Consider the following 115,343-nt stretch of genomic DNA (forward strand, 5'->3'; position numbering starts at 1 on the left):
GATTTGCCATTTTGCTTTTTGTCATACCCATCATCCTTACTTAAGTTGATGGTCTCCGACAAATCCGGGGCGATTCAGCAGGGCCGCAGGCCGAGCTGCCGGGCGAAGATGCGCGTGTCCTTCGCCGTGTAGGGCGCGCCGTTGTCGGTCAGCACCTCGACAGGGTGTGGCGTCTGGCAATTACCGAAGCGCGTCTCAACGGCCTCGAGCATCATGTCGCGGATGTCCGATCCGCTGATCCCGGCATTCACCACCACGCGCCAGGCGATGACCTCGCGATCATGCGCATCGATGATGAAGGGTGAGGGCATGAATGCCATCGGTCCGAATGAATGTCCGAACCGCACCACCTCGCCGTTCCAGCAGGTGAACTCGAAGCCGTCGGAGCACCAGCGCAGGTTCGAGCGCATGACGACCACCTTGCCGTCATGGGCCTGCTCCGGGCGCTCGGTGTATGTGCGTGCCAGCAGCAGGTTGTTCGCTTTCATGATCCGGTAGACGCGTTTGTGATTGGCCGGCGCCAGGCCGTTGGCGCGCAGCTTTCGGTTCAGCACGGCCGTGATCCGCCGGTAGCCATAGGTCGGGCGCTTCGCCACCAGCCGCTCGATCAACGGCAGAAGCGCCGCGTCTTGCGCTTTATGATAGCGCCGACGCGGCCTGGTCTTGCCGCTCACCCGCTCATGCAGGTTCGAGCGCGCGACCCCGAGCGTGTCCGCCACCGCCTTCATCGGGAACCGTCCGTCTTCAGCGACCCGGCAAGCAAGGTCGGTTGTTTTGCCCGCGACCTGTCCAGCGCCTCCCGAAGGATCTCCGCCTCCATGGTCTTGCGACCGAGCTGGCGCTCCAGCTCGCGGATGCGGTCTTCCATCTGCCGCACCTTCCTGTTGCTGGTCACGTCGTCATCGCCGGTCACCGCGACACTCCCTCCTTCCAGCATCAACTTGCGCCAACGATACAGAAGATTGGGCGCCACGCCATTGCGGCGCGCGACGGCCGAGATGCTCTCGCTGCCGTCCAGCGTCTCTTCGACGATCCGCAGCTTTTCGGCGGAACTCCAGCGGCGACGGCGGCCGCCATCCGTGATGATTTCAACTTCAGACATGAGCACATGCTTAAGCATATCCCTAAGCCTCCTGGTTCAGGCCAAGGTGTCCGGTCGAAAATGGGGCCAGTTCACAGCAGGCGCTGCAAGAAAACTGGTCGAAGGCAAATGAGAGATTTGCCGTCCTGTCGATCCTCTGCAAATTCGCCGTCGATATGGAATGGATAGACCGCAACCCGGTGGTCGATATTCCGAAGCTGACCGGTGGTGAATACGAGCCTTGGCCGGAGGACACGCTGGCCACTTATGAACGCTAGTATAATCGGCACAACCTCACCACGGCGCGCACGATGTACGAACTCTGCGTAGGCACCGGTCAACGAATAGGCGATTGTGTCGCCATGGAATGGGCCGACTTCGATGGCGGGTATATGGCCGTGGTGCAGGACAAGACCGGCACAAAGATGTCGAGCTACTGCCCGTCTCGCCTACAAGACTACCTCGCCCGCTTGCCCAAGACGGGGCGGCATATCCTCGCAAAAAACCTGACCGAACCCATCGCCAAGCGGGCGGCTCAGAAGGCTGTGGAGGAGGTGCGCCGATCCTTGGGGATCATGGGGCTTGTCCCGCATGGCTGGCGGTACACAGCGGCCGTGCAGCTATCCGATGCCGGTTGCAGCGACGATGAAGTTCAGGCCGTCACCGGACACAAGACGATGGATATGGTCAGAAAATATCGCGCAAAGCGCGATCAACGGGCCGCTTCAAAGCGCGCTCAGGAAAAGAGAAACCGTTGAGAACGGAACATGACCAGAACGAGAATCTGCGAAACAAACTGCGAAACCCGAGAGGAACCAATGCGAGGTCAGCGCGAGAATCTTAGAAAAACAATTTAAAAACAAGGTGGTGCGGGTGAAGGGATTTGAACCCCCACGCCTTGCGGCGCCAGAACCTAAATCTGGTGCGTCTACCTGTTCCGCCACACCCGCACGGGTGCGTTCCATACGTCACCCAAGGCTGCGGATACCAAAACACCCGACGCGATGCGAGAGGAAAACGTCACCGGCAGGACGTCAGATGCATCCGGCATACAAGCTCGACGGCTCTGCGGCCCGGACAGATCCGACGTGGCGGTTGTGCTGGTGGTCTGCGGGCATGCCCGACAGAACCTGCGCGCGCGCCGCGCTTGCCAAAGCCTTGCGGTCCGTGAACTCCGCAACGTTCAGCGGGGCGTGATAGACGACCGTGACCCCGCCGTGCCGGGGTGCGGCGAGGACCTGGCGCAGATGCGCACCAAAGGTCATATCGCCCCACCATCCATAGAAACGCGGATCCTGTCCCTCTGGCGCGTGATAGAGAACGGTGACCGGCTGCACCTGCATGGGTCGTGTCATCTGCAGCTTGCAGAATGCCTCGAAAAGGCTTGTTTTAAATGGTAAAACTTGCATACCATCGGTCGAGCTGCCCTCGGGAAAAAAGAGCAATCGGTGGCCGGCCGCAAGCCTCTCGGAGAAGATCTCGGTCTGCGCTTTCGCCTCGCGCGGGTCACGCCTGATGAACACGGTACCTGCCAGCCGCGCCAGCGCGCCGATGCCCGGCCAGCGCGCCACTTCGGACTTGGCAACGAAATAGATGCGTTTGCGCGCGTTGAGTGCGAAAATATCGAGCCACGAGACATGGTTGGACACCACGGCACCGGGGCCGCTGATCGGCGTTCCCTGGATCCGGTGACGCATGCCGAGGATGGTAAAAACGCTGCGACACACCCATTGCGTGACCGCAGGCGACCACGGACGGTGCCGCCCGTGAAACGGCCGCTCGATCGCGCGCAGCGGCAGCGTCGCAAGCACACCCGCAAGGATCACGAGTCCCAGCAGCCCGCCCCGCATGATCACGCGTGGCAGATCACCGGCGCGACGCGGAATGTCCGGCGCGGGCTCGTCCGAATACCACGTGACGCTCAACGCGCGGCCCCTTTCGAATAGATCGATTTATGGCGATCGGTCAGCCGTGCCGTATCCATGATCAGGCAGACATCCGTGGTATTGAACAAATGGTCCACATAGGCGCCGTCCCCAACGTAGCCGCCAAGCCGCAGGTAGGCCTTGATAAGTGGTGGCACCCGCAGCATCGCCGCATGCCGGTCAAGCGTCTCCTCGGGCCGCAGGTTCATGCTGCGGAAATGCTCGGGTCGGGCGCGCGGGCGCAGGTCCGACGGCGCGAGGTAGCGATGATGCAAAAATGACAGGGGGTCCGCAAGGGCCTCGGGGTCGGTGCCGTGAAAGCTTGCCACGCCAAACATGATTTCGATGCCGTGCCGTGCAACGTAATCGGCCAATCCCTGCCAGAGGTGATACATCCCCGGCCCCCCGCGATAGGGCCGCGCAAGACAGGATCGTCCAAGCTCCAGCAGGCTGCGCCCAGAGCGGCGCAACGGCGTCAGATCGTATTCGTCTTCGGAATAGAACTGACCCGCCTCCAGCGCCTGATCACCGCGCAACAGGCGATAAACCCCCACGACCTCGGCGCCGCGCGCATCATCGACAAGCAAAAGATGATCGAAGAACACATCGAACCGATCCCGTTCAAGCCGCGCCTCATGATCGACCATCGGCCCGTCACTGCCAAGTTCCGCGACGAAAATCTCGTAGCGCAGCCGCTGCGCGGCGCGCAACTCTTCCTCGGTCTCTGCAAGTTTGACACGGTACTGGGGGGCGGTCATCGGCCTCGTCTCTGCGCTCTGACCGGGTTCTAGGCAAACGCATGTCAAAGTGCAACGCCACACACAGCGGCGGGCGCACGGACACCGCCGATCGACGGCATGGTCGAGCGAAGCGGTAGCGCCGCACGCATCTGCCAGCCGAATGTGTCACCTTTTTTGCAGACTAGCCTTAACGATTTGATAACCTGATTCAGGGATCAATGACGAGAAGCAGCTCCACCCGTGTGCCATCAATCACAACCTTGCCCTCTTCCCGAAAGTTGACCGTGACGCGTCCGGATATGTTCGATTGTACCTGCCCGATGCCCCAGTCCGGTCGCTCCGGGTTTTCCACCAGCATGCCCGGCTCCAAGATCGAATTCATGTTGGTCATGCCACCCCCTGTCCGGAGACCAGAACCCATGCCCCAGGATGTCACCGCGTTTGATACCATGATAGGCTCTCGCATCTGTCATGATCTTGCAAGCCCCCTCGGCGCCATTGCCAATGGTCTGGAATTGATGACACTTTCCGCACCAGGCGACGGTGCGGAACTGGCCCTGGTGCAGGACAGCCTGAACGGGGCAAAGGCCACGCTCGAGATCTCGCGCCTCGCCTATGGGCGGGCGACTGCGGATGAACGTCTCGGCGCGACGGGGCTGGGCAAGATCGCGGCAGACTACTATGCGGGCAAGTCGCGGCTGACGCTGGACTGGCAGGTCTCGGGCGAATTGCCGCGCCCGCGCGCGCAGATTGCCGTCCTGGGTTGCCTTGCCGCCGAACAGGCGTTGCCGCGCGGCGGGGCGCTGACGGTCACGGGAGACGCCCGAACACTGCAGATCACGGCACACGCGACACCGCCCGCGCCGGATGCGGCCCTCTGGGACGGCGTCGCGGGAAAGATCCCCCTGCCCGCCCCCGATCCGCGCCACGCCCATTTTCACATGCTGCGACGTTGCCTTGCCGCGCAGGGCATCACGATGACCACACGGCTCGGGGCCGAGGAATTCGTCATCACGATTTAACCGCGGGTCGTCCCGTCCCCGACGACCAGGTACTTGAAGCTGGTCAGTTGCGCGGCGCCCACGGGGCCGCGCGCGTGCATCTTGCCGGTGGCGATACCGATTTCCGCGCCCATGCCGAACTCTCCCCCATCCGCAAACTGGGTGGAGGCGTTGTGCATCAGGATGGCACTGTCGAGCCGGGCAAAGAAACGATCCGCCGCCGCCGCATCCTCGGTGAGGATGCAGTCGGTATGACCAGAGCCATGGCGCCGGATGTGGTCGATTGCCTCGTCCAGTTCGCCAACCACCCTGGCGGCGATGATGCTGTCGAGATATTCGCGGCCCCAATCCTCTGGCCCCGCCGGTACCGTGCCGTCGATCCCCCCGAGCGCGGCATCGACCCGCACCTCGACACCCGCGTCGATCAACGCCCGGATCACATCCCGCCCGATCGTATCGACGATATCGCGATGGATAAGAAGGCATTCGGCGGCACCGCAGATGCCGGTGCGCCGTGTCTTGGCATCGAGAACGACGCGGCGCGCCTTGTCGGCATCGGCCGCAGCATCGAGATAGATGTGCACGATGCCTTCGAGATGGGCGAAGACCGGCACGCGTGCCTCGCGCTGCACAAGCCCCACGAGGCTCTTGCCGCCGCGCGGCACGATCACGTCGATCGTGTCGGTCATGGTCAGCATTTCCTGCACTGCCGCGCGATCACGGGTGGGCACCAGCTGGATGGCATCCTCGGGCAGGCCCGCGGCGCGCAGCCCGCGCACCAGACAGGCATGGATCGCGCCGGACGAATGAAAACTCTCTGACCCGCCACGCAGGATCACCGCGTTGCCGGACTTCAGACACAATGCCCCGGCATCGGCGGTCACGTTGGGGCGCGATTCGAAGATCACGCCCACCACGCCGAGCGGCGTGCGCACCCGCCGGATATTCAGCCCCGAGGGACGGTCCCAGTCGGCCATGACCTCGCCCACGGGATCGTCCTGTGCGGCCACGGCGCGCAGCCCGGCCACCATGCCCGCGATCCGGTCCTCGTCCAGCGTCAGACGGTCCAGCATCGCCCCCGACAGGCCCTTGTCGCGGCCCAGTGCCAGATCATCGGCATTGGCGGCAAGGATCGCGGCTCGGTCTTGCCAGACCGCATCGGCCGCGGCCTCGATCGCGTGGCGCTTGGTCTCTGGGGCGGCCACCGCCAGATCCGACGCGGCGGCCCGCGCGCGCGCGCCCAGATCCGACATCAACGCGGCAATATCCCTGTCGTCCTTCATTGGCGCGGTCTCCCGGTCAAAATCTCAGATTGCCATATCATCGCGATGGATCAAGGGCCCGCGTGCCGGGTGGCCCAGGACCTGCTCGATCTGGTCCGAGCGCAGATGCTTGATGCGGGCGGCGTCCTCGGCGTCATAGCGGGTCAGACCCTGCCCCAGAACGCGCCCGGTCTCGTCGGCCATTTCCACGGGATCGCCCCGCCCGAACCGGCCTGTGACCTGCGCCACTCCGGCGGCCAGAAGGCTGCTGCCGGCGGCGAGCGCGCGCGCCGCGCCCGCATCGACGGTAAGGCGCCCCTTGGGCTTCATCGCGCCGATCCAGGCCTTGCGCTTTTGCTGCGGATCGCCCTGCGCAAGGAACCACGTGGCCGGCGCGCCCTCTTCCAGCGCACGCACAGGGTTCAGAACGGCGCCTTGGGTGATTGCCATGTGGCAGCCGCCTGCGGTGGCGGTTCTGGCGGCCATAAGCTTGGTCTTCATGCCACCCTTGCTGAGGCCCGACCCGGCATCACCGGCCATCGCCTCGATCTCGGGGGTGATCGTCTCGATCACGTCGAACCGGCGCGCACCGGCATCCACGGCCGGGTTGGCCGAGTAGAACCCATCCACATCCGACAGCAGGATCAGCCGATCCGCGCCCGCCGTGACCGCCACCTGCGCCGCCATGCGGTCGTTGTCGCCATAGCGGATCTCGTCGGTGGCGACGGTGTCGTTCTCGTTCACGATCGGGACCGCGCCAAGCCGCAAAAGCTGTTCCAGCGTGGCGCGCGCGTTGAGATACCGGCGCCGATCGGTGCTGTCTTCCAGCGTCACCAGAACTTGGGCCGAGATCAGCCCTTGATCGGCAAGCGCAGCGTCATAGGCCCGCGCCAGCCGAATCTGCCCGACGGCGGCGGCGGCCTGGCTTTGTTCCAGCGTCAGATCCGTCGCGGGCAGGCCCAGCACCCCGCGCCCTAGCGCGATCGAACCGGACGAGACCAGGATGACATCCGTGCCGCGTGCCCGCAGCCGGGCCACATCAGCCGCCAGCGAGGCCAGCCAGTCAGCCCTTAGCGCGCCCGTGCCGCGATCCACCAAAAGCGCCGAGCCGACCTTGATCACCAGCCGTTTCGCGGTTGTCAGGGTTGCCACGACAGGTCGGCGTCCTCTGCTGTCTTTTGCCGCTGATGATCGGCGTCGATCCGGGCGCGCAACGCGCGCAGCACCTCGGTCACGCCCTCGCCCGAGACCCCGGACATCAGCATCACCGGTGTCCCGCAGGCCGCCTCCAGTTCCTCGCGCAGGAACGCCCGCTCTTCCGTGTCGAGCGTGTCGATCTTGTTGAGCACCGTCAGGCGCGGTTTCGTGGCCAGCCCTTCGCCGTACGCCTCAAGCTCCTGCACGATGGTGTGATAATCGGCGACAAGGTCGCCGGAACTGCCATCCACCAGATGCAACAGCGCCGCGCAGCGTTCGACATGCCCCAGAAAGAGGTCGCCCAGGCCGCGCCCCTCGGATGCGCCATCGATCAGGCCGGGGATGTCGGCCACGACGAATTCCGACCCGTCGACGCCGACGACCCCCAGATTGGGATGCAGTGTGGTAAACGGATAATCCGCGATTTTCGGACGTGCGTTCGACGTGGCGGCAAGAAAGGTCGACTTGCCGGCATTGGGCAGGCCCAGAAGCCCCACATCGGCAATCAGCTTTAGCCGCAGCCAGATCGTGCGCTCGACGCCTTCCTGACCCGGATTGGCGCGGCGCGGGGCCTGGTTGGTCGAGGTCTTGAAGCGCGTGTTGCCCCAGCCGCCGTTGCCGCCCTGGGCGAGCTTCACCCGCTGACCCAGCTCGGTCATGTCCGCGATCACCGTTTCCTCGTCCTCGTCGAGGATCTCGGTGCCGACCGGCACCCGCAGCACGATATCCTTGCCGGTAAACCCGGTGCGCTCGCGCCCCATGCCGTGCTGACCGTTCTCGGCAAAGAAATGCTGCTGATAGCGAAAGTCGATCAGCGTATTCAGCCCGTCCACGGCCTCGACCCAGACCGAGCCGCCATTGCCGCCGTCGCCGCCATCCGGTCCGCCGAACTCGATATACTTTTCACGGCGAAAGCTGACACTGCCCGCCCCGCCGGAACCCGACCGGATAAAGACCCTTGCGAGATCGAGGAATTTCATGTGGCGTCCTTCCGAAGAGGCTTGGGGCGCCTCAGGTCATCTTTTTGCTGTAGGTCCATGTCGGTACGGTCGCGCCGCGCGCCACCGAGTAGCTTTCGGCATCCCCAAGATACTGAAAGCCGCAATTCGTCAAGACCCGCGCCGAGGCGGCGTTGTCCTGAAAGACGCTGGCAAAGATCGCGTCAGCCTCATGCGGATTTGCCGCCAGCAGTGCCTCGACCGCCGCCGACGCAATGCCGGTATTCCAGTAGGCGGGCGCAACCCAGTAGGAGATCTCTGATCGGCCGACATCGACACGCGAGAGCGTCATGAGGCCCATGACCTCTGACCGGCCCGACTTGGTGCCGTCCATCGCCCAGACATCCTCGACCCGGTCGTCGGCCCGCGCGCGTGCGATCAGCGCCTCGGTGCTGCCCGGCGGCAGGGGGTGCGGGATATTGCTCGTCTCACGTGCCACACGCGGGTCGCCCGCGTTGTGGCTGATCAGGCCGGCATCCGACCGGCGCAACGGGCGCAGATCGAAACGATCCGCCGGGATGACGGGTTGATTGGTGATCATGTCCATTTTCATGCGCTCCTCCTCCTGCGCGTGAGGCCTGTCTATCATGTTCAGATGGGCACATTCCGCGGTGTCACAAGACCATGCCACGGATACCCGACCATCTGCTGCGACAGGCGGGCAAGCCCGATCCGTCCGGAAAAGACAAGGGGACCGGCGACAGCGCCGATCCCCCCTCATGTCATCGACCTGTGCAGGACGGCTTACTCGGCGGCCTCCGCCACTGGCAGGACCGAAATGAAGGTGCGCCCCTTGAAGCCCTTGTGGTACTTCACGGACCCCTCGGTCACGGCGAACAGGGTGTGGTCCTTGCCCTGTCCCACGCCGGGACCCGGCCAGAACTTGTTGCCGCGCTGACGCACGATGATGTGGCCGGGGATCACCGCCTCGCCACCGTATTTCTTGACGCCAAGGCGACGACCCGCAGAGTCGCGCCCGTTGCGGGAGGAACCGCCTGCTTTCTTGTGTGCCATCTCGTCTCTCCTTAGCCTTTGGTCAGCTCTTTGGCCTGATCGATCCAGCCTTCACGCTCGATCCGGCCCTTGAACGACAGTTTCTCGTCCATCTCGGCGACATCCCCGTCGGTCCATGCCGCGATCTGGGCATAGCTCGTCACGCCGGCCGCGTGCAGCTTCTTTTCCAGCGCCGGACCAACACCCGACAGCTTCTTGAGATCGTCCGCGCCAGCAGGCTTTGTCGCCTTGCCGGGTTTTGCGGCCTTGGCGGGCGCGCCTGCGTCCGTGGCGGCGGCATGAGCGGTCGATCCCGCGCCGATGGCGGCCTTGACGCCCGAGGCATCCGCACCCGTCGCGAGGATCTCTGTGACGCGCAGCAGCGTCAGTTGCTGGCGGTGTCCGCGCGTGCGCTGCGAGCCGTGCTTGCGGCGCCGCTTGACGAAGTTGATGACCTTGTCACCCTTGACCTGATCTACGACCTCGGCCTGCACCGCAGCCCCGTCCACGAAGGGCGCACCGATCACCGGCGCATCGCCGCCAACCATCAGGATATCGTTGAATTGAACCGTTTCACCGGCATCCGCCGCAAGCTTTTCGACACGGAGCATGTCACCCGACTGCACCTTGTACTGCTTGCCACCGGTCTTGAGAACCGCGAACATGGATCTTTCCCTTTTTCTCCGCGCTCTGTGGTCCCTGACCCGCGTCAGGTGTTTCGACCCCTCGGGTCACCTCGAACTGCGCACCCGTTCAGGGTGTATATCTAACAATCCCGGCATGCGCGTCATGTCAGGTCGTGAGCGGATGCGATATCGGGCGCGGAAAGTCAAGAGCCTGTGCCGGTATCACGCGCGCTTTGTCGCGAACGCCGCCCCCGGCACAGCCCGCCATAACCCGCACCGGCGATACCGCGTGTTCAGTCGTGCCGCAGCCGCGCGCGCAATTTCGCAAAGCCCCCCGGACTGACCACGAAAGAGGCCAGAAACCCCACCGCAAATCCCGAAACATCGGCCACCCATGTCGCCGTGCCGCCGAAGAGCAGGCCGAACACCAGTTGCAGCCCCATCAGCACGCCGATCAGGGTGAAGGCCCGCGCCTGATTGCTGCCAAGCTGCCCCAGACGCAGCCAGATGATATAGGTGAACGCGCCGATCAGCCCGTAGACCCCCGGAAACGCCCCGATCAGCCACGGGCTATCGCGCACTACAAGCCCGAAGATCAGCGCGCCTGCCACGGTACTCAGCACGAACAGCACCAACACCGCCCATTGCCGGAACACCTCGCCCACGAACTTGCCCATGGCCAGCAGAAGCACCCCGGCGAACAGCGCATGCGTGAAGCTGGCATGCACGAAGGCATAGCTGAGGAACCTGCGCAACTGGTCGACCGGCCAGACGTTGTTCTGCACCATCCACCGCAGGACGTCGCCGTTGAACGCGTAATCCTCGATCGCGCCGGATCGCCAGCCGATGGCGCCCGGTCCACCGATGATGCCACGCGCGCCCAGCGTGAACGCCGCCTCGACCCCCATGATCACGAGGAACAGGACGATGACGAAGGACGGTATCGGATTGAGCGGGCTGTCATGCTGCTGATCTTGCACCTGGGCTCTCCTTGACGGGGCAGTGCCGCATGGGTAAGCGAGGCGATCACAGAAATCCACCACGGAGTTGCGACATGACCGAAGCGGCCTTTCCCCCGCGCGTGTTTTCGGGCATCCAGCCGTCGGGCAACCTGCATCTGGGCAATTACCTCGGCGCATTGAAACGCTTTGCCGATGCGCAGGACCGTGGCGTGCCGACGCTGTATTGCATGGTCGATCTGCATGCCGTCACCGTCTGGCAAGAGCCCGCCGACCTGCGCCGCGCGACGCGGGAACTGGCCGCGGGCTTCATCGCGTCGGGCCTCGATCCCGCGCGCTCGATCCTTTTCAACCAAAGCCAGGTGGCCGAACACACGCAGCTTGCCTGGGTATTCAACTGCGTGGCGCGGATGGGCTGGTTGCAGCGCATGACGCAGTTCAAGGACAAGGCGGGCAAGAACGCACAGAACGCCTCGCTGGGGCTTTTTGCCTATCCCGCGCTGATGGCCGCCGACATTCTTGCCTATCACGCGACGCATGTGCCGGTGGGCGAGGATCAGAAACAGCATCTGGAACTGACCCGCAACATCGCGATCAAGTTCAACACCGATTTCGGGGTGGATTTCTTTCCCGTCCCAGAGCCGGTGATCGAGGGGGCCGGCACGCGGGTGATGAGCCTGCGCGATGGCGAGAAGAAGATGTCGAAATCCGATGTCTCGGACATGAGCCGCATCAACCTGACCGACGACGCCGACACCATCGCGAAAAAGATCCGCAAGGCCAAGACCGACCCAGAGCCACTGCCCTCGGAGGTCTCTGGGCTGGAGGATCGGCCCGAGGCGCGCAACCTGGTGAACATCTATGCCGCGCTTGCCGATATCAGCGTTGATGCGGTGATGCGCGACGCCGGTGGGCGGCCGTTCTCCGAGTTCAAGCCGCAGCTTGCCGATCTTGCCGTCGAGAAACTTGCGCCGATCTCGACCGAGATGGCGCGACTGATGCAGGATGTGGCCGAGATCGACCGCATCCTCGACGATGGAGCCACGCGTGCGCGTGCGATTGCCGCGCCGATCCTGCGCCGGACATATGACATCATGGGCATGGTCGGCCCGCACGAGGCATGAACGCGAGGCATGACATTTTTCGAGCCGCGCGGGTTGAAACCTTCGCAGATCCGCGGGCACGATATGTCTGAGCGCCGCCGCGCCCAACCCAGCATGATCGAGGCCAGTCATGACCCCTGACGCGATTGCCAGTCTGCCCTACCGCAAATGCGTCGGCGTGATGCTGGTCAACACCGATGGCAAGGTCTTCGTCGGACAACGCATAGATACCGAGGCATCGGCATGGCAGATGCCCCAGGGCGGCATCGATCCGGGCGAAACCGCGCAGGACGCCGCGCTGCGCGAACTGCACGAGGAAACCGGCATCCCCCCCCGCAAGGTACGGATCGAGGCCGAGACCGCAGACTGGGTGCGGTACGATCTGCCCCACGACATCGTGCCGCGCATCTGGAAGGGACGCTTCAGGGGACAGGAACAGAAATGGTTTCTGATCCGCTTTCTGGGTGATGACGCGGATATCGATATCGACACCGATCATCCGGAATTTTCCGAATGGCGGTGGCTGGACCCGTCGGACCTCGTGGCGCGGATCGTGCCCTTCAAACGTGCTGTGTATCAGACCGTACTGACGGAATTCGCCGCGCGCATCTAGATCCTGCGGGACAACATGCCGCACGGTTGCGGCCCGCACCGGGCGAATTTTGGCGGATTCGGGTTGCCGCAGGCCCGAGCATCAATATAGTCGATCGCGTCAAAACACGATGGCCTGACCCGTGCCCGCATGATGGCGCGGGACCACACCAGGGCCACGACGACCGACCAGGGGGGGCAGAGACGGATGGACACCGCCGCAGTATTCTTGCCGATCATCGCGGCCCTGCCGTTTCTGGGGGCGCTGCTGCCCGGATTGATGATCCAGGCGGGCCGCAATACGTGCGCCGCCTTCACGGCGATCCCCACGATCCTCGCATTGACCCTGCTGCTGATCTGCGCCCCGTCCGTGATGCGCGGCGAGGTTCTGACCTTCGGGCTCGACTGGTTGCCGGGGCTGGGCCTGAACGTGAATTTCATGCTCGACGGGTTGGGGCTGCTGTTTGCCGGCCTGATCCTAGGGATTGGCCTGCTGATCATTCTTTACGCCCGGTTCTACCTGTCGCGCGACGACCCGATGGGACAGTTCTACACCTATCTGCTGTTATTCCAGGGCGCGATGGTCGGCATCGTGCTATCCGACAACATCCTGCTTTTGCTGGTCTTCTGGGAGTTGACGTCGCTGTCCTCCTTTCTGCTGATCGGCTATTGGAAGCACCTTCCCGAAGGCCGGCAGGGCGCGCGCATGGCGCTGTTCGTGACCGGCGGCGGCGGGCTGGCGCTGATCGGTGGCATGCTGATCCTCGGCAATATCGCGGGCAGCTACGACCTGAGCGTGATCCTGACGCAGAAAGAGGCAGTGCAGGACAGTCCGATGTACCTGCCGGCGCTGATCCTTATCCTGTTGGGCTGTTTTACGAAATCGGCGCAGTTCCCGTTCCATTTCTGGCTGCCGCACGCGATGGCCGCGCCCACGCCGGTGTCGGCCTACCTGCATTCGGCCACGATGGTGAAGGCGGGGCTGTTCCTGATGGCGCGGCTGTGGCCGGTGCTGGCGGGCACGCCGGAATGGTTCTGGATCGTCGCCAGCACCGGCCTGATCACCATGCTGATCGGCGCCAAGATCGCGCTGTTCAAGGACGACCTCAAGGCGCTGCTGGCTTTCTCGACGGTCAGCCACCTGGGCCTGATCACGATGCTTCTGGGGCTTGGCACCAAGGCGGCCGCCGTGGTCGCGGTGTTCCACATCATCAACCATGCCACCTTCAAGGCCGCGCTCTTCATGACCGCGGGCATCGTCGATCACGAGGCCCATACCCGCGACATCAAGCGTCTGGGGGGGCTGCGTCACCTGATGCCCGTGACATTTACCATCGCCACTGTCGCGGCGCTGTCGATGGCCGGTATCCCACCGCTCAACGGGTTCCTGTCCAAGGAGATGATGCTGCAGGAAGTGGCCGAGACCGCATGGATCGGCCCCTATTGGCTAATGGGGGCGGTCGCGACGCTTGGCGCGTTGTTTTCGGTCGCCTATTCGTTTCGCTACATCGCGCATGTATTTCTGGGACCCGCGCGCGACGACTATCCCGCGCATCCGCACGACCCCGGATTTGGCATGTGGGCCGCGCCGGCCTTTCTGACGGTGTTGGTGATCCTGATCGGGGTGATGCCGATGACCTTCGCCGGCGATCTGGTGCGGGTGACGGCGGCGGCGGTCACCCAGTCAGAGCCGTATGTCAACATCTATCACTGGCACGGCCTGAAAGCGGCTTTCTGGATGTCCGTGATCGCGGTGCTTGGCGGCGCGGCGGTGCTGGCGCTGCACCGTCCGTTGCATGCCATGTGGAACGCCACCCCGCGCCCCGAGGCCAAGGCGATGTTCGACGCCGTGACGCGGGCCGGCACGCGGGCCGCCAACGCGATCACCGACGGGCTGCATAATGGCGCGTTGACCCGCAGTGCCGCGGTGTTCTCGGTCGTCGTGATCGGCGCGGGCTGGCTGGCCTGGTCTAGCGGCGAGACACGTCCGCCAACACGCGACACTTTGCCGATCACCGCCCTGCCCGCGATTGGCTGGATCCTGCTGGTCCTGGCCACGATCGGTCTGGTGGTCTTCCATCGCAGACGCTTCTTCGCGCTGATCCTTCTGGGTGTTCTGGGGCTTTTCGTGTCGCTCGGGTTTGTCTACTTCTCGGCCCCCGACCTCGCGCTCACGCAGATCTCGGTGGAGGTGGTGACGATCATCCTGCTGCTTCTGGCCCTCAACTTTCTGCCGCGCGAGACACCGATCGAGAGCGGTTCGGCGCGCCGCCTGCGCGACGGGGCGATCGCCGTCGTCGGCGGGGTGGCTGTCACCGGCCTGACCTACGCGATCCTCGTGCGCGATTTCGCGCAGGAAAGCATCTCGGCCTTTCACCTCGCGAATTCCTACAAGGGCGGTGGCGGCACCAATGTGGTGAACGTCATCCTCGTGGATTTCCGTGGTTTCGACACCTATGGCGAGATCATCGTGCTGGGGATCGCCGCGCTGGTGATCTACGCGCTGACCGAAACCGTGCTGAAGGGACCGGCCGGGCAATGGCTGGCAAATACGGGTGCGGGCACAACGCCCGCGGGCAAGGCGGGCGACCGTCATCCGATGATGATGGTGGTGGCCACCCGCGTGATGATGCCGATCGCGCTGATGGTCGGGGCCTACATATTCCTGCGCGGCCATAACGAGCCGGGGGGCGGCTTCATCGCCGGGCTGATCGTCGCCATCGCCTTCCTGATGCAATACATGGCCTCGGGCTTTGCGTGGGCTGAAGCGCGGCAGCGCATCACCTATCACGCCACGATCGGCATCGGCGTGCTGGTGGCCAGCCTGACCGGTCTGGGGTCGTGGTTGGCCGGGCGGCCCTTCCTGACATCGGACTACGGATATCTGCACTTTCCGCCCATAGAGGAGTTCGAATGGGCCACCGCCATCGCCTTTGACATCGGCGTTTTCCTGACCGTTCTGGGGGCGGTGATGCTTGCCCTCAAGAGCCTGTCCAGCATCGCGCGGCGCGCCGGCGAGACGGTCAATGTCGCCCCGATGGACATCAACCCCGCCCGTCCGGATACCTCGCGCGAAGGAAGGATGTGACATGGAACTTCTGTTCGCCAGCGCGATCGGCGTTCTCACCACCGGGGGCATCTACCTTGTGCTGCGCCTGCGCAGCTTTCCGGTGATCATCGGCGTGGCGCTGCTGACCTACGCGGTCAACCTGTTCCTGTTCGGCGCCGGGCGGTTGGCAGTCGACATGCCCGCGGTGTTGCGGGACGGGGTCGACACCTATGCCGATCCGCTGCCGCAGGCGCTGGTGTTGACGGCGATCGTGATTTCCTTCGGCATGACGGCGGTCGTGGTGATGATGGCGCTTGGCGCCTACCTGTCGGCGCGTGAGGACAGCGTGAACATCAGCCCCGAAAGCGCGCGAGACGAGGAGACTGACGCATGAACCACTGGATTGTTGTGCCGGTGGTCCTGCCGGCGGTCCTCGCGGCGGTCCTGACGCTGACCATGCGCCATCATCCGGCGCTGCAGCGCGTGTTCTCGCTTGGCGGTGTGGCCGCGCTGCTGGCGGTCGCGATCGGCCTCATGGTGCAGGCCGCGACCGGCACGATCGACGTCTACGAGCTTGGCAACTGGCCCGCACCCTTCGGCATCGTTCTGGTACTGGACAGGCTGTCGGCGCTGATGGTGCTTTTGACGGCGGTTCTGGCGGGGCTGGTCCTGCTTTACGCCATCGGCACGGGATGGGACCAGCGCGGCAACAACTTTCATCCGCTCTACCAGTTCCAGTTGATGGGCATCTTCGGGGCCTTCCTGACCGGCGACGCCTTCAACCTGTTCGTGTTCTTCGAGGTGCTCTTGATCGCCTCCTACGGGCTGATGATCCATGCCGGCGGGCGGCGCAGGCTGAAGGCCGGCGTGCAATACGTCATCTACAATCTGCTTGGCTCCACCCTGTTTCTCTTTGCGCTCGGCACGCTTTACGCGGTGACCGGCACGCTCAACATGGCCGATCTCGCACAGCGCGCGGCAGAAATCCCGGCCGAGGACAGCGCGCTGCTGCGCGTCGGGGCGATGCTGTTGTTTCTGGTCTTCGCCATCAAGGCCGCTGTGTTGCCCCTGCATTTCTGGCTGCCCGAGACCTACGCGAACGCACCCGCGCCCGTGGCCGCGCTCTTTGCCATCATGACCAAGGTCGGGGCCTATGCCATCCTGCGCATGTACACGCTGGTCTTCGGGCCGGACCTTGGCGCGACGGCCGACCTGATCGACCAGATGCTGCTTTATGCCGCGCTGATCACGTTGGCTGTCGGCATGATCGGCATTCTGGGGTCAAAGGGGCTGGGCCGGCTCGCGGCGTTTGCCACCATCGGGTCGCTCGGAACGCTGCTGATCGCCATTGCGGGCTTTCGCGAGGAAACGACAGCGGCCGCGATATACTACATGCTGCATTCCACCCTTGCCGGGGCGTTGTTGTTCATCGTGGTCGATCTCGTGCGCGAACGCCGGGGCACGGACGCGCTGGTGCCGGGGCCGGTCATGGCGCAGCACGGGCTGATCACGTCGCTGTTCTTCGGCGCGGCGATCGCTGCCGCCGGCATGCCGCCGCTGTCGGGTTTCATCGGCAAGCTTCTGATCCTCGACGCGGTGCAAGAGATGGACGCCGTCTGGCTGATCTGGGCCGTGGTCCTTGGCACATCTCTGGTGGCAATTCTGGGCTTCGCCCAGGCCGGCAGCGCGGTCTTCTGGAAACCCGCCCCCGCCGATGACTCCGCGCAGGCCGCCCCCAACGGGGCCGATCAGCCGCCCGTCGCATTGCCGATGGTCGCCGCATGCGCCATGCTGGCCGCGATCATCGCGCTATCCGTGTTTGCCGGGCCGGTCATGCGCTATGTCGAGGCGACGGCCGCGCAGCTGCACGGTCCGGACACCTATATCGCTGCCGTGCTGGGCACCCGCTGAGAAAGGACGACCGATGCTGCGCAAGATCCTGCCCCATCCCTTTCTCACCCTGCTGCTGATCGTGGTCTGGCAGATGCTGGTCAACACGGTGACGCTCGGCAATCTGCTGCTCGGGACCATTCTCGCGCTGATCATTCCGGTGATCACCTCGGCCTACTGGCCCAACCGCCCCAATCTGCACAGCGCGCCGCGCATCGCGGAATACATCCTCGTGGTGTTGTGGGACATCTGCGTGGCCAATGTGCAGGTGGCCTACATCATCCTGTTCAAGTCGAATGCCAACACGCATCCCGCGTGGATCACCGTACCGCTCGATCTGCGCACACCAGAGGCGATCACCGTGTTCGCGGGCACCATCACGATGACCCCCGGCACGGTGTCGAGCGATATTTCTGCGGACGGGCGCAGCATCCTGGTTCACTGCCTGGACGCGCCCGATCCCGATGCGGTGCGCGACGGGATAAAGGCCCGCTACGAGGCCCGCCTGAAGGAGATCTTCGAATGATCGACTATGCACTCACCTTCGCGTTCGCCTGTTTCGGGCTCGGGCTGTTGATGAACATCTACCGCATCATCATTGCGCCCACGGTCGGGGATCGCATTGTGGCGCTGGACACGATGGTCATCAACGCCATCGCCCTTCTCGCGCTGTTCGGCATCCTCAAGGGCACCACGGTCTATTTCGAGGGCTCGATGATCATCGCGATGACCGGATTCATTTCCACCGTGTCCTACACGCGCTTTTTGTTGCGCGGTGACATCATCGAATAACGAGGCAGCGCCATGATCGTCGACATCCTCATATCCGTCTTTCTGGTGATCAGCGGCATCTTCGGGCTGGTCGGGTCCTACGGTCAGGTAAAGTTGCCGGATCCGATGATGCGGCTGCACGCGCCCACGAAGGCCTCGACGCTCGGGGTTGGCGGCGCGCTTATCGCGTCGATGCTGTATTTCTACTTCGAGCTCGGGCAGTTCTCGTTTCACGAACTGATGATAACGCTGTTCCTGTTTCTCACAGCCCCGATTACCGGCCATTTCATCGCCAAGACACACCTGCATCTCTTGCACAAACCTTCGGATCTGCCGCCTACGGGCACGGACAGGCCGTGGGCCAGCTTCGAGAGCGACGCGGATCACGCCCGCCTCGACGCCGCGACGGAAAGAGACCGCGAGACCAACCGCTGACGACGCGCTAGGGAAAGGGCCAGGCGGATGCGCTATCGCTGACGCGCTGGCTTTTTTTGGATTGATCCGGAAACGTAAACTTCTAATGATGCGGGTGTCGCGGCTTCCGGCAGACGCATCGTGGACCACGAGCCGGCCTGATGGCAAACGATCGCGAGGCCGGGCCCGTGTCATGATCGGGCGCACCGTTTTTCAGAGGGTTGAAACATGAATGATATCGTAGTGACACAAGGGTTCGAGGACCTTCTGGAAGACGACACGATCCTCGCCGGCCTCAAGACATTCGCCCTCGATTTCGAGGCCGAACTGTCCGGCCTTCTGGACTTCGATATAGACAGGCCCTCGACGCTGTCTTCTACGCTGATCCAGTTCAGCGGCCAAAGCTTGGACACCACCCTGCCCCAGCCCTATACCGTTTCGCTCACCGGCAGCGGGTTCACTCCCGTCAGCAGCCTCGGCGCCTTCGAAACGGCGATCATGGACGGGACCGCGGCCGGTGACGTGCAGTCGATCCGCGTCGCCTACGGTGGCACCGAAATCCTGTCGCTGGACGTGGATCGCAACAGCTACCTGCTGACATCGGGCGACCAGAGCATCGAACGTGGTGGAACCTTCCCGTCCTCGCTGCAGGAATTCGGAACCCTGATCAATATCAGCGAGAGCTTCGACAACCTGTTCCTGCTGACCCAGGAAGAGATCGAGGCGCTTTTGCAGCCGCTTCTTCAATATGAGCTCACCGATCTTGTCCTGCGAGACGCCGGCGCGGAGTTGCTCAGCATGAGCGTCGATTCAGCCGCCGGAACCCTGACGGCCGAGGCGGACGGTTACACTCTCACCGCCGCATTTCCCACGATGCCCTTGGCGGGCATGCCGGGCCTCTTCGATCCGACGGCGCCGATCATCGGTTTTGGCGTCGGGCCCATCACCCTGACCGATCCGAAGAATGACATTATCCTTCAAATCCCCGACACGATACCGCTGAACCCTCTCGATCTCGAATCGTTTCTGCAAGACCTCGAGGCGCGGACAGGCCTCACCCTGCCACCACTGCCCGAGGGGCTTACCGGCTGGAACAGCGGCGACCCGCATCTGCTGACGCTCGACGGGGCCGCCTATGATTTCCACGCAGCGGGCGAATACGTCATGATCCGCGCCACCGACGGTTCGGAGTTCCAGGTGCAGGCCCGGATGAGCCCGGTGGGTGAAAACGTCACAGCCAACGTGGCCGCCGCGGTGAAGCTTGACGGTGGGGCCGTCATGGTCGATCCCGCAGCGGCTGCGCCGCTCTCGATTGCGGGGACGGCCACCACGGTGCCAGATGGCGGCTTTATCAGTGTGGGGCAGGATCGGATTTACCGCGAGGGCGACACCTACACGCTGATCCATACCCGCGACGGCAGCCTCGATACAGGATACAGCGCCATCGAGGTCGACATCATCGGCCAAAGGGTCGACATCACCGTCGCGCTCGACACCTACTGGGCCGGCCAGGTCGAGGGTTTGCTGGGCAATGCTGACGGTTTCGCGGCCAATGACATCGCACTGGCCGATGGCACACCCCTAAGCCGCCCGCTGGCTTTCGCGGACCTCTACGGGACCTATCGGGACGATTGGCGCGTGGATGACGCGGCAGACAGCCTGTTCACCTATGCCAACGGCGAAGGCCCCGACAGCTATTACCTTCCGAATTACCCGACCGGCATGATCGGCCTGAACGATTTCGACAGCACCGATGTCACGGCGGCCCAGAACGCGGTCACGGCCGCCGGGCTGCAACAGGGCACGCCGACCTTCGATCAGGCGGTGCTGGACTACCTTCTGACCGGCGATGACAGCTATGTCGACAGTGCCCGGAATGCCCAGGACGTGATCGACAATCGGCCATTGGGCGCACCGCCTCTGGACACGCCCGACACGGATGGCGGCGGGCTTGAGGGGCTGCTGGTACTGTCCGGCACCCTGACCGCGCCGGGGGGCGAGGACATGTCCGCCGCCACGGTGACCTTTCAGCCGACCGGGCGCAGCGTCGGCCTCGCGCGGGTGACCCGCGGCGATGGCGATTTCCGCTTCGACCTCGTCGAGAACGAGACCGGGCGCCTCGATGCCACGCGTGACTACGACGCGGACAGCGACCCCGCGATCACCGCAGGTGACGCGCTGGAGGTGTTGCGCCTCGCTGTGGGGCTGACGCCGTCTTTCGGAGAGCCCCGGGCACAGAACTTCGTGGCCGCTGACATGAACGGCGACGGGCGGGTGACCGCGGGTGACGCGCTGGAGGTGCTGCGGCACGCCGTCGGCCTCGACAGCGAGCATGCCCCGCAATGGCAATTCTTCGACTCCGGCACCGACTGGGCGAACCTTGGTCTTGATCGCGAGAATACGGCGGTAGCGCGCGGCGTCGAGGTCGGTGAGATCGATGCGGATATCGCGCTGCCGCCAATGACCGGCATCCTGCTGGGGAACATGGACACCGTCGTCACCTGACGGGAGGCACCTACGCGGAGTGGCGACATCGGCACCCCGCCTTCCCGCCCGGCGTGCCCTGTCTGGCATTTAAGGAAAAACGGCTGTGAATGCCGCTATCCTGTCATGATCGCGCCCGAGTTCATGTCTTCACCCGCTCTTAAACTCGCCTGTGGTGGATCAGGTGAGGTGGGCCATGTGGCTGCAATCACGCGGCCGGTCGGGGACCGGCAGCGACGTCTTCGCGCATGGCGTGACGGCGTCAGAGGTGTTGCGCACCGATGCGGGGCAATTCGTTCTGGCCGCGACCCGGTCGGGCGGAGGTGTGATGACGTTCCGTGTCGGCACGGACGGGACGCTTACACTTGTGGACAGCAGAATATTCTCCGACGTGGTGGACCCGGCACTGACAGGCAAACTGGCCCTTGCGGACACCGCGACCGGGCGCGTGCTGTTCCTCGGGGCGGCCGAAGATCACCTTGTCGGGTACCGCATAGCCGAGGATGGCAGCATCGGCGCCCGTGTCAGCATGGACAAGGCCACTGTCACGGCCGAAATCATGGCAGGCAACGACACCATGTTGCGGGCCTCGGCGCTCCACAGTGACACGGCCCCCTTGGCCGACGGGGCCTGGCAGACCGGCACCGTCGGGCTTGATGTGATCGACAGCGGCGCGCAGGCGCAGGTTCTGGCCATCGGGGCGTTCGACGATCACCTTGCGGTCATGCCACGTGTCGGCACCGATGATATCGCGCTGTTCGGGGCAGATCAGGGGCTGGGCATCGCCAACCCCACGGCCCTCGAGGTAATCGGGACGGATACGGGACACTGGGCGATCGTGGCTGCCGCAGGAAGTGCGTCCCTGTCGGTGATCGCACTCACCCCGGACGGACGATTGCAGCCTACCGATCACGTGACGGATACACGAGAGACGCGCTTTGGCGGTGTCCAGGCCCTCGCCAGCGCGACATGTGGGGACGAGGTGCTAATCGTGGCCGGGGGCGGCGATCACGGTCTGACCCTGTTCCGCCTGTCACCCGACGGGCGGCTGGTCTGGCTTGACACGTTGGTTCACCATGAGGGTGCAGGACTTTACAACATTGCGTCCCTGTCCGCGGTCGTGATCGACCAGACGCTTGTCGTGACGGTCGGCTCGCAGGGCGATCCGGGGGTGGGTGTGGTGACGGCGCCGCTGGCTGATCTGGGCGTGGCGGGACAGATCGCCACCGGGGGCGCCGGGCATGATCTGCTCGTTTCAAGCCCCGCAAACGCGATCCTGACAGGCGGCGCGGGTGCGGATGTCTTTGCGCTGCGCATGCAGGACGGCCCGGTCTGGATAACCGACTTCGAGCCCGGCCTCGACCGTCTGGACCTGTCGGATTGGCCGATGCTGCGCGGGGTGGCGCAGCTTGACATCTCGACAACCTCACAAGGTGCGCTGATCTCGTACCGGGACTACAGCGTGCATGTCGGATCGGACAGTGGCGCGGGCCTGACGGCGGCCGAGATATTTCCCCACGGATTGCAGGGGCCCGACCGGCTATTGATCCTTAACAATGCCGGTTTCGGCGACGGCATGGGGTCGGATGACACCCCGACCGCCCCTGACCTGCCGCAGGGTGACGGTCCCAGGATCGTCGATCGGGCCGGGCTCGGTCTGGCCGAGGCCACCGTCACGCTTATTCCGACCGGCAGCTCACCCTATGTCACGCAAACCGATACGCACGGCCATTTCACCCTGCCTCCGTCGCCCGAGGGTACGCTCTTGCTGACGCGGTTCCACACCGCCGGCGACCCGGCGATCACCGCATCCGACGCGCTGAACGTGCTGCGCCTTGCCGTGGGGCTCGATGCGGGGGCCGGGCCGCTGGATTACATCGCGGCCGATATCGACCGAAACGGTCAGGTGACCGCTGCGGATGCGCTTGACGTGTTGCGGGTCGCGGTGGGGCTGCCCCCGAGCGCGACCCCGGAATGGATATTCATCGACGCGTCGGCAGATCTGGGCACGATAACGGCACGCGATGTGCGATACGAGGCCGGAATGTACCTCGACGGGGTGCAGGATGCGGGCGACCTGTCCTTCATCGCGATGTTGCTGGGCAACATGACCGACATGGGTTGACCTGGCGCATGTCGCAGTCCCCCTGCGTCACTCGCGCAGCGCGTTTTCCTTCACCCGCACCACGGGCCGCGTCAGATATTCCAGCACGGTCTTTTGCCCCGACAGGATGTCGATCTGGGTGACCATGCCCGGCATGATCTCGACGGCGACCCCGTCAGCATCAAGGATGTTGTCCTCGGTCCGGATCTCGACGACGAAGAACTCTTCCTCGTCGCGCTCGGACCGCGTCACGGCATCTGCCCCGATGCGCACGATTTCCCCGTCCAGGCTACCATAGCGCGAAAAGTCATATGCCGTCACCTTCACCTTCACGGGTTGGCCGGGATAAAGGAAGGCGATATCGGCAGGTTTCACATAGGCCTCGACCAACAACGTGTCGTCAAGCGGCACGATCTCGATCAGATCCTCGCCCGCACGCGCCAGTCCGCCAAGGGTCGAGCGGTGAATACGGTTCACGACGCCGCGCACGGGCGCGCGCAACCGGGCACGCGCGGCCCGGCTTTGCAAGGCTGGCAGGGACGGTTTCAGCGCCGCGAGCTCTGCCGTCGCCAACGCCAGATCCGACAGCGCCGCCGCCCGCTGACGCGAGCGCCGGGCGCGCACCTGATCGTCGATCTCGTCCAGCGCAGATTGCAATCGCGACAGGGCCGCTTTCGCGCGTGTCTCGCGCCCGCGCCACTCGGCCTCGGTTCGACGCAACGACAAAAGCGTCGTCTCGGGCTCGACACCGCGCTCTACCAGAGGTTGCATGATCGCGCGCTCCTCGGCCAGCACCTCCAACGTGTCGCGGGCTGTCTGCAGATCGACGCGCCCCTCCGCGTATTCCTGGCGGCGCTGACTGCGCTGACGCTCGAGGATGTCGATCTCGTCGGCCAATTCCGCCTTTCTTCCGTGGAAAAGCGCCGTTTCCGAGCGTACCACCTCCGGCGCACGTTCAAGCAGGGTGTCCTGAAAATTCAGAGGCTCGTCATCGATTTCGGCTTGAAGGCGTTCGATCCGGGCCATCAGGCCATAGGCGCGCTGCTGTTCCTGATCCAGCTCGCTCGATATCTGCGTGCCGTCCAGTTCCATCAGGAGCGCGCCCTTGTCCACGATCTCGCCCTCGGACACGTGAACCTCTTGCAGGATCCCCGGTTCCGTCGCCTGGATCACCTGTACGTCGCCCGATGGTACGATGCGCCCCTCGGCGCGCGTGACGTCGTCCAGCTCTGTCCGCGCCGCCCAAACCCCCGCGGCCAACAGGAACAAAAGGATGACCGCCAGCAGAAGAGATCCCCGGAACGGAGAGGACCCACGCATTTCCCGGGCCAGTTTATCGAGATCATGGTTACGCGCCATCCGGTGCTCCGCCCTTGCTGGCCTCGTTGCGGACCGATCCGGCCGCGGCACTCGGGCTTGCCTGTCCCCGCCGGTCAAGGATGCTCTTGGGGCCATCGGCGACGATCTTGCCCTGATCGACCACGATCACCCGATCCACCAGCTCCAGCAAGCTTGTCCGGTGGGTGACGATCACCACCGTCCGATCGGACAGTTCCGTTTTCAGCCGCGCAATCACCTCGGCCTCGTTCTGAACATCCATCGAACTGGTGGGTTCATCCATCAACAGGACCGGCGGCCGCCCGACAAGGGCGCGCGCCAGCGTGATTGCCTGCTTCTGACCCCCCGACAGACCCTCACCACGCTCGGCCAGCATCATGTCATATCCCGAAGGGTGGCGCTTGATGAAATCCTCCACACCGGCAATGCGCGCCGCCTCGAGGATCTCGGTGTCACGCGGCCGCATCGCCCCGATTGCGATATTTTCGCGGACGGTGCCGGTGAACAGCCATACATCCTGCAGCACCGAGCCCACATTGCGACGCAGGTCGCCGGGATCGATCTGCCGGATGTCGATGCCGTCCATCCGCACCGAGCCCGCGCGCGGCTCGTAAAGGCCGAGCATCAGGCGCGCGACCGTACTTTTGCCGGATCCGATCCGGCCCAGGATCGCGACCTTCTCGCCCGGCTTGATGGAGAATGACAGGTTAGACAGCGCATCGATGCCCTGATCGGGATAGGCAAAGGACACGTTGTCAAAGGCGATCTCGCCGGCCAGTCTCGGGCGCGAGATCCAGCCCTTGCCCTCGGGGCGTTCACTTTCGGCGCGCATCAGCGCATCGAGGCTGCGATAGGACGTCCGCGCCTGATTGAACCGCGTGAGGGTCTGCGCCAGTTGCGCCAGCGGCGCAAGCGTCCGTCCGGTAAGGATGACACTGGCGATGAGCGCCCCCATGCTCACCTCGCCCGCGGTGATCAGGAACACGCCGTAGAACACGATCATCACCTGCGCCGCCTGCTGGGTGAAGGCCGTCGCGTTGATGGCGAATTGCGTCACGGCGCGGCTCTTCAACCCGTGATCCGATTGCCGCGCGATCGCCTCTTCCCACCGGGCGCGCATGCGCCGCTGCGCGCCCGCGGCCTTGATCGTCTCCAGCCCGGCGACGGTTTCCACCAATACACCCTGCTTTGACTGTCCGTCGGCAAAGCTTTTCTCGGCCAGGCGCGACAGGACCGGCTGCACCGCGATGCCGACGATCAGGACCACCGGAACCGCGATCGCCGGAACCAGCGCAAGCGGCCCCCCGATCAGGTAGATCACACCGATGAACAGGATGATGAAGGGCAGATCCACCACCGCCACCAATGTGGCCGAGGTGAAGAATTCGCGCAGCGTCTCGAACTCGCGCAGGGTGCTGGCAAGCGCGCCAGTGGATCCCTTGCGCGCGCGCATCTGCATGTCCAGCAACTGATCGAAGATGCGCCGTCCCATGACCATGTCGGCGCGCTGACCCGCGCGGTCGATGAACCCGGCGCGCAAGCTCTTGATCAGGAAATCGAAGAACAACGCGATCCCGACGCCGAACGTCAACGCGATCAGAGATTCCATCGCCTCGTTGGGCAACACCCGATCATAGACCACCATTATGAACAGCGAGGTCGACAGGCCAAGGAAATTGGCAAGTATCGCGGCCAGGATCACCTGGGTATAGGCCCACCGGTTCTGTGCGAGCGTGGACCAGAACCAGTGTCCCTGTCGCCCGCCGCTTTGCGCCGCGATATCTTCACGGTGCTCGGCCCGCATCAACAACGCATAGCCGCTATAGACCGCCTCGATCGCGTCGAACGCGACCTCGCCCAACCCCTCGCCCAGATCCGGATCGAACACCGCCAATCGGCCACCGGACAACTTTTCGTACAGCACCACAGCGCGATTGTCGTCCAGCAGAAGAATGGCCGGGGTCAGGGTGCTGTCGAAATCCTTCAGCCGACGCTTGCCGAATGCGGCCTGAATGCCCGCACGTTCGGCGGCGACGATCGCATCACGGACGGTCAGGCTGCCCTGCGGTCCCGATTGCGCCGCATGCAGCGCCGCAAGCGTCGTCGGACGATCAAGAGAGGCCGCCACGTGCAACAGGCACGCCTCGAGCGGCGTGGTCTCGTCCGTGCCGCCGCCCTGAGCGGAGCCCTGGTCACCCTGGTCGAGCCTGACAACGCGCGCATCACTCATGAGGGTGCATCCGCCGCGCCCTCGTCGCCGGGTTCCGCGATACGCGGCAGCGTGATCGCGAAGGCGTCGAGGATGTCACCCGTCAGGGCCAGCACGACATACCCGCTGAGGGCCTGCTCGCGTTCCGCGATGATCAGCCGTTCCCCGGCCTCGAACAGGTCGCGCTGCGCATCGAGCAATCCGATCAGGTTGCGCCGTCCGATCGAGAATTCCTCGCGGGCGGCCTCGACCGTCTGCTCGTTGGCGCGGACGGCATCGCGCGCCGCCTCGACCCGCGCAAGGCCGGTGCGCTGATCGGACCGCGCGAATTCCAGCGCGCGACGGATCTCGCGGGCAAGGCCGTCGCGGTCAGCGCGAAGCGAGGCCAGACGCGCCTCGGAGTCGCGGATCGCCGCAGCCTTCTGATCGGGCGCACCGCTGTCATAATCCAGCAACAGATCGATATCGGTGTCGATACCGCTTCCGATCGGCTCGCGGCGGCCGGTTGTGCGCAGTTCGACCTGGGGAAAGATCGCGGCTTTCGTCGCGGCCAGGTCGGCCTCTGCGGCCTTGATCGACGCGTCGACGCCGCGGACACGCGGGCTCGACGCGATCAGCGTCACGTCCGGCACATCCGAGAGGGTCGGCGCGGCCGGCGGCATGCCAAGTGTTTCGGGACCATGGCCGAAGATCTCGCGGAACACCGCCGTCGCCCGGTCCCGCCCCGACAGCGCCTGCACGCGGCGCGAGATGGCATCGGCCAACCGCGCCTGCGCCGTCAGGACATCGGATTGCGTGCCGGCCCCCGCATCCGAGCGATCCTGAACCTGGGCCAGCAGCCGCCGATGTGCGTCCTCGTTGCGGCGGGCAAGATCGTACTGGTCACGGGCCGCAACGAGGTTCTGCCACGCCTCGACCGCCTCCAGCGACAGGGCCGCGGCCACTTCCAGACGCGCCCCCCGGCTTTCGAAGACCCGCGCGCGCGCAGCGATCTGGCGGCTTGCCGTGGCGCCCCCGTCATAGATCAACTGCATGATTTCAAGGATCGGGCTGAACCCGGTGCTGCCACCGGTCAACCCGCTGCCCAAGGTCACGCCGAGCGAAAAGCGCGGCAGAAATCCGCCCGCCTCGCCATCCTCGCGGGCCCGGGCGGCCCGGACATCCGCGTTCGAGGCGTCAAGGCGCGGATTGGTCTCGACCGCACGGGCCACGGTCCGCCCGAAATCCGTCTGCGCGACGCGCGTGGACACGCGCACCTCGCGCTGGTCACGAGGGGCGTCAAAGCTCGCCTCAAGCTCACCAAGATCGGGCGATTCCGCACAGGCCCCAAGCAGGAGCGCCATCGCAAGGCCCAAAACCGGGGTGCGCAGCACAGGTCGCCCCGCGCCCGCAGGCGGTCTCGCCGTGTCGATATAGCTGCCCACGGATTTCATCCGTCGTGCCCTTCCGTGTCCGGCACACCGCCCGGTTCGCCCACCCTCATACGGCATGCGACGGGTCAATGTTAACCCTTGAGATGTCTACGGTTTGCTAACATCGTCGCTTTTTTCATCGTCCGTGCTGGTCGCGTCACCCGTATCGCGTACCCGCGAGTCCGCCAGCGCATCGAGAAATCCCGATAGCGCGTCGTCACCGGGTGCCGTCGCGGGGCTGGCGGGGGCGGTGTCGCGGCCCTGCCGTGGGGCTTGGTCGAGCTGCGCCTCTGCGGCCGCGAGAAACGGAAGGTGATGCAGCGACACCGCCTGAACTTGCAGCAACGCCAGCGCACCGCATCGGTGCAGCGCGCCCAGATCCGTCCGCCCCAGTCCGTCGATCCGCGCCCGATCGGGCACGAACAGGCCCTCTACGTCCATCTGTCCCACAGCATCGGGGGCCGAGAATGGCACGGGTGCCGCCCGCGCGACGATCTCGGCCATCGCGGCGCGGGTTTTCGTTTCGGCAGCGGCGCGTTTCTGGAAAAAATCAATCACCTCGCCAAGCGCGGGGGCCGGGGTGCCGTCGGGCGTGAAGAATGGCTCGTCGTCCGGGTCGTCGGTGACAAGGCCGCTGGTCTCGTCGACCAGAAGCCCCAGATCCCCGGCCTCGTTGCGCCGCGCGCCGAACGGGTGGACGCGCAGGATCGAGGGCACGTAACTGCCCCGCCATTGGCCACCGGGGGATACCAGCGCGCATGTTCCGCGATCAGTCAACCGCGTGAGGGCCACCGGCCAGAGCCCGGCCCCCGTCCGCATGAAAACGATCGGCAGGCTTGCGGCCACCTGCTCGTGTTCGCCCAGAACGATCGGAACCGCGCGGTGCGCGCGCACAAACTCCCACGACGCGAACCGCCGCCAGAAGCGGCTGCCATGACGCTCCGGCGTGACGGGAACAAGGCGCGTCGCTGCACCTGCGGAGGCTGTTTCAGCAGGGGTCATGAGGCGCATCCAAAGGTATTGGACCCGTCGCATCGCACATGTTCGCGCCACGCGACGGGGATTGCACCGCGCCCTGCATCAGGCGCGGGATGTCAAACGGGGATGCCTGTCGCGTCAAACCCCAGAATGTTGGCATCAGTCATGGTGGACAGATCGCCCAGCCCCTCGAAGCTTGCCATCTCCGTCGCGGAACTGGCGCCAGCCTGCACCTGCACCTCGTAGAGCTGCGCATCGCTGCCGTCAGACGCGAGGAAATAGAGCATGTCCCCGTCGGCCGGACCGGACAGCCCGTCGAAGGCGCTTTGCACCGACGCATCGGTGAGGTCGTTCAGCGCGGTCGAGAAGATGACGAGGCCGGTATCCGCCCCGACGGTGCCACCACCGGGCAACAGCTGAAAGTCACTGCCATCGCCGCGCAGGGTCGTGTTGTCGAGATCGGCAAAGCCAAGCCGGTCGGGAAGCGGCCCGCCGATGCTGAAATCGGTGACGGTGTCGACACCGTTCTCGGCCGAGGCGGCCTCGAACAGGACGGTGTTGACCCCGGCCCCCGACAGATCGATGGCGTCATCTCCGCCACGACCTTGAATGACGGAGTCAACGTTGTCGGACTCTAGGCTATCGACCCCGTCCGTTCCGATTTTGACACTCGTGTCTCCAAAGCTGTCACTGCTTAACTCAAACTCCAAAGGCACGGTCGCATCATCTAGTGCGGCAGAAATTGTGAAGAAAGGTACATCGAAGTCTTCTACACGAACCGCTTCGCCGGTTGATGGATCAGTTTGGTTGATCGCTATGAAAGTGTATGCGTTGCTCCCGTCTGGTAGACCTGAGACAAACGAAAAATCGTTATTGAACTGTGTTGGCACCGGCGACTGCAATGAAAGCGCATCCGAGTCGTAGCGCAAAGTCAGGTCAAAACCATCATCCTGTTGTTGAGCGAATGCCTCCTCGTTTCCGAACACAGCGAAAGTTGCAATTCCTGCGCTGCGATCAGTTTCAGCAAGAACAAAACCACCCTCATCATACGCGACGACCTGTTCCTGCGCCTGCGCCTCGCGGCCGCCAGCATTGGACACTTCGGCCTGCACATTATAGGCCTGTCCCGCTTCAAGCGCCTCGACCGTTCCCGACGGCAGGTTCAGCGACCAGATCCCGCTCGCATCCACGGTGGCGGAGCTATCGGTAAAGATACTTGCGCCCGCCTCGTCAAGGATGGTGACCGTCACGGCCTGATTGGCCTCAACGCCGCGGGTGGTGCCGGACACCGATACGTTGTTCGGGTCGATATCGTCGAGGATCAGCACGCCTTCGTCGCCGATTTCACCAACGGTGATTTCCGGGGCGAAGTCGGTGCTGACGGCGACATCGTCGGTGGCATCGACGGGGAAATCACCGTCGTTGACGCTGGCCTTCAGGGTGAACTCGATCTCGTCATCCAGCCCGGCGATATCGCCCGCGTCGAAGCGACCGCTCCACGCATCGCCGGTGACTTGAGCGGTGGTGGTGGCCACGACGGTGTCCGTGCTGTCGAGGATCTCGACCGTCACCTGCTGGCCGTCCGGAACACCCGTGGTCGTGCCCGACACGTCGAGCCCGCCTTCGAACGCGTCGAGAGCAAGGACCGTGGCGTCGGCGGGCGCGTCGATGGCGATCTCCGGCTGGGTGAGATCGACAGCGAGGTCGAGCGTGGCGGTTTCGGGGTTCTCCGCATCATCCTCGACGCTGGCGCTGATGGTCGTCGCGGCCTCGCCCGACAGCTCGTTGCCAAGCTGCGCGGCGTCGAAATCAACACTCCAGCCGCCGTTCCCGTCGACGGTCGCGGTATTGCTGAGGGTGCCGATGGTCACGGTCACGTCCTGCCCGATGGCGTCGGAAGTGCCGTTGACCGCAAGCGACGTCAGCGGGTCGCCCTGACCGTCCACCAGATCGCCGGCGGTCAGTTCGTCGCCCGCCACCAGCCCGGCCAGATCGGTCACGGTGATCGTCGGCGCGTCGAAATCCGTGGCAAAGCTTTCCGTCGCCTGACCTTCGTTGCCGGCGGCGTCCGCGACCGTCGCCTCGACATTGACCGACGGCCAGCCCGCAAGGGATTGCGCCTGCGACGGGGTGAAGCTGACGGTCCAGGCCTCGCCCTGAACGGTGCCGGTTGCGGTGACCGGCGTGGTCGCGGCGGCCCCGGTCAGCGTAACGATGACCTGCTGCCCATCCTTGGCCCCCGTGGCCGTACCCGTGATGTCAAAGCCTGCGTCCCGCTCGGCAATGTTGAGCACATCATCGCCTGCGATCGGTGTGGCTATGGAGACATCGGGTGCCGTGAAATCCGCGGCCAGAGTGGTGGATGCCGGCGGCGCTGAAATCCCGCTTGCGTCATCTACGTTGGCCTCGACCGTGACGCTCGCACCGTCACCAAGCCCGGCCGCATCCGCCTGCGGCAGGGTGGCCTGCCATGTGCCATCGGGCTGGGTCTGCACGGCCGCGAGGGCGACGCCGCCTACTGTGACAGCCACGTCCTGCCCGGCCTCGACATTGTTCGTCGTCCCGGAAATCGTGACGTCGGACGTGCTTTCGTCGGCATTGATGACATCGTCACCCGCGATGGTGCCGATCGTGATGGAGGGGCCGTTGAAATCGGCATCGACGGTTGCCGTGGCCGGCTGCGCCACCGGGTTTCCGGCTGCATCCGACACCGTCGCGCTGACAGCGACCTGGGCCAGCCCGTTCGCGCCCGCGCCGGTCTGCACAGCCTCTACCGCCGATTGCGGCACTGTGACCGACCATGCCGAAAGCCCACCCGGCAGACCGTTGCTGTTGACCAGTCCGGTGTATTGTTGTCCGTCGAAGGTGACGGTCACCTCCTGCCCGACCTCGGCGCTGGTCGTGCCGGTGATCTCGAGATCACCCTGCACGTCGATGAGACCGATCTCGTTATCGTCGGACACGGGATCGAGCGTGATGGTCGGCGCGGAGAAATCGGTGTCGAACGTCGCGGTTGCCGGTGTGGCGGCGGGATTGCCGGCCGCATCCTCGACAGTTGCCTCGACGGCGATCGTCTCGTCATCCGAGAGCGCCGCGAGATCGCCTGCGGGAATGTCGACGGACCACGCCCCGCCACTCGCCGTGCCGGTATAGGTCTCGCCGGCGACGGTGACGGTCACCTCCTGCCCATCCTCGGCATCCGTCGTGCCGGTGATGGTGATGCCCGCGTCCTGCTCGGCCGTGTTGACAATGCCGTCGCCCGCGATGTCGGGATCGATGGCAATGGTGGGCGCGATCGTGTCGACCAGAACGGTGGCCGTGCCGGAATCCACCACCTCGATCACCGGGTCCCCCTCTTCGTCGAGGATCGGCTCGCCCTCGTCGTCGACGGCGTCCCGCTCCGCCTCGAAACTGAAGGTGATCTCTTCGTCGATCTGCGGGAACTCGGGCAAGCTCCAGCTGCCATCTTCTTCCTGCGTCGCCTGAAGCTCCAGCTCGCCATCCCCCGTTTGCACGGTCACCGTCACGCGTTCGGCGCCCGCGTCAGGCTCGCGTCCGAAAATCTCCGCGAAGCTCCGCACCTCGGACGCGTTCAGGACTTCGGGCTCGGGCGGGGCGGCGGGGCCATCGTCACCACCGCCGGACGCGGCCGCGATCCCGGCAGCCCCGGCCAGACCCCCCGCAGCGATCGCGCCCGCCGCGCCGCCACCACCGCCGGCCGTCGCAGCCGCCTCGGCCAGGATATCGGCAACCTGGGCAGACACCTGCACCTCGCCCGACGCGCCGACAACGACATCATCCGCGCTGACATTCAGGACGCGCCCGTTCTCGAGGGTGATGCGCGCGCTGCCATCATCGAGCAGTTGCACGTCCCGAACCCCGTCGATGCCGGATGCGGTCACAAGCCCGTCGCCCGCGGTCTGCGCACCTGCCACGGCCGGCAGGAACAGCATCGCCGAGCCGATCGTCGCCGCGGCCGTCTTGTGCTGGCGTGCGATCCACTTCGCGACATGCGCGCGCCGCTCCGCCTCGCTGGAGACCGTGATCCGCGTCGCGCTCTCCTTCTGGTTGACGGTTTCGGGTGTGTCGACGTCGCGCTCGTGGAAAGTCATGTGGAATCCCTCGGGTCATGTTTGCCGTGCGTGCCGCACTTTTGATAACTTTATTGCACAGTCCGCCACGCGTTGAAAAGTAAAATCCGTCTACCGTCACATGGTGACAAAACGGTTAAGCGTTTCGGGGCAACGCATTGGAATGATCCGAAAGGCCAACCCAGGGTCGTCATGATGACACGGCGGGCGACTTGATCCCGTCGGCCAACTTAAAGTTGATCGGACGCGTTTCATGTGGCTTAACTTCCATGTGTTCCATTCAAGAAAGCAATTCGACGATCAAGGAGTTCGATATGACGACATTCACTCTGACCGGTTTCTCCATCGGCTACGACACCAACGAGAAACCGGTTTCCATTGGCACCGCCAGCCTGACGGTCACGTTTCCGAACGATCAGGCGGTGCTGAATTACAGCATTGTTGACGCGACTGACCCGACGGACCTCCCGACAGTCGCGCTCGGCGGCACGGACGACCTGGGCGCGACGATCAATAATACGCCGATCAGCGATAACGCGGAGGAATTTCTGGGCGAGATCACGACGACCGAGGGCACGCACACACTCTTGGCGTTTTACGATCCGGCCAACAATCAGGATTTCATCTTCCAGATTGGGGGGGACCCTCTGACGCCGCCCGCCACACCGGCGGATGTGGAGACGCTGGTGCTAAGCACAGGCCCGGCGCGCGGTGCGCTCGGCCCGGACCAAGACATCCTCTTCACAAGCTTGCTTGGCGTGCCCACCATCTCGTCATCTGAAAACGACACCATCATCGTGGACAACGACGAGTTTTTCGAGGTCGAAGGCGGGCAAGGCGACGACACCATCGACATGAGCGGGCTGAGCACCAGCGATGGCTATGTCGAGCTTTTGTACGGCGGGCTTGCCGGGGCCATCACGGTCGATATCGACGGTACGGCCAACACGGGATCGGTCGTCAAGTCCGGCGTGGGCACCGATACGCTTGTCAACGTGGAAAACCCGCTTTTCGCGGGCTGGACGTTGGGTGGACTGCTGGTCGAAGGCACCGCAGCAGGCGACACGTTCAACCTCGATCTTGCCGATCAGCAGTGGATGGAGATAAGACCCGGCGCCGGTCAGGATCAGATCGCGCTGACTGGCAACGGCATCGTACGGCTCGACTTTCGCGACGCGGCAAACGGGATCGACGTCGATCTGCGAAGCAACAGCATCAACGATGACGGTTACGGCAATACCGAGATCATATCCGGCAACACACCGTGGGGGATCCGCGGATCGACCCATGACGACGTCTTCATCGGCAGCGACGGCGATGACAGGTTCCGCAAGACCGGTGGCAACGATGATGTGCATGGCGGCACCGGCTTCGACCGCCTTCGGTACGAATCCTCCTTGGTCGAGTCTGTGAACATCAACGCCGCAGACGGCACCGCGACCGGCATGCTGACAAACGGCAGCACGTTCAGCGACACCTTCTCCGGTTTCGAGTGGCTGCGCGGGTCGTCGGGCAATGACATGATCTTCGGGGATGGCAGCAACAACCGTCTTGAAGGCCGCGACGGCGACGACACTGTCGGCGGCGGTTTCGGGGATGACTTCATAAACCTGCAAGGCGGCGCGGACACCTATGTCTACAGCGGTGGCAACGACATAATTGCAGACTTCGACGTCAACCACGACAGCATCCTGATCAACATTCAAGGCGTGACACAGCAGGATGTCGAGAACGCGTTTGCCAATTCCTCTTTCTTTTCCGATCCCGGCGGGGCGGGCAATCGGCAGCTTGTCGGCTTTGCGCCGGGTGAAAGCCTGGGCTTCGTGGGTCTTGATGCAACGGCGGTCGCGAATATCAACGTCGCGACGGGTGATGGCGGTCTGCCCACGCCATCCCGAACTATCGGCACAATCGGTGATGACGTCCTGATCGGCACACCCGGTAATGATCAGATCGTCACCGGCGATGCCTCGCCATCCGGGGATGTGGTCATCGGGACGGAAGGCAATGACACGATCGATCTGAGTGGGATGAACCAGTCGACCGCGTTCCTGTTCGTCACCTACGAGAATCTCGGATCGGCGATAACCGTGGATATTGATGGAGCGGCGAACACTGCCACCGTGAACAAGGGCGTACTTGGCCTCGACACGCTTCTGAATATCGAGAACCCGCTGATTGCCGGTTTCAATCTGGGCGGTCTCGGCATTGCCGGCACGGCGCAGGCGGACACGTTCAATCTTGACCCAGGCGCAGATCAGTGGATGCAGGCGCGCGGCGGCGAAGGCGCCGACAGCTACGATATCGGTGACACAGGCTTCGTCCGGCTCGGCTTTGCCTTCATCGGGGCCACGCAGGGCGCCGAGATCGATCTCGGTCTGTCTACTGGGCAGATCATCAATGACGGGTTTGGCAATACAGAAACCATCACCGGTCCGGGCACTGTCTGGGAAATCCGCGGCACCGAAAATGGCGACCTGATCACCGGCAGCGGTGCCGATGAAAGCTTCATCTCGCAGCAGGGCGACGACACGATCGACGGCGGCGGCGGTTTTGACCGGCTGCGCTATGACCGCTCCGGAGTGGACGGAATCACTGCCGACCTCGCGGCAGGTCAAGTGACCGGCACCTGGAACGGCAACGCCTTCACCGACACGATCAGCAACATCGAGCATCTGCGTGGCTCGAACGGCGATGACGTAATCGGCGGAAATGCGACTGACAACCAGCTCGACGGGCGCGGAGGCACGGATACCTTCGTGCATCTGGGCGGCGCCGACACGATCTCGGATTTCGACGCGCAGACCGAGACGCTGGTCGTGCGCGTGGCGGGGCAGTCTCAGGCAACAGTGGATGGGGCGATTGCGACGGCCACCGATACGGCCGACGGGGCGCTGGTCAATTTCGGATCGGGCTCGGTCCTCTTTTCCGGTCTCGGCGCGGCAGATCTGTCCGGCGCGGATGTGAAATTCATGGAGCCGAACGGACCCAATCTGGTGCAAGGCACGGACGGCAACGACACCCTTGTCGGCACGGCGGGCGATGATCTGGTGATCACCGGCGATAATCCCGGCTTCGACAATGTCGTCGCTTCGGTGGGTGATGACACATTCGACTTCAGCGGGATCACCTCCGATCCGGGCGGGTTCGTCGGGATCTATTACAGTGGCATCGGCGCGACCATAGACGTGCAGGTCGATGGCGGCGCGAATACCGGCAGCGTGGTCAAGGACGGACTTGGCACCGACACGTTCATCGATGTCGAAGCCCCGCTTCTTGCGGGCTGGACGACGGGGGGGCTGTCGATTGTCGGCACCTCCGGCGATGACACGTTCGATGTCTCGCCCGAGGGCGAGCAGTGGATGAGTATCCAGCCCGGCGACGGCATCGATACCATTATAGTGAACAGCAACGGCACCGAACGCACCGACCCGCTCGATCCAATCGGTGCGGTGCGGCTCCAGATGAGCGACGGCTTCGGCATTGATGTCAACCTTGGCACGCGCATGATCGCCGATGACGGGTTCGGCAATGCCGAGACGATCGGCGGCACCGCCCCGGTCTGGGAGGTGTTCGGCTCTGCTGGCGATGACACTTTCGTCGGCTCCGACAACGCCGAATCCTTCCGCTCCACCGGTGGCGATGACACCCTTGATGGCGGCGCGGGCTTTGACCGGGTGCGTTACGATTCCTTCCAGATCACCTCGGTCGACATTGATGCGGATGCGGGCACGGCAAGCGGCACGCTGAACGGCGGCGGCACCTTCACCGACACGATTTCCGGCTTCGAGCATTTGCGCGGGTCAAACGGCAACGACCGGATCGCCGGAGAGACGGGCGTCGATAACCGCTACGAGGGTCGGGGCGGTACGGATACCTTCGTGCATGTCGGCGGGAACGACACGATCTTGGATTTCGACGCGCAGACCGAGACGCTGATTGTGCGCGTCGCCGGGCTTGATCAGGCACAGATTGATACCGCGATTGCGGGTGCCACGGATCAGGGCAACGACGCCCTGGTGAGCTTCGGTGCTGGTTCGGTCCTGTTCTCCGGGGTGACCGCGGCGGACCTTGCAAGCGCCGACGTGCAGTTTCTGGACCCGGCTGCGGCAACCCCGCCCCCGCCGCCCCCGGGCCCTGCGGCATGGACCCTTGGCGATCCGCATCTGCTGACGCTCGACGGCCTCGGGTACGATTTCCACGCGGTTGGGGAATATGTCCTGCTGCGCGGTCAGGCCGGCGAGGATGTGGGCGGTTTCGAAATCCAGTCGCGTATGACACCCGCAACCGATGATCAGGGCGCCGAACTCGACAACGTGTCGGTCAACGCGGCAATCGCCATGCGCGCGGCCAATGGCGACGCGGTCATGATCGACAGCACCGATGCCGCGCCGCTGTCCGTGGGGGGTGTCGCGCAACAACTCGCCGACGGGGACATGCTCGACGTGGGCAATGATCGCATTTTCCGCGACGGCGACACCTACACGATGGTGTTTGCCGGTGCGGATGGCGCCCTGGGCGAGGGTGACACGCAGGTCGCCGTGGTGGTGCACGACGCCCGCGTGGATCTCAGCGTGCGGATCAGCGCCGACCTGGCGGGCCGCGTCGAGGGTCTACTTGGTGATGGCGACGGTGAGATCGGCAACGACATCGCCCGCGTCGACGGCACGGCCCTGGATCGTCCGCTTGCCTTCGAGGATCTCTACGGCGGCTACCGCGACGACTGGCGCGTCGATACCGAAGGCGACAGCCTGTTCACCTACGACACCGGCGAATCGCTGGCCGGGTTCTACGATCCGGCGAAGCCGGGCGCGCTGACCACGCTCGACGATTTCGAGGCGGGCGATCTGGCGGCGGCGCAACAGGCGGCAGAGGCATCGGGCCTGACGCCGGGCAGCGTGAATTACGACAATGCCGTTCTCGATTTCCTTCTGACGGGTGACCAGGGCTTCATCGACAGCGCCGCCTCCGAGGATGTCGCGGCGCCCGACACCGCATCGACGGCCCCGACGCTCGATGTCGGACAGGGACGGGCGACGTTGAACATCAACGTGACGGACCGCGCAGGTGACGCGGTCGAGGGGGCCTCGGTCGGCTTCACCGCGGGCGCCTCCACGGCGCGCAGCCTTGCCGATGACGTGGGCGGTGGCGCCTACGCGCTGTCGGTCGGTGACGGGGCCAGTGGACAGGTCGGCGGCACGCTCGGCTTTACCAATGCCGGAGAAATCACTGCCGGTGACGCGCTAGAGGTGCTGCGCATCGCGGTCGGTCTCAACCCGAGCTGGGGCCCGGCGCAGGGGCTGGATTTCGTGGCCGCCGATCTCAACGGCGACGCGCGGGTGACGGCGGGCGATGCGCTCGAGGTGCTGCGCGCAGCGGTCGGGCTGGACAGCGAACATGCCCCCGAATGGGTGTTCATCAACCCTGATCAGGATGTATCGGCGGCCTCGGCGAACGACGTGCCAGAGCTTGGCGGCGTCGATATAGCCGCAATCAGCGGGACACAGAATGTGGACATGACGGCCGTTCTGCTGGGCAACATGGAGAGCTTCGCCTGATCCACCCATCACGCCCATGTTTCCTGTTCCGTGCCACGGCGCATGAAACAGGAAGCTCGGATCGGGGACCAAACCCACGCCGAGGGTGGTCCCCCGTCTCGGACAAGATCGCCGGGTCGGGTGCCGCCCTCCGAAATCGTGGCGGCGACCGTCGCCAGCCAAGCAATGCCGATCGGGTTACGCATGATGGTCACGTTGGTCGACGCGGCGCGTGGACACCCGCGGCTGACCCGGTGTGCGCGCCGCACGCGCCCCCCAGAGATCGCGGACCTTCCGGCCCCAGGCGTGCGAGCATGGCGGGGCACACAGGCCTCGCCACGGTCGAATGCCCCGTCAGGTGATCCCTACGCCCGCCACTTGAATCCATCGTGCGGGGTCGAACACGGCGGTCAGGCCCAGGGACCGGACCGCACAGGCCGACCGGCCATCTCGCGCAGCGCGCGGATGCGGTTCTCGGCCGCCGGATGCGTCGAGAAAAGCTTGTCGCGGGCATGGGCGTGCAACGGATTGACGATGAACATATGCGCCGTTGCCGGATTGCGCTCTGCGGTGTCGTTGTCGATACGCGCCGCCAGTCCCGAGATCTTTTCCAGCGCCGAGGCCAGCCACAACGGGTTTCCGCAAATCTCGGCCCCTGCCCGGTCCGCTTCGTATTCACGCCCCCGGCTGATGGCCATCTGGACCAGCGCCGCGCCGAGAGGTGCAAGGATCATCAGCGCCAGCGTACCGATCAGCCCCAGCGGATTGTTGCGGCTGCCGCCAAAGAAAAGCGCGAAATTGGCCAGCATCGAGATCGCACCCGCGAAGGTCGCCGTGATTGTCATGATCGTCGTGTCGTGGTTGCGGATATGCGCCAGCTCATGCGCCATCACGGCGGCAACCTCTTCGCGGCTGAGGTTCTGCAGCAGACCGCTTGTTGCGGCGACGGCGGCGTTTTGGGGATTGCGCCCGGTGGCAAAGGCATTTGGCTGTGCATTCTCGATCACATAGACCTTCGGGCGCGGCATGCCCGCCCTGTCTGCCATATCGTGCACCATGCGTTGCAGGTCGCCCCCTGCCCGCCCCGAGGCAGGCTGCGCGCCGTGCATCTTGAGCACCATCCGGTCGGAATTCCACCAGGTGAAGGCGTTCATCGCAACCGCGATCACCAGCGCGATCAGGCTGCCGCCGACCCCGCCCAAAAGCGCGCCGATTCCCATGAACAACGCCGTCATCGCAGCCAGAAGCACTGCCGTACGCAGATATCCCATCGTGGTCCCTTTGTTTGCCGATCGCCTCTGGACATGGATATGGGGGCGCGCGCATCCTTCGCAAGACGCGTGCAACGCGATCCCGGTCGGACCGTCGACTCCTGCGATGACGATCGGTGTGATCCTGCATTTGCGTAGGCCTCTGGCCAATCTGCCCTGGCTGCCTCACACTCTGCGCCAGATCCCATCACGCCCCGGAGATTCCCCATGTCACAGGCCCCCATCCGCATCGTCATCAACGGGTTCGGCCGGATCGGCCGCACCCTGTTGCGCATTCTCATGCGCGACGGAGAGGGGCTCGACCTCGTATGCATCAACGAGATCGAGCCGCTGGAAACCTGCGCCTATCTCTTCCAGTATGACAGCGTGTTCGGCCCATGGCACGGTGACGTGTCCATCCGCGACGGGGCGCTGGTCGTGGACGGGCGCGCGATCCCCTTCCACGCGGCCGAGGACGTCAGCACGCTGGACCTGTCGGGGGTCGATGTCGTGCTCGATTGCACGGGCATGGGCGGCGCACGGGCCATCGCCGAACGCGGTCTGGCCGCCGGCGCGCGCAAGGTGCTGGTGTCGGGCCCGTCATCCGAGGCGGATGCCACGCTGGTCATGGGCGCGAATGACGACGATCTCGCCGATCAGCGGATCATTTCGAACGCGTCCTGCACCACCAACGCGCTTGCCCCGCTGGCGCGGCTTCTGAACGACGCCGTCGGCATCATCAGCGGGCAGATGACCACAGTGCACTGCTACACCGGCAGCCAACCGACGGTGGACAAGCCCCGCGACGCCCCCGAGCGCAGCCGCGCCGCCGCCCTTTCGATGGTACCCACGACCACCAGTGCGCAACACCAGACAGGGCTGGTTTTGCCGGCGCTGAAAAACCGGATCGAGGCGCGCGCGATCCGTGTGCCCACGGCGAGCGTGTCCTGCATAGATCTGACCGTGCAAACGCGTGACACCGTGACAGCCCCCGCCGTCAACGACATGCTGCACGCGGCGTCAGAGACCCATCACTGGCTGGGCTGGACCGTGGCACCGCTGGTCTCGTCCGACCTGCGCGGACGATCCGAAAGCCTGATCGTTAGCGGTCCGCAGACCTCGGTCTCGGCGGGTGGCCTGCTGCGGGTGTTCGGCTGGTACGACAACGAATGGGGGTTTTCCTGCCGGATGCTCGACATGGCGCGGCGGATCGGGCAGCGGCGCTGATCGGGGGCCGCGCCCTCAGGCGTCTGCGGGGAAGGTCGGCTCGGCCCCGCAAAGCGGCCGGCCCTCGCGCGAGACACGCGGCACCCAACGCACGGCGCGCGCGCCACCGGCACGGATGAACACGCAGCCGTCGCGATCCACGTATTGCGGCCCGTCGAACGACGCGGGCGGGACATCCGCCGGACCGGGTGCGCCGCGCGCGTCCGACTGCGGCATCTGCGCGCATCCGGCCAACAGCAGCGCCATAGCGCCGATCATCGGAAGCAACGTCTTGGCAGCCATCTCACGCCTCTCTGGCAGTGTGTCAGATCGCGCCGCGCCCTGATCCCGCGGGATCAGGGCGTCAGCCCCTCGGGTTCGGGCAACCCGTTCGCGCGGCAACAGGCCGTGACCGTGTTGGCCAGAAGGCAGGCGATGGTCATCGGCCCCACACCGCCCGGCACCGGGGTCACTGCCCCCGCGACCTCTTGCACGGACTGGAAATCCACATCGCCGATCAGCCGGGTCTTGCCGTCGCGCTCCACCCGGTTGATGCCCACGTCGATCACCGTGGCCCCCGGCTTGATCCAGTCCCCCGGCACCATTTCCGGGCGCCCGACGGCGGCCACAAGGATGTCGGCGCGCTTGATCACCTCCGGCAGATTACGCGTGCGGCTGTGGGCGATGGTCACCGTGCAACTGTCGCCCAGCAAGAGCTGCGCCATCGGCTTGCCGACGATGTTCGAACGGCCCAGCACGACCGCGTCGAGGCCGCTGAGGGATCCCAGCGTGTCGCGCAGCATCATCAGGCAGCCAAGCGGCGTGCAGGGCACCATGCTTTTCTGCCCCGTGCCCAGCAATCCGACATTCGAGACATGGAACCCGTCCACGTCCTTGGTCGGATCTATGGCGTTGATGACAAGATCGGAATCAAGATGCGAGGGCAAGGGAAGCTGGACGAGGATGCCGTGAACCGCAGGATCGGCATTGAGCTGTTCGATCAGCGCCAGAAGATCATCTTCCGGGGTGTCGGGCTCCAGCCGGTGCTCGTAGGATTGCATCCCCACGTCGACGGTTTGCTTGTTTTTCGATCGCACATAGACCTGACTGGCCGGATCCTCGCCCACCAGAACCACCGCAAGGCCCGGCGTGATGCCGTGCTCATGCCGAAGCCGGTCGACATGGGTGGCAACCTGTCCGCGGATCGTCGCCGCGAACGCCTTGCCGTCGATGATCTGTGCTGTCATGCGTTTTCCTTTTTGAACACCGCTGTGCGCACCCTGACCCCGATGGGCCGACTGGCTCCGGCAGCGGCCGAAGACGCTTCCGCGTTCTCGACGAAAAACCGACGCTCTTCAACCGGCCCGGTCGGGACAATCGCGCATCGGAAAAGCCACCGAAGCTGCATTGCTGCCGTTTCAGAACAATCCTTCGATTTGCCCGCCATCGTTGAGACGGATGGTCTCGGCCGCCGGTTTCGATGGCAGGCCCGGCATCGTCATGATCTCGCCGCAGACGACCACGATGAATCCCGCTCCAGCGGAAATCCGCACCTCGCGGATCGGCACCGAATGCCCCGTCGGCGCCCCCCGGACGCTGGCGTCGGTGGTAAAGCTGTACTGGGTTTTCGCCATGCAGACCGGCAGGTTGCCATAGCCCTGTTCCTCCCAGTCCTTCAACTGGTTGCGGATCTTCTGATCGGCGACGACGCCGTCCGCGTGATAGATCGACTTGGCGATGCACTCGATCTTGTCCATCAAGGGAAGGTCATCGGCGTAGAGCGGCGCAAACCGGCTGACGCCGCTCTCGGCGATCTCGACGACCTTCTTCGCCAGGGCCTCGGAGCCTTCGCTGCCCAGTTCCCAATGACGGCTGAGGATCGCCTCGCTGCCCTGCGTCTCGACATAGGCCTTGACCGCGTCTATCTCGGCCTCGGTGTCATGGACGAAGTGATTGATCGCCACCACCACCGGCACTCCAAAGGATTTCAGGTTGGCAATGTGGCGCCCCAAGTTGGCGCAGCCCTCCTGCACGGCCGCCACGTTCTCGGTGCCCAGATCGGCCTTGGCGACGCCACCATTCATCTTCATCGCGCGCACCGTCGCCACCAGCACCACGCAATCAGGGGCCAGCCCGGCCTTGCGGCACTTGATGTTCATGAACTTCTCGGCCCCGAGATCGGCCCCAAAGCCGGCCTCGGTCACGACATAATCGCTGATCTTGAGCGCGGTCGAGGTCGCGATCACCGAGTTGCAGCCATGCGCGATGTTCGCAAAAGGCCCGCCATGCACGAAGGCCGGGTTGTTCTCCAGCGTCTGCACGAGGTTGGGCTGCATCGCATCCTTCAGCAGGACGGTCATCGCACCTTCGGCCTTGATGTCGCGGCAGAATACCGGCGTCTTGTCGCGGCGGTAGGCCACGATCATCGCCCCGAGGCGCCGTTCCAGATCCTTGAGATCGGTCGCAAGACACAGGATTGCCATCACCTCGGAGGCGACGGTGATGTCGAACCCGCCCTCGCGCGGAAAGCCGTTGGCCACGCCGCCAAGGCTCAGATTGATCTGGCGCAGCGCCCGATCGTTCATGTCCACGACGCGACGCCACTGCACCCGGCGCACGTCGATGTCCAGGTCATTGCCCCAGTAGACATGATTGTCGATCATCGCCGACAACAGGCTGTGCGCACTTGTGATCGCGTGAAAGTCGCCGGTGAAGTGAAGGTTCATGTCCTCCATCGGCACGATCTGCGCATGACCGCCGCCTGCGGCCCCCCCCTTCATGCCGAAATTCGGGCCGAGGCTGGCCTCGCGGATGCAGACCGTCGCCCGCTTGCCGATCCGGTTCAGACCGTCACCCAGCCCGACCGTGGTCGTCGTCTTGCCCTCGCCGGCCGGCGTCGGGTTGATCGCGGTCACCAGCACCAGTTTGCCGGCCTTGTTGCCCTGCACCGAACTTATGAAATCCTGGCTGACCTTAGCCTTGTCATGGCCGTAAGGCAGGAGGTGGTCGCTGGAAATGCCCAGCTTTTCGCCGATCTCCTGAATGGGCCTCTTGTTGGCCCCGCGCGCAATCTCGATATCGGATTTGAAACTCATGATCAGTCCTTCTTTTCGACAGGGCAGGGTTGGGTCTGTCCCGCGTATATCGGGTTTGCGACCCGGTGCAGACGGCAAATCCGACATATCCCGCCACACATGCGGCGGCATGACACGGGCCGGTTTCTGATCGGAAACGACCCGGCCCAGGTCAAAGCATCTCGCCGCGCACCCGATGCAATTCGCTCCAGACCGGCTGATCGGGGATATGTAGACGCATCATGTCGCCGATGCGCAACACACCCTCGCGTTCGACCCATGCGGTCACGCCGCGCCGTCCTCGCGCGGCCCGTTTGAAGCGCCCGCCGAACCCGGCGGCATGATCGTCTATCACCTTGGCCGGCAGGTGGCAGGGCCGGTTCTCCATGTCCACGACGAGGGCGACACCGTCGGGCCCCTGCAACCGCGCCGAGGGGGGCAGATGCGTGAAATCGGGGATGCCCTCCACGACAAGCGACGCCCCGACCCAGGCCGGGTCGATCCGGTCCAGCCCCATGTTGGCCGCGATCGCACCGAGATCCTCAGCCGACATGATCGATAGCTGCCGCACATTGCGGATATCCGTACCTTTTGGATATTGCGCCACGACCCGACTGCAAGAGGGGCGCGTCAGCCCGCCATGCGCCTCGCCCGCGATCCCGGCATAGGTGACCTCGACCTTCTGCAAAGGCTCCGCTGCGAGGGTCCGGTCCCGGTCCGGGACACGTCCGATCCAGGTGATCTGCCCCTCATATCCTGTGGGCATCAGTGCCTGCATGATCTGCGCTCTCCCGCTTCATCTTTCCAGAAATACTCGCCCCGCAGGGTCGCGGCCGGACACGCTCAGACCGTCAGGGTGAAGAACATCCGCCGGAACGGGAACAGAACGGTCCCATCGGCGCGCACCGGGTAGGCGGTGTGCATGACCTCTTCGTATCTGCGAATGATATCGGCCTTCTCGTCCGCGTCGAGCATGGCAAGAACCGGGCGCGCATAGGTGCATTCGGTGTAGCGGCGCACCGGGTGGCTTCCCGGCTCGGCCGTGAGGCGCTGGTAGTAATCCGTCTCCCACAGGCGGAACTGCCCAAGCGGGGACAGCAGCTCTTCGTACTTGACCGGCGCCATCACCCCGGGTGTCCCCATCCGGTCCGTGCGTCCGGGATACAGCTCTTCGGCCAGTGTCAACCACACACGGTGCGACGGGGCCTTGTTCTGATGTGGCATCTGGACCGCCAGCGTGCCCCCCCGGCTCAGCATCGCGGCGAGCCGCGGCATGATCGTCTCGTGATCGCCGACCCAGTGAAGCGCAGCGTTGGAATAGATCAGGCCCGGCGCCCGCTGCGGGTGCCAGTTAGCGATATCGGCGTCTTGCAGCGTATCGTAGACACCCCTCTCCCGCGCTTTTTCAAGCATGGCAGGGCTCGCATCGACCCCGCACAAATCGCGTCCCGCGCCACGCAGTCGCAGCGCGTCTGCCATGGTTCCAACACCGCATCCGAGATCCACGACCTCTCCGGCGCCCATTTGACCGACCGCATTAAGCAGGTCGAGGGCGGGACGCAAACGCAGATCCCGGAACCTGGCATAGGCTCCGGGATTCCAGTCCGCTTTCGTCAGTGTCGCGCTCACGTCGAGGGCTCGGGCTCCAGCCCGCCGCCACCCGATCCGGAAGACGGCCGGGGCTTGGTCTTCGGGATCGCCGTGACGGACGGTTTGGTGGCCTCTCCGGCACCGCCGCTGTCATCATCGGCTTCCGGAGGTTCGCCACGGATCACGCGGCTGATTTCCTCGCCGGTCAGCGTCTCGTATTCCAAAAGACCCTCGGCCAGACGCTGCCATTCATCGTGCTTGTCGGTCAGGATCTTCTTGGCGTTCTGGAACGCCTCGTCGATCATGCGCTTGACCTCGTCCTCGATCAACTCCTTGGTATGGGCCGAGATCGAGAACCCGCCGGCACCGTTGCCCATGTAGCCTTCATGCGCCTGCTCGTAATCGACGTTGCCGACCTTGTCCGACATGCCCCACCGCATCACCATGGCGCGCGCCAACCCGCTGGCCTGCTGGATATCGCCCGCCGGTCCGTTGGACACGTTATCCTCGCCATATTTGAGGATCTCCGCGGCCTTGCCGGCCATTGTCATGGTCAGCTTCTGTTCACACTCGGCCCGGTGCCAGTTGAGCCTGTCGATCTCGGGCAGGCTGACCACCATGCCAAGCGCGCCACCGCGCGGGATGATCGTCGCCTTGTAGACAGGATCGCATTTCGGCAGATTCAGTCCGACGATCGCGTGTCCGGCCTCATGGAAGGCTGTCTTCTCCTTCTGCTCGTCGGTCAGGACCATGCTGCGCCGCTCGGAGCCCATCATGACCTTGTCCTTGGCGTTCTCGAAATCCATCAGCGTCAGGAACCGGCGCCCGACACGTGCAGCCATCAGCGCCGCCTCGTTGACGAGGTTTGCCAGATCCGCACCAGAGAAACCGGGGGTCCCGCGCGCGATCAGGCGCAGGTCCACGTCGGGTCCAAGCGGTGTCTTGCGGGCATGCACGCCGAGGATCTTCTCGCGCCCCTTGATGTCGGGATTGGGCACGGTAATCTGGCGGTCGAAACGACCGGGCCGCAGCAGCGCCGGATCGAGCACGTCCTTGCGGTTCGTGGCGGCAACGATGATCACACCCTCGTTCGACTCGAAACCGTCCATCTCGACCAGCAGCTGGTTGAGCGTCTGTTCACGCTCGTCATTGCCGCCGCCGTATCCCGCCCCGCGCGAGCGGCCGACCGCGTCGATCTCGTCGATGAAGACGATGCAAGGCGCGTTCTTCTTGGCCTGTTCGAACATGTCGCGCACACGGCTGGCGCCCACGCCGACGAACATCTCGACGAAATCCGAACCCGAGATCGTGAAGAACGGCACGCCGGCCTCGCCCGCGATGGCGCGTGCCAGCAACGTCTTACCCGTGCCCGGCGGGCCAACCAGCAAAGCGCCCTTGGGGATCTGCCCGCCGAGGCGGCTGAACTTCTGCGGGTTGCGCAGAAACTCGACAATTTCCTCAAGTTCTTCCTTGGCCTCGTCGATGCCGGCGACCTCGTCGAAGGTGACGCGGCCCTGCTTTTCGGTCAGCATCTTGGCCTTTGACTTGCCAAAGCCCATGGCGCCACCTTTGCCACCGCCCTGCATCCGGTTCATGAAGTAGATCCACACCCCGATCAGCAGCAGGAACGGCAAGAGAGACACCAGGAAGGTCTGGAACCCGGATTGTTCCTGGCTTTCGGCGTTGACCGGGATCCCCTGGTCGATCAGCTTTTGCGTGACCTGTGCGTCCGACGGCTTGATCGTCGTGTATTCCGTGCCGTCGCTGCCGGTATAGCGGACCGTTTCCCCGTCGAGCGTGACACGGCTGACGGACCCGTCATCGACCGCTGCCACGAACTCGGAATACGGCACCGAGCGGCTTTGCAGCGTGTTGCCCGACCCACTGAACAGATTGAACAGCGCGAGGATCAACAGGAACAGGACCAGCCAGAAGGCGATGTTTCTTGCGTTGCCCAAGAGTTTTCTCCCAAAATCTTTGCCCCGGCGGTCAGCGCCGGACTTGAAACTAAACATAGCCATCACGGGCCAATCTTCAACGTAATTATGACGCGTCGAAGAAGAACCGCTCGTCGCGGATCAGGCACAGGCGGTGGCCGTTGTCCCATCCGACCAGCGGCGCGGCCACCAGATGTCCGCCTTGCCACAGCGCGGGGCTGGCCAACGCGGAAGCCCGCGCCAGACCGCTTTCGCGCCAGGCCGGACAGTCCCGCAGCCCCGCCGGGCCGAGCGCGCCGGTCTGCGCCGCATCCATGGCGGGGCCGGTGATCCGCCAGCGGCCGTCCCAAACGTCACCCGCCGGAACGCGCAGATCCGCGACGGCCGCATATTCGCGTCCGATGCGCACAGTGTCCGCGCCGGCATGCAGCAGACAGCCCTGCAACGTCATTGCCGTACCCGCGCGCGCAGCGGTCAGAAATCGCGTCATGGCCGCGCCGCGCGGGGTGTACCCGGCCCCCGCGATCCAGCGCAACGATGCCTGCAGAATCCGTCGCGCCACCTCGTCGGGCAATTCGTTCAGCCGCCCGCGCGCGATCAGGATGTCGCCGGCCTTGGTCGTCACGATATCGCGGGCCGCAGTGCGCGCGACCTGATCCAGCGCGCTGCGCGCGTCGGCCAGTCGTCGCGCGGTCCTTGCGAGCGCGGGCGCATCCAGCCCGGTTGCCGCAAGCGCCCCCAGCCCGTCGCGCACCCGCGCGCGCTCGTACCTCATGTCGGCATTGGTCGGATCGTCGACCCAGTCCACACCGCGGGCGCGCAACAGATCCCGCAACGCGGCGCGGGGCGCGTCCAGCAAGGGGCGATGAAATGTCACGGGGCCCTGATGCCACCTGTCTTGCATCGCCGACAGGCCATCGACGCCCGCACCGCGCGCCAGCCGCATGACGAACGTTTCGGCAAGATCGTCCTCGGTATGGCCAACCGCGATATCGCCGATACCGTGCGCCTGCGCCCAGTCGGCCAGCAGTGCGTAGCGTGCGCGCCGCGCCCGGTCGGGCAGGTTGCCGGTCCCGTCCCAGCCCGACCAGTCGAGCGTGTCATGCGCGATCTCCAGCCCGGCGCAGATCCGCGCCACGCCGTCCGCCTCGTCGCCCGCCTCGCGGCGCAATCCGTGATCGACGGTGGCGGCCAGCAACGCGGGCCCGCCAGCGTTCCGCCACGCGTGCAGCAGATGCAACAGGGCAAGCGAGTCACCGCCGCCCGACACGGCAACCCCCAGCCTGTCAGGCGGTTCGGGCGCGAAATGGCGCTTTATGGTGTCAAGCAACGTGGCTGCCGTGGCCGTCACGAACAGCCAAGCCGCGCCATCTCGGACTGCGCTGCCGATACGGCATCGGCCCCCGGGTACCGCTCGGCCACCTGCCCGAGCGTCACGCACGCATCCTCGACCTGCCCCAGCTGCCCGAGCGCCCGGCCAAGGCGGAACAGCGCCTCGGGGGCCTCGTCGGACGCGGGCGCGGCGCTGAACGTCTCTAGATAGGCGCGCGCCGCGTCGCTCTTGCGCCCCGCGGCGTCCAGCGCCTCGCCCCGCAAAAGACCCGCGCGCCCGCTCAGAGGACCGCCCGGATACGACTGCCGAAAGGCCGAAAACTGCTCTGCCGCGCGGTCGAAATCGCCCGCCTCGAAAGAGGCTACGGCGCGGTCGAAATCGTCACGTTCCCCGACGGCAAGCTGCGGCTCTTCGTCCGAGCCGGTCTGCGAGGGGCCCTCATCCGCAGGGCCGGGCACAGGAATCGCCCCTGCATCGCTCCGGGGCGGGGCTACCCCGCCAAGCGTACTGCCGGGTTCGAAATCGGAAATGTCGCACTCGGGTTCCAGTTCGCAAAGCCGGAACTCAAGGTCGCCAAGACGGTTGGTGCCATCCGCGACCACGCGATCAATGCGGAATTCCAGCTCTTCGGTCTTGCCGGTCAGGCGCTGAAGCTCGCTTTCGATCGCGTTGACCCGGTCGATGATCGATCCACCGCCAGAGGGCTGGCTCACGCCCCCGGTGGTACTCAATTCCCGCTGCAGTCTCTTCAATTCGACGGACAGCACCGTCAGCTCTTGGCGGATATCGGCCAGCGTCTGCGTGGTCTGACCCGCCGCCCCGACCGGGGCCATGACGAGCGCGGCGACGAATGCTGCGGCGAGGTGGCGCATGGATCTCCTCCGGGGGGCGGTCAGCTGCTGGGACGTGCGGTCAGCACCGTCACCGCGCGGCGGTTCTTGGCATAACAGCTTTCTTGGCTGCAGATCTCGATCGGGCGTTCCTTGCCGTAACTCACGACCCGCAGGCGGTTGGACGCGACGCCGCGGCTGACGAGATATTCGTGCACCGCGTTCGCCCGCCGCGCCCCGAGCGCGAGGTTGTAGTCGCGTGTGCCCTGCTCGTCGGCATGGCCTTCGATGACGGCGCTGTAGTCGCGGTTCGACATCAGCCACTCGGCCTGGCCATTCAGGGTGGCCTCGGCCTCGGGGCTCAGGTTCGACTGATCGACGGCAAAGAGGACGCGGTCACCGATGGCCTGCTGAAAATATGCCTGCGATGACGGGTCCTGCGCTGCGCCCGAAAGGCCGGCTGCGCCGCCGTCACGGCCCGCGCCAACGCCGGCCTGGTCCTCGAACCGGTCGGGATTTGTGCAGGCTGCCAGCGCCAGACCGGCGCACAGGATCAGTGTCTTGCTCGTAAAGCTCATGGTCGCCCCGTCTGTTTTCATGTGTTCGGTCCGTGTCTAGCACAGCCCGCGCCCCGAGGGAACGCGCGCCGTGCGGTGCTGCGTCAGTTCTGCAAAGGCCCCCAGGACGGATCGCTCGCGCCGCCGCGGGTGTCCACCTGCTTGAGGTTGCGCCCCGATATGTCCACGGAGTAGAGCCGCGCCTCGCCCTGCGCGCCCCGGCTTTCGCGAGTGAACATGATCACCCTGCCATTCGGGGCCCATGTCGGGCCTTCGTCGAGGAACGAGGCGGTCAGCAGACGCTCTTCGCTGCCATCGTTGCGCATCACGCCGATGTGAAACCGCCCCCCCGACTGCTTGGTAAAGGCGATGAGATCACCGCGCGGGGACCAGACGGGCGTGCCGTAACGGCCCTGCCCGAAACTGATGCGGGTCGCCTCGCCGCCGCCGGCCGGCATGACATACAGTTGCGGCGTGCCCGAGCGGTCGCTTTCGAACACGATCCGCTGACCGTCCGGGCTATAGCTGGGCGCGGTCTCGATCGACGGCGCCGAGGTCAGCCGGGTGCTGTCGCCGGTGCTGGTGTTCATCCGGTAGAGATCGGTATTGCCGCCCTGGGTCAGGGAATAGACCACGGTGCGCCCATCGGGTGCGAAGCGCGGCGCAAAGCTCATCGTGCCGTCCAGTGTCGGCAGCACGCGGCGCCCCACGGTTGCCACGTCGAGCATATAGATCCGGGGAAAGCCGGTCTCGTAGCTGGTATAGAGCACCCGGTCGCCGGTGGGCGAGAATCGCGGGGCAAGCACGATGCTGGAACTGTCGGTCAGATACTGGACGTTGGCGCCGTCGTAATCCATGATCGCTAGCCGCTTGGCGCGCTGATCCTTGGGGCCGGTTTCCGAGACATAGACGACACGGCTGTCGAAATACCCGCCCTCGCCGGTGATGCGTGAATAGACCTCGTCGGCCACCTTGTGCGCGATCCGGCGCCAGCCCTCGCGGGTGCCCACGAATTGCAGACCGTTGCCAAGCTCCTGCCCGGCGAAGACATCGTGAATGCGGAATTGTACCACCAGCCGCCCCGCCCCTTCGAGACGCACCGCCCCGGTGATCAGGGCCTGTGCATTGACCGCGCGCCAGTCGGCGTATTGCACGGGGCTCTGGAAACTGGTGATGCGGCTGATATGGGCATCCTGCGGAATTTCCCGAAACAATCCCGTACCACTGAGATCGGCGGCGATCACGCGCGACAGCTCGCGCGCCATGTCTCGCGCCTCGGCGGTATCGGCCACGAAATCGGGCGCGGCAAAGGGCATCGGCTCGATCACGCCTTCGGTGATCTCGATCCGCAGCGGGCCGCTGTTCTGGGCCAGCGCGGGCATCACCCATAGCGCCAGCGCCGCGAGAAGGCTGATCATGTACCGCATCATTTTATCCTCATGCTTTCAGGATTGAACGTCATTTCGATCTCGCGCCACTGGTCGTATTTCTCGGTCGGCAGGTCGAACCCGTCCGTGCCGCAGCGGATGATCGCCCGGCGTGCCGCCTCGAAGGCCTGTTTGGCCGCCGCGTCGCCGCCGCCCGTGGAGCCGACCAGACGAATGGAATCTGTTCGGGGTCGACCGTTTTCGGTCATGCTCACCGCGACCACGACGCTGGTGCGCAGGGCCTCGGAACTCAGGCTGCCAACGTTCCAGCAGCGCTGCACGGCGATGCGCAGCGCGTCCCGCTCGCCGCCGGTCAACGGCGGGCCGCTTGGCGTGCCCGGCGTGTCGGGGCTTTGCTGCGCCTCGCCAAGGATCCCGGCAAGCGTCTCTTCGATGGCATCGCGGTCGGGCGATGGGGGATCGGGGGCAGGCTGCGATTCGGGCGGCGTCTCGGCCTCGGCCGTCGCCGTTGGCGCATCCTCTGGCGGATCGGCACGCTCGGGGCGCGAACGCGGGCGCAGCGATGCCGATGGTGCATCTTGCGCGGGTTCTTCGGCCTCGGTCACGATCTCGGGCGCGGCCTCTTCCGGGGCTGTGGCCTCGGACGGCTCCTCGGGCATGTCGGCGCCCGCCTCGGGTGCGACCTCGGGCTGGGTCACATCGTCAACCTGCACGTCCGGATCGGGCTGCGCCGCGGGCTCGGGCGCCACGCGCGGCGCGGGACGCGGCTGCGGACGGGGCGACACCTCGGGCACCATGACGGCCATGTCGTCCTGCGGTACCTGCATGACGGGCGGCGCATCCTCTATCCCGTCCGGCGCGGGGGGGCTCAGTCCGCTGACATCCGGGGCGGTGTCGGGCTGCGACGCATCGCTGCCACCGGGCGCGTCCGCACGGGGCGCCGCGTCGGCCGGCGCGTTCGGGGCCGGGGCCGCCGTTCCCGGCGCCGGCGGATCGGGCGTATCAACGTTCGCCACGGCGTCGGGCGACGAGGCGCGATCCATGATCGCCGCGTATTCCGCCTCGGATACGGTCGTTGCCTGCATCACCTCGACCGGTGGCGGCGCCGACTGGAAACTGCCCCCGATCAGGGCCCAGCCGATCAGGGCCAGATGACCCGTCCCCGATATGATCTGACCGGTATTCACGCGCCCTGCCCCTAGTCGCCCTGCCCGTCCAGCGTCGGGCCGCCCGCATCCGTCACCAGCCCGATATTGCCGAACCCGCCACGATCGAGCGCGCCCATCACCTGCACCACCGTCGAATAGGGCACCGCCCCGTCGGCGCGCAGGAACACGCGCGTGCTGTCGCGCTCGGTCGCGATTGCCTGCAGGCGCGCGACGAGATCGGCGCGCGGCACCTCGGTGGTCTGGATCATCACCGCACCATCGGAGGTGATCGTCACGGTCAGCGGCTCTTCTTCCTGGCCCGGCAGGGAATTTGCGGCGGTCCGTGGCAACTCGACGGGCACGCCGACGACCATCAGCGGCGCCGCGACCATGAAGATGATCAGAAGCACCAGCATCACGTCCACGAACGGCGTGACGTTGATTTCGGACATCGGCTGTGCGCGGCTGCGCCCGCGCCGCCGTCTGCCGCCTGATTTCCGAACGACACCCGCGCCCATGGCCTAGCTGTCCAACTGGCGGCTGAGGATGGTCGAGAACTCGTCAGCGAACGCCTCGTAGCCGGCGACGATCCGGTCGCTGTCCGCGCTCAGCTTGTTATAAAAGATCACCGCCGGGATCGCGGCGAGAAGCCCGAGCCCCGTGGCCAGAAGCGCCTCGGCGATGCCGGGCGCCACGACGGCAAGATTGGTGTTCTGCTGCTCGGCGATGTTGATGAACGCGTACATGATCCCCCAGACCGTGCCGAACAGGCCGATGAAGGGCGATGTCGATCCGACCGTCGCCAATACCTGCAGACCGCTTTGCAGGCTTTCCGATTCGCGGGCGATGGCCACATCCATGCTGCGGTCGATCCGCGCGGTGGCCCCGGCGATCAGCGCGCCATCGGTGCGGTGACTGCGCCGCCATTCCTGCATCCCGGCAGCGAAGATGCGTTCGGATCGACCGTCCGGATCGGGCCCAATCTCCTCGAACAGCCCATCTAGTGGCTCGCCCGACCAGAAGCGCTGATCGAACAGATCCGCCTCGCGGCGTGCCTTGCGAAAGGCGATGAGTTTCTGGATGATGATCGACCACGCCCAGAAGGACGCCACGATCAGGACGAGGATCACCAGTTTCACGACGAGCGTCGACTGCGCGAACAACGCCCACATGGAGAAATCCATCTCCTGTGCCAATGCCAGGGTTTCTGCTTCCATTTGCCTGCTCTTTTGATAGGTGGCCGGTTATCCCGCCTTATTGCGCCGCAACGTATCCCATTTCCGGACGAAACGCCAACACATCCCCGCCGGCCCCGGCGTCAGGGTCTCACGCGTCAGTGAAGGCGCAGGCGGATATTCGCCGGAAGCCGTGCCGGCGCGCCCGCCTCGGTCAGACAGACCACCGTGACCACCGCCTTAAACAGCTTTTCGCCCCCGCGCGACACCGTCTGCTCCATCACGAGGCGCGCGCCGGTGACATTGATCGTGCGCGTCTCGACCTCGAGCGCGTCATCGAACCGGGCCGGGCCGAGGTAATCGGCCTCGACGCGCCGCACGGCAAAGATCAGCCCGTCACGCGACCGCATGGCGTTCTGGTCGATGCCGAGATCACGGACCCATGCGCTGCGGGCCCGTTCGATGAACTTGAGGTAATTGGCATGGTAGACGATACCGCCCATATCGGTATCCTCGTAGTACACGCGCACGGGAAAGCGGTGGGTCATGAGCGGGGCCTTGCTGTCGCAGCATCATCGTCATTATCCCTTCGGACCCATGCAGACAAGCCATATCAGCCGCCCGTCACACGGCATCCATCAGCGTTAGGACACGCGCATCATGACCAGTCTTTGCCGCGACTGCCTGAGCCGCTTCGACACCGCGCACCGCTGCCCCGACTGTGGCGGGCCACGGGTCGTGACGCACCCGGAACTGTGGGATCTGTCGATTGCGCACATGGATTGCGACGCCTTCTATGCCAGCGTCGAAAAGCGTGACAACCCGGACCTGATCGACAAGCCGGTGATCATCGGTGGCGGACAGCGCGGCGTCGTCTCGACCGCGTGCTACATCGCGCGCATCCACGGTGTGCGCTCTGCCATGCCGATGTTCCAGGCGCTGCGGCTCTGCCCCGGGGCGGTGGTGATCCGCCCGCGCATGGCGGTCTATGCGGAGGTGTCCCGCGCCATCCGCGCCATGATGCTAGACCTGACCCCGGCGGTGGAACCCTTGTCGCTCGACGAGGCGTTTCTCGACCTGACCGGAACGGCACGGCTGCACGGCGCGCCGCCGTCGGTGATGCTGGCACGGCTGGTGCGGCGGATGCGCGACGAATTGGGGGTGACCGGATCCATCGGGCTGAGCCACAACAAGTTCCTCGCCAAGATCGCCTCGGATCTCGACAAGCCGCACGGGTTCTCGGTGATCGGCGCATGTGACACGGCCGCCTTTCTGCGGAACAAGCCCGTCGGCCTGATCTGGGGCGTCGGCCAGTCCACCCTGCGCGCGCTGAACCGGGCCGGCATCCACACGTTCGCCGATCTTCTGAGATGGGAGCGACGCGACCTGCTGGCGCGGTTCGGCACCATGGGGGATCGCCTCTGGCACCTCGCGCGCGGGCAGGATCGCAGGCGGGTCTCGGCCGATGCGCCGGTCAAGTCGATCTCGAACGAGACGACGTTCTCCGAAGACACCGCCGACCCGGATCTGCTCGACGGGCATTTGTGGCGGCTGTCGGAAAAGGTCGCGGACCGGGCCAAGGCCAAGGCGCTCGCGGGGCGGGTTGTCACGCTCAAGCTCAAGCGCGCCGATCACACGCTTCTGACGCGGCGGACCAGCCTGCGCGATGCGACTCAGATGGCCGATACGCTTTATCGCGCGGCCCGCGCCCTGATGGACGAGGTGCCCCACGGGGCCGCGTACCGCCTGATCGGCGTGGGAATGTCCGGTCTGGTGCCCGAGGACGGCGCGGACCGGTCCGGTGACCTGCTCGACCCGCAGGCGGCGCGGCGCGCCGACGCCGAGCGCGCGACAGACCGCATCCGGTCCAGGTTCGGCACCGACGCGATCGTGAAAGGCCGCGCCTTGCGGTGACGGATCATTCCGCCGCCAGCGGCACCGTGTTCGATCGTCCGATTTCGGCGATCTCGCGCACGACGCCAAGTAGCAGGGTGCGGAAGGCGTCGAAATTGCGCGACGGCAGAACCCGACGCTCGTCCATGTAAAGCGCGCGGTCGATCTCGACCTGGACGGCATGCCGTCCGCGTGCGGGGCGCCCATATGTCTGCGTTATGTAGGCCCCGGCGAACGGGCTGTTGCGCGTGACGACCAGCCCGGCCCGCGTGAAGGCGGCCTCGATCCGGTCCACCACCGCGCCATCGGCCGCGGCGCCGAACCGGTCCCCCAGCACGATCTCGGGCCTGGATATCCCGCGCCGGGCCACCGAATCCATTGCCTCATGCGGCATCGAGTGACAATCGACGAGAATGGCCTCGCCGAACATCAGGTGGGCCGCATCAAGCTGGGCCTTCAGCGCGGCATGGTAGGGGCGCCAGTACGTCTCTATCCGGTTGCGCGCCTCGATCAGGCTCAGCTTGCCGGAATAGATCGCCCGCCCGTTGGCCACGACACGCGGAATGACCCCCAGCCCAGAGGCTATGCGCGGGTTATGGCCTTGACGCGGCACCCCGTCGATCAGCGCGGGATCAAGCTCGTCCGCGCTGCGGTTGAGATCGACATAGGCCCGAGGCGCGCCGGCCTTGATGAAGGGGGCGCCCGCCTGCGGGGCGTGGTCGAAAAGCTGGTCGACAAACGCATCCTCCGAGGATCGCACCGAATGTTTGTCAAGCGCGATGCGCCGCAGGAAAGCCCCGGAATACGCCCGCCCGCTATGCGGCGAGGCGAAAACCACCGATGTGGTGCGCCGGTCGGGCATCGTCAGGTGGTAGGCATCCATCGGCACGCGCGCTCCATCACTTTTCCATATCATAGACCTTAATCAGTCGCCTAAAAGCCCTTGATCCCCCGTTCGACTCCTTTTATACGCTCCGAACCTACGCGAGACGTGACCGCCACACGGCGGCGGCGCAGCTTGTACATGGTATTCAGGGGCGATTAGCTCAGCGGTAGAGCACTTCGTTGACATCGAAGGGGTCACTAGTTCGAACCTAGTATCGCCCACCATGAATTCACTGTCCTGCGCCAGCCGCCGGACACCCGCAACCCGAGGCGCTGGCCCGCGCCGCACTGACAGGAGACGACCATGAAGGTTCGTAATTCGCTGCGTTCGCTCAAGAACCGGCATCGCGATTGCCGTGTCGTGCGCCGCAAAGGCCGCGTCTACGTCATCAACAAGACCCACCGCAAGTTCAAGGCCCGCCAAGGCTGAGGATCCCGCGTCGCATCCCGGATGCGGCGAAGCTTGCAGTAAAGACGTAGGACGTCGCGGTATTCCGCGGCGTCTTTTCGTGTTCGGGCGGGCCATCCCCGGCGCTCCGATGTGAGATTGCCGATCAGATCGGCAACCGACACGGCAATCCCCGAGACGCCAGGTCCGGACACGCGCCGCGGCGACGGACCCACCCCATGCGCCGCGCATCTGTCGGCGACAAAAGCCACATGAATAAGGCTCCGCCGGGTCGTGATCTGGATATGCTGGTTCGCGGCCGTCAGATCCCGAGGACAAGCCCGCCCAACAGGTAGAAAAGCCCGGTGATCAGCAGAACGCCCACGACGTTGAGCACCACCCCGCCCCGGATCATCTGCCCGATGGTCACGTTTCCCGTCCCGAAGACGATGGCATTCGGCGGCGTGCCCACGGGCAGCATGAAGGCGCAGGTCGCCGCGAAAGCGGCCGGAATCAACAGCTGCAACGGCTCGGCCCCGATGCCGAGCGCGACACCCCCAAGCACAGGGATGAACGTCGCCGCGGTCGCGGTGTTCGAGGTGATCTCGGTCAGGAAGAGCACGATCAGAACGACCGAACCGATCAGCAGGATCGGCGCCAGGCTGCCCAGCCCGGTGACCTGTGCCCCGAACCAGTCATCGAGCCCCGATGAGGCCACGCCGCTGGCAAGGCTCAGCCCGCCACCGAACAGCAGAAGCACGCCCCAGGGCAATCCCTTTTCGGCGTCGTCCCAAGTCAGCACCATCTCGCCACGTCCGCGCCCCGGCAGCAAAAACAGCGCGATCCCGGCGGAAATGGCGATGGCCGTGTCGTTCAGCACGTCAAGGAACCCGAGGCCCGGAATGTTCGCCAGCAGCCCCGGCACGATCCACAGGAAGGCCGCGCCCACGAACACCCCGGCCACCATCTTCTCGGCCTGGCTCATCGGGCCGAGATCGGCGATCTGGCTGCGAATCATGTCCTGCCCGCCGGGGATCGAGTCGAGCGTGAAGCGATACAGCACGTTCACCATCAAGACCCAGCCGATAACGATGAAGATCGCGGCCAGCGGCACGCCAAGCAGCATCCATTCGAGAAACCCGATCGGGCGCCCCAACTCGTCGGCGGCATAGGCCGCCACGATGGCATTCGGCGGCGACCCCAGCAGCGTGCCAAGCCCGCCCATCGAGGCCGACCACGCAATGGCCAGCACGAGGCAGATCCCGAACATCTTGACGTTGGGATCGTCCACCACGTCGGAAATCGTCCCGGCCTTCAGGTTTTCATGCATCTCGGCGCCGCTTTGTTCACCCGAACTGCGCTCGACCACCAGCGCAAGGACCGACAGGCCGATCGGCAGCATCATCAGCGTGGTGGCTGTGTTGGACACCCACATCGACAAAAATCCGGTCGCGATCATCATGCCCAGGACGATCCGCTTGGGTGACACGCCCACGCGGTCCAGAACCAGAAGCGCGACGCGGCGGTGCAGATCCCATTTTTCCATCGCGATGGCGATCAGAAAACCGCCAACGAACAGGAACACCAAAGAGCTTGCATAGGGCGCCGTCGCCTCGCCTACCGTCGTCGCGGTCAACGCGGGCAAAAGCACGATGGGCAAAAGCGAGGTTGCCGGCAGCGGCACCGCCTCGGTCATCCACCAGACGGCCATCAGCGTGGCGATCGCCGCGACCGCGCGCGCATCGCCGCCCAGGTTCTCGGCCGCGCCCAGCAGGACCCACACCAGAAGCGCCATCACCAGCCCGAGCACACGCAAAGCCCAGACCCTCTTGCCGGATGACCCTTGGCCGTCGCCGGAGGCGTGTGATCCCTGTGTCTCGACGGTGTCGTTCATGCATTTCCCTTTCATCGGCAAACCCCGCGCGACCAGTCCCGCAAGGATTGGCCCCTGAGCATGCGGCGCATTCCAAAGGGCCGCAACGAAAAATCGGTGTCAGTGCAATGGCCGGGCCGCTGGCGTTCCATGTGCGCGATCACGGACCGGACAACCGGGCGGCGATGACACAAGACCGGCCCTGTCAAGGCGACGCACGGCGCGGCAGAGGTGCGGCTCGGACTGCGCCCGCGGCCTTACTGCGCCACGGGATCAAACCCCATGAGATGCGTCATCGGCGCATGATCATCCGTCAGGATTTGCGCGTTCCTGCGTCGCAGGATGGTGTCGACAAAGGCTGGCGCCAAGGGCTGAAACCGCGTCATGTCCGGGGCTGGTGTCTCGATCGCCGAGACGGGGCTGTCCCGCTCTCCGGCCAGCAAGACGAAAACGCGACGCTCGCCGGCCCGCGGGGGCTGCGCTGCGGTCCAGACCTCGACGCTTGGAAACACCTCTTGCAAGGTCGCAACAACCGCTGCAAGCGCGTCAAGCCGGTCGGCATTATCAAGCAGGTTCATGGCAAAGATCCCGCCCGATGCCAGACGGTCGGACACGAGGGTGAAAAACTCCAGCGTCACCATGTGTTCTGGCACGGCGATGTCGGTAAAGGCATCGCCGACGATCACGTCGAACCGCTGCGCACTGTTGCGAAGGGCAAGACGGGCATCCGCGTGCAGGATCGTCGCGGTCCGGGGGTCGAACCAGAAATTGTCGACAGCCACGGCCGTGACCTCGGGATCGATCTCGGCGATCGTGATTCCGGAAATCCCCCGATCCGCCCAGGCGCGGGGCACGGAATAGGATCCGCCGCCGATGTGAAACGACGTGAAGTCGGTACGTTGCATCCGCATCCGGGGCAACGCGTCCAGCATGGCCGCATGCTCGGTGAACATGACGCGCGGGGCGTTCCGCGCGCTGATCCCGTGCGCAAGATGATCGACGACCATAAGGTTGACCGGGTCCTCGGGATCGTCCGACACGGCCACGGTCCGTATGCAATAATAACTGCTTTCGCGATCGCATATCGGCGGCAGGCCTGCGGCCCCGAAGCCGATCAGAACGGCACACACCATGCCTGCACCCGCACCGCAGGACTGGCGCAGCGACGCGCGCCCGAGCCAGAAACAGGTGCCTGCGGCGACCGCATACGTCGCGCCGATCACCATCAGCGTCGCGACCGACCCGATCCACGGCACGAACAGAAATCCCGCCAGAAGCGTCCCGGCAATGGCGCCGACAGCGCCGGCGGCAAACATCGCGCCAAGCGCCCGTTCGGACTGGGCGCGACCGCGCATCGCGGCCACGGTCAGGATAGGCGCCGGCACGCCCGCGAAAAGCGAGGGCAGGAAGAACACAAGCATGCTGAGCGTCGTTATGGTTGCCAGCGGATGCGGCAAGAGGTCGAGAACCGGACCGGCCACAGCCCGCAGTAGTAGCGTCGCCCCCGCGGTCACACAGGCGGCCGCAACCATCGTCCAGCCTGTGATCCGCAGCGCGCGCCCGGTATCGCGACCCGCGATCCGCCCGCCCCACCAATGCCCTACCGAGAACCCGGCAAGCACCACCGCGATGATGGATGTCCAAGTGTAGAGGCTCATCCCGACATAGGGGGCGATCATGCGCCCGGCGACGATCTCGACCACAAGGCTCGACGCCGAGATGCCGGCCTGCAGCAAAATCAGTAGCCACAATGGGGCCGGATTGGGGTCACGGGGGCTGCTCATCCGTGATCCGATAGCTCAGCACGCGAAAGCCAGTCAAGCGACCTTGCCCGCCAAGCCGGCTGACTGTGAGGATTTCCCGAACCTGCCCATCCAATTCCGGCCATCGGGCCACCGTTTTGCGCATCCATGGGGACGTAGCCCGTGCAGAACGACCCGGCGACAACGGCGACAATACGGAGACGTCCACCCGATCGCCGTGCAGACGCCCCGAGGGATCGGGGGCCTCGGCTGGCCATGTGAATGGCATCCGTCATGGACAGTTCCGGGCACGTCCTGTATCTGGCACCTTCGGCAAACGTGGTGCCACCGCGCCTGAGCTGAGGCCGAATTAGACCGGCGGGGTCCGATGACGAGATCGTCCGAGACCGGCGCACCCCAAGCACGCACTGCTGGCGCAAGTTATATCGTACCGCGGGAAAAGGCCGATGACCATATGAGTTTTGACCTTGTGAACCATCGGCACGCGGCCGATTGTGGGTTTTGATGGATAACACCCCGATCATGTTCGTTCTCAACATGGCTGCGGCTGCGGCCCTGCTGATATGGGCCGTGCGTCTGGTGCGCACCGGCTTTGAACGCGCGTTCGGCGGTCGGTTGCGCCTGTGGCTGCGGCGCTCGACGGCGAACCGGTTCGCAGCCGCGGGATGCGGCGGTTTCGCGGCGGTGCTGATGCAAAGCTCTACCGCCGTGGTCGTGCTCATGGCGGGTTTCGTATCGGCGGGCACGATCGGCGGTCTGGCCGGTCTCGCGATCATGCTTGGCGCGGATCTGGGGTCGGCTGTGGTGGCGCTCATTCTCAATTCCAAGCTGTCGGCGATCACCCCGATCCTGATGCTGTCCGGCGTCCTGATCTTCCTGCGAAGTTCGCGGCGGCAATTGCGGCAGGTCGGGCGTATCCTCATCGGGCTGGCCTTGGTGTTCGTGTCCCTCGACCTGATCCGCCGGTCCAGCCTGCCCTTGATGGATAGCGAGGGCGCCCGCGCCGCGATGGTCTATCTTGCTCGCGACAGCGTGACCGCCTTCGTCATCGCAGCACTTTTCGCCTGGCTCGTGCATTCGAGCGTGGCGGCGGTGTTGCTCTTTGCCACACTGGCGGCCCAGGGTCTCTTGCCGCCAGAGGCCGCGCTTGCAATGGTGCTGGGCGCTAATCTCGGCGGATCGGTGATTGCCGTCTTCCTGACCCTCAAGGCCGAGGCCATGGTTCGGCGCGTGGTCTGGTCCAACGTTGCCTTGCGCGGCGGCGGTGCGGCGCTGGCCCTCGCTGGACTGATGCAAACCGGGCTGGCCGATCATCTGGTCGGGGCCGATGCCGGACAACAGGCGCTTAGCCTGCATCTTCTGTTCAATGCCGGATTGCTGTTTCTTTTTTTGCCTTTCGCAGGTATCACGATGCGCGTGGCAGAACGCCTTATCCCCGACCCCTCGGCCGCCGCCACGGCCGATGCGCGGCGTACCGCGCTTGACCCGTCGGTTCAGGATCAACCCAAACGCGCCTTTGCCTGCGCCCTGCGCGAACTCGTTCAGGTTGGCGAACGGGTAGAGTCGCTGCTGCGCAGGTCGGCCCTGCTGCTGGAGACATATGACGACGCGGCCGCCCGCGCCATTCAGGCCGAGGTCATGGAGATCGAGCGCATGTCCCTCGACATCCGTGTCTATCTCGCGGGGGTCCGGGGCCGGGATGGCGACCGCTCCGTTCGAAGCCGCGCGTTCGAGCTTTCGGGCATCGCGGTGAACCTCGAGGCCGGCGCGGATGTGATCGGCCGAAAGATCGTCGCCATCGCAAATCGCAAGAACGAAGAGACGCTTGTCTTTTCCAAGGACGGCTGGCGCGAGCTCGTGGAGTTCCACGATGTCGTCCTCAACAATGTGCAACATGGCATTTCCGTGCTGATGTCCGAGGATACCGGCCTTGCCCGCGACCTTGTCGAGCAAAAGGAAAAGGTCCGCGATCTGGCACAATCGCTTGAACGCAAACATCTGAAACGCCTGCGCAAAGGCTATCCGGAGACCATCGAGACAAGCGGGCTGCACCTCGATCTTTTGCGCGCACTCAAATCGCTGAACACCGCTTTCGCGATGATCGCCTACCCGGTGCTCGAGGAATCCGGCGAGCTTCTTCAAAGTCGGCTGGCCGGCAAACTGTCGGACATCGAACGAGACTGAGACGTCGTGGGCGCGGACGCGCCACGGTCGCCACCATTCCGGCTTTCATCCCTTATGGGGACCCTCGCGCCGGGTCTGCCATGGCCCATCGAGGCCGATCCGATCCGCACAGGCAGACCCCGCGCCGCCGCGCGACACGCCATCATGCCGCTAAACTCAGGCACCGGAAAAATGCCACGACACCGACGGCACCGGGCAGTCACTTGAGCGCCTGCCAGTAATCGCCAGCCAACGGGCTGCGCGGCTCGGTCTTGCCGATGATTCTGCGCAGGTCTACCAGCACCACTGGCCCGGCATGGTAGCGCCCTTTGCGGCTCACGCTTGCCTGCCGGGTCGGTGCCCCTTTGCAATCAAACCTGTAACCTCAAAACGGGCGAAGAGTCTTGTTTGCAAGGCTCTGATTTGACTCCAAAGGGTTGGGATGGTGGGTGATGAGAGACTCGAACTCCCGACATCTTCGGTGTAAACGAAGCGCTCTACCAACTGAGCTAATCACCCTTAGACTGCCCATAGCCAAGCCCGTAGAGGCGCGCAAGGGGCCGTTTTGCCCATTGCGCCACCGGCCGCGCGCATCCGCAAAAAATGTCGAGCATGCCCGTACCGGACGACCTTTGCGCACCGGACGATGACGCCCTGCCCCGGTCGCGCAACAGGCCGGTGTTCAGCGGGCCGCGTCCACTGCACGGCGGGTCAACACGCCCACCAGGTGCGCGCGGTAGGCCCCGGATCCGTGCATGTCGTCGATCATGTCATCGCCCGACAGGATCAGCCCCGTGACAGCGTCCGATGAAAAGTTCGACGACAGCGCCGCCTCGGCCTCGGACCAGCGGAATACGCCGTCTTCGGACGCGCCTGTGACAGCCACCCGCACGCCATCCGCAAATTTCGCGACGAACACGCCGACAAGTGCGAAGCGCGACGCGGGCTGCTCGAACTTCTCGTAATAGGCTTTTTGCGGCACCGGGAAGCGGATCTCGGTGATGATCTCGTCCTCCCCGAGGGCAGTCGCGAACATCCCCTCGAAGAAGTCGTCCGCGTCGATCTCGCGATCCGATGTGATGATCCTCGCGCCAGAGGCGAGCGCCGCCGCCGGATAGCACGCCGACGGGTCGTTGTTGGCCAGGCTGCCGCCGATGGTCCCCCGGTTGCGCACCGCAGGGTCGCCGATATTGGCGGCAAGTGCGGCGAGCGCAGGGTACGCCCCGGCGCCGGCGGACACATCCGCATGGGTGGTGCCCGCGCCGATGCAGAGCGCGCCGTCATCGGCGGTGCAGATGCCCTGCATTTCCTTGATGCCCGACAGGCAGATCAGCCGATCCGGCGCGGCAAGCCGCTGTTTCAGCGAGGGAATCAGCGTCTGCCCACCACCAAGAACCGCACCATCGGTGCTGTCGGACAGAAGCTTGACCGCGTCGGCAAGGCGCGTGGGGCGTTCGATCTCGAATGCGTACATGATCGCTCTCCTTATGCCTGCATCGCCTGCCACACACGCGACGGCGACAGTGGCATGTCGATATGGGTGACGGGCTTGCCGCCCGAATGCAGCGCGTCGATCACCGCGTTGACGACCGCCGGCGGCGTGCCGATCGCGCCGGCCTCGCCACAGCCCTTCACGCCGAGCGGGTTATGCGTGCAGGGGGTCTGGCACGAATGATCCACCTGGAAGAACGGCACGTCATCAGCCCGCGGCATGGCGTAATCCATGTAGGAGCCGCTTTGAAGCTGGCCGTTCTCGTCATAGACGCACGCCTCAAGCAGCGCCTGCCCGATCCCCTGCCCGATGCCGCCATGCACTTGCCCGTCCACGATCATCGGGTTGATCACGTTGCCGAAATCATCGGCGGCGGCAAAGCGTTCGATGGTCACGCGGCCGGTCTCGGGATCGACCTCGACCTCGCAGGCATAGGCACCCGAAGGATAGGTGAAGTTCGCAGGGTCGTAAAACGCGGTTTCCTCCAGCCCCGGCTCGATATCCTCGAGCGGGTAGTTGTGCGGCACGTAGGCCGCGAGGGTGACATCGCCCCAGGCCACCGACTTGTCTGTGCCCGCGACGGTGAACTGGCCGTCCTTAAGCTCGATATCGGCCTCGGCGGCCTCCATCAGATGCGCGGCGATCTTGCGCGCCTTGTTGATGATCTTCTCGGTGGCGCGCACCATGGCGGACCCGCCCACGGCGATCGAACGGCTGCCATAGGTGCCCATACCCATCGGCGAATTGGCCGTGTCGCCATGCACGATCTCGATCTGGTCGGCGTCGATGCCGATCATCTCGGCCACCACTTGCGCAAACGAGGTCTCGTGCCCCTGCCCGTGGCTGTGGCTGCCGGTCATAACGGTGAGCCCGCCGGTGGCGTTGACCCGTACCGTGGCGCTCTCGTACAGTCCGGCGCGCGCACCAAGTTGTCCCACGAGGTTCGAGGGCGCGATGCCGCAGGCCTCGATATAGCAGTTGACGCCAAGCCCGCGCAGCAGACCCTTCGCCTCGCTTTCCTTGCGGCGCGCGTCGAAGCCCTTGAGGTCGGCGATCTCCTCCAGCTTGTCGACCGTCGCGTGGTAGTCGCCGGTATCGTATTCCACCGCCACCGGGGTGGCATAGGGAAACTCGGTGATGAAGTTCTGCCGCCGCAAGGCCAGCGGATCGACGCCAAGCTCGCGCGCCGCCTTGTCGATGACACGTTCCAGCTGGTACGTCGCCTCGGGGCGCCCGGCGCCGCGATAGGCATCGACCGGCACCGTGTTGGTAAAGACCGCCTTGACGTTCACGTAGATCAGCGGCGTCTTGTAGTTGCCGGCCATCAGCGTGCCGTGCAGCCAAGTGGGGATAGACGGCGCGAAGGTCGACAGATACGCCCCCATATTGGCATGCGTGTCCGTGCGCAGCGCGGCGAAATTGTTGTCGGCATCCAGCGCCAGTTCGATCTTCGTCACGTGATCGCGGCCATGGGCATCTGTCATGAACGCCTCGGACCGAGAGCAGGTCCACTTGACGGGCCGGTTGAGCGCCTTGGCGGCAAAGGTGCAGAACGCCTCCTCGGCATAATGAAAGATCTTCGAGCCAAACCCGCCGCCCACGTCGGGGGCCACCACGCGCAGCTTGTGCTCGGGGATGCCCAGCACGAAGGCCCCCATCAGCAACCGGATCACATGCGGGTTCTGGCTCGTCGTATATAGCGTGTGATCCCCCGTCGACCGGTTGAAATCGGCCACCGCGACACGTGGCTCCATCGGATTGGCAATCAGGCGGTTGTTGACCAGTTCCAGCGTGGTGACGTGGGCAGCTTTCTCGAACGCCTCATCGACCGCCGCCTTGTTCTCCTCGACAAAGCCCCAGTCATAGCACAAGTTCGAGGTCAAATCGTCATGCACCTTCGGCGCGCCGTCCTCCAGCGCCGCCTTCATGTCGACAACGGCGGGCAGTTCCTCGATATCCAGCTCGATCGCCTCGGCGGCGTCGCGGGCCTGCTCGCGTGTCTCGGCCACCACCGCGGCGATCGGATCGCCCACGTGGCGCACCTTGCCCTGCGCCAGCACCGGATGCCCCGGCTCCTGCATCACCTCGCCAAAGCGGTCGGTCACCTGCCAGCCGCAAGGCAGCCCGCCGATGCCCTCGAAATCCTTGCCGGTGAAAACGCGCAGCACGCCGGGCATGGCCTCGGCGGCGCTGGTATCCACGCTCGTCAGCCGCCCATGCCCCACGTCCGAGCGCAGGAAATGCACATAGGCCTGGCCTCGCAGGTTGATGTCATCGGTATAATTACCGGTCCCGGTCAGGAACCGCACGTCCTCGCGCCGCTTGCTGCTGGCGCCGATGCCCCCATCCTTTGGCATGTCTCGATCCTCCCAAATGTTGCGGGTCTCACCCCCCGTGCCCCCGCCGCGCCTTCATCTTTCCCGAAATACTCCGGGGGAGCGCCGCAGGCGCGGGGGCAGCGCCCCCTGGAATGCCCTCATTCCGCCGCGATGCGGCTGACATCCTGCCCAGAGGCGGCCAGAACCGCCTTGACGATGTTATGATAGCCCGTGCAGCGACAGATATTGCCTTCGAGGTAATCGCGCACCTCGGCCTCCGTGGGTGTCGGGTTCTCGTCCAGAAGGGCTGCCGCCGACATTACCATGCCCGGCGTGCAAAAGCCGCATTGCAGCCCGTGATGCTCCTTGAACGCGGCCTGAATGGGGTGCAGCGTGCCGTCGGTCTCGGCCATGCCCTCGATCGTGGTCACGCCGGCGCCTTCGGCCTCGGCAGCGAACATCGTGCAGGCCTTCACCGCGCGACCATCGACATGCACCACGCAGGCGCCGCACTGGCTGGTGTCGCATCCGACATGCGTGCCGGTCAGGCCCAGGTTCTCCCTCAGGAATTCGACAAGCAGCGTGCGGCCTTCGATCTGCCCCGACGCTGGCTTGCCATTCACGGTCATTGTGACCTCTGGCATTGGCTCCTCCCGATTGACTAGTACCATCACTTGGCGGTCCTCCACCGCCATGATCAGGCCTTGGCTGGCATCACTAAAGCACGCCTTTAGGCACTTGAGAACCCGGTTTCTCGCGGTTCAGCGATATGTTGCACGGCGCGGCTGCGGCCGGCTGGGGATCTCCTTGAGCAATCCGCCCACCCCCATGCGCGCGATCTCGTCGGTGCCGCAAGCAAGCCCGCAGGCCAGCCGCGCCAACACCCAGTCGGCGCCATGCAGGACCGGGCTGCGCGCCGAGCCCGGCAAGCCGATCACGGGCCGTTCGCCCAGCCGGCCGAAAAACAGCAGGTTGCCGGGATCGACCGGCATCCCGAACCGCGTCACCTCGCCTCCAGCCTCGCGCAGCGCCTGTGGCGCGGTGTCGTTTGGATCGGAGGTGGCCGAGCCGGCGAGGACAAGCACGATTTCACCCGTTGACGCGGCTATCGCACGGGCGAGCGCGCCGGTGTCATGCGCGCAGATCACCGTCTCGGCCATCTCCATCCCCAGCCCGGTGACGCGCGCCGCGACCGCGTCCGCGCCCTTGTTCCCCGGCCCGCCCGGCGTGTCGGTGATGATCAGGCTCGCCGTGCCATATTGGGCCACAGCCAGCCGCAGCGCCCCGCGCGCGGCATCGGCGGCCCGCGACAGGGCGTCACCGGGTACGCCGTAGGCGATGATCTTGACCGTTGCCATCATGCCACCGGCGCGGATCTGGTGGTGGTCCGGCACGGTTGCCACGGTGATCATCGGGTCCACGGCATTGGCGGCATGGATCGCGCCTGCCTCAAGGCACACCACACCGGGCCGATCGGCCGTCAGGTTCACCCGGCCCGTGACGGCCCGGCTTAGGCTGATGCCCGCCGCGCCGTCCTGAAGCGCCTCGGCAAGGGTCCGCGCCGCGTCGTCCTCGTGCAGATCTCCGGCATCGAGGCGTGCGACGGTGACGCTGCCGTACCCCGCCGCGCGCAAGGCCGCGATCTGCGTGGCCCCCAGCACGACGCCCTTGCGCAGCCGACCGTCCGCGACCCGTTCGGAATGTGCGAGGATGCCGCCCTCGGCCCGGTCCAGCGGCACGGGTCCGAACCTCATGCGCCGCGCCGCAGGACGCTGATCATCTCGGCAAGAATGCTGACCGCGATCTCGGACGGCCCCGCAGCACCGATATCCAGCCCGATGGGCGCGTGGATGCGGGCGATCTCGGCCTCCGAACACCCGGCCTCCTGCAATCGGGCGACGCGCGCGGCATGCGTCCGGGTCGAGCCGAGCGCGCCGATATAGACCACGTCCGAGCGCAGCGCCTCGATCAGCGCGGGGTCATCAAGCTTGGGGTCGTGCGTCAGCAGCACCAGCGCGGTGCGCGCGTCGAGGCCAAGCGCCCGGAGGCCCTCGTCGGGCCAGTCATGCAGCACGGTCTCGCCGGGAAAGCGTGTCTCGGACGCGAAGCTTTCGCGCGGATCCACCAGCAGCGGGTCGAACCCCGCGATCCGCGCCATCGGAACGAGGGCCTGGGCGATATGCACCGCGCCCACGACGATCAGCCGCAGCGGCGGGTTGTGGATGGCGACGAAGGTGGTGCCGTCAGCCTCGAACCCCGAGCGATCCATGCGAAAGCGGTCGGCGTGGCCCTCACGCTCCAGCCGGCGGTCCACGTCGAGGCCCGTGACATAGGCGACCGGCACGCGCCCCTCCCGGGCCAGAACCAGATCGGCCAGCAGATCCTCGGGCATGACCGATCCCACGGGTTCGACCAGCACGCGGATTGTGCCGCCGCAGGCCAGCCCCACGGCAAAGGCATCGCCGTCGCTGACCCCGTATTCCAGCATGACGGGCTTGCCGGCCTCGATGGCGTCCAGCGCCTCGGCGACCACCGCGCCCTCGACGCAGCCGCCCGAGACCGAGCCCGCGATCTCGCCCTCGCCCGAAATCACCAGCTGGCTTCCCACCCGGCGCGGCGCGCTGCCCCATGTCTCGACAACCGTGGCCAGCGCGGCGCCCTTGCCCGCGCGGTGCCAGGCCAGGGCCGTTTCGGGCGTGTCGTCGAACCTCTCCATCGTCATGCTCCTTTCCGGACCTCACCGCCCTGCATTGCCGCCATCAGACGCGCCTTTTCGCCGGTATCGCCCGGCCGCGAGATCGCGTCGGCCAGATCGTCGAGCGTGGCGATCGAATGGCCGGCGCGGAACGCGTCCACATGCGGCAGCATCGCGCGGATGCCCTGCGCCTTGGCCGCGAAGCCCTCCCACCGCAACAGCGGGTTGAGCCATAAAAGCCGCCGCGACGACAGGTGCAGCCGCTCCATCTCGCGCGCCAGATCCTCGGGCGCGTCGCGATCCAGCCCGTCGGTGATCAGCAGGACGACCGCGCCCTGCCCCATCACCCGCCGCGACCAGTCCCGGTTGAAGGCGTGCAGACAGGCCCCGATCCGGGTGCCACCCTCCCAGTCCTGCGCCTGCCGCCCGGCGGCGGCAAGGGCGGCGTCGACATCGCGCGTCGCCAGATGCCGGGTGATATTGGTCAACCGCGTCCCGAAGGTGAAGGCGTGCACCTCGGCCCAGCCCGCGCCCTTCTGGTTGGCGACGGCATGCAGGAAATGCAGCACCATGCGGCTGTACTGGCTCATGGAGCCCGAGATGTCGCACAGCACCACCAGGTTCGGCCAGCGATCGCGCGGCGCCTTGCGGTGGATGCGCCGCATCTCGCCCCCATGGCGCAGCGCGCCGCGCATCGACCGGCGCATGTCGATCCGCACGCCTTGCGGGCTGGCGATGCCACGGCGCGAGGCAAAGGGTTTCACCGGCAGCCGCAGCCGCGCCAGCATGCGCTTGGCCTCGGCGATCTCGGCGGTGCTCATCTGCTCGAAGTCAAGCTGGCGCAGACGTTCCTCGGCCGACATGGTGGCCGAGGCGTCGATGTCGATCTGGATCTCGTCACTATCGTGATCCTCGACCTCGGGGGCGTCCTGCGCCACGCCGTCCAGCAATGCCTCGGCGGCGCGTTTCTCGGCCGCCTGCGCACCGCGATCCTCCTGCACGCCGCGAATGGCGGGCAGCATCATCGCCATCATGTGCTCCATGTAGCGCGGATCGCGCCAGTAAAGCCGAAAGATCTGCGCAAAGACCGCCAGATGTTCGGGCCGGGTGACAAGCGAAGCGCGCAGGGCGTAGAAGAAATCAGCGCGGCTGGTGAACCCGGCGGCGGCAACGGCGCGCACCGCGTCGATCATTTGCCCCGGCCCGACCGGCAGCCCGGCGGCCCTCAGCGCACGCGCGAAGTGGGTGATGTTGTGACCCAGCTTGGGATCGTCCGGCAGGTCGAGGTCCGCGTATCGGGGCATTGCAGGTCAGCCAAACGCTTGTTGCATCTGTCCCGACCCTAACACCTTGATGAGAAATCGGAACAGGAAACATCCAACCTGCCCGGCAGCCCCGGTCCGTAGCCCATTGCAACACGGCCGTCGCGGCAGGCCGTCCCGACCGAGCCTGACAGGCATCGCGACCCCCGGATTTCCGGCGCCTGCCCCCCTGAGGTCCCAGCCGCACAGCCGGACCGGCCCATCCCACCTGCGCAACCACCATGAACCGGGCATGGCGATGACCGTTTCCGCGGCGATAAATTCCAAAAATGACACAGCACGCCAAGCCCGAAATCATTGTTTCTTGATCGCAAAATACTGTTCAAAAAAATTAAACGTACAATCAATGACATGCTGATTTCATTCATAAAAATCACCTTGGACACTGGAAAATCGTGCCGGGGCACGCGGCCAAGTGGTAATCTTGGTTAACGTCGCAACCGGCACCCCTGATCCACCAAGCGTTCCCCGGCACGCGACGTTGAATGGATCACCCCGTCGTTCCTGACTTTGCCTCATGAACGGCCACGAAGGTGAATATTTATTGGAGGACAGACCATGATACGGAATTTTCTAAGCCTCGGCCTTGCAGCAGCGGGGGCGCTGGCACTGACTGGACTGACGGCGGGCACCGTCCACGCCGCGACCGTGAACACGAACGCGAATGTCATCTTCATCGTCGATGAATCCGGCTCGATGGCTGGTGAGCAGGCATTCCTGAAAGATACCGTCGTCGACGCCCTGGATAGTGGTCTGGCGGCGGAGGGCGTGACCAACCGCTCCTACGGGGTTGTCGGCTTTGGCGGCATTCCCGCAGAGCCGCGAGATGCCGGGTCGGGTCTGATGAACACGACCGACACCAAGACTGCGATTGACAGTCTTGCCACATCCGGCGGGTTTTAAGACGGGTACGCCGCAATCAACTTCGCGCTTGGATACTCTTTCACCGCCGGCGCCGCTGTCAATTTCATTCTCGTGACGGATGAAGACCGGGATGTGACGGCCGGGTCGACCCTGAACTTCGGGAATATTCAACAGGCGCTCAGCAGCCGGAACATTTTGTTGAACGCGATCGTGAACAATGCATTCAGGTCTGACAGCGGCACGGCCCTCGGCATCGACGACGACGGGAAGGGCTATGTCGAGGACGGAGCCGGCGGCTTCACGGCTGTTGCAAACGGAATCGCTGGGTCCGGCTTCGGAACCACAACCCAGGATTACGTGGACCTCGCCCTCGCGACCGGTGGTGCCGCGTGGGACCTCAACCAGCTTCGGGCGGGTGGTGATACCGCGAGTTCGTTCGCGAAGGCCTTTATCGACATCAAGGTGTCTGAGATCGCAACCCAGGAGCCGGTCAGCAACCCGATCCCGTTGCCGGCGGCAGCTTGGCTTCTTTTGACGGGTATTGGTAGCGTTGCGGCGCTGCGCCGTCGCAAGAAAGCCGCGTAACCTCGACCCGACAATGCGCCACCACATGGCCCGCCTCGATCCACACAGGCGGGCCATCCATCACCCGCAGGTAAGGTCGCACCAATCCTTCAAGAGCCATATCCGTGCCCTCTGATCAATGATGCGACGATCCGAATCCGACCGTCAGCACCGACGCGGATGGCATGCGTGTCTCAGGGCAGCGGGCCGGCCCCGAAGAGGGCCGGGTGCAGCCAGATCAGCGTGACGTAGAGGACGAAACCCGCTGCCAGGCGACGCACCGCATCTTGTGGAAGCGCGTGATAGGAGCGCATTGGCAACATCGTCGCGCAGCCGGTCTAAGTCCCCGTCCATGTCACTCCGCTTGCGTCGGTCGATCAGGCGTCCGCCAAGGACGGCGTGCCGAGCGGAACGAAGGCACAGCCCGCATGCAGCACCAGGCAAGGCAGCGCGCGACCGCCGCGTGGCTCTCGCCAAGCTCCGCGAGGTAGCGGCTCCGGAACCCGTCCCACCGCGCGGGGTCGTGGCCGAACCATTTGCGCAAGCCGCTGGAGGGCGCCGCATCGCGGATCCAGTCATCGGCTTGCAACGCGTCCTTGCGCACGCCCCGCGGCCAGACGCGGTCGACCAGCAGGCGCGCACCGGACAGGTCCGACAGATCGTCATGGACCCGTGCGAGGCGGATCTGGAAAGGGGTGTCGGTCATTCGCGGCCTCGCCTCCGGGACGACCGGTCACTCGCGCCAGTACTCGTTGGCGGCGGCGATCGTCGCGAAATACTCGGCGACCACGCCGGAGGCGTCGATCAGGCTGTCGGGATCGTGGGAATAGTTCGGGCGCAGTTTGTGCAGGGTCTCGACATCGGGTTGCGTCGTCTTGACCGCCGTGCGCGCCATCGTGACCGCCAGATCGAAGCCTTCGGCAGGCGTCTCGGTCATCAACGTCGGCAGCCAAGTTTCGGTGCCGTCCTGCGCTGTTGCCGGGGTCATCAGCAGACAGGCACCGACAAGGGGGGCGAGAAGATGGCGGGTCATGGCTGTCTCCTGTGCTTGGTCAAGTGACGTTCAGGATTAGGTGCGGCTGCGGTGGCGTGCGATGACGGCCCCGGATCACTATCTGAGCCGCGGACAAGACCCCTCGGTCCCGAGCCGCAAAGGCCCGCCCGGATAGACGATATCGCGCTGACGTCGGCCCCTGCTGACTGAAAAAGGATTTTCCCCGATAGCCATGATAGCATCCCACACCCTGTCGGAGCGGCTCAGGTGCATGGCAAAAGGGCGCAGATTCTCGGCGCCGCCTGCACAATCGGCGCATCGGTGATCTAATACGGTGCTGATCGCCTTGATCGCCCGGCGAGGTGCCGGGTGCGCCGATCCGGTTCGGCCGGGCGCTGCAACCGATCCTGTTCGGGGGCATGTCCCGTCAGTGATGTAGGATGGTGCGGGTGGTCGGACTCGAACCGACACTCCTTGCGGAAAGGGTGTTTGAGACCCTCGCGTCTACCGTTCCGCCACACCCGCACTGCGCGCGTCCCGAAAACGATCGGAACACGGAACCCTATACGCCCCAACGCGCCGTCGGGTTCGACCCGGCGCGTGTGCCCTAGTTCGGGGCGCGTGGCGCAATCATCGGGGCAAGATCCGGAAAACCGGATTATGTCCGCGCAGCACGCCATCCCGTGGTAAAAGGCGCACATTATGTCCCTAGCCAAGTGCGCGCGCGCCGTCCAGAGGGTGCGGAGAATTTCGTCCGGTTTCGCGCCAAGGCTTGACCGCGCGGTGTTCGCATGGTGTGTCACGCCATCTGGAACCGGGATGACGGCACATGATCAGATCGCTCTATGACTGGACGTTGCGCATGGCCGAGCACCGCCAGGCGCTCTGGGTTCTCGCATTTGTCAGCTTCATCGAAAGTTCGGTCTTTCCGATCCCGCCAGACGTGCTGATGATCCCGATGATCCTGGCGCGCCCGTCGCGGGCCTGGCTTATCGCCTCGGTGGCGCTGGTGTCGTCGGTGCTGGGCGGGATGCTGGGTTATGCGATCGGCGCGTTCGCCTACCAGGAGATCGGCGTGCCGATCCTCACCGCGCTTGGCAAGGGCGAGGCGATGGTGGCCTTCAGCACGCGGTTCAACGATTTCGGCTTCTGGGCGGTCCTGACAGCCGGAGTGACGCCTTTTCCCTACAAGGTCATCACCATCATGTCGGGCTGGACGGGCATGCCGCTGGCCACCTTTGTCGCCACGTCGATCCTAGCGCGCGGCATCAGGTTTTTCCTCGTTGCCGCGCTGCTGTGGAAGTTCGGCGCGCCCATCCGCGACTTCATCGAGCGCCGTCTGGGACTGCTGACGATCCTGTTCGTCGTGCTGCTGTTCGGAGGCTTCTACGCCACGAGGTTCCTGTGATGCGCCTGTCCCGACGCCAGCTTGTCGTGATCGCCGCTGGTGGTTCGGCAGTCTTGTTGCTGGCGGCCTTCGCGTTCCAGCACATCGGCAACATGGCGCCCTGTTCTTTGTGCGTCTGGCAGCGCTGGCCGCACGCGATTGCCGTCGCCTGCGGGGTAGTGGCGCTTTTTGCCCTGCCCCGATTGATGGCGCTTGCCGGCATGATGGCGGCGCTTGCCACGGCGGCGATCGGCGGCTACCACACGGGCGTCGAACGCGGCTGGTGGGAGGGTCCGGCAACCTGCACCTCCTCGAGCACGTCCGGCCTCAGCGCCGACGAGCTTTTCGACCGGATCATGGCCGCGCCGCTGGTACGCTGCGACGAGGTGCCGTGGCAGATGCTGGGCCTGTCGATGGCCAGCTGGAACATGGTGGCGGCGCTCGGGCTTGCGGCGATCTGGTTCATGGCTCTGCGCGCCCACTGAGGGGCGTGACGACGGGCCAGTGACCTGACGCGGACGTGCGCACAAACCGCGCCATCACATGCCCGCGGGCAGGCGATCCAACGGCATTTCAACGCATTTTATTACTGCGTCCCGAAAAAGCCCCGTTCGATACGCCAAATTCGACAAATCGCCTGTCCGGGGGGCGGACATGCGATGACGCTGTGGCGCGGCGCGCTGCGTATCGCGCCGGGTTTGTAGCTTTTAGGTCCGTATCCGGCCAGCCGCTCCACCACCCTACCCTCCCGATTTCCAGGTATTGAGCAGCAGGCTGGTTTCCGAACTGGCGATTCCGTCAAAGCGACGGATCTGTGCCAGCACCCGGTCGAGCGCCTCCAGCGTTTCTGTGCCGATCTCGACGATCACGTCCCAGCGGCCATTGGTGGTGTGCATCGCACGCACCGCGCTCAAGCCCCCAAGCTGGCGCAGGATCCGTTCGGTGCCGCGCCCCTCGATGCCCAGCATCATAAGCCCGCGCACCGGATCGCGCGCCGCGTCGCCGCGCAGCACCACACTGAACCCGATAATCTCGCCGCGCGCGCGCAGCCGCTCGATCCGGGCCCGCACGGTGGTCCGCGACACGCCCAGACCGATCGCCAGATCCGAGAGCGACGCACGCGCATCATGGCGCAGCATCGAGATGAGCGCCGTGTCCGTTGCATCCATTTCGCAGGTTCAGCCTTTCGTTTTGAACGATAACCCAACGATTTGTACAAAACAGCGGCTTCAATTCAACCCGTTTCGGCAACATTCTGATATGATACGCAACGATACGAGTATGTCATGATCCCCAAGACCATTATCCTGATCGGTGCCCCTGTCGATAGCGGCAAGGACCGGCGCGGCTGCCTGATGGGTCCCGACGCCTATCGCACCGCAGGTCTTGTCGAGGCGCTGGGCGATCTGGGCCACGGCGTCCGCGATACGGGAAATCTCGCGCCGACCAGTGCCGCGCCCGATCCCGAAATACCGCCGCATGTCCATGCCCCGGCGCAGACGGCCGGCTGGACCGCGACGCTGGCCGGCGCCGCACGGGACGCGATGCAGGACGGCCTGCCCATTTTTCTGGGGGGCGATCACAGCCTGTCGCTGGGCTCCATGGCCGGGGTCGCGGATCACGCGGCGTCCACGGGGCGCCCGCAATTCATCCTGTGGCTCGACGCGCATAGCGACATCCACACGCCGCAAAGCACCGAGTCGGGCAACCTGCACGGCACGCCCATCGGCTATGTCACCGGGCGACCGGGCTTTCACGGCTTCCCGCCCGTCGCCCACCCGGTGCCGCAGGAAAATATCTGCATGCTCGGCCTCCGGTCTGTCGATGCGGCCGAACGCGCGGCCCTCGACGGCATGGCGATCCGCACCCATGACATGCGCGAGATCGACGAGCGCGGGATCGCCCGCCCGCTCGCCGCGTTCCTGTCGGATGTCGAGAACGCGGGCGGGATGCTGCATGTCTCGCTCGACGTGGATTTCCTCGACCCCGGCGTCGCGCCCGCCGTCGGCACCACCGTGCCCGGCGGCGCCACCATGCGCGAGGCGCATCTGGTGATGGAGATGGTCAGCGACAGCGGCCTGCTGACCTCGCTCGATCTGGTGGAGTTGAACCCGTTTCTCGACGAGCGCGGGCGCACCGCGCAGGTGATGGTCGATCTCGCGGCCTCGGCGCTTGGCCGCCGCGTCTTCGATCGCCCCACCCAAGCCCATAACTGAGGATTTCCCCATGACGCTTGCCCCCTCCGACAAGGCGCTGGTGCCGTTCGTTTCAGTCGAGAACATGATGAAGCTGGTGCATCACATCGGGATAGAGCCGATGCTGCGCGGTCTGGCCGAGTATATCGAGGCCGATTTTCGCCGCTGGTCCCTCTTCGACAAAAGCCCGCGCATCGCGTCGCATTCCGCCGAGGGCGTGATCGAGCTGATGCCCACCTCGGATGGCGAGGTCTACGGGTTCAAGTACGTGAACGGCCACCCCAAGAACACGCGCGCCGGATTGCAGACCGTCACCGCCTTCGGGCTGCTGGCCAATGTCGGCAACGGCTACCCTGTGCTTTTGTCGGAAATGACGGTGCTGACCGCCCTGCGCACCGCCGCGACCTCGGGCATGGTGGCCAAACATCTCGCCCCGAAAGGCGCGCACACCATGGCGATGATCGGCGCCGGCGCGCAGTCCGAATTCCAGAGCCTCGCGATGAAGGCGCTGGTCGGCATCACATCCGTGCGGCTTTACGACATCGACGCCGCGGCAACCGCGAAGGCGGCGCGCAACCTTGCCGGAACCGGTCTGGAGGTGGTGACATGCGACAGCCCCGAACAGGCCATCGAGGGCGCGCAGATCATCACCACCTGCACCGCCGACAAGCAATACGCGACGATCCTGACCGACAACATGGTCGGGTCCGGCGTGCACATAAACGCCATCGGCGGCGACTGTCCGGGCAAGACGGAACTGGCGCCCGGTGTGCTGAACCGCTCCATCATCTTCGTGGAATACCCCGAGCAGACACGGATCGAGGGCGAGATCCAGCAGCTTGCCCCGGACCATCCCGTCACCGAGATGTGGCAGGTGCTGGCCGGCGAGGCGCCGGGGCGCACGTCAGCGGGGCAGATCACGCTGTTCGACAGCGTCGGCTTCGCCATCGAGGATTTCTCGGCGCTGCGCTATATCCGCGATCATGTCGGCGGAAGCGACTATTACCTCAACCTTGATCTGCTGGCCGATCCCGACGACCCGCGCGATCTGTTCGGCATGGTCCTGCGCGCCGCCCCGTGATGCCGCGCTGCAGCTTGATCCTTTGCGCCGGGTCTGCCATAGGCAGTCGGACAGCGGTGCAAACCCGGTGACACCCGCCACCCTCAGCCCCGATCCGCCCATGCCCAATCGCCACCTTTCCAATCCCATCGTGACCTCGATCCCGCCGGTCTTTTCGCGCAAGGACGCACAGGGGCAGGAGATCGGGGACGCCTATCTCGCCCGCTGCGTGCAATCGTGGCGCGCCTGTGGTTTCGATCCTGTCACCGTCAATTCGGTCAACGAAACGCTCCACCCGATGATCACAGAGTTGGGCATCGAGGTGGTGCGCGTGCCGCGCGACGCCGCCGCGATCACCGGGCGACCGCATGTCTTTCTCGACGACCTGTTGCAGGCCGCGCGCGATATGTCAGCCGACCGCGTGTTCATCGTCAACGCCGATATAGAGCTTGAAATGGACGCGGCGGCCCGCGACCGTTTGACCGGCCTTGGCCCGATGCAGGCGCTGGCCATGCGCCGCCGCGACCATTCCGGGCAGCGCGAACTGGCCAAACCGACTTATGATTGCGGCATCGACCTGTTTGGCGCAGGGCATCAGGCCCTTGCGGACATACGCTGTGGCAATCTGGTTTTCGGCATGCCGTGGTGGGATCACTACCTGCCAATGATGCTGCTCTGGCGCGGGGCCGAGTTCGTCAGTGGCAAGGGGGTGCGCGTCTGGCATCTCGACCATGACGGGCGCTGGAACAAGCACCAGTATATCGGCGCGGGCCGTGAATTCCTGCACCTTCTGGACCAGACCGAGCCGGCCCTGCGCCGCAATCCGCAGGTCGATCGGCACATCGCCCGGCTGGCCCGCATCCGGCGCGGCCATTACGGTGCCTCGCTACCCCGCCGGATCGAAGCGCGGATGGTGGCGAACCTCATGCCCTTTTCAAGAACTCATATCCGCCGAGTCCTGCGCGAAACCGCCGCCAGCAACATATACATTCTCGACATCATAACGGCATCGCACCATGGCTGAGCCACCGCATCGGCAGGTGCCGCTTGGTGCGGGTGAAGGAAACGCAGTGCAGTTCGACATCATCATCCCGGTCTTCAATGCCGGACCCAAGATCGTCCGGACCATCGACAGCCTGCTTGCGCAGACAGCGCTCGACACTCCAGAAACGGGGCTGCGCTGTATCGTGATGGATGGCGGATCGACCGACGACACGGTATCCCACGTTACCAACATTGACGATTCCCGCATAGAGGTCCACGTCGCACCGGATCGTGGCATGTATGATGCGCTCGCCAAGGGATTACAGCGCGCGGGTGGCGACGTCACCGGTTATCTGGCAGCCGGAGAAACGCTCGATCCGCACGCCTTTGCCGTGACTGCCGAGGTGATGCTTCGCTATCCCCGGATCGCCTGGATCACTGGTCAGGACATCACCCGAAACGCCAACCAACAGATCACGCAATGCCGCCTGCCCCACCCTTTCGTCCGGCGGCTCTTCGACTGCGGCATGTACGGCACCCGACTCCCGGTACTGCAACAGGAAAGCACGCTCTGGCGTAGCGCGTTGAACCGGCATATCGACCTCGAGGAACTTGCGCGGTGCAAGCTCGCCGGAGATTTCTACATCTGGCGGTCGCTGGCCCGACACGAACAGCTTTACGTGATCGACACCCATATCGGGTCCTTCACGGTCGAGGCGGGCCAACTTTCCATGCAGAACCCCGGGGCGCATCGCCGGGAAATCAAGACGCTGCGTCGACGCCCGGCGCTCTGGGAACGGATCTGGGCGCTTTCGCGGCATATCCGGACCGGCCGCGGTCGCGGCCATCCCGGTACGCCGGCCCCGCATCTGGTGCGGTTCGACATGGTCAATAGAACATGGCGCCTGACAAAAGAGTGACCCGCACGCACGAGTACTAGGACGAGTGGTGATTTCGCTTGCCACCGCCTCGCACCACGCGCTAGCGGTTGAGGATGCCCACGCTCTCCCCTTCGACCTCGCACCTGCTGCTGATCGACTTTCAGGCGCGGCTGATGCCGGTGATCCATGACGCTGACGAGATCACGGAGAATGCCCGCAAGTTGCTGCTCGCCGCGCGACGGCTTCAGGTGGCCCGCAGCTTTACCGAGCAGAACCCCGCCAAGCTGGGGCGCACCGTGCCCGCGGTCCTCCCCGAACCGGGCGAGGCCGTGCTTGCCAAGATGACCTTTGACGCCTGCCGCACCGCGTCGGTCACCGACACCTTGTCGGGGGCCACGGATTTTATCGTGCTGGGCTGCGAGGCGCATGTCTGCGTGCTGCAGACGGTGCTGGGGCTGTTGCAGGCCGGGCACCGCGTGCATGTCGTGGCCGATGCCGTCGGCGCGCGCGCACCGCTGAACCGTGACACGGCCCTGACCCGCATGGACCGTGCCGGCGCGCAGATCGTCACCACCGAGATGGTGATCTTCGAATGGCTGGGCACGGCGACCCACCCGCATCTGCGCGAGATCATCAAGCTGATCAAGTGACAGGCCCGATGGTCGCGCATGGGCTGGACCGCGCCGGGTTCTGCGGCTAAGCCGGGCGCATGGTACCAGACCGGAGACCCAGGCAGGACATGACCACGGCGCGCGACCCACAGCATGACAGGACACGCGCGGTGGCGGCCCGCGTGCTGCGCACCGAGGCCAGGGCGATCGCGGTGATGGCCGATGATCCGCCCGAAGGTCTTGCCCGTGCCGTCCGCCTGATGCGCGGCGCAACCGGGCGCATCGTGGTGTCGGGCATGGGCAAGTCGGGGCATATCGCGCGCAAGATCGCGGCGACACTGGCCTCGACCGGCACGCCGGCGCTGTTTCTGCATCCGGCCGAGGCAAGCCACGGCGATCTGGGCATGGTCACCGGCGGCGATGTCTGCGTGCTGCTGTCCAATTCCGGCGAGACCCGCGAGCTGTCGGACCTGATCCAGTATGCCCGACGGTTCGACATCCCGATGATCGCGATCACCCGCGTGGCCGGCAGCACGCTGGCGCGGCAGGCGGATGTGGCCCTGATCCTGCCCGACGCGCCCGAGGCCTGCGCGATCGGCATGGCGCCCACCACCTCGACCACCTGCGCGCTGGCACTGGGGGATGCACTCGCCGTGGCGCTGATGGAGGAGCGCGGTTTTGCCGCCGACGCGTTTCACGTCTTTCATCCGGGGGGCAAGCTCGGGGCGCAGTTCCTGCGGGTGTCTGATATCATGCATACCGGCGACGCGCTGCCCGTGGTGACCCCCGCCACGTCGATGGGCGAGACCCTGATCGAGATGAGCGCAAAGGGCTTCGGCATCGCCGCCGTGACCGAGGCGGACATGCTGCGCGGTGTCATCACCGATGGCGACCTGCGGCGCAATCTCGACGGGCTGATGGGGCGCGACGCGGGCGGGGTCGCGACCCCCGACCCGCTGACCGCCAGCCCCGGCATGCTGGTGTCAGAGGCGCTTGGCGTAATGAACCGCCACAAGATCGGCGCGCTGCTGGTCGTGGATGCGGACGGACGGCTGCGCGGGCTGCTGCATATCCATGACTGCCTGCGGGCAGGCGTCGCCTGACACCGCGAAACAAGGAGGCGCACGACATGACGAGACCCGTTGCCATAGGACCGCTTAAGGTGGCCAATGACGCGCCCTTCGCGCTGATTTCCGGCCCCTGCCAGATGGAAAGCCTCGACCACGCGCGTCGCATCGCCGGCACATTGGCCGAGACCTGCGACAGCTTGGGCATCCCCTTCGTGTTCAAGGCCAGCTATGACAAGGCCAATCGCTCGTCACTGGGCGGCAAGCGCGGCCTCGGGATGACCCAAGGCCTCGCCAACCTCGCGGCGATCCGCGACGAGTTCGGCTGCCCGGTGCTGACCGATGTTCACGAGAGCGACCAATGCGCCCCCGCCGCCGAGGTCTGCGACGTGCTGCAAATCCCAGCCTTTCTCTGCCGGCAGACGGACCTGCTGCTGGCCGCCGGCGCGACGGGCCGCGCGATCAACATCAAGAAGGGCCAGTTTCTCGCCCCGTGGGACATGGCCAATGTCGCGGCAAAGGTCGCCTCGACCGGCAACGAGAACATCCTTCTGTGCGAACGCGGTACAAGCTTTGGCTACAACATGCTGGTCTCGGACATGCGCGCGCTGCCGATCATGGCCGACACCGGCTATCCGGTGATCTTCGACGCCACCCATTCGGTGCAACTTCCCGGTGGCATGGGCGCCTCGTCCGGTGGGCAGCGCGAGTTCGTGCCACCGATGGCGCGCGCGGCATTGGCCGTGGGCTGTGCGGGCCTGTTCATCGAGACGCATGACGACCCCGACAATGCCCCCTCGGACGGGCCGAACATGGTGCCGCTCGGGGACATGCCGGCGCTGCTCGACCGCCTCGTGCGCCTCGACCGGATGATCAAGGCGGGCTGATCGGCGCGGTCCGGCAGACGCGGCGTTCGGCCTTAAGTGGTCGTTGGAGGCCACGGCCCCGGCGCGATACGCGGCGCGGCGCGCCGCAGCGCCATCGCATGTCCGCCCCCCGGACAGGCGATTCGTCGAAGTGGGCGCATCAATCGGGGCGTTTGCGGGGTGGCCGGGATAAAGTGCGCTGAAAATCCGTTGGATCGCCTGCCCGCGGACATGCGCTGTTGCTGCTGCGTCGAAGGTCCGCTCAAGGCCGAACACCGCGTCTGCCGCACCCGGATCAAATCGTCACAATCGGCTCCAGGCCGTCATCTGGCCTTGTCAGCCGCGCGGTGACGCCGCCGGGCAGCGTCAGCCGAAGCAGACGCTGACCAGGGTTCAAACTCACGCCGGCACCTGCATGCCCCGTTCCTGTGCCAAGGCGCGCATCCGCTTTTGCAGCTTTTCGAAGGCACGCACCTCGATCTGGCGGATGCGTTCGCGGCTGACGTCATACTGCGCGCTGAGATCCTCCAGCGTGATGGTCTCCTCGCTCAGCCGCCGTTGCGTCAGCACGTCCTTCTCGCGGTCGTTGAGCACGTCCATCGCCTGCATCAGCAATTCGTGCCGCTGCTGCAATTCGTCCTGCGCCTCGTAGGCCCCGGCCTGATCGGCGTGCTCGTCCTCCAGCCAGTCCTGCCATTGCATCGTGCCCTCGCCCTCGGAACCGACGGAGGCGTTGAGCGAGGCGTCCGACCCGGCCATGCGCTGGTTCATGCTGATGACCTCGGCCTCGGTCACGCCCAGATCATGCGCGATCTGCTTGACCGCGTCGGGGCGCATGTCGCCATCCTCCAGCGCGCCGATGCGGGCCTTGGCCTTGCGCAGATTGAAGAACAGCTTCTTCTGCGCGCTGGTGGTGCCCAGCTTTACCAGGCTCCACGAGCGCAGGATGTATTCCTGAATGCTGGCGCGGATCCACCACATGGCGTAGGTCGACAGCCGGAAACCGCGCTCTGGGTCAAAGCGCTTGACCGCCTGCATCAGACCGACATTCGCCTCAGAGATGACCTCGGCTTGCGGCAGGCCGTAGCCGCGATACCCCATCGCGATCTTCGCCGCGAGGCGCAGGTGGCTGGTGACCATCTTGTGCGCGGCCTCGGTGTCCTGCTCCTCGGCCCAGCGCTTGGCCAGCATGTATTCTTCTTCCGGCTCCAGCAGGGGGAACTTGCGGATCTCCTGCATGTAGCGGTTCAGCCCGCCATCGGGTGTCGGTACGGGCAGGTTTTCGTAATTGGCCATGTCTCTGTCCCTTTCCTCGTCTATCCGGTGTGCCGTGGACGCGACCCGCGCAGCGGGTGCCCACGATCTAGCGTCAATTCTTTAACGCATGAGGTAGCACGTTCCGTCGCAATGTGGTGATTATGTCACAAATTCACGCGATCTTGCACGCCTGTCAGCGGCTCGCCGCGCAAGGCGGCCACCAAGCCGGCCAGATCATCGGGCAGCGCCGCCTCGAAGCGTAGCGCCTGCCCCGTGACCGGATGAACAAATCCGAGGCTCTTGGCATGCAGCGCCTGCCGACCAAAGCCCCGTGCAGCCGTGACTGCCCCCGGTGACAACGCCTTTTGCGACAGTTTGCGCCGCCCGCCATAGACCGGATCGCCGATCAGGGCGTGGCCGGCATGCGCCATGTGCACCCGGATCTGGTGCGTGCGCCCGGTCTGCAACCGGCATTCAAGCAGCGCCGCCGCCGGCGGATGGCCAAAACGTTCGATGACCCGTGCGCGGGTCACCGCGTGCCGGCCGCCCTGGAACGTGACCGCCTGACGCTGCCGATCGGTCTTGTGACGCGCAAGCTGGGTGGTGAGGCACAGGATGGACCCCGGCTCGAACGCGGCACCGCGCACGCCGCGCAGGCGCGGATCACCGGGTTCGGGCACGCCGTGGACCACCGCAAGATAGGCACGTTCGACGCTGTGCGCCTCGAACTGGGCGGCAAGGCCATGATGCGCGGTGTCGGTCTTGGCGACCACCAGCAGGCCGGTGGTGTCCTTGTCGATGCGGTGCACGATGCCGGGCCGGCGCATGCCACCCACCCCCGACAGGGTATCGCCGCAATGATGCAGCAGCGCGTTCACAAGCGTGCCCGCCGGGCTGCCCGGCGCGGGATGCACCACCATGCCGGCGGGCTTGTCGACCACGATCAGGTCGTCATCCTCGAAGACCACGTCGATCGCGATCTCCTCGGCCCCGATATGGCTTGCTTCGGGCGCGGGCACGTCGATCTCGACGAGGTCTCCGGCCACGACGCGCGCCTTGGGGTCGCATGTCGTCGTTCCACCCACGCGCACGGCGCCCTCTGCCAGCAGCCTGGCCAGCCGCGTGCGCGACAGTGCCGCGGCCTCTGGCACATCGCGCGCAAGCGCCTTATCAAGGCGCAATGGCGGATCGTCCCCGATCCGGAATGAAAGCGGCGCGTGCCCCATGGATGATAGCCCCCCGCCGGTCAGCCCGGCGACCCTGAAGTTCCTTGCGCGGCTGGTCACGGTGCTGACCGCCACGATGATCGTCGGTGTTCTAGTGATCGTCGGGTTGCTTGTCACGCGCTTGCAGCAGGCCGATACGGCGGCCCCTGCCCTGCCCGCCAGGATCACCCTGCCAGAGGGGGCCACGGCACGCGCCGTCACATGGGGCGACGACTGGTACGCGGTGGTGACGACCGACGACCGCATCCTGATCTTCGACCGCGCCTCGGGCGAACTGCGCCAGACCGTTCAGGTCGACACCGATACCTGAGATATTGATGATGGTACCGCCTCCCTGGCTTGAACAGGGGACCTCTGGATCCACAATCCAGCGCTCTGACCAACTGAGCTAAGGCGGCACTGGCGGCGATCTACCGATCCCCACGTGCGATTGCAAGCCTCTTGATCCCGCACGGGCACGTTTTCTCGGGCGGCGTCCCGCTTGCCAAGCGCTGCCCGAGCCGCTACCCCGCGAAAGCTACCATGGAGGGCGCAATGGGCATCAATTCCGAAAGCGATATCGAGGCCAACCTGCAGATCGGCCCCACCGATCAGGGCATGGTGCGGCTGTATGTCGAGGCACGGGGGGTAGAAATCCCGATGGACTTCACCCCCGACGAGGCCCGCGACATCGCCGCCGAGATCGAGGCGGCCGCCAAGTCGGCATCGGCGCGCAAATCCTGACACCGCCCCCGCGCGCCCGTCACAGGCCCCGGCCCTCGCACGAAAGATCCGCGTGATCCATGCGGCACGGCACCTTTCCATCGCCCTCGGACGCGATATGTCCACGGTGAGGCAAGGGAGACGCGCATGCTGCTAGAGATCACCGATCTGACCAAATCCTATGCCGGTCCGGAGGGACGGATCGAGGTGTTGCGCGGCATTGATCTGTCGCTCGACGCGGGTCGCACGCTCGCGCTCACCGGCGAATCGGGATCGGGCAAAAGTACGCTGCTGCATCTGGTGGCCGGGCTCGATCAGGCGGCGTCCGGGCGCATCGTCATCGACGGGACCGACATCACCGACCTCGACGATCGCGGACGCGCAGCCTTGCGCCGCGACACGGTCAGTATCGTCTTCCAGCAGTTCAACCTGATCCCGTCGCTCGACGTGGCGGCGAATATCGCGTTTCAGGCCCGTCTAGCCGACAGGCACGATCCGGCCCGCGCGCAGGCATTGGCCCGCGCCCTCGGGTTGACCGACCAGCTTGCCAAATATCCCGAGGATCTGTCGGGCGGCCAGCAACAGCGCGTGGCGATCGCCCGCACGCTGGCCGCCCGGCCCCGACTGGTGCTCGCCGACGAGCCGACCGGCAATCTCGACGAGGCGACGGCGGCCAATGTGCTCGACCAGATGCTGGCGCTGGTGGCCGAGACGGGCGCGGCCCTGATGATGGCCACGCATTCGCCCACCCTCGCCGCACGGCTGGACACGCGCGTGCATCTCAGCCTGGGTCGGTTGGCATGACCCGCGGCATGACTCGCGCCGGGCTTGGCGCGCTGTGGTCGTTCTGGCGGCGCAACCCGCTGCAGCTATTCACGCTGGTGGCGGGGCTGGCGCTGGCCACGTCGCTGTGGTCCGGGGTGCAGGCCCTCAACGCCGAGGCGCGTGCCAGCTATGACGCCGCGGCATCGGTGCTGGGCGAAGGCCGCTACGACCAGATCGTGCCGCGCGCCGGCGACACCATCGCGCAAGACAGCTACCTGGCGCTGCGCCGGGCCGGCTGGCAGATCGGCCCGGTGCTGGAAGGTCGGTTCGACGCGGGCGAGACACGGGTGCGGCTGGTCGGGATTGACCCGCTGACAGCGCCTGCCGGGCTGGGGCCGGTGTCGCAGGCCGGCGACACACCGCTGCAATCCGTGCTGGCCGAAGGTGTGATTTTCGCGCATCCCGGAGTAGCCGAAGCGCTGCGCGAATCCCTGTCACAGCGCATCGTCGCCGACGCCGCCCTGCCGCCCGATACCGCGATCACCGATATCGGCGTGGCGCAGCGTGTGCTGGATCGACCCGGCGAGATCAGCCGCCTGATCGTCGCCGAGCGTCAGCCGATGAAACGCCCGTCGCTGGAGGAGGTCACGCCCGACCTTGTGCTGCAACCCTCGCAGCAGACCGCGGATATCGCCCAGCTGACCGACAGTTTCCATCTGAACCTGACGGCTTTCGGGTTGCTCAGCTTTGCCGTGGGGATCTTCATGGTTCATGGCGCCATCGGGCTGGCATTCGAGCAGCGCCGCGGCATGGTGCGCACGCTGCGCACATTGGGGATGCCGCTGCGGCGCCTGGTGGCGCTGATGGTGCTGGAACTGCTGGTACTGTCACTCGTCGCGGGCGGTATCGGCGTGATGCTGGGCTACCTGCTCGCCGCAACCCTGCTGCCCGACGTGGCCGCCACGCTGGAAGGGTTGTACGGCGCGCAGGTATCCGGCGCGCTGTCGCTGCAGCCCGCGTGGTGGCTTTCGGGGCTGGCCATCGCGCTGCTCGGAACGGCACTTGCGGCAACTGGCGCGATCTGGCGGATCGCCCGCATGCCGGTACTGGCCAGTGGCAAGGCCCAGGCCTGGGCCGTGGCATCGCCCCGGCTGCGCGCCGTACAGGTGGCGGGCGTCTGCGTGCTACTGCTTGCCGCGCTGGCGCTGGTGACGGTGGGCGACGGGCTGATCGCGGGGTTCGCCGGGCTGGCCTGCCTGCTTCTGGGGGCGGCGCTGGCGCTGCCGCTGCTGCTTGACGCGATGCTGACGGTGGCACAACGGCGCGCCCGCGGCGTCCGCGCGCATTGGTTCTGGGCCGACACCCGCCAGCAACTGCCCGGCCTGCGGCTGGCCCTGATGGCGCTGCTGCTGGCGATGGCGGCGAATGTCGGCGTCTCGACGATGGTCTCCAGCTTTCGGTTGACCTTTGTCGGGTTTCTCGACCAGCGCCTCACGGCCGAGCTTTACGTCAGCGTCGACACCGCCGAGCAGGCCGCGCAGCTTCGCGACTTTGTCGCACCGCGCACGGACGCGACTCTGCCGCTTCTGTCTGTCGATACGCGGCTCGCCGATCAGCCCACCGAACTGTTCGGGGCGCGGGTCGGGCCCAGCTATGCCGACAACTGGACCTTCATCGCGCGCGATGGACCCGTCTGGGACCGCGTGGCACGGGGCGAGGCTGTGATCATCAACGAGCAGCTCGCGCGCCGTGCCGATCTCTGGCCCGGGGACACTCTGCGGATCACGCCCGATGTCACCCTGCCCATCGCCGGCGTCGCGGGCGATTACGGCAACACACGAGGGCAGGCGATCATCGGCGAGGCGCTGTTTCGAGAGTTGCACCCGTCGATCGCGGCGACGCGGTTCGGGCTGCGCACCGATGACGCCGCCGGTTTGCAAACCGCCCTGATCGACGATTTCGGGCTCGATCCCGGCCAGATCATCGACCAGGCCGGGATCAAGCGCTTCTCGCTTGACGTGTTCGAACGGACCTTCACCGTGACCGGCGCGCTCAACATCCTGACGCTGGCCGTGGCCGGCTTCGCCATATTGATGAGTCTTCTGACGCTGGCGGGAATGCGCGTGCCGCAGTTGGCGCCGGCATGGGCGCTTGGCGTCACGCGGGCCGAGCTGGGGCGTCTGGAACTGCTGCGCGCGGTGATCCTTGCCGCGCTGACGCTGCTGGTGGCGCTGCCGCTAGGGCTGGCACTGGCATGGATGCTGCTTGCCGTCATCAACGTCGAGGCGTTTGGCTGGCGCCTGCCGATGTACCTCTTTCCGCTCGACTACGTGCGGCTGGCCGCCTTTGCCCTTCTGGCGGCGCTTCTGGCCGCGCTCTGGCCCGCGCGGCGGCTGGCGCGCACCCCCGCCGCGCATCTGCTCAAGGTGTTTGCCAATGCGAATTGAACCGATCCTCGCCTGCCTGCTGCTCTCCGCCCCACTGAACGCCCAAGGTTTTGCCGGCATGGGCACCGATGCCGAGGGCTTTTCGACCCCCCAACCCGAACCCGATTTCGACTTTCCCGCCGATCACGGGCCCCATCCCGATTACCGGATCGAATGGTGGTACCTGACCGCAAATCTCGACGGGCCGAACGGCACGGAATACGGGCTGCAATGGACGCTTTTTCGCTCGGCCCTGGCACCGGGCGAGGCGGCAGGCTGGCAAAGCCCGCAAGTCTGGTTCGCCCATGCCGCCGTCACCACGCCCGACCGCCATTTCAGCACGGAACGCTTCGCGCGCGGCGGCATCGGGCAGGCCGGCGTGATCGCGGACCCGTTCGAGGCGTGGATCGACGACTGGCACATGCAGGGCGACAGCCTTGGCAATCTGAGCCTCACCGCCACGGCCCCCGATTTCAGCTACGACATGACGTTGCAGGCGCAGGGTCCCCTCGTCTTTCACGGACAGAACGGTTTTTCGGTGAAATCGCCGCAGGGTCAGGCAAGCTACTACTACTCGCAGCCCTTCTACGAGATTTCCGGCACGCTCGACCTGCCCGAGGGCGCGGTCGAGGTCACGGGCTCGGCGTGGCTGGACCGTGAATGGTCGTCGCAGCCGTTGTCAGAGAATCAGACGGGCTGGGACTGGTTCTCGCTCACGTTTCAAACGGGTGAGAAAATGATGGGGTTCCGGCTGCGCGAGGATGGTGGCGATCCGTTCACCGCGGGCACTTGGATCACACCCGATGGGCAGACCACGGCGCTGGACGATGGCGCGCTGCGGGCCAGCCCTATTGAGACTACGGCGGTGGCGGGCCGGGACGTGCCGACCGCGTGGCGGCTCACCCTGCCTGCCCGTGATCTCGACATAGAGGTCAGGGCGCTGAACGGTGAGGCATGGATGGATACATCCGTGCCCTACTGGGAGGGCCCTGTGCACGTGTCAGGCAGCCATTCCGGGCGCGGGTATTTAGAGATGACCGGCTACGACTGAGCCCGGCCGCGCCCATCGGCGCGGCCGGGCCAAGGATCAGCGGATCAGGCGAACCACCAGCGGTGATAGCCGCGCGCGCCGTCCAGTTCCCACACCGCCGCGATCTGGTCGTCATGCATGACATTGTCACGCCGTGCCGAGGTGCGGTTGCGGAAGAACGGCACGATGGTGCCGCCATCGTCGCGGCAAAGCGATTGCATCTCGGCATACATCTCGGCGCGCAGTTCCTCGTTCAGCTCGGACTTGGCCTTGAGCAGCAGTTCATTGAACCGTTCGTTCTGCCAATGGCTCTCGTTCCAGTCAGCGCCCGCCTTGTAGGCCAGCGAGAACATCACGTCCGGCGTCGGCCGGGCAGTCCACGACACCACGCAGAACGGCTTTTTCAGCCAGACATTCGTCCAGTACCCATCCGCGGGCTCTTGCTTGACCTTTATGTCCAGACCCGCCGGACGGGCCTGTTCGGCAAACAGCGAACACATGTTCGTCGCCCCCGACAACAGCGAGTCCGTGACCGAGATCTCGACCGACAACTGGTCATGCCCGGCCTTCTTGAGGTGATAGCGCGCCTTGTCGAGGTCCTGTTCCCGCTGCGGCAGATCGGCGTGATAGGGCATGGTCGGCGCGATCGGATGATCGTTGGCGATGGTGCCGCGCCCGAACAGGATCTTGTCGACGATTTCATTGCGGTCGATGGCGTGTTTCAGGGCAAGCCGCACGTTGACGTCGTCGAAGGGGGCAACGTCGCAGAACATAGGCATGGTGATATGCGTGCCCGACGGCACATCATCGAGGATCACGCCGGGCGCGCGTGCCAGCATGTCGGCGGTCTTGAGATCGATGTCGGTCACCGCATCCACTTCGCCGGTGACGATCGCCGTCTGCCGCGCGTTCGCGTCGTTGAGCACCGTCATGTCGATGGCGTCGAACCACGCCTCGCGGTCGGCGCGGTGCCAGCCGTCGTGACGCTCGAACTTGGCGCGGATGCCGGCCTCGAACTCTGTCACGCGGTAGGGCCCGCAGCCCACGCCGTCGCGCCATTCGATCCCGCCGTCATCGGTCGCGGGCTGGATCACGAGGTGATAATCCGACATCAGATGCGGAAGGTCCGCATTGCCGCCCGACAAGGTGACGATCACCGCGTGATCGCCATCGCTGCGAATATCGGTGATATCTGACAGCAGTTCGGCGACCGCCGAGGTGCTCTGCTCGCCACGGTGATAGTTGAGCGACGCCACCACGTCGCGCGCCGTCACCGCACGCCCGTCATGGAACGTGGCGTCGCGCGTCAGCTCGAACCGCCATTCGCTGGCGTCGTCGCGCGTCGCCTGCCAGTCGATGGCAAGATCGGGGCCAAGCCTGTCCTCCTTGGTGATCTCTGTCAGGTAGGCGCGGCACACATGGCTGCTGTGGATCATCAGGATACTGGCGGTGGTGGCCGGGTCCCAGCTGTCGGTGGTGTTGCCGTCATGCACGCCGACGCGGAACGTGCCGCCGCGCTTGGGCTCGGCCCGGGCCGGGCTCGGGTCGAGGCCGATCAGCCCGAAGGCAAGCCCGGTGGCCCCGGCGCTTTTCAACACGCCCCGGCGGCTGAGCGTCCCGCTGGAATATCTGCGATTGGTCATTTGTCATCCTCTCTGTCTGGCTGGTGGCGCAGGTAGGTCCATGCACGTCCGTGTCACGCCAGACTGACACGAAATCCTCCCTTTTTGTTGCACATGATCCACAATCCGGGCAACATGTTGCAAACGGTAAACAGATCGCGGGCGCGTGCGGCAGTGACCGATGCATCAAGCGCCGTGCGGACCGGGTCACGCCACCGCCCTGCCCGCCTTGCCATATCTGGCCCGCCGCACCATATCTCCTGCATGATAAAGCTCACGCCCATCCTGCTCGCCATTCTTTACGCGATCGGCATGTATCGCTTTTCGGTCTGGCGCACGAAGCGCACGCTGGATGCGCAATCGACAGAGCTTGCCGATCCCATGCTCAAGCACATGACGGACCGGCTGGCGCGCGCGCTGGACCTCGCGCGAGTGCGCGTGTTCATATACGAGATCGATCCGGTCAACGGTCTGGCCGCGCCGGACGGACGCATCTTCATCACCCGCGGCTTCTACCGCAAGTTCCAGACCGGCGAGGTGACGGCCGACGAAATGGCGTCGGTCATCGCCCATGAATTGGGACACGTGGCGTTGGGACATACCCGGCGCCGGATGATCGACTTTTCCGGCCAGAACGCATTGCGCACCGCGCTTGCCATGATCCTGTCGCGCTTTCTGCCCGGTGTGGGCGTCTGGATCGCCAATGCCCTTGCAAGCCTGCTGGCCGCCCGTCTGTCCCGCGGGGACGAGTACGAGGCCGACGCCTATGCCGCCGCCCTGCTGACCAAGTCGGGCATCGGCACCGAACCGCAAAAGTCGTTGTTCACCAAGCTTGAGGCGCTGACATCGGGCGCGGGCGGCGCGATGCCCGCATGGCTTCTGAGCCACCCCAAGACGGCCGATCGCATCGCCGCCATCGAAAAGCTTGAAAACCGCTGGCAGACCCGCCTGACCTGACGATGGCCTGCCCGGTCCTCTGCCGCGCTGCATTGCTGCGCTTTTTGATCAAATCGCCTTGGCAAAGCCCCCGCCGCCGCGATAGGTTGCCGGAAATTCCCGGTTGGACACATTCCCGATGGACCTCACACAGTTCCAGACTTTCCGCGTGGCCGCATGCGATCTCAACGGGCGGATGCGCGGTAAGCGTCTGCCCGCAAGCCAAGCGGACAAGCTCGAGGGCGGCGCGCTGCGCATGCCGCTAAGCTCTTTGAATCTCGACATTTTCGGGGCGGATATCGAGAATTCGCCACTGGTGTTCGAGACCGGCGACATCGACGGGCGGCTTTTTCCGTCCGACCGTGGCGCGGTGCCGCTGCCATGGCTGGACATGCCGCAGGCACTGGTCCCGATGGTGATGCATACAGAAGACGGCGCGCCCTTTTCCGGTGACCCGCGCCACGCGCTCTCGGCGGTGCTCGACCGCTACGAGGCCCGCGGATGGGAGGTGTTCGCGGCCACGGAGCTTGAATTCACGCTGGTCGATCCATCCGGAAAATCCTTGAAAACAGTACGCGACCCCAGGTCCGGGCGCCGCATGAAGGCCCCCGGCATCCTGTCATTGGGGCAGATGGATGCCTTCGACGCCTTTCTGTCGGCGCTTTATTCCGCCGGGGCAGAGATGGGCATCCCCGTCGAGACCGCGATCAGCGAGGCCGGGATCGGTCAGTTCGAACTGACGCTGCACCACCAGTCCGCCCTGCGCGCCGCCGACGATACGTGGCTGTTCAAGACGATGATCACCGGACTCGCCCGCCGGCACGGCTATGTCGCCACCTTCATGGCCAAACCGTTTGCCGAGGATACCGGCAACGGCATGCACATGCATTTCTCGGTCCTGGACAAGGCGGGGCGCAACGTGTTCGACGACGGCACCGAGACCGGCACCGACACCCTGCGCAGCGCGGTTGCGGGATGCCTTGCCGCCATGCCGCCCTCGACCCTGATTTTTGCCCCGCACGCAAATAGTTACGCGCGACTTGTGCCCGGCGCGCACGCCCCCACGGGGGCCGGCTGGGGCTATGAGAACCGCACGACGGCGATCCGCATTCCCGGCGGCCCCAATGCCGCCCGACGCATCGAACACCGCGTCGCGGGGGGCGATATCAACCCGTACCTGACCTTCGCGGCGATCCTTGGCGCGGCGATCACCGGCGTGGAGGAAGCGATGACCCCTCCCGCACCGATCACCGGCAATGCCTACGAGGCGGATCTGCCGCAACTGGCCGGCGATTGGGGCGCCGCGATCGACCTGTTCGATACCGATCCGCTGATCGGCAGGATCTTTCCGTCGGACCTTGTCCGCAACCTTGTCATGACCAAGCGTCAGGAACACGCCCACATGAGCGCGATCGCCGCATCGGACCATTGGAAAACATACCTTGAAACGGTCTGAGCCTTGACGCGCAACGAACTGAAAGAACTTGATAAACTGATGAGTGTCTCATGAAGATCGGCATCCTTATGACCGGCCATGCCCCCGACATCGTCCGGCCAGATCTGGGCGATTACGACGCCATGATGGCGCGGATGCTCGACGGGTACGGGTTCGACTTCGACGCCTACGCCGTCGTCGACGGAGAGTTCCCCGACGGGCCGGACGCAGCCGATGGCTGGCTGATAACCGGATCAAAACACGGCGCCTACGAGGATCACCCATGGATTCCGCCGCTCGAGACCCTGATCCGCGACATCAAGGCCGCGGGCCGTCCCATGGTGGGGATCTGTTTCGGGCATCAGATCATCGCCCAGGCCCTTGGCGGCAAGGTGATCAAACACCCCGATGGTTGGCGTGTGGGGGCCACGGAATACGACATCGACGGCGACGCCTTCACCCTCAACGCCTGGCATCAGGACCAAGTGATCGAGGCGCCCGAGGGCGCGGACATCATCGGCCACGCCGACGGGTGCAAGATCGCGGCACTGCGTTATGGTCGGAATGTCTTCACCGTGCAGCCGCATCCCGAATTCGACACCGCGATGATGAACGCGCTGATCGAGCACCGCGCGCCCGGCGTGGTGCCGGACCCGCTGCGCGATCAGGCCCGCAACCGGCTGGACACCCCGCGCGACGACAGCGCCATGGCCGGTCGTATCGCGGACATATTCAGGAAAGGTGCCTGACATGAGCAATCTGCGCGAGTTCACCAAGACATTGCCGCTGGCGGCCCAGACCTATCTGGAAAATCGCCGCCTGGACGAGGTCGAATGCATCATCGCCGACCTTCCCGGCATCGCGCGCGGCAAGGCCGTCCCGGCCTCCAAGTTCGCGCGGCAGGAATACTTTCACTTGCCCGACTCGATCTTCTACCAGACCATCACCGGCGACTGGGGCGAGGCCGCGGGCGCGGACGGGTTCATTGAAAAGGACATGATCCTGCGCCCGGACATGTCCACCGCCACCGCAGCGCCCTGGACCGGGGACTGGACCTTGCAGGTCATTCACGACGCGTTCGACCGCACCGGGGCCCCGATCCCGTTCAGCCCCCGCAACGTGTTGCGACGGGTGGTCGACATGTATCACAAACGCGGCATGAAACCGGTCGTCGCGCCGGAAATGGAATTTTTCCTCGTCGCGCGAAATCTTGATCCGGCACACGAGATCAAGCCGATGATGGGGCGCTCGGGCCGTCCGGCGGCCGCGCGCCAGGCCTATTCGATGACCGCCGTGGACGAGTTCGGTCCCGTGATCGACGACATCTACGATTTCGCCGAGGCGCAGGGATTCGAGATCGACGGCATCACCCAGGAAGGCGGCGCCGGGCAGCTGGAGATCAACCTGCGCCACGGCGATCCGATCAAGCTGGCCGACGAGGTGTTCTATTTCAAGCGACTGATCCGCGAGGCCGCGCTGCGTCACGACTGCTTTGCCACCTTCATGGCCAAGCCGATCGCGGACGAGCCGGGCAGCGCGATGCATATCCACCATTCATTTCTGGACAGCGAGACCGGACGCAACCTGTTTGCCGGACCGCAAGGCGGCGAGACCGACGCGTTCTTCCACTTCATCGGCGGGTTGCAGAAACACCTGCCCTCGGCGATCGCGATCCTTGCCCCGTACGTCAATTCCTATCGCCGCTACGTCAAGGATCACGCTGCCCCCATCAACCTCGCCTGGGGCCGCGACAATCGCACCACCGGCATCCGCGTGCCGCTGTCGGGCCCCGACGCGCGCCGGGTCGAGAACCGGATGGCCGGCATGGATTGCAACCCGTATCTGTGCATCGCGGCCAGCCTTGCCTGCGGGCTTCTGGGCATCATCAACGAGGAGTGGCCCGACAAGCAGTTCAAGGGCGACGCCTATGCCGGGGATGCGGACATCCCCAACGTGATGGGTGATGCGCTTAACCTTTTCGAGAATGCGACAGCGCTGCATGACATTCTCGGTACCGAATTCTGCCGGGTCTACAGCATCGTGAAGCGCAGCGAATACGAAGAGTTCCTGCAGGTCATCAGCCCGTGGGAACGTGAGCACCTGCTGATGAATGTCTGAGGATGCGGGACCGTCGGAGTCGAGTATTTTCAGAAAGGTGAAACCATGAACCTTCTCTATGCCAATGACCGGTCCGGCGAATATCCCGACAGTTGGTATGCCGCGACCGCAACGCCGCTGGACCGGTTCGCGCCCCTTCAGGGCGAGACGCGCGCAGATGTCTGCGTCGTGGGGGCCGGGTACACGGGCCTGTCTGCCGCGCTGCACCTGGCCGAGGCCGGGCTGGACGTGGTGCTGCTGGAGGCACAGCGCGTGGGCTTCGGGGCCTCGGGGCGCAATGGCGGACAGTTGGGCAGCGGGCAGCGGATGGAACAGACCGCGCTGGAACGGCTTGTCGGGGACGCGGATGCCGGCAAGCTGTGGGATCTTGCCGAGGACGCGAAAGACCTCGTCAAATCCCTGATCGCAAAGCATGACATCGACTGTCACCTGAAGCCGGGTGTGGCACATGCGTGTTTCTCGCGACGCGAGGCGGCGTCGGAGCATGCCTATGCGGATCATCTGGCCGAGCGCTATGGCTACACGCAAATCGAGACGCTGGATCGCGAGGCGATGCAGGCGCTTTGCCCGTCGCCCGCCTACAAGGGCGGGACACTGGACATGGGCGCCGGACACCTGCACCCGCTTGCCTATGCGTTCGGGCTTGCGCGCGCGGCACGTCGCGCGGGCGTGCGCATCCACGAGCGCACGCGTGTGCGTTCCGTGACGCACGGTTCCCCAACGCGCGTCACGACAGAGGCCGGGAGCGTCTGCGCCGATCACGTCATTCTGGCGTGCAACGGGTACATGGGGGACCTAGACAGTCGCGTGGCCGCGCGCGTCATGCCGATCAACAATTTCGTCGCTGCGACAGAGCCACTGGGCGCGGAGGCCGCACGCGTGCTGACCCGTGACGTGGCCGTCGCCGACAGCAAGTTCGTGATCAACTATTTCCGTCTGAGCCATGACGGGCGCCTGCTGTTCGGCGGTGGCGAAAGCTACGGGTACACGTTCCCGCGCGATATCGCGGCGGTCGTGCGCAAGCCCATGCTGGAGATTTTTCCGCATCTTGCCGAGACGCGGATCGACCATGCATGGGGAGGAACGCTGGCCATCACCATGAAACGGATGCCGTATCTTGCGCGCCTTGCGCCCAACGTCGTATCGGCCTCGGGCTATTCCGGCCACGGCGTGGGAACGGCGACCCATGCAGGAAAATTGATGGCCGAGGCGGTGCGGGGCGAGGCCGACGGGTTCGAGACGCTGTCACGTGTACCCGCGCCCGCTTTTCCCGGCGGCCCCGCGCTGCGCACACCGCTTTTGGTGCTTGCAATGACGTGGTTTTCCCTGCGCGACCGGCTGGGTATCTGAAACGCCGAAACCGGGGTCTGCCACGACACCGGGGCGGTCTGCGATCCCGTTGCATCACCCGCCGACGGCATTCGGCCCGGCGCAGGCTTGCAGAGCGTCATACGGGCCGACTAGGCTTGAACGAATGGGAAGGGATCGCATGTCGGCATCCGATGCGGAAATCAAGAAAGGGCGAAAGTTCGACCAGGTCCTGCAGGGGGCGCGGCATGTCTTCATGCGGGACGGTTTCGAAGGCGCCAGCGTCGACGAGATCGCCCGCGAGGCGCAGGTCTCCAAGGCGACGCTTTACAGTTACTTTCCGGACAAGCGCCTGCTGTTCTCGGAAGTGGCGCGGATCGAATGCAACCGCCAGGCCGAGGAGGCCGTCGAGGTCATCGGCACCAGCGCGCCGATCGAACAGGTCCTGCACGAGGCCGCCAGCCGCATCGTGCGATTTTTCCTGTCGGATTTCGGCCTGCAGGTCTATCGCATCTGCGTGGCCGAATCGCATCGTTTTCCGGAACTGGGCACACGCTTCTACGCGTCGGGTCCGGCCCTGTTGCGCGAACGCATGCGGACGGTTCTGGCCCCCTACGTGGCATCGGGTATCCTGAAGATCGACGACATGGGGCTTGCCGCCGATCAGTTCGGTGACCTGTGCAAGGGCGATCTTTTCCTGCGTGCGCTTTGCGGTTTTCAGGACAGACCGTCACAGGCCGACATCGACCGCGTCGTCACCGGCGCGGTCGAGATGTTTCTGGCCCGTTACGCCGCCTGACGACCTGACAGCCGGCTCGACGGGTTCAGCCCGGCGACATGCCCCGCAGACGTTCCGACCGTCGGCGCAACAGTTCCAGCGTCGCCAGCAGGATGATCGAGATCGTGACGAGAATTGTCGCCACCGCCAGGATCGTCGGGCTGATCTGCTCGCGCAGGCCGGTGAACATGCGCCATGGCAGGGTTTGCTGATTGGCCGACCCGACGAACAGCACCACGACCACCTCGTCAAAGGAGGTTATGAAGGCAAACAGGCCGCCCGAGATGACCCCCGGCAGGATCAGCGGCATCTGCACCCGGAAGAAGGTCGTCACCGGGTCCGCCCCCATGTTCGCCGCAGCCCGTGTCAGCGACCTGTCGAAGCCCACCAGCGTGGCCGTCACGGTGATGATCACGAACGGGATGCCGAGGGCGGCATGCGCAAGCACCACGCCGAAATACGTGCCCTGCAAGCCGATCCGGCTGTAGAAGAAATACATCCCCGCCGCCGAGATGATCAGCGGCACGATCATCGGCGAGATCAGGATCGCCATGATCGCGCGGCGGCACGGGACATGCTCTGACGAGAGGCCAATTGCCGCCAACGTGCCGAAGCTGACCGCGAGAAAGGTCGCCACCGGCGCGATGGCCAGCGAATTGCGCAGCGCCTGTTGCCAGCCGCTGGAGGTGAAGAAATCCTCGTAATGCTTGAGGCTGTAGCCCGCAGGATCGAACCGCAGCATTTCCGGCGTGAAGGTGAAGAAGTTCTCGGCGTTGAACGACAGCGGGATCACGACAAGGATCGGCGTGATGAGAAACACGAAAATCGCCCCGCACAGCACGTTGAACGCATAGTGCCATAACACCTCGCCCGAAGTGAAATAGGGCTGCAGTTTGGCGCGATAACGCCCCTCGCCGATCCAGTAGATGAACCACGAGAAGAACCAGCCGAACAGGACGCCAAGCACGACGCCGGGCACCCCCGCAAGGGCCACACCTGACACGGTGAACAGCGCGATGATCCCCCAGCGGACGGGCTTTTCGAGGTCCTTTCCAAGCACCTCAATGGCGACAAAGCCAAGTCCCATGAGGATGGCAGCCCCCAGCACGACCCCGATCAGGCCCGAGCCGTGCGCCGTGCCCACGAACAGCCCGGCAAAGGCCCCGGCCGCGCCGATCACCGGCAGGACGAAGGATAACGGCTTCTTCTCGACGGGTGTCAGTGTCAATCCGCTCATGGCTCAGCCCCCAAGCTTTACGTTGTCGATGCCGACGATCTTGTCATAGGCCCAATAGAGGATCAGCACGACCGCCAGCAGGATCGACCCGAGCGCCGCCGCGAGACCCCAGTTCAGAGATGTCGAGATGTGATAGGCGATCCGGTTCGAAATGAACGTGCCGGTGGTGCCACCGACGATCTCGGGCGTGATGTAGTAGCCGATCGACAGGATGAAGACGAGGATCGACCCCGCGCCGATCCCGGGCACCGATTGCGGGAAATAGACCCGCCAGAACGCGGTGAACGGCGTCGCCCCAAGGCTTTTTGCGGCGCGCAGATAGGAGGGTGGAATGGTCTGCATCACCGAATACATCGGCAGGATCATGAAAGGTAGCAGGATATGCGTCATCGCCACGATGGTGCCGAACTGGTTGTTGATCATCACCAGCCGCCCCTCGTCGGCGACAAGGCCCAGCCAGACCAGCGTGTCGTTGATCACGCCCTGCTGTTGCAACATGACCTTCCACGCCGAGGTCCGCACCAACAGGGACGTCCAGAACGGCAGAAGGACAAGGATCATCAAAAGGTTGGCCTTGCGCGCCGGCAGGTTCGACAGCAGCCAGGCAATCGGGTAGCCAAGCGCGATGCAGCTGAATGTGATGACCAGCGACATGAACATCGTGCGCTTGAACAGAAGGCCATAGATCCGCTCGTCCTCGTCGCGCAGCGCGATGCCTTCGGTCGTCTTTTCCATGTCCACGGCGTTCAGGAAATAGCCCGTGGTATAGGGGGGTGAATACATCTTGATCACCTCCCAGTACTTGACACGTGCCCAGTCCTCATTGTCCTCGATGAAAGCCGATTTCATGTCCAACGGCGGCAGATCCGCCGCGGCCGCCTTGCGCAGAAGATCGGCGCCGGGGCCGTCATAGTCGGCGATCGCCGCACGGGTCTCGGGGTTCTCGAGGTCGAGCGCAAGCGCGGCATGGACCGATTCCCACGGCTCTTCCTCGGCAACGACATCCTCGTCCTCGAAATGGGTGAAGGCGGCGAAGGCGGCGTATTCGCGCGCCGTATTGGGCAGGATGCGGGCGATCTCGGCACCGGGGGCGAATCCGGGATCACCGACGTAGGTGGACGATTCGAGCTGTTCGAGACGCGCGATCTGATTGGACATCAGGCGCGTGGCCGTCTCGCCCCCCGCGCGGCCGGACATCATGTCATACCACGGCTGCGCCTCGTCGAAGGCTGGGTCGATCTCTTCCAGCGCGTCCAGGTAGACCTCGCCGAAGTCGTCCACACCGCGCCCGCTCTTGCGGAACAGCGACGACATGCCGCTTTCCTCGTAATTGAGCCGACTTCCCAGCCGTGTGTGCTTTTTGGCCTCGGCCGCGAAAAAGACATCGAAGAACAGGGCGCGGAACACGTCCTCGTCGGGAAGATCCTCGCCGTCCCATTCTCGCAGTTCCTCGACCGTCATGGGGATCGTGTTGCCGACGATCTGGTTCTCGACCGACCGAAAGAGCATGTCCGCGATCGGCGCGATGAACGCCACCATCACGAAGATCAACAAGGGCGCAATCAGGGCAAGAGCCCGCAATTTCTGCGCCCGAAGCGCGCGACGCAGGCTGCGCTTCAGCGGCGTGCCATCGGCGGCCAGAACCGGGCCGGTATCGGTTGTATCGCTCATGTCATTCCTGTCGGACGTTTATGTTCCATCTACCGGGTCTAGCGCCCGTTCAGGTGCGAAAGGGGCCGCGCGGGCCCCTTTCAATCTTGCTAGCCGTGCTTATTGCGCCAGCCAGGACTGGAATTTCGCATCCAGGTCGTCGCGGTTGTCGGCCCACCACTCATAATCGTAGATCAGCGTGTTGGACGCGTTCTCGGGGTCGGTCGGCATATGCGGCGCCATCTCGATGCCAAGTTCTTCATGCTTGCCCACCAGCGGCGCCGAGGATTCGCGCGCCGGCCCATATGAGATGTAGGCGGCCTGATCTGCCAGACGCTGCGTGTCGGTCGCGAAGACGAGGAAGTCCATTACCCGCGCCAGACGGTCTTCGGGCAGATCCGCCGGGATGATCCAGCCATCGATGTCGAAGGCCTGCATGTCCCACATCATGCCGATCGGCTGGTCCTGCTCGGCGATCGCCGAGAACAGACGCCCGTTGAAGGTCGAGCCCATGAAGACCTCGCCATCGGCCAGAAGCTGCGGGGTTTCCGCGCCGGCCGTCCACCAGACGACCTGGTCCTTGATCGTGTCAAGCTTGGCAAGCGCGCGATCCACGCCCTCATCGGTGCTCATCACGTCATAAAGGTCGTCCTTGGCGACACCGTCGCAGTACAGCGCCCATTCAATGTTGTTGATCGGGCGCTGTTCCAGCGCGCGTTTGCCAGGATAGGTTTCCAGGTCGAACACATCGCAGATCTCGCTCGGCGGCTCGGTGCCCTCGGGCACCATGTCGGTGCGGTACCCGAACGTGGTCGAGTAGACGATCTGCGGGATGAAGCAGTCACTGACGATCAGATCACCGAAATCGTCGCTGGCCTCGGTGCCGTCGGGCGCGTCGGCGAGGATATCGTCGTGGTCGATCTCCATTGCGAGGCCTTCATCGCACAGACGCATGGCATCCGACGCCACCACATCGACAAGATCCCAGGTCACGTTGCCGGCCTCGTCCATGGCGCGCAGCTTGGCGACGGCCTCGGCCGAGCTTTCGTCCCACGTGGCGCTCACGTCCGGGTTCATTTCCAGATAAGGTTCCACATAGGCCTTTTGCTGGCTTTCCTGATACGCGCCGCCCCAGGACACTAGCGTCATGCTATCGGCCATCTCTTGCGAGATCGCCGGTGCACCGGCCGCCACTGTCAGCGCCGTCGTCGCAAGCAGGGTTTTGTGAAGTTTCATGGATTTACTCCCAGTTATTTCCCGTTTGTGAGTGATTTGGCCATGCGTCACGGGTGGGACGGCAACGACCTTGCTTGACGCGCATCGCTCTTTGGTAGCCACGCGCGAGCCAATCGTCTATCGCGCGTCCAGCGCGCGGCAATCGTCCGGCAGCCAACCGATCTCGATCTGTTCTCCGGGTTTCAGACGGCGCTGGTCGGGGGCGTTTCGGGTCTTGATGATGAATTCGTCACTGCCCGCGACACGTAGCCGCGTGCGGAAAATGTCCCCCATGTAGATGAACTCCAGCACCTCGGCCTTCAGCGTATGCGCATCGGGGCTCAGACGTTCCCGATTGAACTCGACACGCTCCGGGCGAATGGAGATCAGCGTGCGATCGCCGGCCTTCTCGACATTCACGGGCTTTGCATCAATCAACTCGCCATTGTCGAGCTGAACCAGCGCGACACCGCCGCTGATTTCCTTGACCGTGCCCTCCATCGTGTTGTTTTCGCCGATGAATTGCGCAACGAAACTGTTCTGCGGTGTCTCGTACAGCACATCGGGCGCCGCGACCTGCTGGATCTTGCCATCGTCGAAGACCGCGACACGATCCGACATCGTCAGCGCCTCGGTCTGATCATGTGTCACATAGACGGTCGTGATCCCCAGCTCATGCGCGAGATGGGTGATCTCGAACTGCATCTTCTCGCGCAACTGCTTGTCGAGCGCGCCGAGCGGCTCGTCCATCAGGACAAGCTCGGGCTCGAACACAAGGGCGCGCGCCAGGGCGACCCGCTGCTGCTGCCCCCCGGACAACTGTGCGGGGCGGCGTCCGCCGAAATCGCCCATTTCGACCATGTCCAGTGCGCGCCTGACCTTGGCCTCGCGATCCGACTTGCCGATCTTGCGCACTTCCAGCGGAAAGCTGAGATTTTCCGCGATCGTCATGTGCGGGAACAGCGCGTAGTTCTGGAACACCATGCCGATGCCGCGCTTGTGCGGCGGAATGTTGTTGATGCCAACCCCGTCAAGCTTGATCTCGCCGTGGGTTGCCGTCTCGAACCCCGCAAGCATCATCAGGCAGGTCGTCTTGCCCGATCCCGACGGCCCCAGCAATGTCAGGAATTCGCCCTTGGGCATGGAAAGGTTGAGGTCCTTTACGACCAGCGTCTCTCCGTCGTAACTTTTCTGCACACGTTCGAAGGCAACGAACGCGTCGTTGTGTCCAATCTCTGCCAAGGCAGACTCCCTGTGGTTCTGTTTCGTGATTTGCTCACGTTCAGAAGGGAGTTAAACGGCAAAGTTTCGCTGATGCAAGTGAACGAGCACAGTTTTTTGAACATTCCCGCCGGGCCAGGTCAGATCGCCTACAAGATCACCGAAACCGATCGAGGCTTTTCACCCTGGCAAAACGACGACGGGCCGCAGGACAGGTGTCCCGCGGCCCGTCAACCATTCAAACGGTTCAGCCAAGTACGGATGTAACGGCCTTCGCGGTCTTCTGGACCACCTCGTCAGCCTCAGCCTTGGTCAGGCAGAACGGCGGGGCAAAGCCCAGGATATCGCCCTGCGGCATGGCGCGTGCGATGACGTGATCGGCGGCCAACGCCCCCGAGATCCGCGCCCCGACCTTTTCGGACGCGTCAAAGAAGGTCCGGCTGTCCTTGTCCTGCACAAGCTCGACCGCGCAGATCATGCCCTCGCCGCGCACCTCGCCGACATGCGGAAGATCGGCAAGCGCCTCGGACATCGTCTTGTTGAGATACGCCCCGACGTCGCGGTTGTTTGCAATCAGGTCCAGCTCGTCGATCAGCTTGAGGTTGGCGACACCCGCCGCGGCGCCGATCGGATGCGCCGAATAGGTCCAGCCATGGCCGATGGGGCCATTCTCGTCGGTGCCCTGCTCGAGGACCTTCCACATCTTCTCGCTGACGATGCTGCCCGAAAGCGGCGCGTAGGCGCTGGTCAGCCCCTTGGCGATGGTGATGAGGTCGGGCTTCAGCCCGTAATGCTCGGACCCGAACATGGTGCCCAGACGACCGAAACCGGTCACGACCTCGTCGGCGATCAGCAGGATGTCGTGCTTTTCGAGGATCGGCTGGATCGCCTCCCAATAGCCTTTGGGGGGCGGAACGATCCCTCCGGTGCCCAGCATCGGCTCGCCGATGAAGGCCGCGATGGTGTCCGGCCCCTCGCGCTCGATCATCGCCTCGAGCTCTGCGGCGCAATGCGCGACGAACTGCTCTTCGGACTGATCAAGATTGTCGCGGCGATAGTAATAGGGCGCCTCGGTATGCAGAACCTGTGACAGCGGCAAATCGAATTTCTGGTGGAACAGATGCAGCCCCGTCAGCGAACCGGTCATCAGGCCCGAGCCGTGATAACCGCGCCACCGGCTGATGATCTTCTTCTTCTCGGGCCGGCCCAGGATGTTGTTGTAATACCAGACCAGCTTGATGTTGGTCTCGTTGGCATCCGACCCCGACATGCCGAAATAGACCTTGCTCATGTGAGCGGGCGCCCGGTCGAGGACCATCTTCGACAAGGTGATCGCCGCCTCGGTGCCGTGCCCGACATAGGCATGGTAATAGGCCAGCTCCTTGGCCTGTGTCGCGATCGCCTCGGCGATGTCCTGACGCCCGTAACCCACGTTGACGCAGTAAAGCCCCGCGAACGCATCCAGAAGACGGTTGCCGTCACGATCCTCGATATGGCAATTCGTGCCCCCGGTTATGATCCGGTTCGGCGCCTCGCCCCGTGCGAATTGCGCCAGATGCGTCGAGGGGTGGAAGAAGTTCTCGCGGTCCCACTGATCGAGTTGGTCGTTGCGCAGCATTGTGTTTCCTTTCATCGGGGACACACCCCGGCTTCATCTTTCAAAAAATACTCATCCCCCGCGGGGATCACGCCCAATCGCGGCAGACATACTTGATCTCCATGAACTCTTCCATACCGCGTCTTGCGCCTTCTCGTCCCAGGCCCGATTGCTTGACGCCGCCGAAGGGAATGGGCGCGCCGGTGACCTTGGTGCGGTTGACCGCCACCATGCCGAATTGCAGCGCGCGGGTCATCCGGTAGATGCGACGCGGGTCGTGGCTGTGCAGGTAGGCGATGAGGCCGAACTCGGTCGCGTTGGCGCGGCGCACCACCTCGTCCTCGGTATCGAACGGCGTGATCGCGGCCACGGGGCCAAAGGTTTCATCGCTCATGATCGCGGCCGCGTCGGGAACATCCGTCAGCACCGTGGGCTGGTAGAACAGCGGCCCGAGATCGTCGCGCGCCCCGCCACAGGCCAGCGTCGCGCCATGCGCAAGCGCGTCAGCGACGTGTTCTTCCTGCTTCTGCACCGCCTTTTCGTTCATCAGCGGCCCGATTTCCGGGTCATCCATGCCGCGCCCAAGTGTCAGCTTGCGCGTCTCGTCCACGAACCTGCGGCAGAATTCGTCATAGACCGCGCGTTCGACATAGATGCGGTTCGCCCCCAGACAGTCCTGACCCGAGGTGGCGAATTTCGCCTTGATCGATTCCTCGACGGCAGTTTCCAGATCGGCATTCCTGAACACGATCACCGGGGCATGCCCACCCAGTTCCATGACCAGTTTCTTCACGGTTCCGGCACATTGGCGGTAAAGCAGCTGCCCGATATTGGTGGAACCCGTGAAGCTGAGCGCGCGCACGCGGGCATCTTCGGTCCACGGTTCGACCACCGTCGCCGCGCGTCCGGTCACGACGTTGAACACGCCTGCCGGCACGCCCGCGCGCTCGGCCAGTTCAGCCAATGCCAGCGCCGAATAGGGCGTCTCGCCCGACGGGTGCGCCACCACGGTACAGCCCGCCGCCATCGCCGCCGCCGCCTTGCGCGTCAGCATCGCCGCGGGGAAGTTCCACGGCGTGATCATCGCCGCGACGCCGACGGGTTCCAGCCACAGTTCGACCTCGGCATCGGGCAGATGGCTGGTCACGCCTTCGATATTGGGACGCTTGGATTCCTCGGCATAGTATTCCACGAAACTTGCCGCGTAGTCGATCTCGCCGCGTGCCTCGCTCAGGGGCTTGCCCTGCTCCAGCACCATGATCCGCGCCAGATCCTCCTTGTGGGCGATCATCAGATCGAACCATCGCCGCAGGATGGCAGAGCGGTCCTGCGGCAGGGTCATCGCCCAATCGTCGAACGCGGCTTGCGCGGCATCCACTGCAGCGCGCGACTGATCCGCGCTGAGGCTTGCCACTGTCCCGAGGCTGTCCCCGCTGCCCGGATCCTTGACGGTGATGGTCGCATTGTCGTCGCCTGCCACCCATTTGCCGTTCACATAGGCAAAGCTGCGCACAAGACGTGTGTCGGTAATCCCGTTCCGGGTCCAGATCGCTGAGTCGGCCATATGACCCTCCTTTCACCAGAAAGATATCCCGTATGCGCAGAGTTAGGATCTGACCTTGGCGCGTCTTGCAGATTATTCGCCTGAATGTTCTTTGCGCTGCAGACGATTCACCCGAAAAACATCTCGAGCGGCGGCAGGCGCGGGGATTTTACCGGCTTGGTCACGATATAGGTGAAATATCGCGCCAGCCCGATCCGCGCCTCGAGCATCTGGTCGATCAGCCGTTGATAGGCGTCGATGTCGCGCGTGACGATCTGCATCAGGTAATCAAAGCCGCCGCCCAGCGCCCAGCACGCCGTCACCTCGGGGTAGCGCTGCATGCTGTCCTCGAAGGCATGGAACTTTGCGGGCGTGTGATCGGCCAGCTCCACCGCCACGAACACCGTGACGAAGGACCCCAGCTTTTTCAGCGCGATCCGCGCGTTGTAGCCCTCGATCAGCCCAGCCTCTTCAAGGCGGCGCAGCCGCTCCCAGCAGGGGCTTGCCGACAGTCCCACGCGCGCAGCAAGGTCCGCCTTGCTGATGCGTCCCTCGTCGGCCAGCACTCGCAGGATGTCGAGGTCGCGCGCATCGAGCTTCATGCGCGGATCACCGTACCCACACCCCGCCCGGCCAGCCGCCGCATCACGTGGCTGGCGATCGCCGTGTCCTGCACGCCGGTGCCGGTCAGGTCACAGATGGTGATCTGCTCTTGCGTCTGCCGTCCCGTCGCGCGGCCCCGGATGACATCGCCCAGTTCCGGCGGCGTGCCCCGGTCCCATATCCCCGCAGCGATGGCGGCGCGCAACTCGCCCAAGGTCTCGGCCTGTGTGGCGCGATCGGCCACGTAAAGGTCCGCGCGCCTCAGCGCCTCGGGGGCGATCTCGTTCTTGCCGTCCTGATCCGATCCCATGGCGGTGATGTGCAATCCGGGATGCAGCCACGCGGCCTCGATCACCGGCTGCCGCGCGGGCGTCGTGGTGATCACCAACTGGCTGTCGCGTACCAGATCGGCGGCAGTTGCGGCCACCTGCACCTCGCAGCCAAGATCGCAAGCCAGATCAGCGGCGCACGCGCCGGCCTTTTCCGGATCGCGCCCCCAGACAAGCAACCGCTGATAGGGGCGCACCAGATGCGCCGCGCGCGCCTGCAGCCGCGCCTGCACACCGGTGCCGATGACCCCTGCGGTGCGTACATCTTCGGGGGCCAGGTGCCTTGCGGCCACCGCGCCGGCGGCGGCGGTGCGCAGATCCGTCAGGTACCCATTGTCAAGAAACACCGCCTCGACCAGACCGGTCTTGGCCGAAAACAGGATCATCAACCCGTTGAGGCTGGGCAGGCCAAGTTTGGGATTATCGAAAAAACCGGGACTGACCTTGATGGCGAAGCCCGCGAAGCCCGGCACATAGGCGGTCTTTACATCCACCTCGCCATGCGCCGCGGCCAGTTCCATCGACATGACGGGGGGCATCACGACGCCGCCATCCGACAGCGCGCCGAAGGCGTCCTCGATCACCTGTACGGTCTCTAGGTCGAGATCCACCGCCGCGCGCAGGTCGGCCTCTGTCACGATGCGGATATCATGCGCCATAGGCCCGTCCCTTGATCACTGTGTCGCCTAGTTGCACGTCCTGCCCGGTCACGATGCGGGTGAACATCCCCATGTCGAGATTGCGCCCGGTGATGATCGTGGCGGTGGGACCCGTCAGCGTCACCTTGCCGGTCAGCACCGCCGCAAGCCCCACGACGCAGGCGCCTTCGGCGATGATCCGGTCCTCGTGATACAGCACCTGCATCGCGTGATAGATCTCGTCCTCGGACACAAGCACCACCTCGTCCAGCAGGTCGCGGCACATCGCGAGTGTCAGCCGGTTTTCCATGCCGATCCCGCCACCAAGGCTGTCGGCAAGGCTCGCCACCTCCTCGACCTCGACCGGACGGCCGGCGCGCAGGCTTTCATACATCGCGGCGCCGCGATCCATGCTGATGCCGACGACGCGCACCGATGGTTTGATGGCCTTGGCGGCCATAGCCACGCCAGCCGCAAGGCCGCCGCCCGAGAGCGGGACAAGCAGCGTGTCGATATCCGGGCGTGCCGCCATGATCTCGAGCCCGATGGTGCCCTGCCCCGCGATCACGGCCGGGTCGTCGAAGGGCGAAATCTCGGTCAAGCCGTCCTCGGCAACCAGCCGCGCGGCCTCGGCCTGCGCGTCGTCCTGACTGCGGCCGATGATGCGCGCCTCTGCCCCGAGGGCGCGAATGCCGTCGACCTTGGCCCGTGGCACAAGTTCCGACATGCAGACAACCGCCCGCAGTCCCCGCGCCCGTGCCGCATAGGCCACGCCGCGCCCGTGATTGCCGGTCGAACAGCACGTGACCCCCGCAGCCTCGCGAATTTCGGCCACGGCGTTGAGCGCACCGCGCAGCTTGAACGCGCCGATGGGTTGCATGTTTTCCAGCTTCAGCAGGAAGTCATGTCCGCAGACCTCTTGCATGTGAAGAGACGGGATGAGCGGCGTGTGATCGGCCACGCCGGCAATCACCTTTGCCGCGGCATGAACATCGGCCAGAACGGGCTGCATCGCTGTCTCCTCCTGAAACATGCGCGCATATTTGCGCCGTGACCGACCGGGCGTCAACTCCGTGGCTTCGCCCGGCCAGAAAACGACGTGACGCGGCGCATTTATTGAGGCAGGCTGCACCGCAGGCCTGCTTCGGGGCCCAACCAACCGACGGATACCGCAATGATCGAAAAAGACCTTCCCTTCTCCGACCATGAATATCAGCGCCGCCTCGCCAAGACCCGCGCCGCCATGGCCGAGCGCGACCTCGATGCAATCTTCGTGACGGACCCGTCGAACCAGCACTGGTTGACGGGGTATGACGGCTGGTCGTTTTACGTTCATCAGGGCGTTCTGGTCTTTCCCGAGGCCGATCCGATCTGGTGGGGCCGCAACCAGGATGCGAATGGCGGCGTCCGCACCGTCTGGATGACCGACGACCGGGTCATCGGCTATCCCGACAACTACGTGCAATCCACCGAGCGTCACCCGATGCAGGATCTCGCCGCGCGTCTCACCGGGATGGGACTGGCCGACAAGCGCATCGGCGTCGAGATGGACAACTACTACTTCTCGGCCAGGGCGATGGACGTGCTGCGCACCGAACTGCCCGAGGCGACATTCATCGACGTGACAGCACTGGTGAACTGGCAGCGCGCGGTGAAATCCGATGAAGAGCTCGCCTTCATCCGCAAGGCCGCGGCGATCTCGGAAAAGATCAGCGACGGGCTGATGGAACGGGTCGAGCCCGGAATCCCGAAGAACGAGATCGTCGCCGAGATTTTCCGCGATGCGATTCGCGGCGTCGAGGGCGCCTGGGGGGATTATCCGGCAATCGTGCCGCTTCTGCCGTCGGGCTCGGATGCCGCGGCCCCGCACCTGACATGGAACGGGCGCGAGTTCACCACCGGCGAGGCGACGTTCTTCGAGATCTCGGGCTGTTACCGGCGCTATCACGCACCGTTCTGCCGCACGCTGTTTCTGGGCAAGCCGCCGCAATTCCTGCTCGATGCCGAGACCGCACTTGTCGAGGGGCTGGAGGCCGGGCTGGAGGCCGCGTGCGCCGGCAATCGCGCCTGCGACGTGGCCAACGCGCTGGCCGCACCGCTGGAACGTGCCGGGATCGAACGCGGCGCGCGCTGCGGCTACCCCATCGGTCTCAGCTATCCGCCGGACTGGGGCGAGCGGACGATCAGCCTGCGCGCCGAGGACGAAACCGTGCTGGAACCGGGGATGACGTTCCACTTCATGCCGGGGCTGTGGATGTCGGACTGGGGCCTTGAAATAACCGAATCGATCCTGATCAAGGAAGCGGGCCCTGCCGAGACCTTCTGCAACCGTCCCCGCAAGATGTTCGTGAAGGACTGAACCCGCGCGCCGGGCGGAGCCTGCGGGAGCCTCCGGCGGGGGTATTTTTGCCAAGAAGAAACCGAAGGCGTTGTTTCTTCTTGGTGAAATACCCCGGGGCGTGTGAGGGGCTGGCCCCTCACGACGCTCTCACGCCGCGGCCTGCATCAGACCCTCGGCGCGGATCTGCTCGGCCGCCTGATCGAGCGACATCCACGCCCGCTCGACCAGCGTGTCGATCTCGTCTTTCGTGATCACCAGCGGCGGCGAGATGATCATGCGGTCCCCCACATGGCGCATCACGAGATTGTTCGCGAAACAGCGCTCGCGGCAGATATAGCCGACCGTACCGGGGCTAGACGCGAATTTCGCCCGGCTCTCCTTGTGGGGTGACAGCGCAAGCGCGCCCATCATGCCAATGATCTGCACATCACCGACAAGCGGGTGCGCGGCAAGGCTTTGCCATTTCTCCTTGAGATACGGGCCTGTCTCCTCGGCCACGCGCGTGACGATCTGCTCTTCCTCGAGGATACGAAGGTTTTCCAGCGCCACGGCGCAGGATACGGGATGACCCGAATAGGTATAGCCGTGGTTGAATTCGCAGGCATTCATCACCTGTGCCACCTTGTCGGACACGATCGAGCCGCCGATCGGCGCATAGCCGGAGCTTAGCCCCTTGGCGATCGTCATGATGTCGGGACGGATCCCGTAGGTCTGGCTGCCGAACCAGTTGCCGGTGCGGCCAAACCCGCAGATCACCTCGTCGGCAATCAACAGGATGCCATACTTGTCGCAGATCCGCTGGATTTCCGGCCAGTAGCTGTCGGGCGGCACGATGACGCCACCCGCACCCTGCACAGGTTCGGCGATGAAGGCGGCGATGCGGTGCGCGCCCAGTTCCTCGATCTTGGCCTCAAGCTGTCGCGCACGCTCGATGCCGAAGGTCTCGGGGTCGGTATCGCCGCCCTCTGCATACCAATGAGGCTGGTCGATATGATGGATATCGGGAATGGGCATGCCGCCCTGCGCGTGCATGCCGGTCATGCCACCCAGGCTGCCACTGCCGACACTGGACCCGTGATAGGCGTTCTTGCGGCTGATGATGACGGTGCGTTCCGGCTCGCCCATCTGCGCCCAGTAGGTGCGCACCATGCGGATATTGGTGTCGTTCGCCTCGGACCCCGATCCGGCAAAGAAGACATGGTTCAGGTCCCCCGGCGCCAATTCGGCCAGTTTCGAGGCAAGCGCAATGACGGGTACGTGGCTGGTCTGGAAAAACGTGTTGTAATAGGGCAGTTCGCGCATCTGCCGGGCCGCGGCGTCGGCCAGTTCGTCGCGCCCGTAGCCGATATTGACGCACCATAGCCCGCCCATGGCATCGAGCATGTCGTTGCCGTCGCTGTCGGTCAGCGTGACGCCTTTCGCGCGGGTGATGATCCGCGCGCCCTTCGCCCCGAGCGCGTCGCCATGGGTGAACGGGTGCATGTGATGCGCCGCATCGAGCGCCTGAAGCTCTGCTGTCGGCATGTGGTTCGTGATCATCGTCATTGCTGTACCTTTCACGGATGAATGGCCCCGTGGGGCAGGAAATTCTGCGCCTCACAATATGATCAAATTATACGCTGTCAATCGAATCACCGTTTGGCGCAAGGGATCGGCGCATCTGTTCCATCCCTTGGGTGACATCCTCGCGGATCGCACGCGCCGCGGTCTCGGCGTCCCCCGCGTGCATCGCGTTCAGCATGTCCTTGTGCTTGTCGGGCAGATTGCGTGTTCCGACGCAGCCGCACACAACGCGCAAGGACGGCCCGAACCGCAGCCATAACCCGTCCGCGAGGTCCGCCAGTATCGGGGAATCGGCCAGCGCGTAGAGCTGGGTGTGAAAGAGATAGTTCTTTTCCAAATAAGCCCGCAGGTCACCCTGTGCGATGGCGACGTCAAGGTCGTCGTCGATCGCCTTGAGATGTGCGAGATCCCCTTCGGTGGCCCGCCGTGTCGCGCGCGTGGTAAGACACGGATCAAGCCATTGACGCGCCGTAATCAATTCGTCGATATGATCGACCGTGAGAAGGGGCACGCTGACCCGCCTGTTGCCCTGGAATTCGAGCGCGCCCTCGGCGATCAGGCGGCGGATCGCCTCGCGCACCGGCGTGATCCCCGCCGACAGACGGTCGCTCAGCCCCTGGATCGTCACCGCCTGTCCGGGGGCGAGATCACCGAACAGCACGAGCGCGCGCAACTGGCGATAGATCAGTTCATGCGCGGGAAGGTTCATGACCATGAGGTCACGACTGGTCAAATTCCGGGCGGTCCTGGCCATGCGCGGCGCACCTCGATCACGGTTTTCCATCTCTGTGCTTGTGAGTTTAACGGCTGCGTGAAATCATTGCCATGTTGCTATGCACCGGATTTTTTGATCACATCGGAAAACCGCAAGAAACGACGAACCAACGGGAGATCATGATGCGCTACACGATGCTGACCGCGACCGCGACCCTTGCCTTGGGGGCCTTTTCCGCCACCGCACAAGAGGTTCGGGTCTACAACTGGTCCGACTACATCGACGAGGACCTGATCGCGAAGTTCGAGGAGCAGACCGGCCTCGACCTGATCTATGACGTTTTCGACAGCAACGAACTGCTGGAAACCAAGATGCTGTCCGGGGGATCGGGCTATGATGTCGTCGTGCCGACCGGCACCTTCCTGCAACGCCAGATCAGCGCCGGGGCGTTTCAGAAGCTCGACAAGTCCAAATTGCCCAATCTCGACAACATGTGGGACGTGATCCAGGAGCGGACGGCGAAGTACGACCCCGGCAATCAGTACTCGATCAACTACATGTGGGGCACCACCGGGATCGGCGCGAATGTCGACAAGGTCAAGGAGATCCTCGGCGAGGATGCGCCGCTTGACAGCATCGAACTGGTTCTGAACCCCGAGAACATGGAAAAGCTGGCCGAGTGCGGCGTGCATTTCCTCGATGCCCCGGCCGAGATGATCCCGATGGCGCTCAACTATATCGGCGAAGATCCCGACAGCCATGACCCCGAGGTGATCGAGAAATCCGAGGCGGTGCTGACGGCCGTGCGGCCGCACATCCAGAAATTCCACAGCTCGGAATACATCAACGCGCTTGCCAACGGGAATATCTGCGTGGCCGTCGGCTGGTCGGGGGACATCCTTCAGGCCCGCGACCGCGCGGTCGAGGCAGATAACGGTGTCGAGATCGTGTACAACGCCCCGAAGGAAGGCGCGCAGATGTGGTTCGACCAGATGGCGATTCCGGTCGATGCGCCCAATCCCGACGGCGCGCACGAATTCCTGAACTTCATCATGGAAGCCGAGAACATGGCGGCCGCATCGAACTATGTCTACTACGCCAACGGCAACAAGGCATCGCAGAAATACCTCAACGACGACGTGATCAACGATCCCGCGATCTACCCGTCGCAAGAGACGATCGACAATTTCTTCACGACAACGCCCTATCCGGCGCGGGTGCAGCGCGTCGTGACCCGGCTCTGGACCAAGATCAAGTCCGGCACCTGATCCCAAGCCCTGATCCCCCGCGTCGGGACCGCGGTCCTGCGCGGGGGGTATTCACCAAAGCCGGGGAGCGGCATGTCACAAACCGTTTTCGAGCCGTGGAACGATCCGAACGCCAAGCCGTTGATCCAGTTCAGGAATGTCACCAAGCGTTTCGGTGATTTCGTGGCGATCGACGACCAGAGCTTCGACATCTACGAAAAGGAATTCTTTGCGCTGCTCGGACCGTCGGGCTGTGGCAAGACGACGATGATGCGGATGCTTGCGGGGTTCGAGACCCCGACCGAGGGCAAGATCCTGCTGAACGGTCAGGATATCGCCCCCATCCCGCCCAACAAGCGCGCGGTCAACATGATGTTCCAGTCCTATGCGCTGTTTCCGCATCTGACGGTCTGGGACAACATCGCCTTTGGCCTGAAGCGCGCGGGCATGCCAAAGGCCGACATCGTGGCGCGTGTCGACGAGATGCTCAAGCTGACCCGGCTGGAGAAGTTCGCAAAGCGCAAGCCGCACCAGATTTCCGGCGGCCAACGGCAGCGCGTCGCGCTTGCCCGCTCGCTGGCGAAGGCGCCGAAACTGCTGTTGCTGGACGAACCCATGGGCGCGCTCGACGCCAAGCTGCGGCAGGCCACCCAGTTCGAGCTGATGGATATCCAGGAGACCACCGGCACGACCTTCGTGATCGTCACCCACGACCAGGAAGAGGCGATGACCGTGGCGTCGCGCGTGGCGGTCATGGATACCGGCCGCATCATACAGGCCGACACGCCTCAAACCATCTACGAGATGCCCGCGTCGCGCTATGTGGCCGATTTCATCGGCGAGGTGAACCTGATCGAGGGGACGGCAACGGCGCGCGAACCGGCCCCCGCCGCGGAAACGAACCCCGCGGGCGCCACGTCCCCAAGTCGGCAGTCCGACACGTCCGAAAGGCAAGATCGTGTGGCGCACCCCAACGACAGGGGCAAATGGCTGCACGACCGGCTGTTGAAATACTTTATCGGGCCGCGCACCGAGGCACCAAGACAACTGCCCGCACCTGCGACTGTCACCGAAGCACCCGCCGAACAGCGGACGCCGACAGCGGACGGCGGCATCAGTATCGACTGGTCCGAGGGTCAGCCGCCGCTCGTTGTCAGCAACGGCGCCCCGTCGCTTGAGGGCCAGCGCGTCACCCTTGCCCTGCGCCCCGAGAAACTGGGGATTTCCAAGACGCAGCCCGACGCGGCCAACGCGTTTCAGGGCAAGGTGATCGACATCGCCTATCTTGGCAACCTGTCCACGTATCACGTGGAACTGGCCGGGGGCCTCATGGTC

98 protein-coding genes, 5 tRNA genes and 1 pseudogene (1 of these 104 running past the window's edge) are annotated in these 115,343 nt (G+C 64.9%); 43 read left to right on the forward strand and 61 right to left on the reverse strand.

Annotated elements, in window-relative coordinates; all coding sequences use genetic code 11:
• Nucleotides 1-77: 77 nt before the first annotated feature.
• A pseudogene (locus tag ACROSR_RS03000) lies at nucleotides 78-1,120 on the reverse strand (IS3 family transposase); the annotation flags it as partial.
• A 272-nt stretch (nucleotides 1,121-1,392) separates the two neighbouring features.
• On the opposite strand from ACROSR_RS03000, the gene ACROSR_RS03005 reads away from it, so the two are divergent.
• Nucleotides 1,393-1,839 (forward strand): tyrosine-type recombinase/integrase, encoded by a 447-nt coding sequence (locus ACROSR_RS03005; protein WP_432682291.1) that lies wholly within the window; start codon nucleotides 1,393-1,395, stop codon nucleotides 1,837-1,839.
• Between the two features lie 107 nt (nucleotides 1,840-1,946).
• On the opposite strand, the gene ACROSR_RS03010 is transcribed toward ACROSR_RS03005, so the two are convergent.
• The 4 genes from ACROSR_RS03010 to ACROSR_RS03025 all read right to left on the reverse strand — a co-directional run bounded on the left by ACROSR_RS03010 (nucleotide 1,947) and on the right by ACROSR_RS03025 (nucleotide 4,137).
• Nucleotides 1,947-2,031, reverse strand: a tRNA-Leu gene (locus ACROSR_RS03010).
• Between the two features lie 84 nt (nucleotides 2,032-2,115).
• Nucleotides 2,116-3,006 carry a lyso-ornithine lipid O-acyltransferase gene (gene olsA / locus ACROSR_RS03015; protein ID WP_432682292.1) on the reverse strand — a complete coding sequence of 297 codons (891 nt, stop codon included), beginning with the start codon at nucleotides 3,004-3,006 and terminating at the stop codon, nucleotides 2,116-2,118.
• The gene (gene olsB, locus ACROSR_RS03020; protein WP_432682293.1) at nucleotides 3,003-3,764 is read right to left on the reverse strand and encodes an L-ornithine N(alpha)-acyltransferase; all 762 of its coding nucleotides are present in this window, start codon (nucleotides 3,762-3,764) and stop codon (nucleotides 3,003-3,005) included. The genes olsA and olsB overlap by 4 nt, the downstream gene beginning before the upstream one ends.
• Nucleotides 3,765-3,954: 190 nt before the next feature.
• A complete protein-coding gene (locus ACROSR_RS03025) occupies nucleotides 3,955-4,137 on the reverse strand; it encodes a DUF3553 domain-containing protein (RefSeq protein WP_432682294.1) in 183 nt (60 codons plus the stop codon).
• A 58-nt stretch (nucleotides 4,138-4,195) separates the two neighbouring features.
• Between ACROSR_RS03025 and ACROSR_RS03030 the strand changes: the two genes are divergently transcribed.
• Entirely contained in the window at nucleotides 4,196-4,768 is a 573-nt protein-coding gene (locus ACROSR_RS03030) for a histidine phosphotransferase family protein (protein WP_432682295.1), read from the forward strand.
• Here ACROSR_RS03030 and ACROSR_RS03035 read toward each other — a convergent pair.
• The 7 genes from ACROSR_RS03035 to ACROSR_RS03065 all read right to left on the reverse strand — a co-directional run bounded on the left by ACROSR_RS03035 (nucleotide 4,765) and on the right by ACROSR_RS03065 (nucleotide 10,803).
• A complete protein-coding gene (locus ACROSR_RS03035; RefSeq protein WP_432682296.1) occupies nucleotides 4,765-6,030 on the reverse strand; it encodes a glutamate-5-semialdehyde dehydrogenase in 1,266 nt (421 codons plus the stop codon). The two genes, ACROSR_RS03030 and ACROSR_RS03035, sit on opposite strands and share 4 nt — an antisense overlap.
• Nucleotides 6,031-6,054: 24 nt before the next feature.
• Nucleotides 6,055-7,161, reverse strand: a complete 1,107-nt coding sequence (gene proB / locus ACROSR_RS03040) for a glutamate 5-kinase (protein ID WP_432682297.1) — start codon at nucleotides 7,159-7,161, stop codon at nucleotides 6,055-6,057.
• Nucleotides 7,149-8,186: a GTPase ObgE gene (gene obgE, locus ACROSR_RS03045; RefSeq protein WP_432682298.1), complete on the reverse strand. Its 1,038-nt coding sequence runs from the start codon at nucleotides 8,184-8,186 to the stop codon at nucleotides 7,149-7,151. The genes proB and obgE overlap by 13 nt, the downstream gene beginning before the upstream one ends.
• A gap of 31 nt (nucleotides 8,187-8,217) precedes the next feature.
• Nucleotides 8,218-8,757, reverse strand: a complete 540-nt coding sequence (locus ACROSR_RS03050) for a GNAT family N-acetyltransferase (protein WP_432682299.1) — start codon at nucleotides 8,755-8,757, stop codon at nucleotides 8,218-8,220.
• A gap of 191 nt (nucleotides 8,758-8,948) precedes the next feature.
• Entirely contained in the window at nucleotides 8,949-9,218 is a 270-nt protein-coding gene (rpmA, locus tag ACROSR_RS03055; RefSeq protein WP_432682300.1) for a 50S ribosomal protein L27, read from the reverse strand.
• Between the two features lie 11 nt (nucleotides 9,219-9,229).
• Nucleotides 9,230-9,862: a 50S ribosomal protein L21 gene (locus tag ACROSR_RS03060; protein ID WP_432682301.1), complete on the reverse strand. Its 633-nt coding sequence runs from the start codon at nucleotides 9,860-9,862 to the stop codon at nucleotides 9,230-9,232.
• Nucleotides 9,863-10,116: 254 nt separating this feature from the next.
• Nucleotides 10,117-10,803 (reverse strand): rhomboid family intramembrane serine protease, encoded by a 687-nt coding sequence (locus ACROSR_RS03065; protein WP_432682302.1) that lies wholly within the window; start codon nucleotides 10,801-10,803, stop codon nucleotides 10,117-10,119.
• A 74-nt stretch (nucleotides 10,804-10,877) separates the two neighbouring features.
• Here ACROSR_RS03065 and trpS point away from each other — a divergent pair, with 74 nt between their 5' ends.
• The 10 genes from trpS (at nucleotide 10,878) to ACROSR_RS03115 (ending at nucleotide 23,209) form a co-directional block, all read left to right on the forward strand.
• Nucleotides 10,878-11,906, forward strand: a complete 1,029-nt coding sequence (gene trpS / locus ACROSR_RS03070) for a tryptophan--tRNA ligase (RefSeq protein WP_432682303.1) — start codon at nucleotides 10,878-10,880, stop codon at nucleotides 11,904-11,906.
• 109 nt (nucleotides 11,907-12,015) lie between these two features.
• Nucleotides 12,016-12,498 carry an RNA pyrophosphohydrolase gene (locus tag ACROSR_RS03075; RefSeq protein ID WP_432682304.1) on the forward strand — a complete coding sequence of 161 codons (483 nt, stop codon included), beginning with the start codon at nucleotides 12,016-12,018 and terminating at the stop codon, nucleotides 12,496-12,498.
• A gap of 186 nt (nucleotides 12,499-12,684) precedes the next feature.
• Complete coding sequence (locus ACROSR_RS03080) at nucleotides 12,685-15,564, forward strand: monovalent cation/H+ antiporter subunit A (protein WP_432682305.1); 2,880 nt, start codon at nucleotides 12,685-12,687, stop codon at nucleotides 15,562-15,564.
• A gap of 1 nt (nucleotide 15,565) precedes the next feature.
• On the forward strand, nucleotides 15,566-15,919 hold the full coding sequence (locus ACROSR_RS03085; protein ID WP_432682306.1) for a Na+/H+ antiporter subunit C: 354 nt from the start codon (nucleotides 15,566-15,568) through the stop codon (nucleotides 15,917-15,919).
• Complete coding sequence (locus ACROSR_RS03090) at nucleotides 15,916-17,436, forward strand: monovalent cation/H+ antiporter subunit D (RefSeq protein ID WP_432682307.1); 1,521 nt, start codon at nucleotides 15,916-15,918, stop codon at nucleotides 17,434-17,436. The genes ACROSR_RS03085 and ACROSR_RS03090 overlap by 4 nt, the downstream gene beginning before the upstream one ends.
• 13 nt (nucleotides 17,437-17,449) lie before the next feature.
• Complete coding sequence (locus ACROSR_RS03095; protein ID WP_432682308.1) at nucleotides 17,450-17,941, forward strand: Na+/H+ antiporter subunit E; 492 nt, start codon at nucleotides 17,450-17,452, stop codon at nucleotides 17,939-17,941.
• A complete protein-coding gene (locus tag ACROSR_RS03100) occupies nucleotides 17,938-18,207 on the forward strand; it encodes a K+/H+ antiporter subunit F (protein ID WP_432682309.1) in 270 nt (89 codons plus the stop codon). The genes ACROSR_RS03095 and ACROSR_RS03100 overlap by 4 nt, the downstream gene beginning before the upstream one ends.
• Before the next feature lie 12 nt (nucleotides 18,208-18,219).
• Nucleotides 18,220-18,621: a Na+/H+ antiporter subunit G gene (locus ACROSR_RS03105; RefSeq protein WP_432682310.1), complete on the forward strand. Its 402-nt coding sequence runs from the start codon at nucleotides 18,220-18,222 to the stop codon at nucleotides 18,619-18,621.
• A gap of 207 nt (nucleotides 18,622-18,828) precedes the next feature.
• Nucleotides 18,829-21,105, forward strand: a complete 2,277-nt coding sequence (locus ACROSR_RS03110; RefSeq protein ID WP_432682311.1) for a VWD domain-containing protein — start codon at nucleotides 18,829-18,831, stop codon at nucleotides 21,103-21,105.
• A 175-nt stretch (nucleotides 21,106-21,280) separates the two neighbouring features.
• Nucleotides 21,281-23,209: a hypothetical protein gene (locus ACROSR_RS03115; RefSeq protein ID WP_432682312.1), complete on the forward strand. Its 1,929-nt coding sequence runs from the start codon at nucleotides 21,281-21,283 to the stop codon at nucleotides 23,207-23,209.
• Nucleotides 23,210-23,236: 27 nt separating this feature from the next.
• Here ACROSR_RS03115 and ACROSR_RS03120 read toward each other — a convergent pair whose 3' ends face one another.
• The 5 genes from ACROSR_RS03120 to ACROSR_RS03140 all read right to left on the reverse strand — a co-directional run bounded on the left by ACROSR_RS03120 (nucleotide 23,237) and on the right by ACROSR_RS03140 (nucleotide 33,237).
• A complete protein-coding gene (locus ACROSR_RS03120; RefSeq protein ID WP_432682313.1) occupies nucleotides 23,237-24,547 on the reverse strand; it encodes an HlyD family type I secretion periplasmic adaptor subunit in 1,311 nt (436 codons plus the stop codon).
• Nucleotides 24,537-26,756, reverse strand: a complete 2,220-nt coding sequence (locus ACROSR_RS03125; protein WP_432682314.1) for a type I secretion system permease/ATPase — start codon at nucleotides 26,754-26,756, stop codon at nucleotides 24,537-24,539. The genes ACROSR_RS03120 and ACROSR_RS03125 overlap by 11 nt, the downstream gene beginning before the upstream one ends.
• Nucleotides 26,753-28,168: a TolC family protein gene (locus ACROSR_RS03130; RefSeq protein WP_432682315.1), complete on the reverse strand. Its 1,416-nt coding sequence runs from the start codon at nucleotides 28,166-28,168 to the stop codon at nucleotides 26,753-26,755. The genes ACROSR_RS03125 and ACROSR_RS03130 overlap by 4 nt, the downstream gene beginning before the upstream one ends.
• 87 nt (nucleotides 28,169-28,255) lie before the next feature.
• Nucleotides 28,256-29,149 (reverse strand): SapC family protein, encoded by an 894-nt coding sequence (locus ACROSR_RS03135; protein ID WP_432682316.1) that lies wholly within the window; start codon nucleotides 29,147-29,149, stop codon nucleotides 28,256-28,258.
• Nucleotides 29,150-29,241: 92 nt separating this feature from the next.
• A complete protein-coding gene (locus ACROSR_RS03140) occupies nucleotides 29,242-33,237 on the reverse strand; it encodes an Ig-like domain-containing protein (RefSeq protein WP_432682317.1) in 3,996 nt (1,331 codons plus the stop codon).
• A gap of 293 nt (nucleotides 33,238-33,530) precedes the next feature.
• Here ACROSR_RS03140 and ACROSR_RS03145 point away from each other — a divergent pair, with 293 nt between their 5' ends.
• Complete coding sequence (locus tag ACROSR_RS03145) at nucleotides 33,531-38,774, forward strand: beta strand repeat-containing protein (RefSeq protein WP_432682318.1); 5,244 nt, start codon at nucleotides 33,531-33,533, stop codon at nucleotides 38,772-38,774.
• A gap of 389 nt (nucleotides 38,775-39,163) precedes the next feature.
• Here ACROSR_RS03145 and htpX read toward each other — a convergent pair whose 3' ends face one another.
• Entirely contained in the window at nucleotides 39,164-40,024 is an 861-nt protein-coding gene (gene htpX, locus ACROSR_RS03150) for a zinc metalloprotease HtpX (protein WP_432682319.1), read from the reverse strand.
• Nucleotides 40,025-40,231: 207 nt separating this feature from the next.
• Here htpX and ACROSR_RS03155 point away from each other — a divergent pair, with 207 nt between their 5' ends.
• On the forward strand, nucleotides 40,232-41,230 hold the full coding sequence (locus tag ACROSR_RS03155) for a type I glyceraldehyde-3-phosphate dehydrogenase (RefSeq protein ID WP_432682320.1): 999 nt from the start codon (nucleotides 40,232-40,234) through the stop codon (nucleotides 41,228-41,230).
• Nucleotides 41,231-41,245: 15 nt separating this feature from the next.
• Here the strand turns inward: ACROSR_RS03155 and ACROSR_RS03160 are convergent, their stop codons facing one another.
• The 14 genes from ACROSR_RS03160 to ybgC form a co-directional block, all read right to left on the reverse strand.
• The gene (locus tag ACROSR_RS03160) at nucleotides 41,246-41,512 is read right to left on the reverse strand and encodes a hypothetical protein (RefSeq protein WP_432682321.1); all 267 of its coding nucleotides are present in this window, start codon (nucleotides 41,510-41,512) and stop codon (nucleotides 41,246-41,248) included.
• A gap of 53 nt (nucleotides 41,513-41,565) precedes the next feature.
• On the reverse strand, nucleotides 41,566-42,456 hold the full coding sequence (gene folD / locus ACROSR_RS03165) for a bifunctional methylenetetrahydrofolate dehydrogenase/methenyltetrahydrofolate cyclohydrolase FolD (RefSeq protein ID WP_432682322.1): 891 nt from the start codon (nucleotides 42,454-42,456) through the stop codon (nucleotides 41,566-41,568).
• A 171-nt stretch (nucleotides 42,457-42,627) separates the two neighbouring features.
• The gene (locus ACROSR_RS03170; protein WP_432682323.1) at nucleotides 42,628-44,304 is read right to left on the reverse strand and encodes a formate--tetrahydrofolate ligase; all 1,677 of its coding nucleotides are present in this window, start codon (nucleotides 44,302-44,304) and stop codon (nucleotides 42,628-42,630) included.
• Nucleotides 44,305-44,455: 151 nt separating this feature from the next.
• Nucleotides 44,456-45,061, reverse strand: coding sequence for an MOSC domain-containing protein (locus tag ACROSR_RS03175; RefSeq protein ID WP_432682324.1), 606 nt, complete (start codon nucleotides 45,059-45,061; stop codon nucleotides 44,456-44,458).
• Between the two features lie 65 nt (nucleotides 45,062-45,126).
• The gene (locus ACROSR_RS03180) at nucleotides 45,127-45,846 is read right to left on the reverse strand and encodes a methyltransferase domain-containing protein (RefSeq protein ID WP_432682485.1); all 720 of its coding nucleotides are present in this window, start codon (nucleotides 45,844-45,846) and stop codon (nucleotides 45,127-45,129) included.
• A 62-nt stretch (nucleotides 45,847-45,908) separates the two neighbouring features.
• Nucleotides 45,909-47,831, reverse strand: coding sequence for an ATP-dependent zinc metalloprotease FtsH (gene ftsH / locus ACROSR_RS03185; protein WP_432682325.1), 1,923 nt, complete (start codon nucleotides 47,829-47,831; stop codon nucleotides 45,909-45,911).
• Between the two features lie 85 nt (nucleotides 47,832-47,916).
• Nucleotides 47,917-49,140, reverse strand: a complete 1,224-nt coding sequence (tilS, locus tag ACROSR_RS03190; RefSeq protein ID WP_432682326.1) for a tRNA lysidine(34) synthetase TilS — start codon at nucleotides 49,138-49,140, stop codon at nucleotides 47,917-47,919.
• Between the two features lie 17 nt (nucleotides 49,141-49,157).
• Entirely contained in the window at nucleotides 49,158-50,015 is an 858-nt protein-coding gene (ybgF, locus tag ACROSR_RS03195) for a tol-pal system protein YbgF (RefSeq protein ID WP_432682327.1), read from the reverse strand.
• A 20-nt stretch (nucleotides 50,016-50,035) separates the two neighbouring features.
• Nucleotides 50,036-50,551 carry a peptidoglycan-associated lipoprotein Pal gene (gene pal / locus ACROSR_RS03200; protein ID WP_432682328.1) on the reverse strand — a complete coding sequence of 172 codons (516 nt, stop codon included), beginning with the start codon at nucleotides 50,549-50,551 and terminating at the stop codon, nucleotides 50,036-50,038.
• 83 nt (nucleotides 50,552-50,634) lie between these two features.
• The gene (gene tolB / locus ACROSR_RS03205) at nucleotides 50,635-51,960 is read right to left on the reverse strand and encodes a Tol-Pal system beta propeller repeat protein TolB (RefSeq protein ID WP_432682329.1); all 1,326 of its coding nucleotides are present in this window, start codon (nucleotides 51,958-51,960) and stop codon (nucleotides 50,635-50,637) included.
• Nucleotides 51,957-53,105 carry an energy transducer TonB gene (locus ACROSR_RS03210; protein ID WP_432682330.1) on the reverse strand — a complete coding sequence of 383 codons (1,149 nt, stop codon included), beginning with the start codon at nucleotides 53,103-53,105 and terminating at the stop codon, nucleotides 51,957-51,959. The genes tolB and ACROSR_RS03210 overlap by 4 nt, the downstream gene beginning before the upstream one ends.
• Nucleotides 53,106-53,116: 11 nt before the next feature.
• Complete coding sequence (gene tolR, locus ACROSR_RS03215) at nucleotides 53,117-53,584, reverse strand: protein TolR (RefSeq protein ID WP_432682331.1); 468 nt, start codon at nucleotides 53,582-53,584, stop codon at nucleotides 53,117-53,119.
• Nucleotides 53,585-53,587: 3 nt separating this feature from the next.
• Nucleotides 53,588-54,283: a protein TolQ gene (gene tolQ, locus ACROSR_RS03220; RefSeq protein ID WP_432682332.1), complete on the reverse strand. Its 696-nt coding sequence runs from the start codon at nucleotides 54,281-54,283 to the stop codon at nucleotides 53,588-53,590.
• Nucleotides 54,284-54,399: 116 nt separating this feature from the next.
• The gene (gene ybgC / locus ACROSR_RS03225) at nucleotides 54,400-54,789 is read right to left on the reverse strand and encodes a tol-pal system-associated acyl-CoA thioesterase (RefSeq protein ID WP_432682333.1); all 390 of its coding nucleotides are present in this window, start codon (nucleotides 54,787-54,789) and stop codon (nucleotides 54,400-54,402) included.
• 112 nt (nucleotides 54,790-54,901) lie between these two features.
• On the opposite strand from ybgC, the gene ACROSR_RS03230 reads away from it, so the two are divergent.
• Nucleotides 54,902-56,155 (forward strand): DNA polymerase IV, encoded by a 1,254-nt coding sequence (locus ACROSR_RS03230; RefSeq protein ID WP_432682334.1) that lies wholly within the window; start codon nucleotides 54,902-54,904, stop codon nucleotides 56,153-56,155.
• A 4-nt stretch (nucleotides 56,156-56,159) separates the two neighbouring features.
• Here ACROSR_RS03230 and ACROSR_RS03235 read toward each other — a convergent pair whose 3' ends face one another.
• On the reverse strand, nucleotides 56,160-57,023 hold the full coding sequence (locus tag ACROSR_RS03235) for an N-formylglutamate amidohydrolase (protein ID WP_432682335.1): 864 nt from the start codon (nucleotides 57,021-57,023) through the stop codon (nucleotides 56,160-56,162).
• A 146-nt stretch (nucleotides 57,024-57,169) separates the two neighbouring features.
• Between ACROSR_RS03235 and ACROSR_RS03240 the strand changes: the two genes are divergently transcribed.
• Both ACROSR_RS03240 and ykgO read left to right on the forward strand, forming a co-directional pair.
• Nucleotides 57,170-57,244, forward strand: a tRNA-Val gene (locus ACROSR_RS03240).
• 79 nt (nucleotides 57,245-57,323) lie between these two features.
• On the forward strand, nucleotides 57,324-57,449 hold the full coding sequence (gene ykgO, locus ACROSR_RS03245; RefSeq protein ID WP_092695232.1) for a type B 50S ribosomal protein L36: 126 nt from the start codon (nucleotides 57,324-57,326) through the stop codon (nucleotides 57,447-57,449).
• A 280-nt stretch (nucleotides 57,450-57,729) separates the two neighbouring features.
• On the opposite strand, the gene ACROSR_RS03250 is transcribed toward ykgO, so the two are convergent.
• Both ACROSR_RS03250 and ACROSR_RS03255 read right to left on the reverse strand, forming a co-directional pair.
• Nucleotides 57,730-59,301 (reverse strand): SLC13 family permease, encoded by a 1,572-nt coding sequence (locus tag ACROSR_RS03250; protein ID WP_432682336.1) that lies wholly within the window; start codon nucleotides 59,299-59,301, stop codon nucleotides 57,730-57,732.
• Nucleotides 59,302-59,537: 236 nt separating this feature from the next.
• Nucleotides 59,538-61,064 (reverse strand): fused MFS/spermidine synthase, encoded by a 1,527-nt coding sequence (locus ACROSR_RS03255; protein ID WP_432682337.1) that lies wholly within the window; start codon nucleotides 61,062-61,064, stop codon nucleotides 59,538-59,540.
• A gap of 483 nt (nucleotides 61,065-61,547) precedes the next feature.
• On the opposite strand from ACROSR_RS03255, the gene ACROSR_RS03260 reads away from it, so the two are divergent.
• Nucleotides 61,548-63,227 carry a Na/Pi cotransporter family protein gene (locus ACROSR_RS03260; RefSeq protein WP_432682338.1) on the forward strand — a complete coding sequence of 560 codons (1,680 nt, stop codon included), beginning with the start codon at nucleotides 61,548-61,550 and terminating at the stop codon, nucleotides 63,225-63,227.
• Nucleotides 63,228-63,649: 422 nt separating this feature from the next.
• Here ACROSR_RS03260 and ACROSR_RS03265 read toward each other — a convergent pair.
• The 7 genes from ACROSR_RS03265 to ACROSR_RS03295 form a co-directional block, all read right to left on the reverse strand.
• Nucleotides 63,650-63,725 (reverse strand) — tRNA-Val (locus ACROSR_RS03265).
• Nucleotides 63,726-63,888: 163 nt separating this feature from the next.
• Nucleotides 63,889-64,680, reverse strand: coding sequence for an FAD binding domain-containing protein (locus tag ACROSR_RS03270; RefSeq protein ID WP_432682339.1), 792 nt, complete (start codon nucleotides 64,678-64,680; stop codon nucleotides 63,889-63,891).
• Nucleotides 64,681-64,691: 11 nt separating this feature from the next.
• A complete protein-coding gene (locus tag ACROSR_RS03275) occupies nucleotides 64,692-67,055 on the reverse strand; it encodes a xanthine dehydrogenase family protein molybdopterin-binding subunit (RefSeq protein ID WP_432682340.1) in 2,364 nt (787 codons plus the stop codon).
• A gap of 119 nt (nucleotides 67,056-67,174) precedes the next feature.
• Complete coding sequence (locus tag ACROSR_RS03280) at nucleotides 67,175-67,660, reverse strand: (2Fe-2S)-binding protein (protein ID WP_432682341.1); 486 nt, start codon at nucleotides 67,658-67,660, stop codon at nucleotides 67,175-67,177.
• Nucleotides 67,661-67,777: 117 nt separating this feature from the next.
• A complete protein-coding gene (locus ACROSR_RS03285) occupies nucleotides 67,778-68,770 on the reverse strand; it encodes a molybdopterin-binding protein (protein WP_432682342.1) in 993 nt (330 codons plus the stop codon).
• A complete protein-coding gene (locus ACROSR_RS03290; RefSeq protein WP_432682343.1) occupies nucleotides 68,767-69,732 on the reverse strand; it encodes an XdhC family protein in 966 nt (321 codons plus the stop codon). The genes ACROSR_RS03285 and ACROSR_RS03290 overlap by 4 nt, the downstream gene beginning before the upstream one ends.
• A 2-nt stretch (nucleotides 69,733-69,734) precedes the next feature.
• Nucleotides 69,735-71,015, reverse strand: a complete 1,281-nt coding sequence (locus ACROSR_RS03295) for a vWA domain-containing protein (protein WP_432682344.1) — start codon at nucleotides 71,013-71,015, stop codon at nucleotides 69,735-69,737.
• A 576-nt stretch (nucleotides 71,016-71,591) separates the two neighbouring features.
• On the opposite strand from ACROSR_RS03295, the gene ACROSR_RS03300 reads away from it, so the two are divergent.
• Nucleotides 71,592-71,936 carry a vWA domain-containing protein gene (locus ACROSR_RS03300; protein ID WP_432682345.1) on the forward strand — a complete coding sequence of 115 codons (345 nt, stop codon included), beginning with the start codon at nucleotides 71,592-71,594 and terminating at the stop codon, nucleotides 71,934-71,936.
• A 72-nt stretch (nucleotides 71,937-72,008) separates the two neighbouring features.
• A complete protein-coding gene (locus tag ACROSR_RS03305; RefSeq protein ID WP_432682346.1) occupies nucleotides 72,009-72,482 on the forward strand; it encodes a VPLPA-CTERM sorting domain-containing protein in 474 nt (157 codons plus the stop codon).
• Between the two features lie 334 nt (nucleotides 72,483-72,816).
• Here ACROSR_RS03305 and ACROSR_RS03310 read toward each other — a convergent pair whose 3' ends face one another.
• From ACROSR_RS03310 to ACROSR_RS03320, 3 genes are all read right to left on the reverse strand, one after another.
• Nucleotides 72,817-73,167, reverse strand: coding sequence for a DUF488 domain-containing protein (locus ACROSR_RS03310; protein WP_432682347.1), 351 nt, complete (start codon nucleotides 73,165-73,167; stop codon nucleotides 72,817-72,819).
• A gap of 27 nt (nucleotides 73,168-73,194) precedes the next feature.
• Entirely contained in the window at nucleotides 73,195-73,494 is a 300-nt protein-coding gene (locus tag ACROSR_RS03315) for a hexameric tyrosine-coordinated heme protein (protein ID WP_432682348.1), read from the reverse strand.
• A 402-nt stretch (nucleotides 73,495-73,896) separates the two neighbouring features.
• Nucleotides 73,897-73,980, reverse strand: a tRNA-Leu gene (locus ACROSR_RS03320).
• 304 nt (nucleotides 73,981-74,284) lie between these two features.
• Between ACROSR_RS03320 and ACROSR_RS03325 the strand changes: the two genes are divergently transcribed.
• A complete protein-coding gene (locus ACROSR_RS03325; RefSeq protein WP_432682349.1) occupies nucleotides 74,285-74,863 on the forward strand; it encodes a YqaA family protein in 579 nt (192 codons plus the stop codon).
• Entirely contained in the window at nucleotides 74,863-75,327 is a 465-nt protein-coding gene (locus ACROSR_RS03330; RefSeq protein ID WP_432682350.1) for a disulfide bond formation protein B, read from the forward strand. The genes ACROSR_RS03325 and ACROSR_RS03330 overlap by 1 nt, the downstream gene beginning before the upstream one ends.
• A gap of 255 nt (nucleotides 75,328-75,582) precedes the next feature.
• Here the strand turns inward: ACROSR_RS03330 and ACROSR_RS03335 are convergent, their stop codons facing one another.
• Nucleotides 75,583-76,011, reverse strand: coding sequence for an Lrp/AsnC family transcriptional regulator (locus ACROSR_RS03335; RefSeq protein ID WP_432682351.1), 429 nt, complete (start codon nucleotides 76,009-76,011; stop codon nucleotides 75,583-75,585).
• A 117-nt stretch (nucleotides 76,012-76,128) separates the two neighbouring features.
• On the opposite strand from ACROSR_RS03335, the gene rocF reads away from it, so the two are divergent.
• The 7 genes from rocF to kdsA all read left to right on the forward strand — a co-directional run bounded on the left by rocF (nucleotide 76,129) and on the right by kdsA (nucleotide 82,527).
• Nucleotides 76,129-77,058 carry an arginase gene (gene rocF, locus ACROSR_RS03340; RefSeq protein ID WP_432682352.1) on the forward strand — a complete coding sequence of 310 codons (930 nt, stop codon included), beginning with the start codon at nucleotides 76,129-76,131 and terminating at the stop codon, nucleotides 77,056-77,058.
• 10 nt (nucleotides 77,059-77,068) lie between these two features.
• On the forward strand, nucleotides 77,069-78,118 hold the full coding sequence (gene ocd / locus ACROSR_RS03345; RefSeq protein ID WP_432682353.1) for an ornithine cyclodeaminase: 1,050 nt from the start codon (nucleotides 77,069-77,071) through the stop codon (nucleotides 78,116-78,118).
• Between the two features lie 67 nt (nucleotides 78,119-78,185).
• The gene (locus ACROSR_RS03350; RefSeq protein WP_432682354.1) at nucleotides 78,186-79,121 is read left to right on the forward strand and encodes a hypothetical protein; all 936 of its coding nucleotides are present in this window, start codon (nucleotides 78,186-78,188) and stop codon (nucleotides 79,119-79,121) included.
• Complete coding sequence (locus tag ACROSR_RS03355; RefSeq protein ID WP_432682355.1) at nucleotides 79,114-80,001, forward strand: glycosyltransferase; 888 nt, start codon at nucleotides 79,114-79,116, stop codon at nucleotides 79,999-80,001. The genes ACROSR_RS03350 and ACROSR_RS03355 overlap by 8 nt, the downstream gene beginning before the upstream one ends.
• A 74-nt stretch (nucleotides 80,002-80,075) precedes the next feature.
• Nucleotides 80,076-80,612 (forward strand): isochorismatase family protein, encoded by a 537-nt coding sequence (locus tag ACROSR_RS03360; protein ID WP_432682356.1) that lies wholly within the window; start codon nucleotides 80,076-80,078, stop codon nucleotides 80,610-80,612.
• A gap of 89 nt (nucleotides 80,613-80,701) precedes the next feature.
• Nucleotides 80,702-81,676, forward strand: a complete 975-nt coding sequence (locus tag ACROSR_RS03365) for a KpsF/GutQ family sugar-phosphate isomerase (protein ID WP_432682357.1) — start codon at nucleotides 80,702-80,704, stop codon at nucleotides 81,674-81,676.
• Nucleotides 81,677-81,702: 26 nt separating this feature from the next.
• Nucleotides 81,703-82,527 carry a 3-deoxy-8-phosphooctulonate synthase gene (gene kdsA / locus ACROSR_RS03370; protein WP_432682358.1) on the forward strand — a complete coding sequence of 275 codons (825 nt, stop codon included), beginning with the start codon at nucleotides 81,703-81,705 and terminating at the stop codon, nucleotides 82,525-82,527.
• Nucleotides 82,528-82,905: 378 nt separating this feature from the next.
• On the opposite strand, the gene rpoH is transcribed toward kdsA, so the two are convergent.
• Complete coding sequence (gene rpoH / locus ACROSR_RS03375; protein ID WP_432682359.1) at nucleotides 82,906-83,802, reverse strand: RNA polymerase sigma factor RpoH; 897 nt, start codon at nucleotides 83,800-83,802, stop codon at nucleotides 82,906-82,908.
• A gap of 125 nt (nucleotides 83,803-83,927) precedes the next feature.
• Nucleotides 83,928-84,989: an RluA family pseudouridine synthase gene (locus ACROSR_RS03380; RefSeq protein WP_432682360.1), complete on the reverse strand. Its 1,062-nt coding sequence runs from the start codon at nucleotides 84,987-84,989 to the stop codon at nucleotides 83,928-83,930.
• On the opposite strand from ACROSR_RS03380, the gene ACROSR_RS03385 reads away from it, so the two are divergent.
• Nucleotides 84,988-85,299 carry a DUF6476 family protein gene (locus ACROSR_RS03385; protein WP_432682361.1) on the forward strand — a complete coding sequence of 104 codons (312 nt, stop codon included), beginning with the start codon at nucleotides 84,988-84,990 and terminating at the stop codon, nucleotides 85,297-85,299. The two genes, ACROSR_RS03380 and ACROSR_RS03385, sit on opposite strands and share 2 nt — an antisense overlap.
• Nucleotides 85,300-85,310: 11 nt before the next feature.
• On the opposite strand, the gene ACROSR_RS03390 is transcribed toward ACROSR_RS03385, so the two are convergent.
• Nucleotides 85,311-85,387: transfer RNA gene (locus tag ACROSR_RS03390), tRNA-His, on the reverse strand.
• A 136-nt stretch (nucleotides 85,388-85,523) separates the two neighbouring features.
• On the opposite strand from ACROSR_RS03390, the gene ACROSR_RS03395 reads away from it, so the two are divergent.
• The 4 genes from ACROSR_RS03395 to ACROSR_RS03410 all read left to right on the forward strand — a co-directional run bounded on the left by ACROSR_RS03395 (nucleotide 85,524) and on the right by ACROSR_RS03410 (nucleotide 89,933).
• Nucleotides 85,524-85,712 carry a DUF6324 family protein gene (locus ACROSR_RS03395; protein ID WP_432682362.1) on the forward strand — a complete coding sequence of 63 codons (189 nt, stop codon included), beginning with the start codon at nucleotides 85,524-85,526 and terminating at the stop codon, nucleotides 85,710-85,712.
• Nucleotides 85,713-85,838: 126 nt separating this feature from the next.
• Complete coding sequence (locus ACROSR_RS03400) at nucleotides 85,839-86,495, forward strand: ABC transporter ATP-binding protein (RefSeq protein ID WP_432682363.1); 657 nt, start codon at nucleotides 85,839-85,841, stop codon at nucleotides 86,493-86,495.
• Nucleotides 86,496-86,503: 8 nt separating this feature from the next.
• Nucleotides 86,504-88,903: an FtsX-like permease family protein gene (locus ACROSR_RS03405; RefSeq protein ID WP_432682364.1), complete on the forward strand. Its 2,400-nt coding sequence runs from the start codon at nucleotides 86,504-86,506 to the stop codon at nucleotides 88,901-88,903.
• Nucleotides 88,893-89,933 carry a lipocalin-like domain-containing protein gene (locus tag ACROSR_RS03410; protein ID WP_432682365.1) on the forward strand — a complete coding sequence of 347 codons (1,041 nt, stop codon included), beginning with the start codon at nucleotides 88,893-88,895 and terminating at the stop codon, nucleotides 89,931-89,933. Before ACROSR_RS03405 ends, ACROSR_RS03410 begins: the two co-directional genes overlap by 11 nt.
• A 44-nt stretch (nucleotides 89,934-89,977) precedes the next feature.
• Here ACROSR_RS03410 and ACROSR_RS03415 read toward each other — a convergent pair whose 3' ends face one another.
• Nucleotides 89,978-91,555, reverse strand: coding sequence for an ABC transporter substrate-binding protein (locus tag ACROSR_RS03415; protein WP_432682366.1), 1,578 nt, complete (start codon nucleotides 91,553-91,555; stop codon nucleotides 89,978-89,980).
• A 243-nt stretch (nucleotides 91,556-91,798) separates the two neighbouring features.
• Between ACROSR_RS03415 and ACROSR_RS03420 the strand changes: the two genes are divergently transcribed.
• The 6 genes from ACROSR_RS03420 (at nucleotide 91,799) to ACROSR_RS03445 (ending at nucleotide 98,130) form a co-directional block, all read left to right on the forward strand.
• Nucleotides 91,799-92,491 carry a M48 family metalloprotease gene (locus ACROSR_RS03420; protein WP_432682367.1) on the forward strand — a complete coding sequence of 231 codons (693 nt, stop codon included), beginning with the start codon at nucleotides 91,799-91,801 and terminating at the stop codon, nucleotides 92,489-92,491.
• A gap of 118 nt (nucleotides 92,492-92,609) precedes the next feature.
• Entirely contained in the window at nucleotides 92,610-93,926 is a 1,317-nt protein-coding gene (locus ACROSR_RS03425; RefSeq protein WP_432682368.1) for a glutamine synthetase family protein, read from the forward strand.
• A 50-nt stretch (nucleotides 93,927-93,976) separates the two neighbouring features.
• Entirely contained in the window at nucleotides 93,977-94,654 is a 678-nt protein-coding gene (locus ACROSR_RS03430) for a type 1 glutamine amidotransferase (protein ID WP_432682369.1), read from the forward strand.
• Between the two features lies 1 nt (nucleotide 94,655).
• The gene (locus ACROSR_RS03435; RefSeq protein WP_432682370.1) at nucleotides 94,656-96,023 is read left to right on the forward strand and encodes a glutamine synthetase family protein; all 1,368 of its coding nucleotides are present in this window, start codon (nucleotides 94,656-94,658) and stop codon (nucleotides 96,021-96,023) included.
• Between the two features lie 45 nt (nucleotides 96,024-96,068).
• Nucleotides 96,069-97,373: an NAD(P)/FAD-dependent oxidoreductase gene (locus ACROSR_RS03440; protein ID WP_432682371.1), complete on the forward strand. Its 1,305-nt coding sequence runs from the start codon at nucleotides 96,069-96,071 to the stop codon at nucleotides 97,371-97,373.
• A 139-nt stretch (nucleotides 97,374-97,512) separates the two neighbouring features.
• The gene (locus ACROSR_RS03445) at nucleotides 97,513-98,130 is read left to right on the forward strand and encodes a TetR/AcrR family transcriptional regulator (protein WP_432682372.1); all 618 of its coding nucleotides are present in this window, start codon (nucleotides 97,513-97,515) and stop codon (nucleotides 98,128-98,130) included.
• A gap of 25 nt (nucleotides 98,131-98,155) precedes the next feature.
• Here ACROSR_RS03445 and ACROSR_RS03450 read toward each other — a convergent pair whose 3' ends face one another.
• The 9 genes from ACROSR_RS03450 to eutB all read right to left on the reverse strand — a co-directional run bounded on the left by ACROSR_RS03450 (nucleotide 98,156) and on the right by eutB (nucleotide 109,154).
• Nucleotides 98,156-99,346, reverse strand: coding sequence for an ABC transporter permease (locus ACROSR_RS03450; RefSeq protein WP_432682373.1), 1,191 nt, complete (start codon nucleotides 99,344-99,346; stop codon nucleotides 98,156-98,158).
• Nucleotides 99,347-99,349: 3 nt separating this feature from the next.
• Nucleotides 99,350-101,017 carry an ABC transporter permease gene (locus tag ACROSR_RS03455; protein WP_432682374.1) on the reverse strand — a complete coding sequence of 556 codons (1,668 nt, stop codon included), beginning with the start codon at nucleotides 101,015-101,017 and terminating at the stop codon, nucleotides 99,350-99,352.
• 99 nt (nucleotides 101,018-101,116) lie between these two features.
• Nucleotides 101,117-102,232 carry an extracellular solute-binding protein gene (locus ACROSR_RS03460; RefSeq protein WP_432682375.1) on the reverse strand — a complete coding sequence of 372 codons (1,116 nt, stop codon included), beginning with the start codon at nucleotides 102,230-102,232 and terminating at the stop codon, nucleotides 101,117-101,119.
• 117 nt (nucleotides 102,233-102,349) lie between these two features.
• Nucleotides 102,350-103,453, reverse strand: coding sequence for an ABC transporter ATP-binding protein (locus ACROSR_RS03465; protein ID WP_432682376.1), 1,104 nt, complete (start codon nucleotides 103,451-103,453; stop codon nucleotides 102,350-102,352).
• 226 nt (nucleotides 103,454-103,679) lie between these two features.
• Nucleotides 103,680-105,050, reverse strand: coding sequence for an aspartate aminotransferase family protein (locus tag ACROSR_RS03470; protein WP_432682486.1), 1,371 nt, complete (start codon nucleotides 105,048-105,050; stop codon nucleotides 103,680-103,682).
• 67 nt (nucleotides 105,051-105,117) lie between these two features.
• Nucleotides 105,118-106,593, reverse strand: coding sequence for an NAD-dependent succinate-semialdehyde dehydrogenase (locus ACROSR_RS03475; protein ID WP_432682377.1), 1,476 nt, complete (start codon nucleotides 106,591-106,593; stop codon nucleotides 105,118-105,120).
• Nucleotides 106,594-106,700: 107 nt separating this feature from the next.
• Nucleotides 106,701-107,174 carry an Lrp/AsnC family transcriptional regulator gene (locus tag ACROSR_RS03480; protein ID WP_432682378.1) on the reverse strand — a complete coding sequence of 158 codons (474 nt, stop codon included), beginning with the start codon at nucleotides 107,172-107,174 and terminating at the stop codon, nucleotides 106,701-106,703.
• On the reverse strand, nucleotides 107,171-108,163 hold the full coding sequence (locus tag ACROSR_RS03485) for a cyclodeaminase (protein WP_432682379.1): 993 nt from the start codon (nucleotides 108,161-108,163) through the stop codon (nucleotides 107,171-107,173). Before ACROSR_RS03485 ends, ACROSR_RS03480 begins: the two co-directional genes overlap by 4 nt.
• Nucleotides 108,153-109,154: a hydroxyectoine utilization dehydratase EutB gene (gene eutB / locus ACROSR_RS03490; RefSeq protein ID WP_432682380.1), complete on the reverse strand. Its 1,002-nt coding sequence runs from the start codon at nucleotides 109,152-109,154 to the stop codon at nucleotides 108,153-108,155. Before eutB ends, ACROSR_RS03485 begins: the two co-directional genes overlap by 11 nt.
• Before the next feature lie 162 nt (nucleotides 109,155-109,316).
• Between eutB and ACROSR_RS03495 the strand changes: the two genes are divergently transcribed.
• Nucleotides 109,317-110,501 carry a M24 family metallopeptidase gene (locus ACROSR_RS03495; RefSeq protein ID WP_432682381.1) on the forward strand — a complete coding sequence of 395 codons (1,185 nt, stop codon included), beginning with the start codon at nucleotides 109,317-109,319 and terminating at the stop codon, nucleotides 110,499-110,501.
• A gap of 129 nt (nucleotides 110,502-110,630) precedes the next feature.
• Here the strand turns inward: ACROSR_RS03495 and ACROSR_RS03500 are convergent, their stop codons facing one another.
• Nucleotides 110,631-112,028: an aspartate aminotransferase family protein gene (locus ACROSR_RS03500; RefSeq protein ID WP_432682382.1), complete on the reverse strand. Its 1,398-nt coding sequence runs from the start codon at nucleotides 112,026-112,028 to the stop codon at nucleotides 110,631-110,633.
• Between the two features lie 67 nt (nucleotides 112,029-112,095).
• Nucleotides 112,096-112,755: a GntR family transcriptional regulator gene (locus tag ACROSR_RS03505; protein ID WP_432682383.1), complete on the reverse strand. Its 660-nt coding sequence runs from the start codon at nucleotides 112,753-112,755 to the stop codon at nucleotides 112,096-112,098.
• Between the two features lie 185 nt (nucleotides 112,756-112,940).
• Between ACROSR_RS03505 and ACROSR_RS03510 the strand changes: the two genes are divergently transcribed.
• Nucleotides 112,941-114,029, forward strand: coding sequence for a polyamine ABC transporter substrate-binding protein (locus ACROSR_RS03510; protein ID WP_432682384.1), 1,089 nt, complete (start codon nucleotides 112,941-112,943; stop codon nucleotides 114,027-114,029).
• A 72-nt stretch (nucleotides 114,030-114,101) separates the two neighbouring features.
• A protein-coding gene (locus ACROSR_RS03515; protein WP_432682385.1) for an ABC transporter ATP-binding protein crosses the window boundary here: on the forward strand, nucleotides 114,102-115,343 show its 5' portion. 108 nt of this gene lie beyond the right edge of the window; 1,242 of the gene's 1,350 nt are visible here — the first part of the coding sequence; it begins with the start codon at nucleotides 114,102-114,104; the stop codon falls past the right edge of the window.

The organism is Roseovarius tibetensis, assembly GCF_050896375.1.
GTDB lineage: Bacteria > Pseudomonadota > Alphaproteobacteria > Rhodobacterales > Rhodobacteraceae > Roseovarius > Roseovarius tibetensis.

Coding starts and splice junctions, on each gene's coding strand:
- ACROSR_RS03005 (WP_432682291.1), top strand. CDS start 1,393: ATGTACGAACTCTGCGTAGGCACCGGTCAACGAATAGGCGATTGTGTC.
- olsB (WP_432682293.1), bottom strand. CDS start 3,764: ATGACCGCCCCCCAGTACCGTGTCAAACTTGCAGAGACCGAGGAAGAG.
- ACROSR_RS03025 (WP_432682294.1), bottom strand. CDS start 4,137: ATGACCAACATGAATTCGATCTTGGAGCCGGGCATGCTGGTGGAAAAC.
- ACROSR_RS03030 (WP_432682295.1), top strand. CDS start 4,196: ATGATAGGCTCTCGCATCTGTCATGATCTTGCAAGCCCCCTCGGCGCC.
- ACROSR_RS03035 (WP_432682296.1), bottom strand. CDS start 6,030: ATGAAGGACGACAGGGATATTGCCGCGTTGATGTCGGATCTGGGCGCG.
- obgE (WP_432682298.1), bottom strand. CDS start 8,186: ATGAAATTCCTCGATCTCGCAAGGGTCTTTATCCGGTCGGGTTCCGGC.
- ACROSR_RS03050 (WP_432682299.1), bottom strand. CDS start 8,757: ATGAAAATGGACATGATCACCAATCAACCCGTCATCCCGGCGGATCGT.
- rpmA (WP_432682300.1), bottom strand. CDS start 9,218: ATGGCACACAAGAAAGCAGGCGGTTCCTCCCGCAACGGGCGCGACTCT.
- ACROSR_RS03060 (WP_432682301.1), bottom strand. CDS start 9,862: ATGTTCGCGGTTCTCAAGACCGGTGGCAAGCAGTACAAGGTGCAGTCG.
- trpS (WP_432682303.1), top strand. CDS start 10,878: ATGACCGAAGCGGCCTTTCCCCCGCGCGTGTTTTCGGGCATCCAGCCG.
- ACROSR_RS03075 (WP_432682304.1), top strand. CDS start 12,016: ATGACCCCTGACGCGATTGCCAGTCTGCCCTACCGCAAATGCGTCGGC.
- ACROSR_RS03080 (WP_432682305.1), top strand. CDS start 12,685: ATGGACACCGCCGCAGTATTCTTGCCGATCATCGCGGCCCTGCCGTTT.
- ACROSR_RS03085 (WP_432682306.1), top strand. CDS start 15,566: ATGGAACTTCTGTTCGCCAGCGCGATCGGCGTTCTCACCACCGGGGGC.
- ACROSR_RS03090 (WP_432682307.1), top strand. CDS start 15,916: ATGAACCACTGGATTGTTGTGCCGGTGGTCCTGCCGGCGGTCCTCGCG.
- ACROSR_RS03095 (WP_432682308.1), top strand. CDS start 17,450: ATGCTGCGCAAGATCCTGCCCCATCCCTTTCTCACCCTGCTGCTGATC.
- ACROSR_RS03100 (WP_432682309.1), top strand. CDS start 17,938: ATGATCGACTATGCACTCACCTTCGCGTTCGCCTGTTTCGGGCTCGGG.
- ACROSR_RS03105 (WP_432682310.1), top strand. CDS start 18,220: ATGATCGTCGACATCCTCATATCCGTCTTTCTGGTGATCAGCGGCATC.
- ACROSR_RS03110 (WP_432682311.1), top strand. CDS start 18,829: ATGAATGATATCGTAGTGACACAAGGGTTCGAGGACCTTCTGGAAGAC.
- ACROSR_RS03115 (WP_432682312.1), top strand. CDS start 21,281: ATGTGGCTGCAATCACGCGGCCGGTCGGGGACCGGCAGCGACGTCTTC.
- ACROSR_RS03120 (WP_432682313.1), bottom strand. CDS start 24,547: ATGGCGCGTAACCATGATCTCGATAAACTGGCCCGGGAAATGCGTGGG.
- ACROSR_RS03125 (WP_432682314.1), bottom strand. CDS start 26,756: ATGAGTGATGCGCGCGTTGTCAGGCTCGACCAGGGTGACCAGGGCTCC.
- ACROSR_RS03130 (WP_432682315.1), bottom strand. CDS start 28,168: ATGAAATCCGTGGGCAGCTATATCGACACGGCGAGACCGCCTGCGGGC.
- ACROSR_RS03135 (WP_432682316.1), bottom strand. CDS start 29,149: ATGACCCCTGCTGAAACAGCCTCCGCAGGTGCAGCGACGCGCCTTGTT.
- ACROSR_RS03140 (WP_432682317.1), bottom strand. CDS start 33,237: ATGACTTTCCACGAGCGCGACGTCGACACACCCGAAACCGTCAACCAG.
- ACROSR_RS03145 (WP_432682318.1), top strand. CDS start 33,531: ATGACGACATTCACTCTGACCGGTTTCTCCATCGGCTACGACACCAAC.
- htpX (WP_432682319.1), bottom strand. CDS start 40,024: ATGGGATATCTGCGTACGGCAGTGCTTCTGGCTGCGATGACGGCGTTG.
- ACROSR_RS03155 (WP_432682320.1), top strand. CDS start 40,232: ATGTCACAGGCCCCCATCCGCATCGTCATCAACGGGTTCGGCCGGATC.
- ACROSR_RS03160 (WP_432682321.1), bottom strand. CDS start 41,512: ATGGCTGCCAAGACGTTGCTTCCGATGATCGGCGCTATGGCGCTGCTG.
- folD (WP_432682322.1), bottom strand. CDS start 42,456: ATGACAGCACAGATCATCGACGGCAAGGCGTTCGCGGCGACGATCCGC.
- ACROSR_RS03170 (WP_432682323.1), bottom strand. CDS start 44,304: ATGAGTTTCAAATCCGATATCGAGATTGCGCGCGGGGCCAACAAGAGG.
- ACROSR_RS03175 (WP_432682324.1), bottom strand. CDS start 45,061: ATGCAGGCACTGATGCCCACAGGATATGAGGGGCAGATCACCTGGATC.
- ybgF (WP_432682327.1), bottom strand. CDS start 50,015: ATGCGCCACCTCGCCGCAGCATTCGTCGCCGCGCTCGTCATGGCCCCG.
- pal (WP_432682328.1), bottom strand. CDS start 50,551: ATGAGCTTTACGAGCAAGACACTGATCCTGTGCGCCGGTCTGGCGCTG.
- tolB (WP_432682329.1), bottom strand. CDS start 51,960: ATGATGCGGTACATGATCAGCCTTCTCGCGGCGCTGGCGCTATGGGTG.
- tolR (WP_432682331.1), bottom strand. CDS start 53,584: ATGGGCGCGGGTGTCGTTCGGAAATCAGGCGGCAGACGGCGGCGCGGG.
- tolQ (WP_432682332.1), bottom strand. CDS start 54,283: ATGGAAGCAGAAACCCTGGCATTGGCACAGGAGATGGATTTCTCCATG.
- ybgC (WP_432682333.1), bottom strand. CDS start 54,789: ATGACCCACCGCTTTCCCGTGCGCGTGTACTACGAGGATACCGATATG.
- ACROSR_RS03230 (WP_432682334.1), top strand. CDS start 54,902: ATGACCAGTCTTTGCCGCGACTGCCTGAGCCGCTTCGACACCGCGCAC.
- ykgO (WP_092695232.1), top strand. CDS start 57,324: ATGAAGGTTCGTAATTCGCTGCGTTCGCTCAAGAACCGGCATCGCGAT.
- ACROSR_RS03250 (WP_432682336.1), bottom strand. CDS start 59,301: ATGAACGACACCGTCGAGACACAGGGATCACACGCCTCCGGCGACGGC.
- ACROSR_RS03255 (WP_432682337.1), bottom strand. CDS start 61,064: ATGAGCAGCCCCCGTGACCCCAATCCGGCCCCATTGTGGCTACTGATT.
- ACROSR_RS03260 (WP_432682338.1), top strand. CDS start 61,548: ATGGATAACACCCCGATCATGTTCGTTCTCAACATGGCTGCGGCTGCG.
- ACROSR_RS03270 (WP_432682339.1), bottom strand. CDS start 64,680: ATGTACGCATTCGAGATCGAACGCCCCACGCGCCTTGCCGACGCGGTC.
- ACROSR_RS03275 (WP_432682340.1), bottom strand. CDS start 67,055: ATGCCAAAGGATGGGGGCATCGGCGCCAGCAGCAAGCGGCGCGAGGAC.
- ACROSR_RS03280 (WP_432682341.1), bottom strand. CDS start 67,660: ATGCCAGAGGTCACAATGACCGTGAATGGCAAGCCAGCGTCGGGGCAG.
- ACROSR_RS03285 (WP_432682342.1), bottom strand. CDS start 68,770: ATGAGGTTCGGACCCGTGCCGCTGGACCGGGCCGAGGGCGGCATCCTC.
- ACROSR_RS03290 (WP_432682343.1), bottom strand. CDS start 69,732: ATGGAGAGGTTCGACGACACGCCCGAAACGGCCCTGGCCTGGCACCGC.
- ACROSR_RS03295 (WP_432682344.1), bottom strand. CDS start 71,015: ATGCCCCGATACGCGGACCTCGACCTGCCGGACGATCCCAAGCTGGGT.
- ACROSR_RS03300 (WP_432682345.1), top strand. CDS start 71,592: ATGATACGGAATTTTCTAAGCCTCGGCCTTGCAGCAGCGGGGGCGCTG.
- ACROSR_RS03310 (WP_432682347.1), bottom strand. CDS start 73,167: ATGACCGACACCCCTTTCCAGATCCGCCTCGCACGGGTCCATGACGAT.
- ACROSR_RS03315 (WP_432682348.1), bottom strand. CDS start 73,494: ATGACCCGCCATCTTCTCGCCCCCCTTGTCGGTGCCTGTCTGCTGATG.
- ACROSR_RS03325 (WP_432682349.1), top strand. CDS start 74,285: ATGATCAGATCGCTCTATGACTGGACGTTGCGCATGGCCGAGCACCGC.
- ACROSR_RS03330 (WP_432682350.1), top strand. CDS start 74,863: ATGCGCCTGTCCCGACGCCAGCTTGTCGTGATCGCCGCTGGTGGTTCG.
- ACROSR_RS03335 (WP_432682351.1), bottom strand. CDS start 76,011: ATGGATGCAACGGACACGGCGCTCATCTCGATGCTGCGCCATGATGCG.
- rocF (WP_432682352.1), top strand. CDS start 76,129: ATGATCCCCAAGACCATTATCCTGATCGGTGCCCCTGTCGATAGCGGC.
- ocd (WP_432682353.1), top strand. CDS start 77,069: ATGACGCTTGCCCCCTCCGACAAGGCGCTGGTGCCGTTCGTTTCAGTC.
- ACROSR_RS03355 (WP_432682355.1), top strand. CDS start 79,114: ATGGCTGAGCCACCGCATCGGCAGGTGCCGCTTGGTGCGGGTGAAGGA.
- ACROSR_RS03360 (WP_432682356.1), top strand. CDS start 80,076: ATGCCCACGCTCTCCCCTTCGACCTCGCACCTGCTGCTGATCGACTTT.
- ACROSR_RS03365 (WP_432682357.1), top strand. CDS start 80,702: ATGACCACGGCGCGCGACCCACAGCATGACAGGACACGCGCGGTGGCG.
- kdsA (WP_432682358.1), top strand. CDS start 81,703: ATGACGAGACCCGTTGCCATAGGACCGCTTAAGGTGGCCAATGACGCG.
- rpoH (WP_432682359.1), bottom strand. CDS start 83,802: ATGGCCAATTACGAAAACCTGCCCGTACCGACACCCGATGGCGGGCTG.
- ACROSR_RS03385 (WP_432682361.1), top strand. CDS start 84,988: ATGGATGATAGCCCCCCGCCGGTCAGCCCGGCGACCCTGAAGTTCCTT.
- ACROSR_RS03380 (WP_432682360.1), bottom strand. CDS start 84,989: ATGGGGCACGCGCCGCTTTCATTCCGGATCGGGGACGATCCGCCATTG.
- ACROSR_RS03395 (WP_432682362.1), top strand. CDS start 85,524: ATGGGCATCAATTCCGAAAGCGATATCGAGGCCAACCTGCAGATCGGC.
- ACROSR_RS03400 (WP_432682363.1), top strand. CDS start 85,839: ATGCTGCTAGAGATCACCGATCTGACCAAATCCTATGCCGGTCCGGAG.
- ACROSR_RS03405 (WP_432682364.1), top strand. CDS start 86,504: ATGACTCGCGCCGGGCTTGGCGCGCTGTGGTCGTTCTGGCGGCGCAAC.
- ACROSR_RS03410 (WP_432682365.1), top strand. CDS start 88,893: ATGCGAATTGAACCGATCCTCGCCTGCCTGCTGCTCTCCGCCCCACTG.
- ACROSR_RS03415 (WP_432682366.1), bottom strand. CDS start 91,555: ATGACCAATCGCAGATATTCCAGCGGGACGCTCAGCCGCCGGGGCGTG.
- ACROSR_RS03420 (WP_432682367.1), top strand. CDS start 91,799: ATGATAAAGCTCACGCCCATCCTGCTCGCCATTCTTTACGCGATCGGC.
- ACROSR_RS03425 (WP_432682368.1), top strand. CDS start 92,610: ATGGACCTCACACAGTTCCAGACTTTCCGCGTGGCCGCATGCGATCTC.
- ACROSR_RS03430 (WP_432682369.1), top strand. CDS start 93,977: ATGAAGATCGGCATCCTTATGACCGGCCATGCCCCCGACATCGTCCGG.
- ACROSR_RS03435 (WP_432682370.1), top strand. CDS start 94,656: ATGAGCAATCTGCGCGAGTTCACCAAGACATTGCCGCTGGCGGCCCAG.
- ACROSR_RS03440 (WP_432682371.1), top strand. CDS start 96,069: ATGAACCTTCTCTATGCCAATGACCGGTCCGGCGAATATCCCGACAGT.
- ACROSR_RS03445 (WP_432682372.1), top strand. CDS start 97,513: ATGTCGGCATCCGATGCGGAAATCAAGAAAGGGCGAAAGTTCGACCAG.
- ACROSR_RS03450 (WP_432682373.1), bottom strand. CDS start 99,346: ATGAGCGGATTGACACTGACACCCGTCGAGAAGAAGCCGTTATCCTTC.
- ACROSR_RS03455 (WP_432682374.1), bottom strand. CDS start 101,017: ATGAGCGATACAACCGATACCGGCCCGGTTCTGGCCGCCGATGGCACG.
- ACROSR_RS03460 (WP_432682375.1), bottom strand. CDS start 102,232: ATGAAACTTCACAAAACCCTGCTTGCGACGACGGCGCTGACAGTGGCG.
- ACROSR_RS03470 (WP_432682486.1), bottom strand. CDS start 105,050: ATGCTGCGCAACGACCAACTCGATCAGTGGGACCGCGAGAACTTCTTC.
- ACROSR_RS03475 (WP_432682377.1), bottom strand. CDS start 106,593: ATGGCCGACTCAGCGATCTGGACCCGGAACGGGATTACCGACACACGT.
- ACROSR_RS03480 (WP_432682378.1), bottom strand. CDS start 107,174: ATGAAGCTCGATGCGCGCGACCTCGACATCCTGCGAGTGCTGGCCGAC.
- ACROSR_RS03485 (WP_432682379.1), bottom strand. CDS start 108,163: ATGGCGCATGATATCCGCATCGTGACAGAGGCCGACCTGCGCGCGGCG.
- eutB (WP_432682380.1), bottom strand. CDS start 109,154: ATGCAGCCCGTTCTGGCCGATGTTCATGCCGCGGCAAAGGTGATTGCC.
- ACROSR_RS03495 (WP_432682381.1), top strand. CDS start 109,317: ATGATCGAAAAAGACCTTCCCTTCTCCGACCATGAATATCAGCGCCGC.
- ACROSR_RS03500 (WP_432682382.1), bottom strand. CDS start 112,028: ATGACGATGATCACGAACCACATGCCGACAGCAGAGCTTCAGGCGCTC.
- ACROSR_RS03505 (WP_432682383.1), bottom strand. CDS start 112,755: ATGAACCTTCCCGCGCATGAACTGATCTATCGCCAGTTGCGCGCGCTC.
- ACROSR_RS03510 (WP_432682384.1), top strand. CDS start 112,941: ATGATGCGCTACACGATGCTGACCGCGACCGCGACCCTTGCCTTGGGG.